Raw genomic sequence first — 115,343 nt, forward strand, 5'->3', positions numbered from 1 at the left:
GAATATCGATTAAGTAGTTCAACAGCATTCCACAGCTTTTCTTTATCATCCGCTATTGACTTTGAAAAAATTTCTTTTATACGAATATCATCAGGAGCAAGATAGGCCATTATTTCAAAAATGTTTAATGCTTCAAAGCCATATTCCTTGCATATATATGTCATCGTGACATTCCAAGTTGTCAAAACTGTTTTAGTATAACGATCTTCATTTTCATAAATTCCTTTCTTAAGCAATTCTCCTGCATTTTGTTGATACTCTTTTAAGTAATCACTTATTTTAAACCTCTTATCACCTCTTAATCTCGATTCCTCATTTCGATCTTGGATATATACAACTGCTTGTCCTAAAGCTAATGGAAAATATTGTAATTCTCTTGTTAGCTCTTCTATTTCCCTATCCTGTAAATTATTCTCTATGTTCAAAGCTTTTCTAACAAATTCTAAAGCTTCTACTTCACCAAACTTATCTAATTGTATTACTTTTATATCACTTTCTCCTCTCACATTCCACTTACAGTCACGAGAAGTAATTAAAATGTAAGGTTTTTTATGTCTAGGGTGTAAAGATGAAGGTAAAAATCTTTTAATGTTTTCATATCCCTCAGCATTATCAAAAATGAATAGGCTTTTTCCTTTCCTTCTTGCAAAGAAAGCATATATTTCTCTAACAATATTTTCTATCGTCTTGTCCCTTTCGTACCTATCTTTGGTAGAAATGCCTAATCTATCATCCTTAACTAACCCCAAGAAAGAATTTTTCATAGTTTCAACGCTTTCAGCATTTATCCAGATAACGTTAGCATAATAATCCTTTCCATATGTGTAAGCATATTGCCTAGCGAATTCACTCTTACCTATCCCCCCAAGACCACTAATAGTAGCAACCTGAGATATAATTGCTGGCCTGACCGTACTCCTTTGTAGTGCATCATGTAAGGCTTTTAATTCACTATTTCTTCCAGTAAAAAATGCAACTGGCTCTATTATTTTAAACCAAATAGGCTCCTCTATCTGCTTGTTATTTTGTGCTGTTACAGCTACATGTATTTCATGCAGTTTTTTACTATCCTTACGCTGTTGTTCTACTATTTCATCTATTCCTTTATTCCCTTCTTTTACTTCTCTCTCTATTTCACTTAAAGTCTTAGGAAATTGCTCAATTTCTCGAAAAAGTTCTTCTCCTTCTTTGTACGAAAGAGGACGCGCTTTTATATCTTTTACCCAGTCTGATATTTTTTTTAGAAGATTATTACAAAAGATTTGATTTTCACCAATATAGCCAAACTTTTTGTTCAACCTACTACTCAACTTACCTAGCAATAATTCTCTTAGCTGAGCTTCATGGGGTAAGTTAACGACGAACACCAGTTCATTTAAAAAGTCCTCTATCTCTTTATTGCTGACTTCCTTACCTATCTCACGCTTTATAAAATCCATATTTTGCTTCAAGTATTGAGCAATACTACCATCTGAATCACTAATTCTATATTTTGCACTATCACCTATATCCAGAAACTCATCTTTTGTGTCTATTCTTACAAATGAAAGTTCTTTTCCTTTATTTTCTCCACTTAACATTGCTCTTAGATTTCTTACTTCGTGTTGTATTGAATATGGTGAATCAAGATCCATATTCGTAGCAAAAAGAAAATGCTTTGTTCCACCACTAAACTTTGCATTATTTTTGATTTTTAGATAGGCAAGAAAAAGTTTTAAAATACTAAACTTACCACTTTTTGTTAACAAGCTACTTACACTGATTTTTTTAGTTCCATCTTGGTTGTGCTTAGCTTGTATAAACTTATGTACTATATCTTTATTTTGCTCATTCTGGACAAAAATGTCATCAAAACCTTGAGCTGACTCTAACTCTGTGTCTATGGAGAAAGAATATTCTTTACCCATCTTAGACATGAGAGATGTTATATCCATCTCATGCATTAGAGATATTACGATCAATAACTCTTGAAAGGGAATACCATGGTAAGTGCGTTTTAACCCCCAATTAGAATCATCTTCTAGATACATTACCCCTGTTTTTGTCCTAATCTTTCACTCAAAACCAAGTTCACAACATCGGGGCTGGCTTTTCCTTTGGTGAGTTTCATGACTTCACCAACAAAGAAACCATACAATCTTGTTTTACCGCTTTTGTATTCTTGAACTTTATCTTGATTGCTATTGATGGTTTTGTCGATAATTTCTGATATTTGACCTCTATCGGTTATTTGCTTGAGGTCCTGTTCTTCTATAATAAGGGATGCAGGCTTTCCAGTTTCAAACATAATATCAAAAACTTGTTTACCAAGTTTGGCAGAGATCGTTCCATCGACGATAAAGTCGAGGAGCTCGGATAAAGCATCTGCTTTAATTGGAGAGCTAACAATATCAATATTTGTTTTATTTAAACGACCGAAAAGCTCGACGGTTAACCAGGTAACTGCAATCTTTGAATCATGCTTTTTTGCTAATTTTTCAAAATAATCGGCAATTTCTTTATCAGAAGTGATAACGTCTGCATCATATTCATTGATACCTAATTCCGCTATGTATCGAAGTTTTTTTTGATCTGGCAACTCGGGTAAAGATGATTTAATAGAATCAATTTTGTCTTGGCTTATTTCAACAGGTAGCAAATCAGGTTCAGGGAAATATCTATAGTCACTTGAATCTTCTTTGCTTCTCATCACTTTTGTTTTTCCTAAAGTGACATCAAACAATAAGGTATCTTGACTTATTTCTCCTCCGCTTTCCAAAATTTTGATCTGCCTTTGTGCTTCATAATCTATAGCTTGTACAATATAACGTATTGAATTTAAGTTTTTTATTTCACAACGAGTGCCAAATGTGCTACTGCCCTTTGGGCGAACAGAAACATTTGCATCACAGCGAAGTGACCCCTTTTCCATATCACCATCACATGAACCGATGTAACGCAAAATCTGCCTCAATTTTTTCATGAATTCTGCAGCTTCTGCAGATGAACGAAGATCTGGCTCTGAAACAATTTCCATTAAAGCAACACCTGCACGATTTAAATCTATGTAAGTTTTGCTTTCTTCATGAATACTCTTTCCTGCATCTTGCTCTAAGTGAATTCTTGCGATTCTTATTTCTTTTTCATTATTATTGATAAAAACTTTGCCATTTTTAACTATTGGCTCAAAGAACTGGGTTATTTGATAACCTTGTGGTAAATCGGGATAAAAATAATTTTTCCGGTCAAAGTAAGAGCATTTATTAATTTCTGCAGAAATTGCAAGTCCGGTGCATATTGCTTGCTCTATGCAGCTATAATTTAATACTGGTAGTGTACCTGGCATTGCTGCATCAACTAGAGAAACTTGAGTATTGTGCTCAGTGCCAAATTCCGTTAGTGAACTAGAAAATAGCTTTGTCTTAGAAGAAACCTGAGCGTGTACCTCAAGTCCAATTACTGTCTCCCAGTTTTCTTTTGTCATGTATTTTATTCAATTAATAACTTTATATTCTGCAAACTAGCACAAAAAGTCAAATAAAACTCATTTAACCTATGATCCAAGAGCGGTGTATATCAATAATATAAGAGTTACTACAGTTTCTATTGACTAGGCTGTTATATAATAAAGTTAAGTGCTGCCAAAAAATATCTATAGTAGGCCAAAACATAATTTTGATGGCAACTGATTAGCTAACAAATTTATAAACATCAGTATATAGTTCATCAATGCCTGGCTCTTTACTATTTTTAGCAAAATCTTCTGACTTTTTTACTAAATCTCGTATTTCCTTATCAATAGCTTTGCATTCTTCATCAGAAGCGATTTTATTGTCTGTTATATACTGCTTTAGGGTGCTTATAGGATCATGATTTTGCTTCATATCTTCAACTTCTTCTTTTGAGCGATAAGTAGCAGGATCTGACATTGAATGTCCACGATATCGATATGTCTTCATTTCAAGCAAGATAGGTCCTTTTCCCCCACGTACGTGCTCAGCTATTTCACTTGTTAACTCATAGACAGAGAAAAAATCCATTCCATCAACTTGTTTTCCAGGAATACCAAAACTCTCTCCTCTTTTATATAGTTCAGTTACTAAAGTTGATCTTTGTACAGAAGTTCCCATTGCGTATTCGTTATTTTCTATGATATAAACCACAGGTAACTTCCACAAAGATGCCATATTAAATGATTCATATACTTGTCCTTGATTTGCAGCACCGTCACCAAAATATGTGAATACAACGTTATCTTTTTTCTTGTATTTATTAGCAAATGCTATTCCTGTGCCAATTGGGACTTGTGCACCTACTATTCCATGTCCACCAAAGAAATTTTTTTCAACATCAAATATGTGCATGGAGCCACCTTTGCCTTTTGAACACCCTGTTTCTTTGCCGGTTAGTTCTGCCATCACAACATTCGGATCAGAATTACATGCAAGCATTAAGCCATGGTCTCTATAGCTTGTGATAAAAGCATCACCAGATTTTGATGCAGCTTGAGTCCCAACTGCAACTGCTTCTTGCCCTATTGATAAGTGACAGAATCCGCCTATTAATCCCATTCCGTATAATTGTCCTGCTTTTTCCTCAAATCTGCGTATGAGAAGCATTTTTCTGTAGAATCCAATCACCTGTTCTTTAGTGAAATTTTCTGCTTTCATATTGACTTTCTTTTATTAAATTGAGATCATACCAGAAATTTTTAACATTTTATAATACTATCTATATGGACTACTATCACTGGCTTGAAGCTTTTCACGTTATCTCTGTAATTATGTGGGTGGCAGGTATGCTCTATTTGCCAAGGCTTTATGTTTACCATGCATCTGTAAAACCAGGGTCAGAAAATGACAGCTTACTTCAAATAATGGAGAAGAGACTCCTTAGATATATCATAAACCCTGCAATGCTTTTCTCCCTTAGTTTTGGAATTATGCTAATGATTATTAGGGAACCATATCACGAAGGGTGGTTTCATGTAAAAGCGCTAGCATTATTCTTAATGTTTGCTATTCATGTCCTACTTGCAAAGCATAGGAAAAATTTTGTAGTGGGCTTGAATAAGAAAACTCACGTTTATTTTCGTGTTTTAAACGAAGCAGTAACAGTGTTAATAATAATTATAGTTATTATGGTTATTGTAAAACCTTTTTGATTTTCTAGCCTAATGCTGAACCATTCAATAGAGTATAAGAATTGTTACTAAATAGTTTATTCTGATGTTCCATAGTCTAAGTAGAGTACTTAAGATATAGATTCTTTGTTTTTGTGTGTTATCCTGATTAACAAGAATTCGCAGTAGTATTATAATGAGTAAGTTAAAAAAGCTTAGTGCTGGACTTTCTTTGACAGGCCTGATTGGTAGTGATGATATAGATATGCAAAGGGCAGGAAATAGAAAGAAGAAATATCAATTTTTGGATAAGACGTTCGCATGGATTGATGCGATGATAAATTTTATTTTTAAACGTGAGAGTAATAACGCAAATGAAGTCCTAAAAGTCACATGGGGACCACTATTTTTTGGTTTAGTGGTGATATTCATCTTTTTTGGAATAGGTGGTATTTGGTCGGCTATAGCTCCAATTGACGGAGCAGTGCATGCAAGTGGAGAAGTTATTGTCTCTTCAAATAGAAAAATAGTGCAACACTTGGGTGGGGGAATAATAAGCAAAATTTTAGTAAAAGAAGGTCAAACAGTTAAAAAAGATGAGCCTTTAGTTTTATTAAGTGATGTTAACGAAAAGGCAAATTTGAGTATAATTAAAGAAAAACTCTTATCACTTTTGGCAACTGAAGCAAGACTTATTGCAATTAGGGGAGACTTAGATACGCTAGAATTTTCTGATGAGGTTAAAAGATTATCTAACGATGAACTTGTAAATAAAGCGATAAAGAATCAGGTAAAGTTGTTCAACTCTCAGAGAAAGAGTATATTAGGAAAAACTGACATACTGCAACAACGTATAAAGCAGTTAAATGATGAATTAGCAGGGCTAAATTTTCAACTAAATGCAGCCCATAAGCAATATGACTTGATAACTGAGGAGTTAGAAACAAAAAGACAATTACTTGATAGTGGCCATATAAGCAAACCACACATTTTAGCTTTAGAAAAACAGTTTGCTGAAATTGAGGGTAGAGTTGGACATTACCGTTCTGCAATATCTCAAGTACAGCAAAAGATTGGAGAAAATGAGTTAGAGATTATAAATGTGAAGAATGATGCTCAAGAAAGAGCAAATGCTGAGCTTAAGGAAGTCAATACATCTATTGCAGACTTAAAAGAGAGGCTGATGGTTGCTGAAGATTCGTTAGCACGTACAATAATTAAATCACCTCAAGATGGTATAGTTACAGATATAAGATACCACACTGAAGGTGGTGTTATACAATCTGGAGTTCCAATCATGAGTATAGTACCATCAGATGATGATCTAATAATAGATGCTAAAGTTCTAACCAGAAACATAGAAGAGATACTGTCAGCAAAAAAGAAAGATAGCAATATAGTCTCTATCGACGGACTAGAAGGGCTAAAAGTTAAAGTAAGGCTGAGCGCTTATAGTGCACGTCGCTTAAGTTTAATTAACGGTATAGTAAACCATATTTCCCCTGATGCTCTTGATGATCCAAGGATGGGGCGTTATTATTCAGTGCGAGTGGTGATACCAAAATCAGAACTTGCTCAATTTAAAAACGTATACCTATATCCTGGTATGCCAGCAGAAGTATATATAGTTACTCAATCCCGCACTCTTTTATCGTTCTTGTTTACACCTATAATTGCAACATTCGATAGATCTTTCATAGAGAGATAATTTATTTTGCTTTTCTAAAAAATTTGTTTACAGAGTTTGATATGCAAAAAAATTTACACACAAGTAGTGTATTATTTTATAATTATTTTCTATAATATGTAAATCTTTGATTTAAGATGCAAATGCTAACGTAAACATTAAAGGTTAATTAGTAAACTCAGCTGTATAATAGAATTAAAGGAATTAGTAAGATTTTTACCTTAATGAATTATAAATAGGCAAACTTACCTAAAGTTTAATAGTGTCTGTTACTGCTTTTAGGTGTGAGGCTAGAGGGTTATTAGCAATAACAGACACTATTAAACTTATTATAGAACTTCCTTAAAGTAAATACTTAACTTAAAATATTATAATATTTTAACTTAAAATAGATTCATGTAAATGCTTTTTCCTCAAGTTAGTATCGTATTAGTATATTTATTAAATGCTAAAAAAACATTAATCATCATTTACTTTTGATTCAATATTTAGCAAAACACTTTTGTACATTCTATAATCTCTGTTTGCATAGTAAGTGTATATATATTATTATACAGTTAGTTTTACAGCAAAAAATATGGTGAAGTTATTTGCATTATTGATAATGTTTTACTCAAACATATCAATTGCTTCTGCTCCTACTTCTTGGCAATTTGGATTTCCTGCGCCTGCAACTGAGATAATGGAGGCTGTAGTTAAGTCACATTCGTTTGTGATGAGTGTAATGATTGCAATTATGCTTTTTGTATGGGCCCTGCTTGCTTATGTAGTATTTCGCTTTCGTAAGGGCAAAGTGAAAAATGTCAGTAAAATAACTCATAATATCTTTGTAGAAATTATCTGGTTTGTTATACCAACGATTATTGTTGGGGTATTGGCTTTTAAAAATGCTGAATTAATTAAACTACAGGAGAAAGTGCCAAAAGCTGACATAACACTAAAAGTTATTGGTCATCAATGGTATTGGAGTTACCAGTACCCAGAATATCAAGGTATTTCATTTGACAGCTATATAAAAGGAAAAGAAGACTTTACCGAAAGAGATTTAAAACTATTCTCTGTTGATAATAACGTTATTTTACCTATCAATACTAATATTCGTTTACAAGTGACAGCAGGAGATGTAATACATAGCTGGGGAATACCGGCTTTTGGTATAAAAATTGATGCAATACCAGGTAGGCTGAATGAAGCATGGTTTAACGTTACAAAGCCCGGTATTTATTATGGGCAATGTTATGAACTATGTGGTCAAGGTCATGGATTTATGCCAATTGTTGTTGAAGCAGTGAGTAAAGAAGATTTTAATAAGTGGATTGAAGATAAAAAATTAGTAAGTTAAGTTTGGAGTATAGATATGAGTGATGTACCAAAAGGTATAAGACGTTGGCTGTTTTCTACTAATCACAAAGATATAGGGACACTATACATTATTTTTTCCATATTAGCTGGAATTATTGGTGGATTATTATCGGTAATTATTCGTACTCAGCTAATGCACATTAATATACTTAACAATAATTACCAGCTATATAACGTAATGATTACAGGGCATGCGGTAATAATGGTGTTTTTTATGATAATGCCAGCCTTAATGGGAGGATTTGGTAATTGGTTCGTACCTCTCATGATTGGTGCACCAGATATGGCATTTCCTCGTATGAATAATTTAAGTTTTTGGTTGTTAGTTTCATCTTTTATTTTGCTTATCCTCTCGGTATTTGCTGGCGAAGGTCCTGGAACAGGATGGACTTTATACCCACCTTTGTCGCAAATTATGTCCCACCCAAGTGCAGGAGTTGATCTTGCTATACTTGCACTTCATATTGCTGGTATGTCATCAATTGTTGGGGCGATCAACTTTATAGTTACCATATTCAATATGCGTGCAAAAGGTATGTCACTAACTAAGATACCACTATTTGTTTGGTCTATTTTACTCACGTCATTTATGTTAATTGTTGCCTTACCGGTACTTGCTGGTGCTATAACTATGCTGCTCACTGATCGTAATATAGGTACCTCCTTTTTTGATCCTGCTGGTGGTGGTGATCCTGTGTTATTTCAACATCTGTTTTGGTTTTTTGGTCATCCAGAAGTTTACATAATTATTTTTCCTGCATTTGGTATCATCAGTCAGATTGTGTCAACTTTTTCTCATAGACCAGTATTTGGTTATATGGGAATGGTTTATGCCATGATAGGAATAGCAACGTTTGGCTTCATGGTTTGGGCTCACCATATGTTTACTGTTGGGCTTAGCGAGGATGCTGCTATATTTTTTAGCACTAGCACAATTTTCATTGGTGTTATAACTGGTGTAAAAGTCTTTAGTTGGATTGCAACTATGTGGGGTGGAGCGATTGAATTGAAGACACCAATGCTGTTTGCATTAGGTTTTATTTTCATGTTTGTTGGAGGTGGTATAACCGGAATAATTCTTTCTCACGGTGGAATAGATAAGCTTTTGCACGATACCTATTATGTCGTTGCTCACTTTCACTATGTCATGTCGCTTGCTGCATTATTTGGAGCTTTCGCCGGTTTTTATTATTGGATAGGCAAAATGTCAGGTAAGCAATATAACGAGTGTTTAGGAAAGATACACTTTTGGCTCACTTTTATTAGCACCAATGTCACTTTCTTACCCCAGCATTTCCTGGGATTAGCAGGTATGCCAAGGCGTATACCTGATTATCCCGACGCGTTTATCCCTTGGAATTATATATCCTCAATTGGCTCATATATGTCCTTTCTTTCAGTTATGTTTTTTGTATTTATAGTTATACATCTCTTTAAGTGGGGCAAAAAAACTGGAGATAATCCTTGGGAAGGTGACACTTTAGAATGGACGGTATCTTCACCACCGCCTTTTCATACTTTTGAAAAACCACCAGTGATAAAATAGAATGTACACAAGTGTTTTGCTAAATGTTGAATCAACAATACTGGATTTTTGGCATTTGCTGAAGCCAAGGATAATGTACCTTGTAGTGTTTACTGCAATTGCTGGAATGGTTGCTGCACCAGGTAGCATTCATCCTTTCCTTGCACTAATATCTCTTATGTGCATTGCTCTTGGTTCAGGATCTGCAGGTGCAATAAATATGTGGTATGACAGAGATATAGACTTGCTTATGGAGAGAACAAAAAACCGCCCTATACCTTCAGGTAGAGTTTCTGCAGAAAGCGCGCTTGAATTTGGCATAACTCTTGGAATATTGTCAGTATTTATCATGGCAATAGCAGTGAACTATGTTTCTGCTGCTTTGCTTGCAATTAGCATATTATTTTATGTTTTTGTGTATACAATTTGGCTCAAAAGGCGTACTCCGCAGAATATTGTTATTGGTGGTGCAGCAGGTGCTTTTCCTCCAATGATTGGCTGGGCGGTTGTAACTGACTCTGTAAGCTGGGAAAGTTGTATTCTATTTTTAATAATTTTTATGTGGACTCCACCACATTTTTGGGCTCTATCCTTAAATAGATCTGAAGATTATACAAAAGCATCGATTCCAATGTTCAATATCGTTTATGGTCCAGAAAAAACGAGGAAATATATATTAATCTATAGCGTGTTACTCGTATTAACTAGCTTACTTCCAGCACTATTTTTGAAAAAGGCTCTATTTTACCTCAGTATGGCAATTATTGAAGGGTGTGTTTTTATTTGGTTTGCTGCATCCGTTATAAGGCTTAAGAGTCATAGCTCGCAGAAAAAAATGTTTTCTTATTCGATTTCTTATCTATTTTCTCTGTTTGCCAGCGTTATTTACTGCTCTATTGATTTGTTTTAACCATGAAAGAACATAAAAACTATCTTTTACTTTCTCTTCTAATAATGCTCGTTGTAGCACTTTTTTTTATTTCCATAATAAAATTTAAAGGTGCGGCTTAAATTGCCTCTATATCTATAAAAATTGTGATTTTATAGAAGCAACGATATACTTTATTAATTCACTACAGTTAAAGATGAAGAAAAAGGAAGTGACAATATACACAGATGGAGCATGCTCTGGTAACCCAGGGACAGGAGGGTGGGCAGCAATCATATTATTTCAAAATCATAGAAAGAACATCTGTGGTAGAGAAGAAAATACTACAAATAATAAAATGGAGTTAACAGCAGTGATCAATGGACTGAAGGTATTAAAATTTCCTTGTAATATCAGTTTGTATACGGATAGCCTCTATATTAAATACGGTATAACAGAATGGATAAATAAGTGGAAAATGAACGGCTGGAAGACAAGTAATAAGAAGTCAGTAAAAAATATAGAATTATGGAAAGAATTAGACGATGTTGCTTTGCAACATGAGATTAACTGGAAGTGGGTGAAAGCGCATAATGGTGATAAATACAATGAAGAAGCCGACAGCTTAGCAAGAAAAGCAATAATCGATGCTTAAAAAAATAGCTCTATCATTTTCTATAATTTTATTATTTATATTCTGCTTCTTTATCCCTTTTAAAGGGGAAGGTCCTTTAGAAATCAATATTAGTTATATTAATTTTTATATAAAGAAAAAAATATTAAAGATATTTACCAATTCGGATGTCAGCATGGAGAGTACCTCGGTTATTTGGCAGAAAGATGGCAAGCTAGTCATTACAGATTTAAAAATAACAAATCCTGACTTTACCATAGAAGTTCCTGAGCTTTTCGTACACTTTAAGTTAAGTTCCAAAAAGTTCTCTCAGGTTTTAGCTGGTAATGTACACATATATATCAAGAAGGAAGAGACCAGAGGAATAACAACATCTGTAATGACAGATAAGATGAGTAGTACAAAAAATCTGCTGAAGACAATAAGAAAAATTTTTTTCTACTTAAATGCAGACTCAAGGATTGAAATTACTAACATTGCTGTCAATAAAAGCACGGAAGGTGAATTCTTCATTGATAAAGTATATGTAGGAAAGGAGGAAAATTTTAATGTTTTGGATATTCGTGTTCATACAAAAGATAAAAAGGGGATTCTAGATGATTTATCTATTATGATAAAAAATCGCAATAATTTGTTAAATTTGTATGGAACATTTTATAACCTAAAGTTGGGGCTATTTAACGAGTTTTCCACACTAGTTAAAAGTTACAATTTGGACAAAGAAATAGGGTTCAAAGGGAACTTCTCAATGAGAATTAATGGAAAGGATGAAGTTATGGATGGAAACATATACGTGTTAAATACAGAGAGTCACTCAGGTAAAAACTTAGCCTTGACTAATGTAAATGTAAATTTGACATATAGTGATGAAATCATTAGCGTAAAAAACTTTCATTTTAAGTTAAATGATACTTACCTTTCTTTGATTGGCAAAATGAACTTTGGCACAAATCATGCTTTGCTTAGAGTTAATATTAGTAAACTTGTTGCAAAAGATTTATGTACTTATGTACCAGATGGTCTAGTGAACAATGAATTTAGAAAGTGGTATTGTAATAATATTGATGGGAATATTATAAATACAATTATAAGTTTTAACGGTAAAATCGATAGTTTAATAAATGATGATCTGTCAGGTATTGTAATTGTTGCTGATATAGAAAATGGCAGCGTTCAATTTGATGAGGATTTTGAACGAGTGGAGAAGTTGAACGGTGAGTTAACTCTCAAGGATAACAATCTCAAAATTATTGTAAATAGAGCTAAGTTTCAGAATTTTACTATCAATAGTGGTCATATTGAAATGAACTCTCTCAATAAAGAAGATTCTGTTCTTACCATTAATGGTCAGGCTGTAAGTGATGCTTATGGGTTATATGAGCCTATAAGATTTAAGCTGGATGATGTGGTAAAACTTGAAAGAGATAAAGTAGGTGGAATAGCAAAGTCTGTATTCAATTTTCGCATTTTTAATCTAAACTCTAGTGATAAAAAAGTAGATTTTTCGGCCAAATTTCATTCTGAAATTGATAATTTGGTGGTGTATAATGGAAGTTTTGGTAAGTATGATATTAAGCTCGATTTTGGGAGTGACTTTATAGATTTAAATGGCAGTGGTATGGTAAATAATACACAGCTTCTATTTGACCTCAAAAGTAGCAATAAAAATGAAAATTTTGCCTGGAGTTTGACTGGAGATTTACCTGCTCAAATACTTAATTTCGGTGATGGTTATATCAATGCAAATATAGAGTCAGTAATGTATCAAGACAAAACAGGGTACGTTAATGGTAATATAGATTTATCAGAGCTCGAGTTGCGTTCAAGCTACTTAGGGTGGAAAAACCATTTTGAAGATCACAATGAAGTTTTATTTTCTACAAGGCTAAAAGGAGTAGGTGAGTTGCTAATAGACAAACTAGACGTTGTAGGAAATGATCTAGACATAAAATTTAGCGGAAGAGTAGAAAATGGAAATCTATATTTAAATTCTAGCAACTTTAAATTACCTGATAATAATTTTAGTATAGAAATTGAATCAGGTAAGGAGAAAAATGCCATAACTATTCACGGTGAGAAAATCAACTTAAGTGATGTGTTAGGTTTACTTGGCAAAGATAGTAATCGATTAAATAACAAAATAGAAGTTACTATGAATGTTGATAATATAATTATGAAAGAAGGAATTATCATAAAAGATGCTAAGCTAAATGTAACTTGTGCTAAAGGTGATTGTAGTGGAAGTCAATTCACAGGACAGTTTTTAGAAGATAACAGTAATATACTAGTAGAACATAGTGAAATAGGGCTTGAAATATATTCGGATAATTCAGGTATGCTTTTGCGTTCTTTAGGTATTGGTAAATCAGTTAAAAATGGCAAATTATCTCTTTATCTATCTTCTAAGAGAGAAAATGGAGAACATTATGGTATGTTATCTATCAGCAATTTCTATATCAAAGATGCTCCACTGCTTACCACTTTATTATCAATGTCTTCACTGCCTGGTATTGTAAATGCTATAAAGAACGAAGGTGTACATTTTTATAAGTGTAATGCACCTTTTTCATATAAAGATGGCACTGTTGAAATTGAAGAATCTTGGCTTGAAGGAGCGGAACTAGGCATTAGCACTAGTGGTACGCTCGATATTAAGGGTTATAAATTCCAGGTTGAAGGACAAGTAATACCGGCATACTCAATTAACAAATCTTTGTTGAAAATCCCTATAATCGGAAAACTTCTGACTGGTGGGAAGAGTAGGGGGATTATTTCAATAGACTACAAAGCAAATGGTGATGATAAAAACAACAACGTATCTGTTAATCCTATCTCTTCGCTAACCCCAAGCTTACTTAAGAGGTTATTAGGAGTATTTGATCGTATTATGACAAAAACTAATAAAAGCATTTTAAAAGGTAGTTTGAAGAAGAAATTTAGCTCAATATGACCAGAAGAAAAGTTGTTTATTGATGTTTAGTTAGATGGTAAACGTTAGATACAACAAACAGAGGAAGTTAGATAAAATAATTAAGGGAACAAGAATATAAAGGTTTAACTTGAAGTAACCGGATAAAATCTGAGTCACACTTCCAAGTGCTGGTACCCACGAAAGCAATGCAACTGCACAAATCAGTAGGTGCCTTACAATTTTTGGTGTTTTGTCTTCATTCTCTAATTTGTGATGTGATCTTCTGATAAAAATTGTTATTCTACCTAAATACCAGTTAGCTATTCCACCAAGACTGGATCCTAATACTCCAAAAAGTAATATAAGTAGTTGATCGTAGTTTGACCTAAAGCATAACATAGTGTAAAGTACAAAACCTTGATGTATGGGTAAGATAAGCGATGATACTAGGCTATCTATAAACAATAGGAGATAATTTTCCATACCAAGTTGTTGTACCATCTTCGTTGTCAGAAATTGTAACCCCCATTTGTTTCAATTGCTCTCTTATTTTGTCTGCAGTATCATAATCTTTATTTTGTTTTGCTACTTTTCTTAAGTCTATCAACCTTTCTATTTCTTGATGACTCACACCACTTGCAAACCACTCTTGATAACTTGACTCAAGAATACCAATGAACCTTGCGCTTTTAACAAACTTCTTAGTTAATTTGAGCCTCTCACATTCATTACTTGTCTTATTGATTTCTGTAGCCATTTCATGCAATATGGCTACAGCTTCAGGAATGTTTAAATCGTTTTTCAAAGCCTCTATAAAATCTTTAGAGACTTCTGCATCACTTTCCTCAATACATGTACTACGTAATAACCGATAAAACTTGTTTAAAGTTTCTTGCGACTCAGAGATAACATTTTCTGTCCAATCAAGTGGTTTTCTGTAGTGAGTTTTAAGCAGCGCATAACGTATTACTTCACCCTTTATTCCACTATCTAACAAATCCCTTACTTTGACTATATTAAATAAGGATTTGCTCATTTTCTCTTCATTTACCGTAAGAAACCCGTTGTGTACCCAATATTTTGCAAACGTTGACTCAGCAAATGCAGATTTACTCTGTGCAATTTCATTCTCATGATGAGGAAATTGCAAGTCTATACCCCCACCGTGAATGTCAAAATCTTTGCCAAGGTAAGCATATGACATTGCTGAACATTCTATATGCCACCCTGGTCTTCCCTCTCCCCATGGACTATTCCAGTGACTTGAAAGTTTATAGTCAGTTTCGTTTGCAGGTTTCCAAAGTACGAAGTCTCCTGGGTGTTTTTTATTTTCACCAACTTCAACTCTACTACCGTAGTTTAATTCATCAATTTTTTTTCCTGATAAAACGCCGTATTCAGGGTAAGATTCTACACTAAAATATACATGTTTATTGGATTCATAAGCATGACCAGCTTGCAGCAAAGACTCAATTAACTTGATAATGTTATCTATGTTTTCCGTTGCTTTTGGTTCATATGTTGGTTCTGCACAATTTATGCTTTCCATGTCTTCATGAAAAGTTTTAGTGTAATATTTGCTAATGCTTTCTATATTACTATTTTTCTCATTTGCTGCATTGATTATCTTGTCATCGATGTCGGTTATATTACGCACATAAGTAACTTTTCCATAACAAAATTTAAGCAGTCGAAATAATACATCGTAAACAACAATAGAACGTGCATTACCTATATGTGCTGTATCATATACTGTTGGCCCACAAACGTACATTTTTATATGATCTTTATCGATCGGTGTAAAGGGCTCTTTTTTTTTTGTTAAAGTGTTGTAAAGCTTAACCATATACAAAGCTTTTTAGAAAAGAAAATGCTCCAAATATAAGCTGTGGTCCTTTAACTATTACGACAAGAGTAAGTAATAACCCACACAATGATACTAATACTCCCATTATAGAGAGAAATCCATCTTTGCTCATGATACCCAGTGAAATGAGAGTTGTACCAATTGCAGGAATGAAGTTAGTTAAAGGAAGTGGGATTGCTATCGATAATGCACAAAGCAGCATTATAAATGCTAAAATATTTTCACCAGGACCACGAAAAATGAAAGACATTCTTGGTTTCATGAACTTTTCTATTTTTTTTAATGTAGGTGAAGTTTTCTCTACCACGAGAGCTAGTGTTGAACGTTGAAAAGATTTCCTTTCTAGCCAATTAGGCATCCAAGGAGAATCAAACCCAAATAGAAGCTGCAGTGAAAATAAGATTAAAGGTATAGAAAGAATGGTTGTATAGCCAGGTGGAACAGGTATAGGTACTGATAGCGGTAAAGAGAAGATGATTATTAAAATACCAAAACCACGCTCATGTAAAGCTGTTTTAATATCAAATAATGTTACTTTATCATTATCGTTATTATTAGTATCTGCAACCTCTTTTAGAATATCAGAGGCCAATTTTTTATCTTCAGTCAATTTCACACTTTTTTCCACAGTTACCCTTTAATAACAATATAACTTCTAACTAACATAGTTATTGCTATATTTCAATATCGATTATTCATTTCATGCTGTACTTCATTCTTTTATTAAAGTGTTGTAAAGCTTTTAAGTTATAAGGCTTTTAAGAAGAGAAAGTGTTCCGGCTATAAGTTTTGGTCCTTTAACTATTACAATAAGGGTAACCAATAACGCACAGAATGAAACTAACACTCCTAACGTAGATAAAAATCCATCTTTACCCATAATGCCGAGTGAAATAAGAGTTATACCAATTGCAGGAAGGAAGTGAGTAAAAGGTAATGGAAGAGCTATTATTATTGCACAAAGCAACATCATAAAAGCTAGAATCTTTTCACCTGGACCAAGAAAAATAAAAGACATTCTTGGTTTCATGAACTTTTCTATTTTTTTTAATATAGGTGAAGTTTTCTCTACCACGAGAGCTAGTGTTGAACGTTGAAAAGATTTCCTTTCTAGCCAATTAGGCATCCAAGGAGAATCAAACCCAAATAGAAGCTGCAGTGAAAATAAGATTAAAGGTATAGAAAGAATGGTTGTATAGCCAGGTGGAACAGGTATAGGTACTGATAGCGGTAAAGAGAAGATGATTATTAAAATACCAAAACCGCGCTCATGTAAAGCTGTTTTGATGTCGAACAATGTTACTTTATCACTATCGTTGTTATTGGTATCTGCAACCTCTTTTAGAATATCAGAGGCCAATTTTTTATCTTCAGTCAATTTCTCACTTTCTTCCACGATTAACCTTTAATAACATTCTAACTAACATAATTATTACTGTACTTCAATCATACCTCTTCAATTCTTTAGCCTTGTTTAAACAAATGACACGCACTTTAGTGCGTGTCACGAAACATAAGGAAGCTAACGATCTGGTTCATTAGATGATAGTTTCTCTGAATCCTTAAGTTCTTGTTTAAGGTTTTTAATGCCTTTGCCTAAATCACCCATAACTTGTGGTAACCTACCTGCACCAAACAGAACTAAGATTATTATTAAGACTAGAAACAGCTGCCATGGACCTAAACTCATTTGTACCTCCGTTGAAAATATTAACTTTTAGGTATTAAAACTTGACTGAAGCCAAGTGATACATAAATTATATCACTTTTATTGAATTATAAATCAAGAGTTTTTAATTATCTTATAATAGTTTTAGCCTAACATTAAGTTTAGTTTAGCTGTAGAGTAAAAGGAAGCTCACTAAAAAATTTTGCTAACGTATCATCTTTAGGTCTGTGGTATATGTAGCTAGGAACTCCTGATTGAATAATTTTACCATTTTTCATCACGTAAATAAAATCTGCAACTTTCAACGCTTCTTGCGGATCATGAGTTACCATGAGTACAGGAATATTTTTGCTTCTAAAAAGTGACAATATATGGTGCCTTATTCGATATTTGAGCAGTATATCTAAATTAGAAAATGGTTCATCGAGCAAAACAACATCAGGATTTTGCGCCATTACTCTTGCTATTGCAACTAATTGTTGCTGTCCTCCTGATAAAGCATGAGGGTACATGTTTTCATATTTTTCTATATTAAATAGCTTTAAGATTTCCAATGCAGTAAGGTATTTTTCTTTCTTAGAAGTACTGCAAATAGCAAAAGTTATATTTTCTATTACTGTTTTATGAGGAAATAATGCAGAATGCTGAAAAATCAATCCGATATTTCTACGCTCTATAGCAATTGACACTTTGTTACTTGCAACTAATTTATCATTTATAACAATGGTTCCAGATTTTGGATTTTCTATTCCTGCGATTAATTTTAGAATTGTTGACTTGCCACAGCCAGAATGACCTAGTAAACAGGCAACACTTCCTTTCTTCACTTGAATGTTGATGTTGCTTAAAGCAAAGCCATCTTGATTACTATAAAAGTAACTAATATTGTTAACTAGCATTAATCTTTCAATTGGAATCGTATTATTAAATATAACAGTATTACATTCAAGAAATACAGAAATATTTTTTATTATTGTGAATTAATTGTACAGGGTGCCTAGAAAAATGCGAGACTTTTTGCTATAATTTTGCATAAATAGCAGAAGACATGGGACTATAGCTCAGTAGGATAGAGCGTTGGATTCCTAATCCGAAGGCCGTGCGTTCGAATCGCACTAGTCCCACTTAATTTTGATAAAGTGGTTTAACAATCAAGAAATTATAATTGGTTTGAAAAGTGATTCTAGGAGCTAGATTGCATGGTTTCTCAAACTTGAATTTACAGGTTCAACCTTATTTTCTCTCATTTCGCTGTAACTTGGAAGTGTAAAATTTTTTACATGTAATCCAGTTACCATTACAACTAAAATAGCTAGGACACTGCAAACTAATGCACCAGCTAAAGATGGAACCGTCACAGCAGCAGCAACAAACAATCCTGCAATAACAACTCCAACAACATCACTCCTTAATGAGGCGTAAAAACTCTCCTTACTTTTTTTGTATTTAGTTTCTTTTTCATGTGGTGGAGAAAATTGAGCCTCTACAAAGCCGTTAGCTTTCTTATCATTATTTGGTGTGACAGTTGGGCCAGTCCTTGTTGATACAGGTGCTTCATTTTTGTTATTATTACCATTAGTACTAACTGGAGGCGCTGTTGCCGTAGGTTTATTACTAATATTTTTGTTAGGTTCTGTTCTATTTTCTTCTACGCTTGGCGTAGTAACAACCTGGTCAGTCCCTGTTACTACAGGTGTTTCATCCTTGTTTACTGCTGATGCGCGTGTTTCTTGATCGTTCTGTATTAGCACTGTCGCTGCTACAGAATTATTTTCTGCAATAGCAGTGCAGAATGCATCATCCTTTAACTGTTGATATAATCTGTACAATTCACTTTCAGGATCTAGTTTTGATTGCTCTGCATTAACACTTTGCAGTAACGTGCTCAGAATCTCAGCATTGTCATCATCAGTGTAAGAGACAACAAAGCATAATATAGATTTTTCTCCTTCAATTTTGCTAACGTAATACCTTCCTTCTTGACCGATTGCATTGATGATGGTCATTCCATTTTGTAAGAGAAATTTTATAACGTTCAAATTTTGATCTTTAATTGCATATTCTAGTACAGCATTTTTTTCACATTTGCTCTGAAGATTAATTCCCTTCCTTTTTAACCTTTTTTGCAAATCTTCAAAACTAGTAACTGTGCTATCCTGTTTTGTAACCCTATCTATATCAAGACACAGATTCCTAATGTCATCATTATTTAGCGTGAGACCAGTGCTTGTATTACTGACATTGGACTCCGCTCCATCAGGTGTGTTTTGCTTCTTGTTTATTGCTGATCTAAGCAGTGCAATTATTACACAGCTTGAGAGATATTTATTGTGATCAGAATTGCTGAAATCGACTTTAAATTCAGAATCTATTTTAAGTTCTTTTCTAAGTGATAATTTTTTCTCTTCAATTATTCCTAAAAGATTTCTTATGCCATCTTCTGGTACGCCTTTCATATACTTTAAAAGTAACCTAACTTTTGTTAGTTCACCACCTATAGAGGCATGACTCAGAGCCTGAACTTTTTCTTCTCCAGTAAATCTTTTGTTATCCAAGAGTACCTTCATAATGTCAGTGTCCTCATTGCAAGTAGCTGTGTTAAGAACCTCTAGTATTTTCGTATGATCTATGTAATCTAAAAATATCTCAAACTCTTGAACTTTACCTTCATTAACGGCGGTCAACAAAGCATTCGATTTTCTTTCTTGATCAAATTTATCGCTATCCAAAAATATCTTTATAACGTTAGGTTTTTCACCTGACACAGCGTAATCTAATACAGTTTTAGAAGTAGTATCTCCAATATCAATTTTAATATTTGACTTTGCGAGCAATTCAACAATTTTTAGAAATGTATCATAATCATTTAAAATACTGCTTGTCCCTGAGCGGAGAATATCCATAAACAAATCACAAATCTTTGCATCTGTTGGCCCACTTTGTTTTAGCTTCTCACCAAATTTCTGAGCAGCTATATTAGGATTATCAGTTACAAATTTCTTTACATCTTCATAAGTTAAATTACCGATCATATTCAAATCTTACTATTATTGCTATACGCTTATTATATCAACTTTTTCATTATTCCGTCAAGTAATCTTGCAGTATCAAATGGCATGATATATATTGATTTATGATTCTCGAGCAAATGATAGAAGATTTAGCCTATAAGTTAGTGAAAGTAACCGAAGCTGCAGCACTTGCTGCATATAAATTGGCAGGCCTTGGTAATGAAAAAAAGGCCGATCAGGTTGCAGTTGATGCAATGCGTACGGTGCTAAACTCAATGGAAATAAATGGTACAATTGTGATTGGGGAAGGGGAGAGGGACGAAGCACCGATGCTATATATCGGAGAAAAAGTTGGCACAGGAAGTGGCCCTGAGATTGACATTGCTGTTGATCCACTTGAAGGCACTACGATTTGCGCTCATTATAAACAAGGGGCAATGTCTGTTCTTGCTGCAACAAAAAAAGGTAATTTTTTACATGCACCTGATGTTTATATGGAAAAGATAGCAGTGGGAAAAAATCTCCCAGAGGGTGTAGTCTCACTAAAAAATAGGATTGAGAAGAATCTGGACAATTTAGCCAAGGCAAAAGGATGTAAAGCAAGTGATCTTATAGTAACTGTACTTAAACGTGAAAGACATGATGAATTAATAGCAAAAATTAGGAAGCTAGGAGCAAAAGTGAAATTAATAGATGATGGTGATGTTGCAGCCATAGTTTCGCTAATAAATGGCAATCACGATATGTATATCGGCACAGGAGGAGCTCCAGAAGGAGTGCTTGCAGCAGCAGCGCTAAGCTCAATCGGTGGGCAGATAGAAGGAAGATTAATATTTGACACGGATCAATTAAAAGAAAGAGCAAAAAATTTGAATATCACTGACCCAGAAAAAATCTACACCGTGAAAGACATGGCAAGAAGTGAATCAGTGTTCATTGCAACTGGAGTAACAAATGGAGAGTTTGTGGATGGAGTAAAGTTTGGCCAAGATATTTGTCTGACTAATTCATTAATAATATTGCCTGGTAAAGTAATAAAAATACAAACAAAATCAATATCTTAAACATTTGTTATATGCTGATTATAAAATTTTTATAGAAGGAAGATACTTATAATTGTCTTAAAAAAATGAATTTACATATTAATTTTAGCTTTACAACATTTGGCATTAAGTTATAGTTAAATAGTAATACTAAGAGGTGCTTAATGTTTAGTTCACTAACTAATTTTTTTACTAATACGTCTAAAAAGAAAAGTTCTCAATCTGAAGAAAATAATCATTCTTTCTCTAACAGCACAGAAAGTTTATTAGTCCAATCTACTAAAAAAAATCCTCAACTTGATGATCAAAGTAGAACTGACGTGTCTCCTCAAACAAATCTTCAATTTAGTGAGGATGATGTAAAAAACGTGCTCCAAGACTTCGAAAAATTGGATTTTAAGAACAGTAATGAGTGTTTTAACGAAATAGCAGAAGATTATGAAAGGAGGAAAAAAAGTGACCTTTTTAACTACGTAATATTGAATAAGCGAAAATACATAACAGATATATTAGATCAGAGGCTTGCCCACAAAGATCAAGAAAATTTTAGGAAGAAATTTAGTGAATATCTTCTTAAAATAAATGAGAAAATGAATTATGGGAAAGAATTTCAAAATAAACTTCAATTTTTTGAAGATAGGGTAGAAGAAGTATTATCAGATTTTAGAAAATTGAATTTTGGCCTTAAGGATAATTTGTGTAAAGATGATAAGGATAACGTAAATTATAATAAAGGCTGGCCTGCAGATCCATTTGACAAAATAGCGAATTATTATCGATGGAATAAGAACATTTTCCTTTTTAATTATGTAGTATTAAGTAAGCAAAAAGAAATAATAAGTATATTGAATGAAAAGTCTATTCCTGAAGACAAGCGAAAGAATTTTAAAAAGAGGTTGGGTAGATATCTTCTTCGAGTCGAAGAAGGGATGAGTAACGGACAGGAATTTCTCAAAACTGATAGTGCAGTTGCCTTTTTTGATGGATGTTATGTGCCATGCGCATATGCAAAACGTTCTCTTAATCATTATGATCATCTTAGTATTAATATTTCTAAGCCTGGGTGTAGCTTAGAAATCAGCCGTCTTTTCACTGACAAAATTGAAGGGATGGAAAGAAATAAAAATGAGGTAAAGATAGTAGAAATATACAGTAACGATAAAAGAATAGCAACGGTTGAGAAGAATGATAATGGAAAAAGAAATTTGTAAGTTAAAAACGTGATATAAAAGAGATAAGAGAGAAAGATAACCCTGCTCACTAGGAATAGGGCTATCACGGGCATGTGCAACCGAGAAGAAATTGGTATTACAACCGTCGGTATCAAGGTACACTAGCCCTATCTCTCGATACGTTTGAATAGTTGTTTGGGACATATATATGCACCCGCTTACAATCTTAAATTCACTAAAACTATCGAGGTTTATTATGGTTACATCTTATCAAAATTTTATTGGCATTGATATCGGAAAATTTAAAAATGTCGTCGCAATTCACAAACAGAAGAATGCTGTCGAATTTGATAATAATGCTTCTGGTTGGCAACAATTGTTTCAAGAGTTTTCAGATATTCTACCTAATTCTTTAGTGACTTTAGAAAATACAGGGAAATATGAACTTGGCTTATCACATTTTCTTACCGACAAAAATATTGCTGTGCATCGAGCTAATACTCGTAAAGTAAAAAGCTTTATTTTATCTCACGGAACTTTAGCAAAGTCTGATAGATCAGATGCAAGAGCTCTTGCTCAATATGGATTTGAACGCCATAGAACTCTCTCTTTATTTGTACCTACCTCTACAGAACAATCAACCTTGACTGCACTTTGTCAACGTCGTGATGACATTACGCAAATGAGAGCTCAAGAAAAATGCAGACTAGAGGCACCGGAAAATGATCATATAAAAGAAAGCTGTCAAAAGACCATTGAGTTTTTCAATAGTCAAATAAACGAACTCAATAATACCATACAAAAGATTATTGATGAAAGCTGCGAATTACAACAACGCCAAAAAATCCTTAAAACAGTTCCTGGAATAGGTAAAAAGTTATCACAAGATTTTTTGTGTTTAATGCCAGAGCTTGGTTACTTAAACAGAAAAGAAGTAGCAAGTCTTGCCGGAGTTGCACCGCATCCAAAAGAAAGTGGTAAAGCTGTTGGTTACCGAAGGATTACAGGTGGTAGAAGTAACGTTCGTTCAAAGCTCTTTACAGCTGCTATGGCTGCCGCAAAGTCCAAATCTGTACTTGGTGCATTTTATTCTAAGCTTGTTGAAAGTGGTAAGAAGAAGATGGTGGCTATAACAGCACTAATGCGCAAAATTATAGTAATTGCTAATACAAGACTTAAAGAAGAATTTAATTTGCATATTTAAAAATTTACACAGCAGTAACTGAAATGAATATTGTGAATAAGTACGTTCACACAGACTTAAAGTACTTATTCACATATTCATTGGCTTAAGTAAAAATTGCTGTGGTAGCTGTTTGATATAGGATCCTATTTCTATGACAAGCGGGTTTTTATTACCCATATAATTTGCAAAATTACACAAATAAAAAAATTTTTAAAAAACATAGTTGATTGTAGGGGTATTGCCTGCTGAGTCAACAATAGGAGTAGTAGGAGTAGCAGGACCTTCATCAGAAGCAATAGGAGGTGATTATGTAGATGAATACATTAGTGAGCTTGAATACGAATCAGATTCCGATGATAACAAAATAATAGAAGGAGCAGCTCTTTTTGTTAAGACTTTTATTACAAGATTCGAGAAAGAATTATCTCAATATTCTAAAGAGGCAGAACCAGATTCAAATATACGGAAAGGAGGCAAAACTTCAGCCACCATCAATTCTATTGTGAATTATACTATTCCACCAACTCCACTTAAATTAGGTTTGATTAAAATTAATGAGTTTTTGGCTCGTTGTACTACAGAAAGACAGCATAAGGCAACATCAAAAAAGATTTCTGCAATAATTGAGCCTCACTGCAAAAGTGAAACAAGAAAAATTTTAGTAGATGCTGGCTTGGAAATTTTCCAAAGTTTTGAGGAACAATTGACTAAGGTTATGTTTGATAATCAACGTCTTTGTAGTAGGGAAGTTAAGAAATTAGCAATAGATGCTGTATATAGAATAATAAATTACTTTTCAGTTGTTAAGAAGAAAGAAGAACTTTCCGTTGCTTATATAACTGAAGGTGTTGCTTTAGGTAAATCAAAAAAGGTATATACAGTACTAGATAAGGAAAGAAATGTAGCTTTAATAACTTCACAACTATATGAGAATGTAGGAATAAGGAAAGAAGAGGATCAAACTGTTAACTATTATCAATATAATTCAGAGGAATATAGCTGTGTTGAAATGTATGGTTATCGGCTTCCCTTTGCATGGGAATTAGAAAGGTGGGAGGAGGTAGAACAAAAATATGTACTCAGTGAACCACCTAAAAAAGAATATGTATATCTTTTTGATAAGGAAAAGAAGGAAAAATTAGCCATTGATATACTAAAAGAGATTAATGAAGAAGATTATGTGCAAAGGAAAGACATAGAAAATGTAAAAGAACATCTTAGAAGACAAGATGAAAATACCTGTCAATTTTCCTTTAATTTTGACAAGATACCAAAAGTCTTCATAAAAAGAAAAGAGGTGTTGGAAGAACTAACCACAAGGTTACACAGTAAAAGTCAAGAAGTAGAAATGTCACGAATGGTCTTAATTAGTGGCAAGTCTGGAGTGGGGAAAAGCGAACTTGCTAGAGGTTATGGGTTTAGTGAAAGGCGTAAGGGTACTTGGGCAAAGATTATGTGGATGGATGCTTCATCACATAGCAAGCTTTCAAGTTCATTTTGTGATTTAGCTAAAGAGTTAAAAATTTCTATAAAAGGTGGAAAAAAGAGAAGAATTGAATCTATTGTCGAGGATACATATAAGTATCTTCAAGATACAAAAAGTTTTTTTGTTTTTGATAACTCCAATCATTATAAAGAGATTGAAAAATTTTTACCATCCAGTTTCCCTTTTCCTACTAACAAAGAAAAGCCTTTCATTTTAATTACTTCTCGTAACACGGGTTGGAAAGAAGAGATAGGAGAAATAAAGTTGAGTGGTTTTACTTTAGGACAAGGTGAAGAATTTGTTCGAAGATACTTAAATAAAGATGGAAAAGATGACCCAGAGAATGGCTCTATAGTAAAGTTAGTAGAAGAATTGGATTGTTTTCCATTGGGTTTGACAGAAGCAACAACATATATCAAACAAAAAGGGCTTAGTATTAGCAAATATCTAGAACAATGTAAAGTAACACAACAATCAAAGCCTGATCTTTTGGAGGTACAAGGTATAAATAAAAAATTATTCAAAGTTTTAAAGATCAACATTGATGAAATAAAAAAAGAGGAAAATATTGGGTGGCAAGCATATACTATTTTAACATCCATGGCTTATCTAGACCCTAATCAAGTTGATACAAAAGAAATTTTTTTCCAGGGGAAATCAACAGAAGATCAGCTAAAGATTTCAAATGCACTTAATCTACTTAATAAGTTCTCAGTGATTGAATTAAAAGAAGGGATTGCAAAAATTCATGAAGAAAAACAAAGAATGATAAGATCAGAGCAAAAGAAAGAGGAAAAAGAAGAAGAAACTTTAAGAAAAATTATGGTATCGCTGGTGGATAATGGCATTACAAACGTAAGCCACATTGTATCTGTTTGGAATTATGCAAGTAAATATAGCAGTTTAGTTAATAAATTTATTGAATCTGATTATGATGGGAGTAATATCTTACATTTGCTAGCCGAGGATGGTAATGAAGAAGTTATTAGAGATATATTAAATAGTATAGATTCAAAGAAATTAAGTGAAATTGTTAACATTGCTGATAAACGGAAAGATACCCCTTTAGACCTTGCTATCATGTATGGTCACTTAGAGATAGTTAAATATCTTATAAAAAAGGGGGCCAAATTGAGGACAAATGATAATTCTACCCCTTTACATATAGCTGCTTTATATGGTCAAGTAGAAATATTTAAGTATTTTACTGATAACGAATATTTCAAGCTTAATTGGATATATGATAATAATACTACTATTTTATACAATGCCATTGAAGCTAATAAGTTAAGTATCATTGAATACCTTGTAGAGAAAGGGGTTAATGTGAATCTAAAGGACAAAGATTATGTGAGTCCTTTGCACTTTGCTGTTGAAAATGGTCACTTAGATATTGTTGACTACTTTGTAGGAAAAGGGGCTGATGTGAATTCACAAGACGAAGATGGTATGAGTCCTTTACACTATGCTGTTGACAGTGATCACTCAAATATCGTTGAATACCTTGCAGAAAAAAGGGCTAAGATAAATCTACAAAATAGAAGTGGCATGGGTCCTTTGCACTTTGCTGCTAAAGATGGTAGGTTAAACATTGTTGAATGCCTTATAAGGAAAGGGGCTGATGTTAATCTAAAAGATGAAAATGACATGAGTCCTTTGCACTTTGCTACTGTGTATGGTTACTTAGATGTTGTTGAATATCTCATAATACAAGGGGCTATAATAGAGCCAAGGAACAAAGATGGCATGAGTCCTTTACACTCTGCTGCATTATATGGTGACTCAGGTATTGTTAAATGCCTTGTAGAGAAAGGGGCTGATGTGAATCTACAAGATAAAAATGGCATAAGTCCTTTGCACTTTGCTGCTAAAGATGGTAGGTTAAACATTGTTGAATGCCTTGTAGGGAAAGGGGCTGATGTGAATCTACAGGACAAAAATTATATGAGTCCTTTGCACTTTGCTGTCATATATGGTCACTTAGATATTGTTCAATATCTCATAATACAAGGGGTTATAATAGAGCCAAGGAACAAAGATGGCATGAGTCCTTTACACTCTGCTGCATTATATGGTGACTCAGGTATTGTTAAATGCCTTGTAGAGAAAGGGGCTGATGTGAATCTACAAGATAAAAATGGCATAAGTCCTTTGCACTTTGCCGTCATATATAGTCACTTAGATATTATTGACTACTTTGTAGGGAAAGGGGCTAAGGTAAATCTACAAGATAAAAATGGCATAAGTCCTTTGCACTTTGCTGCTAAAAATGGTAGGTTAAACATTGTTGACTACCTTGTAGAGAAAGGGGCTGATGTTAATCTACAAGATAAAAATGGCATAAGTCCTTTGCACTTTGCTGTCATACATGGTCACTTAGATAGTGTTGAATATCTCATAACACAACGGGCTATAATAGAGCTAAGGAACAAAGATGGCATAAGTCCTTTACACTTTGCTGCATTATATGGTTACTCAGGTATTGTTAAATATCTTGTAGAGAAAGGGGCTGATGTGAATCTACAAGATAAAAATGGCATGAATTCTTTGCACTTTGCTGTCATACATGGTCACTTAGATAGTGTTGAATATCTCATAACACAACGGGCTATAATAGAGCTAAGGAACAAAGATGGCATAAGTCCTTTACACTTTGCTGCATTATATGGTTACTCAGGTATTGTTAAATATCTTGTAGAGAAAGGGGCTGATGTTAATCTACAGGACAAAAATTATATGAGTTCTTTGCACTTTGCTGTCATATATGGTCACTTAGGGATCGTTAAATATCTTGTAGAAAAAGGAGCCGGTGTGGATCTACAAGATAAAAATGGCATAAGTCCTTTGCACTTTGCTATCACACATGGTCACTTAGAGATCGTTAAATATCTTGTAGAGAAAGGGGCTGATGTTAATCTACAGGACAAAAATTATATGAGTCCTTTGCACTTTGCTATCACACATGGTCAATCAAGTATCGTTAATTACCTTACATGGAAAGGGGCTGTTATGAATCCACGAGATAATAATATTTCTTTAGGCTATGCTGATGAGTTTGGTTACTATAACATCGATGAGCACCTTCTTTCTTTAAAACAAGGAGCTAATGTGAATCCAAAATACAAGGATCTTTTGTGCCATTATGCTATTGGTTATCCAAGTGTTATTAGCCACTTTGAAGTACCAGCGTATTCAGCTTCACACTCAGAAGTACAATCACATAAAAGAAGCCAAAAGGAATCTATGTACTTAAGCGAATGTAAAAAAAGAAAATTAGAAGATACAAGTGTAACATCTATACAGTTGCCTCAAGATACTGTAGATCATCTACTACCATTTGACTCGAAAGAATCACTAATTGAGCTGAAGAATAAACTGGAACATTATGTTCTTAAGTGCAGTAGTAATCATAGGATGCCTATATCTCCGCTTAACACCATTGCTGTAGAACCTGCAAACAATAAGAGCCTGAGAGAAGTTACTTCCACTGATCAAGTGCTTATTATTGACAATAAATATTGGAAGGTTGATAAGTTAAGTGGAGAGGGTGGTACTCCTTTACACTATGCTGTTATCAGTGGTAATATAGATCTTGTTAAATATCTTGTAGAAAAAGGGGCTGATGTAAATCTACAGGATGAAACTGCAGGGCCCTTGCATTTTGCTGCTCAAGAGGGTCGTTTAGACATTGTTCAATATTTTATCGAAAAAGGAGCTAGTGTAAATCTGCATGATAGAAATGGTATGTGCCCTTTGCACTATGCTATTAAAAATGGTTTTTTAGATATTGCTAAATGTCTTATTACACGCGGGGCTGATATAAATCTAAAGGACGAAAATGATATGAGCCCTTTGTGCTATGGTACTGAAAGTGATAAATTAGATATTGTTCAATATATAGTGGAACAGTCTACTGGAAATCTATGTAAGAAAAATGTTATGAGTTTTTTGTACTATGGTACTGAAGATGATAGATTAGATATTGCTGAATATCTTATAGAGAAAGAGATTAGCATAATTTTAAATAAATCTGATAAAGTTAGTATGGATTTTTTCCGCTTTGATGGCTTTTATGATCGCTTAAATAATATTAAGTCCCTTATAATGCGAAGCACTATGGTGGATCCACTGAACAAAGAAGGTATGAGTGCTTTGTACCTTGCTACCATATATGGTCGCTTAGATCTTATTGAACAACTTGTAAGAGGGGGGGCTGATGTAAATGAACAGGGTAGAGAAGGTATGTGTCCTTTGCACATTGCTACCGCATGTAATCACTTAAATATTATTGACTATCTTATTACAAAAGGGGCTGATATAAATAAGAAGAATAGAGAAGGCTTAATTCCTTTACATATTGCTGTTATTCATGGTCATTTAGGTAGTGTTAAGTACCTTGTAGAGAAAGGGGCTGATATACATCTAGAGGATAAATGTGATGTAAGCCCTTTACTTTATGCTCTTTCTATTACAATTGGCTGCCCAAATATTAGTTTCCGCCTTATTAATCATTGTTCTTCTTTAGCGCAAGGAATTGATGTGAACTCCTTACACAATACTCTTTTGAACAATCATGCCCTAGTCATTTGTTACCCTAGAGCACAATCCTTAGCTTTAGACTTAAGATTACAATCACATAAAGGACACCAGAAAAGATCTACATATTTCAGCGAGTCTAAAAAAAGAAAATTAGAAAATATTAGTATAACATTTAGTATAACATTTGAAGAAAATGCATTAAATACACAATTGCTTCAAGGTAGTCAGAATCTACCATTGAACATATCAATGCAATTTAAGGATCTTGCTGATAGAACGAAGAGCATGATTAATATAAATAGTGAGATGCCCGCGTATTCATTTGATAGCGTTGCTTTAGAACCTGTGAATAACAAAAACTTAAGAAGATAATTTTACAGTAAGCTATCTCATTTTATGAGAGGAATATTCACAAAATTTGAGAAATAAGATGATAAATTGATATAAAGAAAAGTTCCAACAGATCTAGTGGTAGACTAACCCATTCCAAGAAAAACACTTCTCACGCTTGCTGGTTTTAGTTGCTGGAAATGACTATATTATTTAAATTTTTAATGACATATGAGATTAAGTGAGTGTTAATTTATTTAGAAATACAAAGAGTACATTGCAGTAAAAAAACAGAAGTGTTTCTGCAAGCACTGGCTTTAGTTTTAAAAACACAAACTATAATAAAATGCTAAAACATGCAAAAAACTCTTGCCTTGTTAGATCTTTATTATTCATAATAAAGTTACATTTTACGTAATAAATATGTGGGAGTATTGTGTTAAAGACATTGCGTTCTGTAAATTATTTTAAACAAGCAGTTAATCGATCTGAGTTAAATAAGAGAGCAAAAAAAAGATACACTACCATCTAGTAATCAACAAATACCGATTGATTTAGATTTGCCAGAAGGTTTTACAATAGGGGAAGCTATTGTTGAAGGAGATTGTTTCTTTCACGCAGTTGCACAGGTACTTAAACATCTTAAACCTGATATGAACTTTACTGTAAAGTCTTTAAGAAATGTTTGTAAGGTATTTGCACAGAGTCAACTTGATCTTGATTCGTCATGGCTTACAAAAGCGTTAAAAAATGACGGTAGAAGCATTTCTTATAATATTATTTACAGTTTCAATATCATTACTAAAAGAGCGGTATGCATTTTGTACTGAAGATACATCACCAGTAGTATCTAAGTAGTTATAAGGATTTACCTGATGTGAGTAAATGTCAAAGAAAACACACTTGTCATCAATCATACCTCTGTATATATATGTATCATAAGCAATACCTGCTGCACCTTCACTTGCATGAAGATATATAAAGTGATATCCATTTATCAATATTTTATCTGGTAACACTTTTCCTGTACTGTTAACATGACGTTCGTAATTCATACATGTTGGGTAACTACTATAACATGTTTCTTCTGAAACATCACCCTTGCTAATTAGCACATCTCCTCTTATGTAATAGTGGTAGATATCAGACTTATCAATTTCGAATGAGACAACTTTTCTTGAGTCTTTTATGAGAGAATCACTTTTGTAATGAGTTATCAGGGCACTATTATTATCACCTATAATCATATTATTAGGTAGTGGTAGCTGCAAACCACTGTTTTGATCGTAAAACATATCTGGTTTTTCCTTTGCAAGAAGTGGCAAATGAAAAAAAAGAGTGAAGGTTAAAATTTTACATGAAAAATCAATATACACCTTTAACATTAGCTAGAATGAAACAAGAAAAGTTTTTTTCTCATCATATAGGTTACTTTAATTATTGTCTATTCTATTTACTGATATACGTTGGACTTATAGTTTGAAAAAAATTTAAACCAAAAATTTTGTAGTGTGTTTTGAAACTGAAACTTACGCAAAAAAAATTCTAGCATCACTAGGCTCTGTGGACAAAAAATAAGAGAGAAAAGAAAAAAAAGAGGTAGTTTAATCTAATGAGCATAAGAATGGAAAAACTACGAATGGAATATTATATAAAAGAAAGAAATTGGAAACAAATTTTAGAGTTCATAAAAAGCGTGAAAGGAATACATAGCAAAGACGAAAAACGTTTAAATAGAAGCAGTGTGGCATATGGCACAAACAGTGGAGGCTTTTGCCAAAAATCTATGGCAATTACATAAGTATACACAAACGATTTAAGAGGTGGTGCGAAAGGGATATTTGGAAAAATTTATTGGAGTACGCAAAACGAGGGTCAGATTTAGAAACTGTTATAATTGATCCACCAATGTTCAGCTGGCTATACAAAACCATACGCGTCAAGTTAAGGAAAAGTGACATAATGAGGGAAGAAAATGGCAAAAAACTATTTTATATATTAAGTAGTTAAGTTAATAATTTACATTATTTTAGGCAAGAATTTCCTAAAAAATAAATGTAACAAATAAAATACCCTCTTTAAATGTTGCTATATTTGACAGTATTTCCTTAACTTGACGCGTATGGCTATACAAAACACTCCCAGGAGAAAGAAGCTTTAGGGCGAAACAAAGGTGGTTTCATAACTAAGATACATGCACTTATTGATGCACTTGGAAATCCTCTTATAAGTTTGCTCTAACTGTTGATCAAAGGAATGAGATTACACACAGCAGCAACATTAACTGAAAACGTCTATAATACTACTTTAGTTGCTGATAAAGGCTGCGATAGCAATGTTTTTGTTGCAAGTCTCGAAAGCAAGGGATGTACAGCCCCCAAAACGAAATCGAAAAGTGCAAAGTATAATGCACCCATTTGTCTAGACCATTTTTTTCAAAGTGATCCGATTTTTAAAATGAATATGTTGATAAATACGTCGACACACATTTAAAGTATTTATCAATATATTCATTTACTGTTTATGATAATAAAGATCAGCAGGAACTTTATAATGTAGAGTCTGATGTCGCCTTCTATAGTTATACCAAGCAACAAAATCGTTTATTATAAGATTCAAATCTCTGATACTATTTGGTCTATAATAATATATAGCTTCTTGCTTTAAAGTTCTCCATAAGCGCTCAACAAATATATTGTCGAAGCAACGTCCTTTATGGTCCATACTGATTTTAATATTAGCACGCTCTAATTCCATAATAAAGTTGTAGCTAGTAAACTGCACCCCTTGATCACTATTAAAAATCTCAGGTTTACCTTGTTTTAGAGCTTCTTTGAGAGTATAAAGGCAAAATCCAGCATCGAGATATGGTGATAATGAATGAGCAATAATATAGCGACTATACAAGTCCATTATTGCCACAAAATAGACAAACTTACCTTCTACCATAATATATGTTATATCAGTAGCCCATACCTGATTAACTCTACAAATAATCAAATCTTTGAGTAAATAAGGATATATTTTATGCTTTTTTTCTTTAATACTTGTATTACATCTTTTTCTACAATACAGCCCACTAATCTTCATTTTTTTCATAATTCTTAAGATTTTTTTGTGATTGACTACTACTCCACTCGCTATGATTTCAGCAGTAATTTTACGATATCCATAACGGCAATCAGAAGCCAAATATACTTCTTGAATCAAATTTGCTACTTCACTTTCGTTATTAATTATATGCCTATAATATAGGCTAGATCTGCAAATCCCCAGTAAATCAGCCTGTTTCCTAATTGATAGATCAGAATCTTTTTCTATAAACCTTACTCTATCTTTTTTGCTTATTTCAGTAATTTTTTTTTCAAATAACTATTTTCCACTGTCAATTCTCCTATTACTTTATGTAAACTTTCTATTTCTTGCGCTAAGATTCTTTGTTTTCTCGCACTTTCACTTTCTTCAACAAATAGGTCTTTTAACCTTGCCAATACTCTATCACGCCAATCATATAGATTTGTTGATGGTATTTTATATTCACTACATATCTCAGATGTGCTTTTTTGATTTTTTATTGCTTCCAAAGCTATCTTTGCTTTTAACTCTGGTTCATATTTTTTTGTTGCTATACTTTTACCCCTTTACCTTCCTACTCGGATCAACCATTTTTTTTTGGTCTAGTTTATGGGGTGCATTATAGTCTGTAGAAGTACATAGTGGTGTATGCCTGACAATGGTTTATTTGGAAACAGTAGATGATGCTGGAATCTGGAATTTGCGATAAATTGTATGATTCCATAGAGATTGTTTCAATTGCAAGACAGGCTAAAATACATGTATGAACAAATTAGAAAAAATTCATTTAGGTTGATATCAGAAAGTAAGGAATGCAGGGCTGTAGATGTGTTATTTCTCGCCCTACACTTCGTAAGTGGTTAAAGCGTTATTATGAGGGTGAGATTTTTAATTTTTGTTGATTTTTTAATGGACAGACTTAGAACCTGTCTTGAAAGGAGTTAATTGGCTAATTTAGTAAGCATAGAAGTAATCATATTAAATAAGATATTGTTTTTTGAAGTAAGAGGAGAATGTTCGTAATCCTTGCTCATGCGTCTAAAATTGGAAAGCCAGGCAAAGGTTCGTTCTACAATCCAACGTTTAGGAATAACTTGAAATCCTGTATCAACCAATTTCTTGGTAATCGTTAGCAAACATCCAGTTTCCAACAAACATCGATTTTGTAATTTACCTTTATACCCTTGATCAGCAAAAAACCTACGTAATGTTGGAGCTTTGCATTTAGCTTGAACAAAAAGATTGGTAGCACCATCACGGTCCTGAATGCTTGCGCTGTGTACTTCTGCAGTAATTACAAGACCTAGTGTATCTACAATAATATGACGTTTTCTACCCTTTATTTTTTTACCGGCATCATATCCTCTTGATCCCCTTTTTGAGTCGTTTTCACTGATTGACTGTCAATTATACCTACTGAAGGTGTTTCATTTTTGCCAACCATTTTTCTTACCTCTTTTACTAGCATGTCATGTATTTTTTTCAATTTTCCATTATTACGCCACCTGAGAAAATAGTCATACACCGTTTTCCATGGAGGAAAATCTTTTGGTAGCATTCTCCACTGGCAACCACCCCTCATTATGTACCTTATTGCATTAATAATTGTTCTTATGTTATGTTTTCTTGGTCGTCCTATCGCTCCTTGTGCAACATAGGGCTCTAAAATTTCCCATTCCTTGTCACTTATATCACTTGGATACAACTTACCCTCCTATTTTTTGCTTACCTCATCATACTCTTTTCTTCATTACCTTTCAAGACAGGTTCTTAGTATGATAAAGAGAATAAAAGTAGGGAGAATTTATCATGAAAATATTTGTCATATATGTTGGAGGTAAAACTGAAACCTCTTTAATCGAGCTACATGATATATTTTTTGTAGTAGCAGAAAAGATCGAAGATACTTATGAAGAAGTAAAAGCAAAATGGTGGGGTGTAAGAAAAGGTTTCCATATTGATGCTTGGGGTATATTAGAAAGTGCTGAAGATTATAATATTACCTTAACGAGACAACCTACCCACATTGAAGAAAAGCTTTATTTTGTCAACCTCGGTGGTTACGATAGTAAAAAATTTACGGAGTTGCATAAAAATGTATTTGTTATTGCAAAGAATGAATCGAAAGCTAAAGTGAAAGCACTACGCCAAATACTTAATTGGGAATCACATCATAAGGATTACCTGTATGAAGTTGAAAATTGTTGCTGTGTGAATAACGTTACAGAGAATAAAGAACTTTATATTCACTTAGAAAAGACAGATAAACCTAAAGAATTTGAATTTACCTGTAAATATACACCATTATTCGATTAGTACTACTATAATAACGTAAAGAATTCTGTCCATAAAAAATCTATTTCAATTGTTTTTCAGCTTGATTGATTTTGAAAATATTCACTTATCTATCTTTACTACATTCTACTATACAAGCAATATTTTTTGAAAGAACATTTTTAGGTAAAATATTGCAATAACTAGTAGCAAGAACAATTCAATTGTTTACTTTTTCCAAAACACGAAAATATTACTTATATTTATGAGAGCTTTTTACGTAAAAGGGGTGTTTCACAAAAATAAAAACGCAAAATTATTGCAACAAAGTTAGGCAAACCAGTTCGTACGTAGATTTAGCAAAAGTGAGCTAATGTAGATGATTTTAGCGTATAATAAAATTATTATAAAGAAAAGTTCGTATGGTACACATGGTAGTCCAACTGATTCCAAGAAAAATTGTTCTCACCGTCCCTGGTTTTGAGCACTGAAAATGGCTATATTATTTAAGCTATTAGTAAAATACGTTGTTAGATTAATACTAATTTTCTTAAGGAGGAATTTAAGGCAAACTCATAATGAAAACAGAATTTGAAGGTAAAGAAAAATCCCGTACCGACCTTCTTAAGAGACTTTTGCCTAAAACTACTTTGGGTTAGAAAATTTTCTACAATAATGATTGACAAGTTTTAAAGATAGAATACTATACTTAAAATGTAATTGATAATCTAATTAATTAAGGTAGTGGCTATGTTGCGTTCAGATATTCCAAAAGTTTTGTTTTCGTCTATTAAAGAGGATGATCCCCATAGAGCATCTAAGCTTTTTCAAATTGAACGCTGGTGCTATGCAAATTGGCGTCTGCACCAAAAAAGTGGCAAAAAAGGACGTAATTTTCTTGCACAGGTATTGTCTAGTGAGGATTGTTGGAAAAAAGTAGACAATTTACATGGAGTTAAGCTTGATAGGCAAGTCGTAGGCAAAAAGTTAATTGCGCCAGATTCAGGTAATCTCTTTGATAAGTATGCCATTGCCTGTAGTTGCTGTCTAGAAGAAGATATTATTGCTTTGTTTGAGGAAAGAAAAGAGGAATTATCAGCTCAAGGTAAGAGTAGTCTATTGGAGTATGAGCACTTAGTTAGGTGTTGCGGGTCGGGTCTTTTAGCGCAGTTTTGGTCACATTTTATTAGCGGTTATATCTCTAAATTAAATTTAGATGGCTGTCATCCATATGAATATGGACTTAAGTGTGCTGTGAGCCTTAAGCAGGAGCAGGCAGTGGAATTCTTTTGGAATAAAATAAAATCATTACCTGAAAGTGAGATGAGTGAACAGAAAAAGGATGAAATCTTGATGAAGACAGCAGTATATGTAGCAGGGAACCGTTGTAATAGTTATCCTGAAATATTCGAGTTTTGTTTTAGTCAAATAAGTCCTGATAAATATCCAGAACTTCTAAAAAGAGACTTAGCTGAAAATGGTTATTATGGTAGTTTGAATACACTACAGGGTGCACTTCGCTTTGATAAATTTCAGGAATTATTTGATTGTTTAAAGCCAAATGATGTTCCAGAAGATGATTATAATATCTGGTTAGACATGGAAATCAAAAAACATTCAGAGCCTTATGTAAGTGAAAGTGTAAAGCTTTTTATGCATATGTGGATGAAGGAAGGATTTGATAGCCATCGTGCTTTAGTGATAAGAGAGGAACTAGAGGATAAATCACCTCTTTTCTGTACAGTTTTATTAACACCTTTAGTAGAAAAGGGCTGTATGGAACCAGTATGGGCGTTATTAAATAAAGCTAATTCTGATCAGGTTAAAGAGTTTATGTGTTCTAAACAGGCAGGCTACATACGATCTATATTGGAAAAAAGAGATGCTGATTCATTGAATAAGTTTCTAGCATATAGAAAGTCTACAGATGAAGAGTTCACTAGCTTAACTGAAGTTGAATTAAGCAAAGCATGTGAGCAATTAGGGTTAGGCAATTAAGGTATTATAAGGCAATTCTATAAAGTAGGTGGTGGTTTCTTGTTACTACTTTAGCTTCTGTCAAAAAGATGTTGCATTGTAATACAAATGTTATATACACAAGTCAGCATGTAGGCAAAAATAGCTTTTATTATTGATATCTCTGATGGTTATACAATAAGCTTGGTATAGTGGGTTTAGTATAATATAATGAAGGGGGTTTGTGTTCAAGATACAATATCCAACAGATCATCTAAAAAAAGAAGATGTTAATTCAAAGATTACTGAATTATCGGATGAAGTGCAATATATAGAGCAAGCTAGAGAATTTTCTCAACTTAAGCGTTATCGGAGATCTGATGTTGATTCCGAAAGTGGAAGTCAGATTAAGAGAATCGATGTTCCAGGAGACGGTAGTTGCTTGTTTTGGTCTGTTACTATGGCTTACTTAATACCCGTCAGAAACGACGATGCTTTATTTCGACAAAGGTATGAAGTACTATTTGGAAATGATGGAACTGTAACCCAAAATTTAGATCATATTAGAGGTTTGGTTCGGAATTTAGGTGCTGCGAATTATGATGATACATTTGCAAATTTAGTAAGAAACTTATTTCGTAATCGAGTAGTTGATCACATAAGTTCTTATAGAAATGAGTTCAGAGATTTTGTTGAAGGTGATTTTGAGCGTTACTTGGAAAACATGAGGAACCCTGATACTTGGGGAGGTGAACCTGAAATAAGAGCAATGAGTGGAATGCTTAGCGCAACGATTAGTGTTTCTGGTGAAGTTGAGACTCAATATGGTAATGGGGATATTCAAATACAATTATTTCATGTTGGTGCACCAGGTAAACGAAACCATTATAATTTTGGTCTTGAAAGGAATATTATTGATAATGATAAAGAGCTTGCAAAAGGCTTAAAAAGAGTCATGGGTAAAGTAAGACCACAAGACTTTGAGTTAATACAGTTATTGATAGAGGAAGCAGATAAAGAAGTTGGTATAAGCCGGCAAGATGAGGATTTTAAATCTTTTGAACCGAGATTTCAGTCATTTGTGGATCAGATTCCATCTTATTTACACTCTGTAGAAAAAGCAGGGTTTTTTACACACTTCTTCCTAGGTAGTTTTTCTACTTTGTTGGATACAGAGATGGCAAAAAAGCTAGACATCAAGGAGATTTATTTTAGCTTTGACGGTGCAAAGACTTTGAAGGTAGCTATTATAAAAAATGGTGAAATGAAGAGTCAAAAAGATGTGATCGATAAAGTAAAATTATTTGTTATATCAGAAAGTGGTTCTCATTCTTACACTCAAGAGTTTGATCAAGGTGAATTGAAGGAGGTATTAGGCAAGCTTTACTCTCTTATCGAAAATAACCTAGATAAAATTAAAGTTAAATCAATAAAAATCATTAAAGATGCCGGTCATCAGGGAGAAATAGTTGTTGATGTGAAAGATAAAGGAGTAGACATAGAACATAATTCTGAAGTTCAATTTAAAAAAGTGAGAAAAGGGTTATGGAGGGATCCCGAAGTCGATATAGCGAAGCTAGCTATTTCCAATCAGCGAACAGTTAAAGCATCTTTAAGGAGAATTCTTGATAAGATTTACACAATTCACTCCGAATATGCAGACTCACTAATCTATGCTAGCAGAGCACGTGAAGCAGCACATCATGGGTTTGCGGTAGGCGTTTTCATGAATTTCCACTACAGGTATAATTTTAGAGTCTACCCAGAGCAATTTGCAGGAAGGGGTTATGCAGATATTATCCTGCTAGCTCGTGGTCCTGATCGTGCATTGGATTCTATTCCCATTATTATTGAATTAAAAGCGGGAGCAGGTTCTAATGCTACTCCAGATAAGGCTTTGCAGCAAGCAGAAAAGTATGCACAAGGCTTTCAACCAAATATTCAGCGAGTTCTAACCACTGCAGATGACATTTTATGTGTTGGTGTCAATCTTGATAATCCATCTCCTATCTCTGATATTAAAGTATCAAATCGTGGGGAAGAAATAATTCCTCTTTTTCAAGATATGCTAAAATCTGCTGATGACTGGGATACGCAAAGGATTGGAACAATAGAATTAAAGGGACAGGTGAAAGATAATCTAGAACGTATTTATCATACGTTTCCTGGTACACCTGAGAAGGGAGATAAACATTATTTTAGTAGATTTTTACTAGGGCAATCACTATTGCTAAATAGAGTTGAAGATTTAAAAACTGGTTTTAAAAAATACATTTTTATCTATGGAGACAATATACCTACCGAGGTACGTCCTAATCTTCGTGGGTCTGGACGTTTAGCAGCTGAAAGAGCCAGGGAGAGATTGTCAGCTAATCTTGATGCGAGTCATGCAGTTGTGACAATGGTGCTCATTCCAGAAAATACAGAGAAGTTGGTTTATGTAATAAATATTGTTGAAGCTAACAGAAAGGATGTTCTGAACGGGCTGGATGAAGTGCTCCCTCTTGATAGATTAAATAGAGAAATAGGGAATAGGGAAATAATCGAATTAAATCTTAATTTTGATACTAGGTACAAGTCAGATTTTAAAAGATATCTTACTATTTGGACTGAAAAATACAATTCTTTACAAGAGTACAACAACGGAGATAATAGATTTCAAGGTACTTTTAAAGAAGTTACTTATCCTAATGAGTTAAAAGAAACATTTGATAAAGCACTAGATATCCAATCCTTATCAATAAGAGGATATAGTAGATTATTAGAAAAAATTGGAGAAGGAATCTTTCCTTTTAAGAGTCTCGTTAATAAAGAAGCTCATTTCCAGGGAATATTGAATGGAGTGTTTAGTTATTATAGTGACTTAAAATTACAGGAATCACCAGAAACTAGAGCATTAGTTTTAACTGAGTTTCAAACTGGTAGAGGGGAACGTATTGACATGCTAGTTCATGGTATTAAGTTTGTGGCTCAAGGTGGAAATGCTGAGGAGTACACTCCAATAGGGTTAGAACTTAAGGCATCAAGGCAGGGTAAAGGGGCTCAAGCTTTATTGAGGGAAGCAAATGATCAAATAAATGAAGAGTACAAAGAAGGTGTTACCTATAAAACACTTACAGATGGTGATGAGGTAAAATTTATCGGTGTTGTTTTCGATAAAGGATCTAATAATCCGAATAAACTTATTTTAACAAGTAGGACAACCAAGGAAGGATTTATTCCTGTTGGAGTAGTTCATAGTTCACATCATATGTTGCCTACTGTAGGGCAGTGTTCTAAAAGAAAATCTTCATCGCCGGAGTATCCACCAAGTAAAAAGCCAAGAAGAGAAAGAAGTGTAAGTATGGCCTGCATAGATTCGTTTGATGAAGAAAAGATTACAAAGGAAGAAAAAAAGCAACGTGTTAAAGAGCTATTTGATATTGATAATGCTAAGGATTTAACTAATGAAATTGTAGATATAGGTCGTGAGCAAGTGTTTGATATGATAGGCAATGCTGATAGGACTGATGTAAAAGTAAAAGATAACAATGGTAATGATAAAAAATTGATAATAGGTGATATTATAGAAATGAAGAATGCAGAAAGATATTTTGTAGATGATTATAGTGATGGTATTGAGATCTTAGTAAAAGTAGGCAGAGATAAGGATCGCGTTATAAAAGAAAAAATAAAAGGACAAAATATTGAGTATTATTTAAGCATCGATGGCTATGAAGTAAAATTCGATGATATAATTAAAAATTTTACTACAGATGCAGAAAGAGAGAAAATTCATAATAAATTACATCAACTATCAAATGATAAGCAGTTGTTAGAGAATAAAAAATACATTGAAGATATAGGTGATGTTCAAACTAATCAAGATTACTCTAATATTGTAGAGGAAATTAAACAGAACTTGCTAGCAAAAGGTGTTAGGGAAGATACTTTTGATACGTTTAAAAATCATTTTGATGATCTTGGTGAAAAAGTTTTTGCAGATTATATTAGTAATGTAGAAAGCAGCCTTCAAGAAAAAGGAATTGCATTTGATCGTGATAAATTTGATTCAGCGAAAATAAAAGGAGCAAAAGGTGGAAAGTTTTTTTCCATGATGGCTATATATGACTTGCTTGATAGTATAGGTGATACAGCAACACTTGGACGACATGATAATAATGCTTTAAAGCAAGTATTTGGTATCAATGGTATACTAGATGCTATGGATGATGTTAGGACGAGTGTAAGTATTTCTTCTAATAGTAAAGTAGGAAAATTGATTAGTAAAGTACCACAACCTGTACGTCAAACGTTTGTTAAGATTATCAGTAACCCCATAGTTCAAAGTATTACATTTGCAACTATTGCTTATCAATTTGGGTATAGTATAAATGAAATAGCTCAAGGTAATCATCATCCATTAAATTATTATTGGACAGCTAGTAGTGGTGTAAAACTAGCAAGTATGAGCATAAGGCCTATAAGTGCAAGTGTTAGCTTTACAGTAAAAAGTGTAAGTGCTACTACTAAGATTTTAAGAGGGTTATCTGCTGCAGGTAAAGTTTTAGGTAGGGTAGCAGTAGTTACTATGGTTGCTGATGTATTAATAACAATTGGTGTAGAAGTTCATGAGAGAATAGAGTATACAAAAGCAATAGCAGAACAAGTACCTCTATTACCTGGTGGTGAACAAGCGGAAGTATTTTTTGCAGGGGTAATCAAGTTTTTTACAGGAAGAGATGTAGAAAAAGAATATGAAGACACAATTAGAATAAAAGGTTATTTAACTTACGTAAAAGAAGCAGCTATTAAACTGTTAAATGACAATTATGACATAGATGCGGTTGTACAATACGTAATCTCCATTGAAGAGAAATATAGTGAGGTGATTAAAAATATGGGTGCACAGGCTATATGTATTATGCCATCACCGTATGGTCCTGAGTGTGCGACGCAGATGAAGTGGACATGTGATTTAGAAAAAAAATATAAAGATATCTCTTTTGACAAGATCAATATAGCCTCTAGTGTAAAAAGAGATTTGTCTTCTATTGATATCTCTAAGATATTGACTATGACACCTTATACTTTGGTTATGAGTGAAGGTTGGGAAAGGTTTATCTGTGGTATAAAGAATAGTCCTCAATGCTATCAAGAGATTGAAGAAAAGAAAGTTTATGTTGTTAATACGGATGCAAAACATATCCCTCATCTAACAAAATACGAGTATGAAAATCTTGGCTTAAGAATTGTAGATGCACCATTAACAAATCCGATACAAAAATCTCAATGCAGCAAAACAATCAATACAAAGCACACAGGTGACGATGCGTTCGCTCCATGTAACAGTGGCAAAATTTATAGAAATTGTCAAGAGAGCTTTACTCTCTCAGGCGGACCTTTTATCTTTACTAATCCAACAAGAAAAGAGCATAGTAATACAAAAAAGCAAACATTTCCTAGAGGATCAGTATTATATATTTCAGGACCTAAAACATTAACAGCAGCAGCAAATTATCCAGCAGTAATGCATATTCCAGAGGGTAGTAATATACGTTATGTTGGCTCAAAAAATAATGAAACTATTTTTATTATTAATGACTATACGTCTGGTACTCTTGAAGGTGGACCAGGAAAAGAAAATACTCTAGTAATGAATGTTAAGGCTAATAATGTCGTTGCAAATTTGCATGGTAGAACTATACGTTATGGTAATAGTAATAACATAAGATTGGTTAACACATATAACTATGTGTCTAATTCTGACAGCAAGCAAAATATTACTACTCACTGTAAAACAAGATTGATTAATGTAAAAAATGCAGAAGTCTGGCAGAATTCATTTAACTGCACAGACAAAGATTATGAAGTTAGAGTAGTTAACAAAGAAAATGTGCATAACAGGGGATTAAAACAAACAATATTTGTTGTTAATGAAGATAGTGATAATGCTAAGATAGTAAGTGATTTGGGCAGTACAGGAAAAATAAAAGGAAATATTGACATAATAAAGGTTCAAGTTGCTAATATCACACAGTGGGGAATAAGTGAAGATATAGAAAAGGTCGGCTATAGCTTAGATGTTTTAGCTAATAATACACAAAGTATTGTTTCAAGTACTAAAATCAATGATTTTAAAAATCTAGTAATTCAAGTAAATAGCAATGGAATAACAGAGTCTGTTGCAATACAGGATAAGTCTTTGTCTGATACAATAGAAGATATTAGATATCAAGAGCTGAAAAGTTCAGGAAGTGATATTAGTAGAGAGGTAATACAAAATAGTGCAAAAAAGTTAAAAGCATTTATACAAGCAAGTATTCTAGACCAACAATTACTTGATACTTACCAAATTGCAAAAGATATTGTCAATAACAATAATTTTGACATACCAGTATCTCAAGTAGAAGTTATTAAAAACCATATGGGAGTACCTAGTGAAAAAGTGATAATTGCTGGCATGTACTCAGGTCAAGTCATTGTTGATTTTAGCTATAGTAGCTCTGACGTTACAAGTAGTTATCAGAAATACCTTAATGGTGGACGGAACTATGGTTATGATGACTATCTGATGCTGTGTAATTACTATCAGGACATTACAATAGAAGGAGAGAAAGGGCAACACCAGTATATTATCAAACTACCAGATACATTAAATAGCAAAACTTCATTGTCGCCAATAAGGCTCAATTTAAAAATAAAAAACAAAGTGGTGTCTTATCAAAACATACCTTATAGTATCATTGATTTTGCTGAGTTAAGTGTAACAGATGTTGATGGTATAAGCATAGAAGAAGGTAAAAGGGATTATATAAATGAATGTTATGGCAAATCAATCTCTGACCTTACAGAGGATAGTTTAAAGATACAAGATATTACAATATTTGATAGTGTAGGTACTAAATGGTCTTTATCCATTGGTTTAGTTGATTATTTTCAAAATCCAGAGAATCAACAAATTGTATTACGAATAAACAATGAGCTTTATAAAATTGATAGTACAAACTTAAGGCTTGAGCATCTAGAGATCAATCCTAGCTCTTTCAGATACTATCAACCAGAGGAACAAGGATTACAAATTTATCATAATCAACCTACTAATAAGAATGATGTTGGTTTAGTTGACTTTAGAGATAAGTCTATATTGGATTTTGATACAGAGATTGCTGATGATAGTTTAGTGTTATCACATAAGAATAATACCTTAGCAAAAGTAGAAAATTGGAATACCTATCAACCAGCAAGGGAAATGATGTTTGCTTTTAATGATACGATGGTTTCTAATTTGAAATGCATAGTCTCTACTTGTAATTCAGAAGATATTATAGAGGATTTTTATAAGGAAACAGTAGATTTATTAAAAGAGCAGGTATTTAATGCAACATTGCAAAGAAATAATAGTAAAGCTGAGGATTTGATAAAAAAGATTAAAAGTATAGATATTGGAAATGAGCATGAATTAACACCTTTAAATATGGCTATTCAAGGAGGTAGGTTGGATGTAGTAAAAGTTCTTTTTGATAGAAAGGATTTTAGTGTTGAAAATAAGGACGCCCTTCCTCTGCACTTAGCTGCTCAGGAGGGTAAATTAAATATAGCTGAGTTCCTTATCGATAAAGGTTATGATATTAAAGATAAAGCTGAAGATAAAGATAGTAGAACACCTCTTCGTATAGCTGGTTGCAATGGTAATTTAGATGTGGTCAAATTCTTCCTTAGTAAGGATGCAACAAGTATTGAGGATAGAAACAACGATCCATATAAGATGATGGAAACGGTTAAGGTTTTAAAGAAGGAGATTATTAATCAAGCAGAAACCGTGCCTAACGTAAAAAGATGGGCAGAGTTTTTTGTAGAAAAGTTAAAATATTCAATAAAAAATGTAGTAAAAGAGAAGCTAAAGGATGGTATGTTACATGATCGTTATGGTTCGGTTAATACACTTGCTAATGACATTTATAATTTCGATCAAAGGTTGTTTAATAATACAATTAAGGGAGTTATAAATGACGTATATAGGAAAGTAGATACGAAAAAAATATTAAGTTGTGTAGAAAGCCATAATGATGTTAGTCAGCGTATATTGGGTTATGTGGCTGTATTTAACGCAATGCAAAGAAATAATGATTTAAATAATAGTGCAGTATTTAAGTTAGCTTACTATGTTAAAGAAGCAATCGAGATGAAGAACTATCCTGATGTTCATCAAGAAGAAAGATCTAACCTTGAGAAACTAAAAAGCAGATTGCCAGAATCAGTAAGGAATGCAGTATTTTCATCGAAAGTATGTATTAAGAATATTTATCAAGGTGAATATTTATATGCTGCTAACAAATGTTTCAATTATGATACCGACAGACGAATGGCATTTACTTGGACTCCAAAGAATGAAAAAAATGATAAGTTTAGGTGGAATATTAAACCTGATGGTGACAACTTTTATATAGTGAATGTTGCATTTAATGAAACTTTGTATGCTGCTAGTAACTATTTTAATTATGATAATGATAGACGAATGGCATTTACTTGGATTCCAGGTGAACAGGTTACACAAGGTGTGTGGAAGATTGAGCCTAACGGTGATAAATGTAATATAAGGAATGTTAAGCATAATGAGTATTTGTATGCTGCTGATTATGCTAAATATGACAAAGATAGGAGAAGAGTATTTACTTGGATTCCAGGGGGCAAGGTTATGCAAGGTGTATGGAAGATAGAAGATTGTGGGTCTAATGTAAGAAAAGTTAGAGATATTGTTAGTAATGCTAAGGGAGAATTAGATCAAGAATTGCTAGATGCTGTAAAAGTTGGAGATATGAGCAAAGTAAGAGATTCTGTCAATCGAGGAGCTAATGTTAATACTGAAGACAGAGATGGTAATACCCCTGCACGCAATGCTGTATTAAAAGGTCACTTTGGTATATTTAAATACCTTGTTGAAAATGGCGTTAGTTTAGAGGGTAAAGATCATCGTTGTCGCCCCTCTATATGTGATGCTTCTTATAGTGGTAATTTGGATATACTAAAGTACCTTATTGGGAAAGGCGTTGATATTAATGAGTCTGATAATAATGGTTGGACACCGCTACATTTTGCTGCATGGAGAGGCTACTTAGAAGTCGCTAACTTTTTAATAGAAAAGGGTGCTAATATTAACGTTGAGAACATTTTTGGCAGGAAACCTATACATGTTGCTGCTGAAAATAATAATACAAACATTATAGAATTTTTTCTCAGCAAGGGAATGAGCATCGATGATGTTGATAGATATGGTCGAACACCACTATACTGTGCTTCTTGGAATGGTCACTTGGGTGTAGTAAAGTACCTTGTAGAAAAGGGAGCTGACGTTTATACTCAAGACAAAGGTGGTAAAACATTACTAGATATTGCTACTCATCAAGAGCGCAGCGATGTTGTAGACTATTTAAAACAAGTGCAGCTAAATCAAGAATTACTTATTGCAGCACAATATGGTAATTTTGATGAAGTTAGAGATCTTGTAAGTCAAGGGGCTAGCTTGAATGCTAAGTATAGTAATGGGATGACTGTTATGCATTCTGCTGCTTATGGTGGTAATCTGGATATAGTAAAATATTTTGTAGCAGATGCAAAAAATAGCTTAGAAATTAAAGATAATGGCGGTAGAGTTCCCCTGCACTATGCTGCTTACAATGGTAAGCTAGATGTGGTAAAGTATTTTGTAGATGAAGGGGAAGTTGATGTTAATCTAAAAGATAGTGATGGGCAGACAGCATTGCACATGGCTTCTGGTGGCGGCCATCTGGATGTAGTGGGGTATCTTGCAAGTAAGGGAGCAGATATCAAAGCTAAAGATAAGGATGGTAAGACACCGCTAGATATCGCCATCGACCGAAAGAATGATAGCATCGTAAAATACTTAAAACAAGCTCAATTAAATGAGCAATTACTGGCTGCAGTAAAAGATAGTGATTTTAATGAAGTTCAAGGCCTTGTAAATCGAGGTGCTAACGTTAATGCTAAAGATAAAGATGGTAAAACCCCTCTACATTATGCTTCATGTTCTGTTCATCATTTAGGTATGGTGAAGTATCTTATAAGTAAAGGTGCTGATATTGATGTTAAAGATAACAGTGGTAGAACTCCTGAAGATGAGGAACGTTATACTAATTCTGATACAATGAGGCAAGTTTTTATGCAAGCACACTTAGATAAAGAATTGTTACTTACTGTAAAAAATGAAAAAGATCTAAAGACAATTAGTGATCTTATTGCGAAAGATATTGACGACAGAACGCATGGTGGGTTTTATTATACTTGGAGTGGTAATTTAGGTACAGTAGAGTTTCTTGTTAGTAAAGATGTGAGTGTTAATGCGACTGATAAATATGGCTGCACATTACTACACTGGGCTGCATTGAAAGGTCATTCAGATATTGCTAAGTTTTTAGTTGATAAGGAAGCTAATGTGAATGCTAAGGATATACTTGGCAGGACTCCTATTCACTTTGCTGTTATGAATAATCACAAGGATATTCAAGATGTATATGGTAGAGGTTCTACATACACTACTGCTGAGAGCAGTGATGAAGAGGTTATACAACTTTTTCTCATGAGAGGAGCAAGTATTAATGAGGCTGATAAAAATGGTGAGACGCCACTACACTTGGCTTCTTGGGGTGGTCATTTAGATACATTGCAGCATCTTATAAATAATGGAGCTAATATTAGTACTAAAGATAGTAGTGGCAACACACCACTAGATATTGCTAGAGATAAGGGACATAATAATCTTGTACAGTACTTACAACAAACACAATTAATCCTAGATAAACAGTTATTAAGCGCAATAGGAAATAGTGATTTTAATAAAGTTAGAGGTCTTATTGCTCAAGGTGCTAATATTGATACCAAAGACAAAGATGGCAGTACACTACTGTATTCAGCTGCTGAAATCGGTGATTTAGATAGAATAAAATTCCTTCTTGATAATGGTGCTAATATTGAAACTAAAAATGGGGAATATCAAGCAACTCCTTTGCATGGAGCTGTGTTAAATGAAAGACTAAATGTGGTCAAATTGCTTCTTAATCGTGGTGCAAACGTTAACGCTGAAGACAAAGACAATTGGACACCTTTACATTATGCTGCTGATACCAACAGTCTTGATATAGTAAAAGTTCTTGTCGATGCTCATGCTAATCTTGATGCTAGAGGTGATTACGGCAAGGCACCGCTAGATATTGCTAGAGATAGTAGTATTGCAGAATATTTAGAGAAAAAACTCAATGAAAAAGGAGAAAAACCTGTGCAACGCAGACGCCGTCATCACCACGGGGATCACAATCGCAATCATAATCACTCATCACATAAATTCCTTTCTGTAGATTCAAGTAATCAACCTGGAATAGCAGCAAGTAGTAGCACAAGACCATCTTCATGGATAAATGATTTATTTGGTTGGGTAAAAAGCTCTGTGAGTGGGTTATTAGCTTCTGAGTTGCCTGAAGTAGTATCAGGTACTAAAAGTCCAATCTCACAAATTGATGCAAAGATGGATGTAAATGGTGCAATAATGTTACTTGATGTGCTGGTTAGAAACGTCACGGGTCAAAAGTATATTTCTACAGCAGATCAGTCTATATCTCAACTAGAAGCACAGGGCTATGCACTCAATATTACAGAGGTATTTAAGAAAGTAATAGAGCAAGCTGGATTAAAAAGTGGTGTATCAATGCATCGATTAAATATTGATTTTGTGGAAATACAGAAAGAAGTTACAGGAAAAATCATGAGTGGTAAATTTGATGAGATCTCAGGAGTTTTAAGTTCGTATTTAGAGAAAGCATGTCCTAGTAGAGAAGCAGGATGTCCTGGTAAGTTAAGTTCGAAGAAGTTTGACAAGTTTATGGTAGAGTTTAATAGCAGGCTAAATGTTGTACTAAATCGATCAATACAACGGATATTACACAACAGAGATGGTAGATTAGAAGTTGATGGTGCAAAGCAAATGAATTTAGAGCCTCAAAGTTATTTAAGTAATGCTTCCGTTCAAGGCCATTCAAAGGACAAAGTATCAACTTGTCTTTCTGAGATAGGAGTAACCAAGCTTGTAGGTAATCTCAATAGGTAGGTTATAATATAAGAGTTAATATGCCAAGTAGTGGGAAATTTAAAGTGAAGGTAGCCAAAATAATTAGGGAAACAACCAGTAGCAAGTTTGATAGTCTTAATGCTAAAATGGATGAAGTAGACATTAAATGCTAAGTGATTAATGTATTTTCCATATTGAACTTACAGCACGTAGTTTTGATATAGAAGTTTGGGTAACGTTATGATAGTAATTTATATAATTCTTTGTGCAATCTTCATAGCTGTTTTAGATAGTTCACCAGATTCTTAATTAGGTGATATGTCGAACTTAGAGAAGGTTTTCATAAATGTTGAAGTGAATAATTATGTTTTTTCCTTGAGTTGTAAAATTTCAGAATGAGAGAGACCGGTAATTTGAGCGATAACATCTATAGAGACACCGGCCTTGAGTGAGTTTTTGGCCACAGCTATTTTAGTCTGTTGTTCACCCTCTGCTATACCCTCTTCCTTACCTTCAGCTCTACCTTTTTCATGGCCGATTTGGATGCCTTCTTTCTTGCCCTTCTCTTCTCCAATTTGGATGCCTTCATGTTTAGCATCATCGAGCTTTTGAGCAAGGACAGCCTGTTCATCACGAATACGTTTGATCTCTTGTTCGTAGGCTATAAATTTTTTTCTGACCAGTTGAACCTATTTAGTTCTTCATATGCTCTTTCAATTATTAGATCACTTCCTATTATTCTCTCTAGCTCTTCTTCACTAGTTTCATCTGCATATCTAAAGAAGTAGACCCATTTTTCAACTATACTTGAAAGCTGATCTTCTTTGGTTTTTGGAAATTTAGGTAACTCAATAAATATAAAGTAAAAATCTTTTAGATCATGCTCATTAGTATCTTCATCGCGAATAGTATGCTTTGATTTGTACTCAGACTTATCAGGAAATAAAATACAGTCTGCTATAGCAATAAAGATAATTTCCTTAAGGTCATGATATTGATCGCCTTTATCAGCCTGTCTTGAATAGGCTTTAGCAGCATAGTATTGAGCACGTTTTTCAAAGCCCTTAGTTTTAGCGACCTGGTCAGGTAAGGAAGCAGTATTACTACTACCCCCTCCCTTAGAAACGCAGCATGCAGGTTTCCCCACACTACGCTTGAGCCCCTTATCTAAGTTCTTCTTTTCTAGAACCGGCTTGTCCTTCATGATTCCTCAGGAAACATCATTCTTAATGGTGACACCAACAGTAGAGAACCTTCTCTTGAGAAAGAGCTTGCTAACATTCTTGTTCGTTTCACTCTCTCATCAAAATACTTTTTCCATTTTAAGTCAAGGGGATTTGCATCCGCTCTGATTTTAACATGTCGTCTGATAGGTATATCAATCAGCTTAAGCAGTCTTAAATACCGTATCTCTTTTGGTTTGTTCTTGCATATGGGTGCAGCAAAAACCCATTGGCGTTGACCCATTACTTTGAAGTAACGATTCTTTATCCAACGTAATCCTTTACGAGGATGTCTTTTCTTTGCCCATTTCCATAAACTATGCCAAATTTCATTGTCGATCTTTCTAAACGCTTTTTTAGCACACACATGGTGATAGTAATTTCCCCATCCTCTCAGTAGAGAGTTGAGTGACTTAATTACTATAGCCTGAGTGTTCGCTATATTTGCTTTTATCAATGTACGTGCTTTATTAAGAAGTCTTTTAATACTTTCTTTCGAAGGTTTAATAATTAACTTCTTATTATATCTACGTACATTACAACCAAGAAAGTCAAACCCTGTTGTGATAGATGTAATCTTTGTCTTCTCTTCTGACAGAATTAAACCTCGCTCATGAAGAAAAGATGATACTAAAGGCTTAACTTCCTTTTCCAGTACTTCATGTGTGAAACCTGAAATAATAAAGTCGTCTGCGTATCTGATTACATTCACTCCACTTCTGATTTTGTTTCTTTTTCTACTGCCGAGTTTACCAAATCGACTTTCCAATAACTTTTCAAGTCCGTTTAAGGCTAAATTGGCTAGTATTGGAGAAATTATACCACCTTGCGGGGTACCTGCAGTTGTGGGATACAGAGTTTTTGATTCTAGGAAGCCAGCTTTTAACCAACTATGCAGAATTTTTTTCTCCATAGGAATATGCTTCATAAGCCATTCATGATTAATGTTGTCAAAGCATCCTTTGATATCACCTTCAAGTATCCATTGTAGTTGATTACGACTTGCCAGTAACAAATGACAAGCTACTGTAGCATCTGCACAGGATCTTTTAGGTCTAAAGCCATAGGAGTGACGATCACTGATCGTTTCAGCTATCGGTTCCAGAGCAAACAGATATAATGCTTGCATGGCTCTATCTTTTATCGTGGGTATTCCAAGAGGTCTTCTTTTGCCATTAGATTTACTGATATAAATCCGTTTTAGCGGAGAAGGTTTATATCCTCTTTGCTTTAACTGCTTTATTCCTTGAAATTTAGCATTGCAAGTTGACCATAGTTGACGATCTACACCTGCTGTGGTTTTTCCTTGGTTTTCAGTTACTCTCTTAACAGCCAAAGCTTTTCCGCTAAAAGAGCGTGTGAGAAGATGTTGTAAAGCTTTTACCTTACCCCATCTTCCTTCTTGGACAGCCTTAACAATACGTCTTTGTAGCCTCACAATAACTTTCTGGCATTTCTTCCATGGCAATTGCTTCCATGCTTCAAAGCTTTCGGTAGATGCACTTACGGGTTTACTTGTAATCATCTGCTTTCCTACCTTAAGTGGTTAACAAAGTTTCTTGTCACGAGGGACCAAATGGAAGTCTGCTCGTTTTCACGCGAATTAATGTTACAAATTCTATCCATTTCGTTACAAAATGGCATTCGCTTTCTCCATTCTCCTTTACCTGCACTTCCATCAGCATTCCTTGCGGTTTGCTTGCCATGTAGGCGAAAATACAGGCTTACCCTGTTTCTCCAGTCATACAACAGTGGGTTAGGTGGCTTCTCTATACCGGTGGAGTTATTATTTGCGTACATCTAGAAATGAAAAATGTAACTTATCCACATTACCTTTTGGTCAGAGCTTATCAGCATCTTTAGCTCTTTCATCGTATCGGTACTTATAAAGCTTCACTTACGTTCACCATACCACTAGCCTAGCCCTCCAACCACATGATGCTTGCAGTTTATGCCCCTCTCACGATTGAGCATCTTCTTTTTCAAGAGGAGGTTCATTGTCCGCATCGCTTGGCACCAACCGGTTGCCCGATTCGCACTGATGCGTAGACTCAGACGGCAAAACATCTGGTTTAATAAGTTTTAGAATCCTTTCAGTTTCTTTCTGAATGAATTCCTCTCCTTTTAAACAATATGACCGAAGACTTTCAGGTCGCACCATCTCTATGATGTATCTGGAACCTTGAGAGTCCTTACAAAGAACATCAACAATACTCTGCTTTTTAGCGGCAACTTCAGGGTCTAAAATGGTAGCTAAGAATTCAACATCGTGAATAGCCGCTAAGCCAGTAAAGCCTAAAATATCGTTCAAGAAATGAATGAGGATATCTTTATTCTTCTCGGTGCCAAATATTCTTTTCAATGTATAATCGTTGCGTGCGTCAAGAAACTTCGAAAGAGCCATGAGAAAGTAAGTTAAAAAGCATTAATAATTATACACAATTCTGAAGAAATATTCAACTAAAATGCAAACATTTTGTATATCTTTATTTGGTAGTATTAACCTGTATAATATTTATGACAAATACCTCGATAAGGTACCAGATAGCACAAAAAGTAAGGAGCTGGAGGTTAAAACAAAAATATACCCTGAAAAACTTAGCAGACAAGGCAGGCATAAACTATCATACACTGCTAAGATATGAGCAAGGAGCATGTGGCATTCCAATTGGAAGGCTAAAAATCCTAGCAGAGTCGTTATCAATCCCTATTAGAAATCTCTTTCCAAGACAAAAAGTACTAAAAGAAAACAGTTGTTTTGATAAAGCTAAGACCCAGGAAATGTATAATTTCATAGAAAAAACAGGAGGACGCAAAGCAATTTATATGTTAACCAAATCTGTCCGAGCTGAAGAAGAAAGTAATGTAAAAGCAGCAAGAATAAGAATTGCAAGGAATCTAGTTAAGGCAGGCTGAGGTTATCTATCGAGCAACGGGCTTATCAACTGAGGAATATGCTGATAAAGAGAGATACGAGCCAAACGGAGGACAAGAGATCAAGAAGTGGAGAATAATAAGAGGATATACACAAGAAGAATTAGCAAAAAAGCTTAATGTAGGGCCCTCACAGATACATCACTATGAACAAGGTAACGTTACTCTTTTAAGTGAAAGGTTGTGGGAGATAGCAAGAGAATTGTCAGTAGATGCTGAAGATCTAATAAAGGAGTACAAAGAAAGTGATTGCGAAGGAGAAAGTGAATTATTAAGTTTGGCAAGAGAATATAGAAAAATTGACAATCAGGAATCACGAGATGAGCTAAATATATGGGTAGAATTTTTCTTGCAAAGAAAGCAAATTTACAAAGAGAAGATTGATAAAGTAGAGGAAATGAAAGTTACAAATAATTTACTTCAGTTAGGTTTTTCTACTGATGTTATTTCTAGAATAATTGATTAACAACAACCTTTTTACATAACTTGAAAACAAATATATATTAATATCTTTACTTATTCATGAAAAAATAAGTAAAAAAGATTGAAAAATTGATTTGACTTCACTCGAAAGCTATGGCTCTACGCCAATGCTGATAAAAAACAGCAGTAAATAATTAAAAACAATTTGTTATTAACGAGGAGTATATTTTATGAATAATGGTAAAAAACTTACAGAAGAAATAGAGAAAGTATTACAAAGTGGAGGAGGAAGTGCTCTATTTGATCGCGAAATAGTGGCAGTACTTCTAGGAGCAGTTCACGACAGAAAGCAAGCACAAGATGTTACTAAAACTATAATGGATAATTGCCCAGGAATAGGAGAAATTTTAGGGCGAGAAATCGATGATCTGAAAATGATAGAAGGAAGATGTGAAACTAGAAAAAGGAGTTTTAAAAAGGAATGACCGAACATGCAGCCGCAGCAATTGAATGTGTTAAAGAAGCTTATAAAAGAGCACTAAGAGAAGGATTAAAGAGAGGACCTGTAATGGATAGCCAAGAAAAGCTGATAGAGTATGTAAGGGTAAATATAGGCTTTTCAGCAAAAGAAGCTGTTCAGATAATATACTTGGATAAACAGCACCGTCTGATAAGAGATGAAGTGTATTTTGGTACAATAGATGAAGTACACTTATCTGAAAGGAAAGTGGTAAAAAAGGCATTATCAATTATTCAAATCTTTTCGTCATGCTGTCGATTCTTCTTTCTTATGACCTTTTTGGACTATTATGGGAAGGGCTATAGTACTCCCAACCAGAACTTCACTTTCAGCCAAATAAAAACCCAAAACTTCTTTTCTGCCATTTTGCTAATATGTTATACATACATTTGCTTACACAATCTCCTTGACCTTAAAAAACCATGAACACTATTGGATATACAGATTGCAGCGGACGACTGCGCCATTCGTTGATTACCGGTAACAATTTGTCAGTAATACTTGATATCTCTGCTGCAGATATTTTATATTTCTTCTACATGCGATGCTATATCCCATGCCACTGGCATATGTACTTAAAACCTTTGCTTCAAGTTCGGTTGTTTGCCTTTTTCTGACTACTTGTGGCTCGAAACTTCCTTCTCTATCTCTTGGTGTCAATAGTTCAAATACTTGTCCGTAAAGTCTTTGAATTTCTTCGGTTGTTTTCTTCGCTTTCAGCCGACAAATGGTTTTCTATCTCGCCTTCCCTCTAGCAGTTTTTTTATAAATGGTGTTAATGCTCCATCTCTTCCTGTCAATGGTCTTCCTTCTCGTATAGATGATAAGATATTTGTTTCTAATTCTTTATAGTCTACCAAACCGGTAGTTGTGTTTGCTTGACTCATTGTCAAACCTCCATTTTTTTATCAATTTATTACTTTACTTCTCGGTTTGACACAGTTTATTTAACCATACGCGTCAAGTTAAGGAAATATCGTGAAATATAGCAACATTTGAGATGGGCATTTTATTTGTTACATTTATTTTTTTAGGGAGTTCTTATCTAGAAGAAGATGATTTTTTCAGAAGAATCTATAAATTAATAACTTTATTACTTAATATATAAAATAGTTTTTTTTCGTTTCCTTTCTTCCTTATACCACTTTTCCTTAACTTGACGCGTATGGTTTATTTAACCATACGCGTCAAGTTAAGAGATTGTGAGCAAATTTAGAGAAGTTAAGGTGGATACTCTAGTTTTTCTGTACTTGTCTTTTAATGAAAACTGCGACCAAGTTATGGTAAGCTTTTTGAGAAAAATATTTAAGCCTTTAATTTTATTATTTAGTGCTAAAAATAACTCTCTAACCCGTCTTTTTAGCTCAATAAATGCCTTTGTTAAGCTAAGCTCCGTATTTTTTTTCAGTTCTGTGCAACCCACTATTCCATGAAATATAAGAATTGCACACAATTTGGCATATAGCTCACATAATACTCTGTATGGCTTTCCTCTCAGCTTATCAAGCCTTATATTACTCTTATATAATTTGAACAATAATTCAATTTGCCATCTTATTCGGTAAACTACTAGTATTTGCTCAGCATTAATCTTACTTTTTGGAACATTAGTTATAAATATCGACCAATTTAGTAACTTTTGGTTCCTTTGAGAAGATGTGTATCCATGTGATCTTGCTAACCTATTAGCCTTTCTTCTTCTAGCCATAGCTTGTTCTTCAGTTAGTTTTTTAAATATAATTCTTACTTTAACCCTTGTCTCTTTTCCTAACAATACCTCCTGTTCTAGAAAAGATCGATCTCCCAAATGTTCTAGTAAATCTATTTTTTGACCTGTCTCTATATCATATATGTTAGTATCGGATTTATAACGACTTATGAAATAAGCTCCTATTTCATTGATTTGTTTAAAAGAACTTGGCACAAAATAACCCAAATCAGATATTAGTAAATCGTTGTTCGATATATTGCTTAAATGGCTTCTATAACCCTGATCTGACCTTATTCCCTCAGTTATATTAAGCTGGTCTAATGTCTGGTTTAGGTAGTCAAAAACTAATTGTAACTTTATTCCAGACTTAGTATTGCTTTCATAACCACTGTAGCTGGTACCATAACCTTTATACATTTCTTCCATACTGTTAGGTAAGCTAATGTAGCTGCTGTCTAATAATTTAACACCTCCAAAGTGCTTCAAGATTCTGCAATCAACTTGTAAGGTATTTTTAAGTAACGTTAAAGATTCATTATACATTCTTTTCATAAATTCCACTGCTTCCTTGGTAAATCTAAAGTCCAGACCTTGTTTTGTTATATTTATCGAGTCTTCATTCAATAATTGACACACTGTCTCTATACTACAATTATCAACCCCTATATTACCCAAAACGATGGCTTTTATGAACGACGAGCCTTTTAGCTTCCTCTTTCTTTTTATGAACCCTGTTGTAGCTGAGATTTTATCTGCTTTTTCATTAAAAAATTCTTTGAGCTTTTTTGAGATGCAAACTATTCTTTTCATTGTATAAGTTCTCCGTTTTCTTTGTTAGATTTAAGAGAACTTATATCTTTTTTTTCTCTTCCTTACACTAAGTTTATTACCACAGTTCCTTAACTTGACGCGTATGGTTTATTTAACACTCCCAAGCTTAATAGACAAATGGTAGGCAAAAAGCTTGTTACACCACCTCCAACGTTTCCATTACCCTTTTCCTTAAGTCATAACTATATGCTACTGGCATCCTTACCTTCACTACTATAAATCCATATCTTACTCTTTTTGGACTATTATGAGAAGGGCTATAGTTCCTTCTTTCTTTATCATTTATTTTGATAGTTCCAATCCTATGTTTATCACTATAACCAACACTGCCTGGCTCTAAATTAAAAAGCATCTTCGCTCCTCTTGTTTTTACATTTTAGTATAATGCAGATAATTTGTATTATCATAATCCTGGACCATATCCCCTTGCATTTACTTTGAGTAGTTGATTTTTATTAACCCCCTCTAGAAAGCTAGATGGATTTTCTATTGTATAATCTGACTGTTTAATAGCCTTATCTAACTCTTCAAATACGCTGCTATTTCTTTTAAAATACCCATATTCTATAGCTGTTAAAACACTTTTCCCCCCTAATAGACAATTTAGCCCTAAACTTGATTTATTCTCTAATTTGTTAAATCTTACTTCATCGACAAGCCTCACCTCTATTTTATTACTATCTTTCTCATTAGGACATAGATGAATACTGATCTCTCCTACTTCAGTGGTAAAAGACATTTCAATGATATCTCCTGAGATGTCTGTATAATTTCTCCTTCCTTCTATGTTTTCAACTCTAATTATACTTTTTCCAACTTGAACTATACCAATATTTAGATTTAAATCTTTAGCTTTTTGATTATTGAATATCTTTGCAACTTCAATAGTACTATTTTGTGGGTAATCTATACAAAAATATCCATTATCTATTTCTAGTTCAAAGTCATGTTTATCAATTTGCTCACTTTTACTTATAATACTTTCAAGTGCTAACTCCTTCAGCTTTGAAAGGTTTGCTTTTCGCTGACCTAAGGTATCTTTATCTGAACAAATTACGTTTACTACATCTCCATGCTCTTCATCGCTAAATCTGTTTAAAGATGCACCTTCTGATATTATCTGAAATATTTTTTTCTTGTGTAAAAACTCATAAATTCGAGTAGTGTCAGCAGATAAATATAGCTTTGGGAATGTGTCAGCTATACGATCTATCAAGGACATATCAGATTTATATGGAAAAGTGAACATTATTCCTTGTTTCAGTGCTTCGTTTATAACTTTATCAAGTTCTTTTTCGCACTCCTCATAATCTTCTTCGCTACCAGAGTAACCTAAAATGTCCAGATAATCATGGATCTTATTTATTTTTTGCCAAATACTTTCATACTTTTCTTCTTCTCTTGTATTCGGTTTTACTTTCGCTAAAGAAAAAGAATCTTTTTGACGAATTAAAACAAAAGTATCTTTTTCTTTATGAATTATGGCTTCATCATAGAATAGTTGACTGTAACGCCTACCAAAACTTTCATCATAATCAGGGCAAGGGCTAACATTGTTGTCATCGTCACTTTCACTATCCGTTTCGTTCCATACTTCAATTGGGAAATCATTATTTTCAAGGTTTTCATCTTCACTTGTTCGGCAATTTTCTGTTTTTCCATATAGCCAGGTTGATTTCTGGTCATCGCTACTTTCATCGTCAGCTTCATTCCATACTCCAATCTCGAAATCAGTATTTTCAAGGTTTTTATCTTCACTTGTTCGATAATTTTCTGCTTCTCTATCTGGTAAGGTTGATTCTTGGTCATTATTATCAATAATATGTTTAATTTTCACTTCAGGTACAAACTGAAGCTTTGCTATTTCTTCTCTTACGTTTTCTTTGTTTATTTCATCTGCAAGAGACACTTCATTACTAATATAGAAATTTTTCTGTTTTAAACTTTCGTTTTCCTTCTGCAGTCTATTGAATTCTGCAAATAGTTCTTTATACTCTGATAAATAAATACAAAATTGATCTCTTACATCATTAAGCTCCTTCTCTTTTTCTAATATCTGATTTTCATAATCACCTTTCAAATCCTCTATACTGTTTATCAGCACTGTACTTTCTTTTCTTACTCTATTTAACTCATCTTCAGTCAAAACCAGTTTTTGCTGTAATTCTTCATTTATTTTGTCTGTTAACTGAATTTCATTCTTTGCCTCTTTTAATTGATTATTTAAGTTCTTAATTATATCACTTTTGTTCTGAGTTTCTAATAATAATATTTCTACTTTCTGTTTTAGCTGTTCGATGTCTTGATCATTTTCAGTTAAATTTCTCGTCCTTCTTTGTAATTCAACTTCAAGCCTTTTAATTTTCCCTTCTAGGGTTTGCATTTCTCTGGTAAGTTCACTTACTTCTTCGTAATACTCTTCTACTCTTTTCTTATAGTGTTTTTGTAACTCTACATTTTTTTTAAGATCAAAATTTTCTTGTTGTAGATTTTCTATTTTACTTTTCAAACTATCTATTGCTTGATTTTCTTCATTGCTAATCTCAAATACCTCTTCAGGAAAATCTTCAAATTCACAAGATGAATTGCCTTCAAGGTCGTTACTACCAAATAAATTATATTGTACTACCTGCTTTAAACTAAACATACCTATACCCCCTACTAAAATAAACAAGTAATATATTGTATGCGCTATATATCATAAATACAATCAATTTGAATATAATCTATTTACTAATTCGTATTGTGAATTTTTATAGAGTAGGTTTAGGTGTAAAATATTATAATACCATTAAAGCAGGTGAATAAAGCACAGTCTTTTTGAGAGGATAAATTTAATGAAAAGACCATACTAATTAGTGTTATAAGGAATTGAATTATTGACTTTCCATAAGATGGTACAAGCCTCCACCTTCTAGGTGGAGAAACTTTAGTTTGTCAATGTCATAACTGTACTTTATAAAGTATAGTTATGACGGAATATGACAAAGGAAAACACACTGTATTTTATCATAGGTACCATATAGTCTGGATTACAAAATATCGGTACAGAGTATTAACTAAGGCTATGAAGGAGAGAATACGAACAATCATAGCAGAAGTATCTGAAGAAATGGGGATTAAGATAGAAAACGGAGTAATATCATCAGATCATTTACATTTATTCGTAGTAATACCTCCTCATATAGCTGTGAGTGATTTTGTTCAAAGAGCCAAAGGCAGGTCTTCACGCAAAGTTCAACAAGAATTTCCAGAGCTAAATAAAATGTACTGGGGAAAGCGTTTTTGGGGAAGAGGATACTTTAGTGCTACCAGCGGACATATCACAGATGAAGTCATTAATGAGTACATCAATAAACATACAGATGCACATCAGCCTCATTCTATATCTAGTATAAGATTGGAGTAGCTTTAGCTTCTCACCGCGCTTCCAGCGCTATATCCAACCTTTCGGCTCTCAGCCGATAGTGGTTGAGTCTTCTGAAATTGCAAAAAAGGTCATATATTTGTGAGAACACGTTGCGTAAAAATAAGGTTATAAAAATAGAAGATTTAAATTATTTCCATAAGCTTGAGCAAATTAGTTCGTATATAAATTTGGTGAAAGTAGGCTAAAATAGCTAGTTTCGTGTTGTATTAAAATTACTATAAAGGAAAGTTCGCATAGGTTGCGTGGTAAACCAACTCATCCCAAAACAAACAGTTATCACGCTTGCTGATTTTAGTTATCGGAAATGGCTGTATTGTTTCAGTTTTGAGTAATATGTAAAGTTGAATTAGTACTTAAAAATAGAAAGAGTACATTGCAGTAAAAAAACAGAAGTGTTTTTGCAAGTACTGGCTTTAGTTTTAAAAATACAAACTAAAATAAAATGCTAAAAAGTTCTTGCTCTGCTAGATCTTTTTAGCTATAATGTAATTCAATGTAAAGAGTACATGGGGTGTTAGATGAATTGTATTATGTACATCATTCAGAAAGCAATCCTGGCTTTTTTAAGAATATATCTAGTTTAGTAAGAAATCAAAAGAAAGGCGCACTGTAATCAAAGTTACTTAGGATTACCGTAAAGTTTCTACAGCAAATTGGTTTGGTACAGCTGCATAAGAATCAAATGAATTAGATGTCAAAACCAATCTTCAGAAAAGAGGTTTACGACCAAACAATTCAAATATGAATATTAAAATATAGGGGGCTTTATGTTAGGTAAAGAAAATACAAAGGAACAAGTAACAGATAATCAATCTAGGTTAATAAGAACGCAGAAAGAAGACACATTGTCATCTAGTAGTCAGCAAATATTACAGCTGCCAGAAGGTTTTACAATAGGGAAAGCAGTTGGAGGAGGGGATGGTTTCTTTCACGCGGTTGTACAAGGACTTAAGCAATTAAAACCTGAAATGAACTTTACTGTGAAATCTTTGAGAGAAATTTGTAGGAAGCAAGCTTTAATTAGTCAAGAAATGAAAGAAAAGATTATAGCCGATGCTAGAAACCGTGAAGATTCTACAGTAATACCTCCAGGGCCTGGTATTGATGATGATGAATTATGGAAGACTTATTTGGTTGGTATAGAATACAGTAATGAAGATATAGAAAGAATGCAGAAGGACAATAAAGAAGTGGCTTCATCATTAACTGATTTAAAGTATGGAAATACGTTGCAGGTTCCTATATGTGGCAGACCTAAAATTGAGGGAAGCATGATTTGTAATGAATATAATGTTAAGCTGCATGTTATTGAATATCTTCCCATATATGAATGCCCAGGGTCTCTTATTGATGGATTAGGATCCAAATTTGTAAGTACAGATTATAATGAAAAAGATACTATACATATAATAAATAAAGGAGATTTTCATTTTGAGCCAATCTTGAGCGAGACACTATTAATAAGTGAAATACAGAAAGAATTTACTAGTATTCTAGAGGGTTCTAATCTTATAGAAGATAGAAAGCTTGAAAAGCTAAAAAGTTTTTTTGAAGCATATCCGAGTCTAAACGTTAATTTTCAGGTGAATCAATATAATGATACACCGATACATATTGCTGTTCGTGTGGGAGAATTAAAAATTGTTAGGTTTTTGCTAAAGATAGGAGCACAAGTTGATGTTGTAAATGGAGAGGGAAAGACTCCTATAGATATTGCTAAAGATAATAACAGAAAAGATATCGCTAAGATACTGCAACCGCTTATTTCATATGAAGAAGTTGATATACCAGGAGATGGCAGTTGCTTATTTTGGTCCGTTGCTTTAGCTTACTTAACTCCCGTAAAATTTGATGATTATGCCTTTCATGAAAGGTTTAAAGAATTATTTGCGAGCGACCATGATGTACATTCAATTCAAAGGCTAATGCAAAGTAATGCAAATATTTATGAAGATAGTGTAATGAAGCAATTAGTAACGAAGACATTTCGTTGTGAGGTTGCTGATGAAGTATGTTTCAGCCAAAGAAGATTTGAAAATAAGGTTGAAATTATGGATCTTTTTGAGAGTCACAGTGGAAGTTATTTTACAGGAGGTACCTTTAAAAAAGAGTTTGAACATGAATTCGGTGCTGAAAAAATTGAGCAGTATAATATTGACACTAGTAAACTCCAACCCAATTTTTTTGATGAAAGTGCAATAAAGGAAATTTGTACTGAACTTAATAAGATAAAAAAACGTGATCAAGTTCAGGAATTTATATTTGATACATACTTGAAATGGTGCGACCTGAAAGTCTTCGGTCATATTGTTTAAAAGGAGAGGAATTCATTCAGAAAGAAACTGAAAGGATTCTAAAACTTATTAAACCAGATGTTTTGCCGTCTGAGTCTACGCATCAGTGCGAATCGGGCAACCGGTTGGTGCCAAGCGATGCGGACAATGAACCTCCTCTTGAAAAAGAAGATGCTCAATCGTGAGAGGGGCATAAACTGCAAGCATCATGTGGTTGGAGGGCTAGGCTAGTGGTATGGTGAACGTAAGTGAAGCTTTATAAGTACCGATACGATGAAAGAGCTAAAGATGCTGATAAGCTCTGACCAAAAGGTAATGTGGATAAGTTACATTTTTCATTTCTAGATGTACGCAAATAATAACTCCACCGGTATAGAGAAGCCACCTAACCCACTGTTGTATGACTGGAGAAACAGGGTAAGCCTGTATTTTCGCCTACATGGCAAGCAAACCGCAAGGAATGCTGATGGAAGTGCAGGTAAAGGAGAATGGAGAAAGCGAATGCCATTTTGTAACGAAATGGATAGAATTTGTAACATTAATTCGCGTGAAAACGAGCAGACTTCCATTTGGTCCCTCGTGACAAGAAACTTTGTTAACCACTTAAGGTAGGAAAGCAGATGATTACAAGTAAACCCGTAAGTGCATCTACCGAAAGCTTTGAAGCATGGAAGCAATTGCCATGGAAGAAATGCCAGAAAGTTATTGTGAGGCTACAAAGACGTATTGTTAAGGCTGTCCAAGAAGGAAGATGGGGTAAGGTAAAAGCTTTACAACATCTTCTCACACGCTCTTTTAGCGGAAAAGCTTTGGCTGTTAAGAGAGTAACTGAAAACCAAGGAAAAACCACAGCAGGTGTAGATCGTCAACTATGGTCAACTTGCAATGCTAAATTTCAAGGAATAAAGCAGTTAAAGCAAAGAGGATATAAACCTTCTCCGCTAAAACGGATTTATATCAGTAAATCTAATGGCAAAAGAAGACCTCTTGGAATACCCACGATAAAAGATAGAGCCATGCAAGCATTATATCTGTTTGCTCTGGAACCGATAGCTGAAACGATCAGTGATCGTCACTCCTATGGCTTTAGACCTAAAAGATCCTGTGCAGATGCTACAGTAGCTTGTCATTTGTTACTGGCAAGTCGTAATCAACTACAATGGATACTTGAAGGTGATATCAAAGGATGCTTTGACAACATTAATCATGAATGGCTTATGAAGCATATTCCTATGGAGAAAAAAATTCTGCATAGTTGGTTGTAACAAAATACGCTTGTCTTATAAAGAAAATAATCATTATCAATTTTATCAAGTAGAGTATTCAAATTTGATGAAGTTTGTTCTGAGTTTCATTCAATCATTTGAAACGAGGCTTATTATATATGATATACTTGCAAGTACACTGAGAGAGGGGAACAGAATATTTTCGGATGGGGTGAGCATTAACAGGTTTGTGCAAAGTATTTTTGGATGTTCAACACATGATGATTGGGAGATGTTTGGTATGAAAGCATCTTTGAGAGAAGGTAATGTAACAAAAGCGACAAAAAGTTTTATTAATCTATCAGACTTAATAGGAACGTTTAATGAATATAAACTGGGCTTTAGAAAAATATTAATGGATGCTGGATGCAATATTTTTCAAAGTTTTGAAATGCAGTTTGAGAAAATAGGTTTTGATCATGTTTCAAAAATAGCAGATGACATTGTAGATAAGATAATTGAATGTTACATTCAGAAAGAACATAAGAGAGATTTGAGAAATATAGGGATAACTGAAACCCTTGTTCTAAATACATACTTTCAAGGTATGTCTGCGCAGTATGGAGAAATAAGTTATAATCTTAGAGACCTATATGAAAATATCGGAATTGCAGAAGGCAGTGAAGGCTCTTTCGTCTATTATAGAAAGAAAAGTGAGGATAAATCTAGTCAGTATGGTTATCGCCGTTCCTTTATGGGTGAAAAGTCGAAAAGAACATATGATACAAGATATATTAGAGTAGAAGCTACAAACGTAGAACTTGAAAACTATGTGTATACTTTAGATACCTTAAATATACAAGAATTTAAGGCTAAAGTGGAGAAGGTATTTTATATTGTCAATAAAGAAATCCAAATGCCAAGCAAAAAGATAATTGAGGATCTTATAGTAAAAATTAAATCCCATATTGAACAAGAGGTAAGCTTTTTAAACGAGCATATCTTATTTTGTTGTCAAGAGCGCAAACAAAATTTAGATATGAATTTGAAATACTTAGTTAAAGAAGAAGGAAAAAAAGAACAACATATAATAGGAGGCAAAGAGTTAATAGGAAGAACTGAAAAAAATAGTGATGTTGTATCTTTGATGGAAAAAAATTTAAAAACAATTCCAAATTCGTTTTATTATCTAAAAGTAAAAGAAGCATTTGTAAATCATGCTGAAACAGTCTCTCAAAACTATAGCAACCTACTTGAATCAGAGCATGGTAATACAGCAAGATCTAGGAGTTTTTGGCCTAGTATAAAAGTATCAGATATAAAAAGATTATCATCTCTACTTGGGAAAATGAATTTTAAGGATGTATGTGCTCCAGTAGAAGAATTCACTGGAAGAAAGAAACAAATAGAGGAGATATATACAAAATTACATGGGGGAGAAGTAATAATAGTAGGTCCATCTGGAATTGGCAAAACTCAACTAGCTAGAAAATTTGTCGAAGAAAACAAAGGAGTTTATCTTAATGTCTATGAGGTAAATACTCAAGATATATTGTCCATAGAAAGTTCTTTTGATTCCCTTGTCCGAGATAGGCTAAGCATGTGTATGGAAAGAGAAAGAAATAAAGTAGAGGAAAAATGCCTATTCCTTTTTCAGGGAGTTAAAAAAGAAGATCTAGAGAGAATTTTAAAGATCAGAGGTAAAAGAGGTGGTTTTGACTGCTTATTTACTTCTTCTGATCAAGGTTATCAAGATATAGCAGAAGTGTCTTTAGATAGTCTTGGAGAAAAAGAAGCTATACAACTTGTAAAAAGAATTTTAGAGATAGCAGATAAGTCGCAAGATGAAAAAATAAAAGCACTAATAAGAAAACTCGAAGGTTTTCCATTAGCTATAAATCTAGCAGTAGCGTGTATTAAAAACAAAGGATCAAGCCCTTTGAGAGAAGCATTTGGAATTTTTGAATATTTAATACAATACGAAAGGTTTAATCAGAAATTTCCACGAAACACTAGACAAAATAAATACGATAGAATACTGCAAATAACATTACTAATCTCGATGGAAACAATAGAAAAGATGAGTTCTGGAGAGAAAGTTCTAAAAATTTTAAATGCTATGGCTTATTTTGGTCATAGTACAATTGATCCCAGTTTATTTCTTGCCTGGATTAGATATGAGGATAGGCTATACTCCATTTTTAAATTGCTAGAACAATATTCGATAATTTATGCAAAAAAGGAAGGTAAATACAAGGTCTATACTATGCATGAATTAATAAAAAAAGTAATACGTTCACAGTTTATCATAGATGAGGAAAAACACATATTAAGTTGTGTCATAGAACTGGTATCTGAAGCTGAAGGAGGATTTTTAGATGTAGTTCATCTCTTATCTTTGTTTGATCATGGTCAAAAATATGACTATCTAATAGAAGAAAATAAGAATTTTCCTTGTTTAATTTTGAGTGGCTTAAATGAGTTACATGAGTATAAAAAAGTTATCAATCTCACGTCACAATTATCTCAATTACTTGCTGTAGATGATGGATATTCAAGATTAATTAAATATGAGTTTGCCTGCGCGCAAGCTGGTTTGGGACTATATGATAGAGCGTTAAAAATCTTTCTAGATTTAAAAAAACTCGAGAAGGTAAAAGATGCATTTCCTTCTCTTACTTTGGATAAAAAAATACTTTCTATTTATCTCAAACAAAAAAATTCTAAAGAAGCATTGTCATACGTTAAACACAATAACTTTATAGTCAATAGTTCACATAGCGAAGACATCATGGAACTTATAGAAGAATATCTAGATATATCAGTTATTATAGCTGAAGCATTTGTGATGAAAAAAAGATATACTGATGCATTTACAACTTTGCACTATGTAAGACGACTGAGAGATGAAATTTTCCTTAAAATAAGTGATTTTAATTCTGATAATGATCCTTATCTTGATCCTTCCGAGGTGTATGAATTTTATAATTTAGATACAAAATATATCTATGCCTTAGCATATTTCTTTATGAGTCAAGAAAGAAAAAAAGTAACTATAAATGAAGAAGCGTTACCACATAAAGAAGATTTACCTCGTGAATTGAGTATACAAGCTTTATTTAGGCAGCTACAAGATATTCTGATAAATCAAGAGAGTAGTCAGTACTTACAACCGGCTCCTTATTTTGTTGAAATAGAGGTAGGAAAAGTAATTAAAAGAGAATTAAGAGAGAAAGCATTGCAATATTTTGAGAAAGTGCTGAAGCTACAAAAAAATTATGGATTTTTAGATAATCATCCTAACGTACTATCTGTGAAGTTTTATATAGCTGTTTTACATAGTTGCTTAGAGGATAAAGAAAAAGCATTACAAGAACTTCAACGATTGCAAGAATTACAAGAGAAGGTTATAGGGATAAATCATCTTGATACTTTAGATACTGTATATGCTATACAAAAGTTGTTTACTAGAGATGAAGATAAATCAACATATTTAAAAAATGAGGTAGAAAAAAGAGAATCGCTCTTACAATTTGAAAAATCTGATTTGAATGCTAAGGGTGTCTCAATCTTAAAAGAGCTTTATGTAGAAAAAAATAGCGAAAGTTCTTCTTCAGTATCAAGTGAAGAGTTACTGCTAGAAAACAAAAGGTTTCTAGACACAGAGAGTACAAAAACTAAAAGGAGAAAAATAGATAACCAGCCAGCCATTAAGAGTTATCTTAACGATGTCAACGTAAATCTTAGCCGTCAGCAAGATGCTATAGTCAATTTATAATATTGACTGGCAAAACATTATCTTCTTACAACAGATGGGTCTAGATGCTTAAATTTTTGATATTATTTAATGATAATCTAAGGACAATTACAGTAAGGTTTCAGCAGAAGTTTAGATACATGGTTCCAGAGTGTGATGGTAGTGTAAATAAATGAGGAGCACTGTAAACATATAAATTCGAAAGGTGTAAGACCATTAAGAGTTTTAATTCTTCTAGCATAATTGTAAGCCATCATAAAATTGTAAAGATGCTTTTTGAGCTGCTGATGTGAGCGGTGGTAATATTTTTTAACTGTAGCATTTTTAAAAGTTTTATTCATACGTTCAACTTGCCCATTTGTCCAAGACTTTTGTCAAATGGTGTTCAGTGTCATTTTCTTCACAAACTCTATTAAATATGTGTTGAAAAGCGTATTTATGGTGCTTCTGAGAGGCTTTGTTGAATGGCAAGGAATGAGGAGGAGTAATGAAAGGAATTTACGAGGCAAATTTGAAAATAGGCATACCTATATCAGTAAAGTTATTAATCAAATAGCATTTTAAAAGCACCTCTTTGAGAGGGAGTGTTAAATAAACCATACGCGTCAAGTTAAGGAAAAGTGGTATAAGGAAGAAAGAAAACGAAAAAAAACTATTTTATATATTAAGTAATAAAGTTATTAATTTATAGATTCTTCTGAAAAAATCATCTTCTTCTAGATAAGAACTCCCTAAAAAAATAAATGTAACAAATAAAATGCCCATCTCAAATGTTGCTATATTTCACGATATTTTTAACTTGACGCGTATGGTTTATTTAACCATACGCGTCAAGTTAAGGAAAAGTGGTATAAGGAAGAAAGGAAACGAAAAAAAACTATTTTATATATTAAGTAATAAAGTTATTAATTTATAGATTCTTCTGAAAAAATCATCTTCTTCTAGATAAGAACTCCCTAAAAAAATAAATGTAACAAATAAAATGCCCATCTCAAATGTTGCTATATTTCACGATATTTCCTTAACTTGACGCGTATGGTTTATTTAACACTCCCATTTATCTTATTTTTTATTGGCAGACAGCTTGCTTAAACCCATAAAATCTCTTCATCTGCTCACTCCACAGCATCGGTATTTCTCTCAAGTCAACCAACTTCAAATCTCTTGGCTGCCTTCCATTTACTATATCTTCTTTAATTTTTGGTGCTAAATAATTTAATCTTAAAATTTGGTGTATACGTCTTGTACCTATATTAATTTTGGCACTCAGCTCTTTCACACTTCTGTATTTTCCTTCTTCTAGTTGCCGTTTCCACAGATGGGCTCTTACCACTGCTTTGAGTAACGCATTATTTATTTTTCCTTCTGGCTCGATTACTGTGCATTTGTTTCCTTTCTTCTTCATTGGTATAAATTTTTCCTCTGATTCAGAACTCACCTCTATTCCATCCTCTCTCACCAATACTGTTCTTATTAACTTTTTCACTACTTCTTTCTGTTTTCCAAAACTTAAATTTTTCCACTCTTCTGCTTTTTCTCTCCATTTTTCATATAGCTGCTCCGCTTTCTTCATTATTTCTTTTTCCACTTCTCCTGCTACTATTGTTCGGTTTATTGATTCACAATTCTTTCCCCTTAAGTGATTGTTGCATACGTAATATCGGTACCTTTTATTCTCTTTTTTTGAGTACTACAAAGGGTTCTGTCGCATTTGTAGGGAAGTAGAAAGAAGAATGATATAATTGTCTAAAAAAAAAGCAAAGATGTTTCGTATCAATCAAAAATTGTTGCCATATTTCAAAGGATTTAGCTTTTCAGCGGATGTTATCTGTATACATGAAATGTCGATTCTCTTTGAGCTATCGAGATTTGGAAGAAATGATGAGTATAAGGGGAGCAAAATGCTACGTTACAAAGGTGGGTTATCACCACTGATAGATGAGGCAGTAAGGAAAAGAAAGAAGCAGGTTGGTAGTAGTTGGAGAGACTTACATTAAATTAAACGGTAAATGGGTTTATTTATATACTGTAGACTTGTGTGTTAGTAGAGACAAGTCTGCAGCACTTGCATTCTTTCGTAAAGCCTTCAGGAGTAACTATCTTCCTGAGAAAATTGTAATTGATAAAAGCGGCAGTAATACTGCTGCTCTTGATGATTTGAATGCAGAAATTTCTGAAGATTACAGTTCTTCAAATAAAATATCTAAATAATATTGTTGATAGATTTATCAAAAAACTAATAAAGCCAATGCTTGGGTTTAAAAGCTTCCATTCCGCAAAGATTACCATCACAGGCATAGAAAATATTCGTATGATTAAAAAAAAGACAAATTATTAAAATAATGTTTCTACTTTTGAGAATTTTGCTATGTTAATAACTCCTATAATCCCACCTTTAATGATCTTCTTTCCTATGGTTTATAGATTCGACAGAACCTTTTTTAGTGCTGTGCATATTTGGCAGTAGACGTTTACTTATTACTAAATTTATTATAGTATAATTTAAAATCCTCATGGTATCGAACCATTTCACTAAGTACAATGATAAAAAAACTAGCCTTTCTATGTCTAATATTCGTTTTGATGAGTAGTTGTAGTTTTAGCAATAGGTGTAATCACACTGCAGGTCATTATAAAATTGGCAATAGCTATACAATAAATGGTATCACCTACCACCCAAAATACTGTAGCTGTTACGAAGAAGTAGGAATAGCATCGTGGTATGGAATAGAAGATCATGGCACAATTACAGCCAACGGTGAAGTGTTTAATCGTCACTTGATTTCTGCAGCACATAAGACCTTGCCCCTACCCTGCTTTGTTCGTGTTACTAATTTAGAAAATGGAAGAAAGCTTGTTATAAGAGTTAATGATAGAGGGCCATTTGTTGAAGGTAGAATAATAGACTTGTCAGAAAAAGCAGCACAAGTTTTAGGACTTCATAAGTCTGGGCTTGCGAAGGTAAAAGTCGAGTACTTAAGAAAGAGGTCAGAACAATTGATACAAAATACTCCTCATTACAAAAGGCAATATGAAAAAGAAATGCAGAAACGTCACCCAAAACAAAACAATGCAGAAAGTAAGGGATATGTAGCATTTTTTGTAAACGCTCAAGTAGCTAAATCAGCTGCATCAAAGCTTCGTAATCAAGGAATAGAAAATGTTAGATTGCTTTTCAAGAATGATCAATATTGCGTAAAAGTAAGTTAAAACCTGCATTACAGATTGTGTAGCATGCCAGAAACTATTTGACAAATGAGAATGTTCCAAAAGCATGTGCGTCAAGTTGAGAAACTATCGTGAAATATAGCAATATTTAAGATTGGTATTTTATTTGTTACATTTCAGGTAGTGACAGCTACCTCAGCTAGAGCTGTAAAAAATAATCTACCACTCAAGAAATTTCATTAAAAAAATAGCATAATCTTATTTCTCGGGAGTGTTAAATAAACCATACGCGTCAAGTTAAGGAACTGTGGTAATAAACTTAGTGTAAGGAAGAGAAAAAAAAGATATAAGTTCTCTTAAATCTAACAAAGAAAACGGAGAACTTATACAATGAAAAGAATAGTTTGCATCTCAAAAAAGCTCAAAGAATTTTTTAATGAAAAAGCAGATAAAATCTCAGCTACAACAGGGTTCATAAAAAGAAAGAGGAAGCTAAAAGGCTCGTCGTTCATAAAAGCCATCGTTTTGGGTAATATAGGGGTTGATAATTGTAGTATAGAGACAGTGTGTCAATTATTGAATGAAGACTCGATAAATATAACAAAACAAGGTCTGGACTTTAGATTTACCAAGGAAGCAGTGGAATTTATGAAAAGAATGTATAATGAATCTTTAACGTTACTTAAAAATACCTTACAAGTTGATTGCAGAATCTTGAAGCACTTTGGAGGTGTTAAATTATTAGACAGCAGCTACATTAGCTTACCTAACAGTATGGAAGAAATGTATAAAGGTTATGGTACCAGCTACAGTGGTTATGAAAGCAATACTAAGTCTGGAATAAAGTTACAATTAGTTTTTGACTACCTAAACCAGACATTAGACCAGCTTAATATAACTGAGGGAATAAGGTCAGATCAGGGTTATAGAAGCCATTTAAGCAATATATCGAACAACGATTTACTAATATCTGATTTGGGTTATTTTGTGCCAAGTTCTTTTAAACAAATCAATGAAATAGGAGCTTATTTCATAAGTCGTTATAAATCCGATACTAACATATATGATATAGAGACAGGTCAAAAAATAGATTTACTAGAACATTTGGGAGATCGATCTTTTCTAGAACAGGAGGTATTGTTAGGAAAAGAGACAAGGGTTAAAGTAAGAATTATATTTAAAAAACTAACTGAAGAACAAGCTATGGCTAGAAGAAGAAAGGCTAATAGGTTAGCAAGATCACATGGATACACATCTTCTCAAAGGAACCAAAAGTTACTAAATTGGTCGATATTTATAACTAATGTTCCAAAAAGTAAGATTAATGCTGAGCAAATACTAGTAGTTTACCGAATAAGATGGCAAATTGAATTATTGTTCAAATTATATAAGAGTAATATAAGGCTTGATAAGCTGAGAGGAAAGCCATACAGAGTATTATGTGAGCTATATGCCAAATTGTGTGCAATTCTTATATTTCATGGAATAGTGGGTTGCACAGAACTGAAAAAAAATACGGAGCTTAGAACCTGTCTTGAAAGGACTTAATTAACAAGCATAGTCATATTAAATATTTCTTGAAGTAAGGAGAGCACGCTCATACGTCACGCAAACAACGTTTGGGAATAATCTAAGGTTCTGTGATATCAGCAGCTTTCTTGCCCCGTTTTCAGTAAACAGTGATTTTTCTATATATTAGAAAAATTTTTATTTTAATTAGCGTTAAACAATAGGCGCCTATTGGTTTTTAGCTAAAATAAAGGTCAAGTATCTGGAATTCTGAACATAAAATCCCCCTGTGTAAAAAAGATTAGAAAAAAGTGCAGCGCACATACGACAGAGATTAAGTATACGTGTATACACTGAAGAAGATAGACTACATTTTTTAATTAATTTGATTGTTTAGTAGAAAAAGTCTGCAGACAAAGATAAGTTTTTGAGCTCTCAAAATATCTCTAACTGTAATTATAATCAGATTTAAAATATATGGAAGCAATTTTTTACATTCCCTTATCATTTGTTACTTTTCTATTTCTTGCTTTATTCTTTTCTTTTTTCCCTTTCAAGACAGGTTCTTAGCTTAACAAAGGCATTTATTGAGCTAAAAAGACGGGTTAGAGAGTTATTTTTAGCACTAAATAATAAAATTAAAGGCTTAAATATTTTTCTCAAAAAGCTTACCATAACTTGGTCGCAGTTTTCATTAAAAGACAAGTACAGAAAAACTAGAGTATCCACCTTAACTTCTCTAAATTTGCTCACAATCTCTTAACTTGACGCGTATGGTTTATTTAACACTCCCTGCTATTGTGTTTATCCCTACTTGCAACTCAAAAAAATGTTTACCAGGTGGTTCTTCGATAATTGTAATATCTTCTATATTTGCCCATTTTAGTGCTATTTTAAGTGATGCAGGCGTTCCACGTAGTCTTTGAAACTTTACTCCTTCTACTATCGCTCTTCTTTTATCTTTTACCCAGCGTAGTATCTCCCCCAATTCATATTCCTCAATCAACCATGGCAATGTTTCTTCTTTAAGACTAAACTTAAACCCTCTGATGCAACTTGGATCAACTTTATAATCCGTTGCATCTACTAGCACTTTTTCCTGTTTTGTTGCATTTGGTGGCAATAACATTAATTCAACTCAATCTCTAAGTTTCTTAAAGCAGCACACTCATTACCTAGCACCACAACATCTTCTTTTGGCTCGATTAATTCCACATTTTCTACACCATCTACAAATAAATTCGCTATTATCCATGATCTTGTCACACTCCACCCCAATCTCTTTGCTAACTCAAATTTTTCGATAAATTGTTTCTTTGCTATTTCAATAATTTCTGGTAGTACCTGTGAATTAACACTGATCCTGCTGTGAATATCTATTTCCGTAATATTGCAACCTATCACTGTTACTGTATCGGTTAAAACCCTTATATCATCTCTAGTAACCTGCTTTTTTACAATTTCAAGTAGGTCTTCTAATGCTATGCCAGTTGTGGATAATTGTGTTGATAAAATCGAGATCTGTACTTTCCCTGGTATAGGTGATTCTACTAATGCATCTTTTACTCTACTATCTGCTGACAGTGCATGATATCTATAATATTCCTTACTTCCTCCTGTTGACCAACCTGCTATTTTTGCTTTTATTCTTTTTCTAAAATGTTCATCATCTTCTTCATTTTGCCTCTCTACTCCATAAAATTCAGCTAAAGAGTCAAGATCTTCTCCTGTTGCAAATTTAAGTAAATTACCCTTTACAGCTTCGTTTATCCTTTGTCTGAGTAAAAGTTCTCGCCATGCTGCTACCTCCAGAATCTTTATTGCTGGATCGGATTCTACTAACGCTGAAAAGGTTTCATCTCTACACACTAACTCCTCCTTCATTCTGGAAAAAATTTCCTCATAGCTTAGTTTTTCAATAATATTAGATGTCTGCATTTCTAAACAACTACTCCACTAATACCTATGAATTTGCCTTCTGAAAGATACATACCTTCAAGTACAAGAGTCATTTTTCCTTCTTTAGCTTCAGCAATCTTTACTTTTTCTAACTTAAATCTCTTCTCAAATTTCCCCAGTGCTTCTGCAGTTGCTGCATAGATTTCCAAAGTTAAATCTCTATTTATTGGCTTATCCACCAATTCAAATAATCTTGAGCCATAATCTCTCCTCATTATTCTACTGTTAATAGGAGTGGTTAATATATCAATTATTGATTGTTTCAGATGTTCTATTCCCTCTAATTCTTTCCCTGTTTTAGCATCCATACCCTTCATTTCTATTTTGCAAAAACGCTTTCACTGCCTTTTATTACTTTAAAACCACATGAAACTATATCTCCTACTCTTCCTACACTAAGACCATTTGCAAACACTGTTTTTGATCCTTGAATCATTACTTTTCCTTCACTAAAACTTTCTCCTTGTCTACATATTGACTTACCGTTTACAAAAACATTATTACTTCCGCTAATGCAGAAATGTGGTATAGCTTCTCCACAGTAGTCTCCTAACCTCACTATTCCTTTGTTCAATTTAAGTCGATCCTTTCTGCTTTCAGTTTTATTCCACTTTTTGTCATTTCTATACTTGATCCCCCAGCTTTCAGTGTTATTTTGTCTACTACTTCAATCTCTAAATGATGTTTTCCCTTATCATATAACAATCTTGTTCCATCTTGAAACTTCATACTATTTATTTCTTTTTTATTCTCTGGTGCAGGGTATTTTTTCTGATATATTCCTCCTAATACCACTCCTAATGATAGTTCACCAAAAGGAGAAAATACCACAACTTGTTCATCGATACCTGGTGAAGACCAATTTCTATCTTTTCCTGCTTTGCTCGTTATCCATGGTAAATAATCTGTTAAAAATTCTCCTATTTTCACTCTTACTTTTGCTTTTTCATAATCTACTTCTTTTACAACTCCTATACGAATGATATTCGCTACTTTTCTCTGTAACTCTGCAATGGCAAAATTATTTTCCAACATGCATTTCTCCTACTGCTATTTTATGTGGCTTAATTTTCCCCTCTTCCCATACTGATTTACCTAAATGAAGCTGATGACTCCAATCAACCATCCACACCAAATATGCATCTAATTCGGGTCTAAATCCATCAATTTCTGCAGAGATAAATTCAGCAGGAGAAATATTCTTTACGTTCCAAGTATTTTTATTTACTACTCTTGCTACTTCTGCTGCTAATGACCTTACAACTACCGAGGAATCCTCGACTGTTCCATCAACTACAATTCGTGCTTCAAATTTTGCTCTCAACGCTAATTCTTCTGTTCCTGGATCATGTCCTTTTTCAAAGCCACTAAGTTCCACAAATACTGCCGGTGCTATCAATTCTTTCCTTATTGTTGGATAAATTTCGCACGTCTGTATTGCTGGTATTTCTCTCTTCAGCGTGGTACAAATTTTATCATGTAAATCTTTCAAATTCATCCTTTATAGCTCAATTGACGTTCAAAAAACTTTGTAAAGACTTCTTCAACTTCATAATTAACAAGATTACCTATTATCCTTGAAGCCTCTGGTTTCAGTGACAATTTAACTTCCTTTATTGGTAATGCTGTTCTTCCTTCACGCTTAAAAATACCGCTATTTCCTTTTGGCATAACTGCTGCAAATCCTCCTATAAACTCATGCTTTCCTACTTTCGATCCTCTTCTTGTTTTTTGTATTTTACCAATTGTCGATGCTCTAATGTCATAGAGATTTGCTCTAATTAACACTTCTAATCTGCTAGTTTTCGCCTTAAAAATTCTTAATCTCTTTCTTATCAAACTTTTCTTTTCCTCACTGATTTCCTTAGCTGCTTGCGCTTTTAACCATAGTGCTGTTCTATTTAGTGCTTTTATAGCTGCCAGTTTTACTTTCTGCTCTTTTCTGTCAATATTGGAGATTATTTCATTAATATTGTTACTAACTTTAATATTAAACACTTTCTATTGCCTCAATTTTCCATACTTCACCCGAAGAATCTTTTAACGGTGGTTCAAAAATCTTATAGAATCTTTTTTCAATCTTGATATAATCACCTATGCTAAAGGAAGTAACGTCCTTACTGCGTATCTCTATTGAGGCAATTTGCTGAGTTAATGCTCCATCTGCACCTAGAGAGTACGTAGTCTCAGGACGTTTTATTAGCACTTTTATTTTACGAATACTCTCCTTATTTTTATTACAATATATGGCTTCCACTCCTAAATGCTCAAAACAATCTTCCAATAATTTTCCTATATTCATCAACTAGAACTAATTTTTACCAAAACTGCCGGACGATGGCACATTGGCAGAGGGTTTGACTGCGTATGCAAATCAGTCCCTCTATCAAATCTTCTTGGCTCTTGTTTTGCATATAGTTGCTGTCCAAGAGTATTTACTGTTTCATTAAAATCTGCTGGTGCAAAATATGTTGTAAATGTGCTTGCTGTTCCTAGTGGAAAACAGTGTCCTGTATCTCTTTCTATAAACCTTCTTACGGTTCCTTCAGGATCAGTTGCTTGCCCTCTATATTCCTCAAACGTGATTCCACAAAACGTAAATCCTGATCTCATATCATTCCTTAGCGCTGCTCCTTCTTGCCATCTCTCGTATGCTTCTTTCACTTTACTATGCGAAGTTAGTGCATCAAAAAACTCAGGGCTTACCAAGGCATGAATTCCGGTCATATATTCACCACTTAGATTATCTTCTATATGCCGGAGTACTTCCAGACACTTACGCTTTACATCAGTTGTTGCAGTTCCTAGTGCAAAATTTACTACTTTTGGTGTGATTTCAAATTCGTTGTACAGATTTAATAATTCTGACCCATCAGCATCTAAAATTATTCCCTTCAGCGCTCCCATTCGCAAATGCTCTAATGTTATTGCGTGCTTGTTTCTCATTAGCTGTAAATGGTCAGTTATTACGTCTGCCAGCGCTTTAAGTTCACTCTCTGATCCAAATGCCCTTATTCCTTGTACTTCCTCTGGCAGCACTACATCATCATGCGGAATGTGCGGAATCGTAAATGTTCTTACCTTTCTTTTTCCTCTTTTTCCTACTGTTGCTGGTGCTCCTGGTATTTGTGTTGGTAATAAACTTAATACTCCGTTGTGTTCTTCTATGGTAATATGTCTAAATCTTACTGATCTACTTGGAAACAAATTTAAATTTTCAACACGTCCATAATTTACCGGCAATATATTCATCGCATTTGTTAGTGCCGTCATGCTAAATGCTGTATTTGTAAATGGATTTTGCATTCTTTTTCTCCTTATTAATTTTAGTTAAACTCCCTTGCGGATAATGATCCCTCGTCCTTCAAGTTGCTTTATTGCTTCAGCTTTCTGTTCTTCAGTGATATTTGCTGGCCACACAACTGCATGATCTGCTAGTATTGCACCACGAGTAATAATTACTGCTTTGGCATTTTCTGTCGCATTTACATCACTTACTATTGCACCTATTGCTGTTTGTGTGCCGTCTGTTCCAGTGGGATTAAGGACTCTAATAAAACCATCTTCCGTCTTTTTGGCAACTACTGCACCAAGCTTAAGATTTTGACCTTTAGCTACTGTTATTTGGTCTCTTGAATATAGGTTGGACACTTCATATTTCAGAAGATCGCCAAGGTTATTTTGCTCTATTATATTACTCATTTTACTTTTCCCCTTTATTTTTTACTTTTGTTATACTACGAATATTCTAAATGCCAGATTGTGCACGACTTCTTGCTACCTGCATCATTAAATCTTCTGACGAATTCTGTGGTAATGTGCTTAAAATTTCAGTCTTCATTGTTCGTTCTGCAAGTATCGACATTAATATTTCTTGTGCTTGTTTGCTGCTAACATTCTGCTCTATAAATTCTCCTATTTTCTCTGGCATTCGTGATAAGTTACATAAACGTATTAATTCAAGAACTTCATTACGATACTTAGTTAAATTATCAGTTTCTAGGTCAGTTGTAGTTCGTTCATTCATAGTAATACTCCTGTTTTTATTAATAGATGAAAGAATTGTCATTCCGTCTGCAAGGCCTATTTCTACTGCTTTCTCGCCAAAATATAGACCTGCTTCTGTTGATCGAATCTTTTCAATTGAAAGACCTCTGTTCCTTGCTATTAGCTGCAAAAACATTTCATATAGTCGGTCTACTTCTTTTTGTAAGCTTTCCAGACTTTCAGACGTCATTGGCTCATGCGGATTTAAATCATTCTTTCGACTGCCAGCAAAGATTGTGGTGTATTTTATTCCCTGTTTTTCATCAAACCCACTTTGATCTATATGACTTGCTATTACTCCAATACTGCCAACACCAGAAGTTCTGCTCACAAATACCTTCTCAGCGCTTGAAGCTATAGCATATGCAGCAGAGTATGCATCATCATTTGCTATCGCTATTATCCTCTTTTTTGCTCTTGATTCATAAATAAAGTCAGCTAGGTCAAATATACCGTTTACCTCTCCTCCGGGGCTGTCTATTTCCAGTATAATTGTCTCTATGCTACTATCTGCTAATGCTTGTTTAATTTGTTCTTCTATTTGCTCATATGATGTCATCCCGAGCATTTCATCAAACGCACCTGGTTTTTTAGTCAAGATTCCATGTATTGCTATAATTGCAGTTCTTTCTACGTTACTTTTGATGGAGTGCTTTATGTTTTTAAACGTGGGATGTTTTTGATTGTTTAATGACAATAGCTCAAAACTCCTTGGTTCAAGCATTAATGGTTTTCCTAAGAGCATCATAATCCTTTACAATCAGAGTCAAACATTAAGTTGAGACTATTTGCACGTTTTTGATCTTCTGCTATTTCTTGATCTATTTCTTCAACATCGTAACCCATTTCTGATACTACTTCCGATCGACTCTTAAATCCGTTCCTTACTGCCATTTGCTGCGATTGCTGGTCTTTCAGTGGATCCACCCAATCAAATCCCTGTGGTATCCATTTTACTTCTTCTTTCGCTGCTTTTACTACTTTTTCATCTATACTCAGTTCTCCACAAAGCACTGCTAATTCTAGCCATCTATTCCAAATAGGTCTACAAAACTGGAACACTATCACGTTATGCTGTAACATTGCGCACCTTCTGCGAAACTCTATCAACCCTGCCCGAATGGATGAATAATTAACGCTTGTTAAATCTCCTGTTAGCTGCTCATATGTTATTCCTGTACCTATTGCTATTGCCCTCAGTTGCTGTCTCATAAACGCTTCATAACTTCCTCCAACATCTGATGGCTCTGAAAATTTTATGTCCTCTCCTGGGTCTAAAAGCTGCATTGTTCCAGGTTCCAGGCCAGATAGTGCTACTCCTTGCTCACTTGCTTCACCTTCTCCCATGATATTTGCTTCTGGATCAAGTCTCGTAATAAATCCCGCAAACATTGCTGCAGTCTTTTTTCGTACTAATTCTGCATCATCATATTGATCAAGTTCATAGAGCTTTAGCAGTATACTCGAAAGCCATGGCTCTCCTCTAATTTGCCCAGGTCTTAGTGGTCTATAAATATGTAAAACATCATTTGCTGGTACTCTTACTGATTCTCCAAATGAGCCTTCGCCTGGATGTTCTCTAAATAAGTAATATGCTTCTCTTTGCCCAAGTCTATTGAACTCAATCCCGTTTCTTATTACATTACCATTTCCTAAAGTTTGATTTGTTTTATTATCTAAATGTTCAGACTCAAGTACTTGCAGTTGTAATGGCACAGAAAATCTATCTTCCAGCTTTCTCGTTCTTAAACGTACAAAACATTCTCCTCCCTCTATCATACTTCTGCATACCAGAGCTTGTAATCCATAAAAATCACTTACTCCGCTACTGTCTGCTTCATCTGTCCATTTTAGCCACAATTCTTGCACCTTCTTTCGAAATTCTCCATCTCTTGCTTTTGATTGCGGCTTTATTCCTGTTCCAATAGAATTACTCACTATCGTATCAATTATATTTGCTGCATATGGATTTTTTCTCACCATATCACGTGATCTACTACGTAAAGTTTCAAGGCTTTGAGACAGCAAATTGTTTATACTTCCTAACTCTGGTTGAAAGTGAAAAAATCTTCTTCCTGAACCTGCTGCATCCCACGCTGAGCTTTTGATTTTTGGCTTGCTAAATAGTTGTTTGAAATTTTTCAGCATCATACTAACCAAAATTCTCTTAATTCTTTTAATGTGCCGTTAAATTTATTTCTGTCACATTTTCCGATTCCACTTACTTCATGTGGCTCTGGACCATTTTTACCTTCGGTGTATTGCCATAAAATCCACTTATTCCAGCCTTGCGGTAAAACAGGTTGATCTCCATATCTTGCTATCCATAATGGACATTTCGTCAAAATTGGTGTGGCAAAATCTTTCAAAAAATTAGCACTTCCATACACTAAAGGTAAACGACCCGTTTCTTCTTGAACTTTTTTAACAAAATCTTCTGCTTGTCTTGGTTCTATATTTTTTCCACTTTCGTTCTCTTCAATATCAAGCACAACAATTGTATTTTTAGTTTCACCCACTGTATTCAAAAAGTGATTTGCCTGATCTCTTCCATCTTCTCCTACACCAAAATGATATGAACCCCATAAAAGTCCTTCCTCTTCAGCGGCTTTCCTTCTTTCTGTATAAGTTGGATCTATGTATTTTAGCCCCTGGGTTGCTTTATGAATAACTCCCAATATTCCATCTTCTCTTGCTAATTTAAAATTTATGTTTTCATTCCAGTGCGATAAATCTATTACTGCATTTATAATCATATCTGAGCTCACTTTAATCCTCTTGCTTTCTACCATCTCATATCACTCCTTTATTTGTTGCAAAAATAATCTTTCGTTTAGGCTTCATTCCAGCAATCTTTAGTTCACCTTTGATGCGTTGTCTGAGGCTGAGCAAATCATTTATCTGAACTTCAGCATATCTCACAACATGGTCACCATATGCAATTGATACTACTCTTTCGCCACTCTGAAGCTTTTGAATTGCCTGTTCAACCTGAAACAAATACTCTTCGTTATACATTTTCCAACCACTTACTCTGTCTCACTTTTTTGGGCTTTTTGCTTTCCATTTTTCCACTTAAACTATTCCATTTACTCTCTGGCCATCTGTCTATTCCAAGTGCAATAGATGCAGCTCTTGCATAAATTCGGCAATCTAGTACTTCATTTCTTTCTCTTACTTTTTGCCACTCTTGTTTGGTGTATCCTTTTACTACCTTGCTGACTAATTGCTCTGCCGTTAGCTGCTTAAAATATTCAGGTGCATATTCGGGAAAATGACAATATCCTGCTGGCACTTTCTCTTCTTCTTTTAAAATATTAAGTAATTGAAAAAGTTCTGACTTTAATATCGATACTCCTACTGGCCAGAGCTTTATTCCTCTCTTTAGCTTTTGACCACCAACTGTTATATCTACTCTACTTGGGCTGCTAAGTGGTACTAGTGCTTTATTTACACCTTTCACTGCCATTACTCTTCCAGAGCCTTGATGACCTCTTACCCAGTTGTATACTTCCTGTGTTGCATATCCTGCATCAACTGCCATCATGCTTATCATGTACTCAAGCCCATTTTCACCGATAAAATGATGATTTAAGAGCTCCGAAAGTTTTCCCCATACTTCTCCTCCTCCAGTATCACCTTCAAATACTCGGTAGTCTATTGACCAACTTTCACGACTTTTTCCCCATGCTACAACTTCCACCTCTAGACGATCTTTTTGGACATCTACTCCTGCAGTAAGTACCACTTCTCTCCTTGGCACTGTGCCAATCTGAAAAAATTCTCTCCTGTTAAATAATTGCTTCCAATCAGGTACTTCTCCTTTATCTACCCAAGTTTCTCCAAGCGTAGTATTTATCCAAACTTTCAGTAATTGTTCACTTTCTTTTGCATGGAGAAAATCTTCTACTGCTTGTTGCCAACTATACCAGCCAACTGGACTATAAAGACTTGAAAGATGAAATCCTTTTTTCTCATCTTTTACTCTATTAGTAGGCCTCCATTCTCCACGCTCAAGCATCTCTGTCTTTTGATGATTTTCTATCTTTTCACCACATTCTATACATATATAGTGTGCTGTATTTGGATTTTTATCTTCCCATTTTATTTGTGACCATTTTAATATTTGGTAATAATTACAATGTGGACATGGTACAAAAAAGTATCTCTTATCTGTTGCTTCAAATTCTTTCTCAATTCTGCTTATTCCATGAATCGTTGGCGTTGACACTAAAAAAATCTTTCGCCGTGCAAATGTATTAGTTCGAGCAATACTAAGCAGTACTGGATCTCCTTCTCCTCCTGAATCTCCTGGATACGCATCTATTTCATCAAGAAAGAGATATTTTACTGGCATAGACCTCAGTCCTACACTGCTGTTTGCTCCAGTAATCACAACTATTCCACCTGGAAATTCCTTACTTTGCACAGTATTGCCCGAATCTCTTGACCTTGGGTCTTTTACTTTACTTTTTAAGCATGGTGTACTCTCTATTAACGGCGCAAACCTTCCTTTTGACCAACGCTTTCCCATTTCAACTGTTGGCTGTACTACTAGCATTGGACCTGGTGTTTGATCGATAATATAGCCTATCCAATTGTTACCAGCTTCTGTTCCCCCAATCTGCGCTCCTTTCATGAATACTACTTTTTCTGCAGGTGAAGATGGTGATAGTGAATCCATTATTTCTTTTAAATAAGGAGTTCTTTCTGTTCTCCATTTACCTGGCTCTGATGCTGCAGTTGATGCTAGAACTCGATACTCATTCGCCCACTCTGATACTTTAAGCTCTGGATCTGGTTTTAAACCTTCAGAAAAAGATGTAGCATATATCATATCGCTAGCTCTTCACCATCATTAGATGATACCTCAACATCACTTAAAATAGAACTGCACTCACTTGTTTTCTCACTTTCAAGTTCAATAAACATTTTCTTTTCAAGTGCTTCTTCTATGTACTTCTGAGTTAAATTACTCATTGTTATTGCAGCTATGAACGCAACTATTCCCACCATTACCGCAGCTATAATGTTAGGGTAAATTCCCACTATCGCTATTGCACATACTGTTATAGAAACACAGACGATATTGATATATTTCTTTATTTTTTTGTCTGCTATTTTCCTTTCTTCAAAATATTTATTGCTCAATAAATGAAATGTTGGAAAGTTCTTCTGTCTTCCAAATAGCACTATTTCCTTCTCTTTGCTCAGTAATTTTATTAATTTTGCGTTGTTCGTTATTATTGCATACTGAAAAACATCCGTGGCATCTGCTCCTCTCTTTAGCAACAACTTTACTACGTTAAAGTGACCATGCTTTGCAGCAACATAAATTCCCGTTTTTCCACTCTCATCTACAGCATCTATTTCAACTCCTTCACCAAGAATACCGTCTATTAGGTCTTCATATCCTTTTCTGGCAGCTAAATGAAGCAAACTGTTTTTATCAGCTCCGTATCTATTACTTGCTAAAATCTTTACTATATCTAATCTATTTGCTTCTTTTGCATAACAAAATGGTGTCTTGCTATTATCATCCTTAATTAAAGGGTCTATATCTTCTCGCGTTAGTAAAACTTCTATTGTTTTCAGCCTTTCAGCATAATGTAGTGGCGTTTTATTTTCATAATCTTGTAAGTTAACCCCAGCATTAGGAACATTTATTAAGCATCTTACAATATCTAAACATAAGTCCCTTTCGTCGTAATTACTACTACTTATAGCTACGTGCAAAGAAGATAATTTCATTGCATTTCTGCCGCTACCAGCTATATTGACATTCGCACCAAGATTTGAAAGTAATTTTACTACTTCTAGCTTCTTGTTGTTTACTGCATAATGAATTGCTGCATGATTTCTCACGTCAAGAACATCCTTATCCGCGTTTCCTTCTCTAATTAAAATTTCTACTATTTCTTCATGTCCAGCTCCTGCCGCTAAGTGTAATGGTGTATGTAGTAAAGCATTCTGCTCATTAACATTAACTCCTTTGTTAAGTAAAAATCTTACAGCATTTGCTTCATTCAACATCGCAGCTAAGTGAAGCAAGCTATCTCCCTCTGATCCATATTTATGATTGATTAGTGCTTGTAATATTTCTTCTCTTGCACAAGAAAGCGCACTTTTACCATCATCATCAGCGATCAGTGGATTAATATTTTTCCTGTTCAGTAAGAGTGCAACCATACTAAGCTCGTTAATTTCTACTGCATAATGCAGTGGTGTCTTTCCGTTTGATCCTCTGACATTAACATCTAATCCAGGTTGATTAATGAGGCACTTTATTAATTCTAAACTTAACTTAGCAGACATTATTCAAATTTAGCGTTAGATAATTCTTCAAGTGAGTTTGTAATCTCTTCAGTTAGCGTCTCGTGAATTTTTTCAGTGTCACTCAGTGATGCAAGCAGTGCTGAAACTCTATTTGGAATATTAAGCAAATTATTACGGACAACTCTTGCTACATTAAATGCATCGCGCTTTACTTCCTCTACTGCTACAAGTTCACCAATCTCAGCCTTAGCTTTCGCCTCAAGAAGTTTACCTCGTTCCATTTCATTTTTTATTCGCGTTTTTAGCAACATCGTGGAAAGGTTACTTGTATTTTCGTTTTCTGGATTTTTCCTCCTCAGTGGCTGACTTGGATCTCTTATTGCCGCTACTGCTTCATTTGCTTGCTCTCTATTGATCAAACCATCCTCCAACTTAACTATTCCTTTTTTTACTAAATAACAGACATATTGCTTTGATACTCCTATCTCTCTTGCCCATTCTGTTTGCGTGATTTTCACTTTTTTTTTCCTATTTTTTACGAGGTTTCTTCTTGAGTCTCTGAAAAGGTTTTGCCAGTATCAGCAATTCCCTACCTGTTTATACTTGCCAATATTTCAGAGATATTTTACTAACACAAAGCGAAGTACTCCGGTGCTTTCTTTTTACATAGTGAAATTTGGCCATTTTCAACTAATACTATAAATTGCATCTTTGTAGTTATGAGATTCAACCACTACTTGCTCTAGCGTTAAACTGCTGCATTTGGCATCTTTACTATGGTTTTCTTCAAGCACTTTTGTCCTTGCTTCCTTTATTTCCTCAATGAACTTTTCATTAACTTTTTCTGGTTCAATTCTTTCCTCACAATATACAAGATTTGTGCAATTTGTTTTTCTGTAGTAATGTACTCCAAGGCATATCATTGATAGTGCAAGTATACTCGAGCCTACAAGTACTGATAGTCCTACGTTACTAATCAAAGCGTTCTGGTAAAACTTCTGTACACTACTAATACCACCTTCCACATACAGTAATAAAGGCCATACTATATTTGCAGCAACCAAACTGCTTAATAATGCTGTAAATAATGGCCTATCTTTGATTACTGATTCTACTTTATTCCTTCTACTAATGACTTTGTTGTCAATATTAATGAAGTTGTCCTTACCCTTCCAAGCGTTAAGTGTAAAATGTGAATGAGTACCATTGCTGTATTCAAGTTTGAATGATTTTATTACTTTATCTTTTGGTTGATACTTTAGCACCTGATTCAAAGTTTCATTCGCATTCTTTCCTCCTATTTGACACTCTTCAGTATCTCTAAATTGCTTTATTCCACAAAATATCGGACTAATTGCAACCAATAATGCAACAGCTAGAATTGGTATAGTTACATAGATGACACTGTTTGCAAAAAATGCAATAAATTGTGCTTTATCCTGTAAATATACCAAAGCTGCAGAAACGCTAAGTGCAACAGCAGCTATACCGAAAATTATAAATTCCTTCTGCTGCACTGCATATTTTACTCTTGGCAAAATTCTATTTGTTTTCTTTTCTTTTTTAATTAACGGGGTTTCTTCATTATTACTTTTTTCTGATGAGCTAGTTGAAAGTGTAACTGGACTATCATGATTTAATGACATATTCTCCCATCCTTGATTGCCACAAGACTCACTCATTTCTGTTACTTGAGAATTTGATCTTGTCATCTCTGCACTTCTATTGTCTATTCCACTATCACTTCCTTCCAAACTCTTTTTTAAAAATTTTGTATTCAGATCTACAGGTTCATCAATTGATCCTTTCTTAATTGATGTTTCTTCAGAATTTGACTTTTCCATCTCCGGACTTTGATCGTTTATTTCACCATCTAACCCTCTTTTCGAGAATTTTTTATTTTTGTCTATAGTTGCATACATAGGTTCTCCTATAGCTTCTTGCTCATCACATTTTTCTCCATTTAATTGGAAAGAAGAATGTGGTAGCTTTGGTGGTGCAATATCCTGAATAATACTCAACCGATGATTTTCTGCTGTTCTAGGTGAAGGTGGAGCTACATTTCTAATATTGTCCTTCTCCAACATTCCATTCCTAGGTAACGGCTTTGGTTTATCTCCTAATTCTTTATCCTCTTCCTCTTTTTGCATTTCTTTTGTATTGTCTATTTTGGGGTTGGAAGATGTGTTGGATGCTGCCTCAAACTGATCAAGAGAATACGGACGGTTATATTCTATTCCATTTGCCTCACAAACTGCATTAAATTCGTCCTCTATGTCTTTACCATCATCAAATACTAAAGAAGAACAACTCACTGAAAAATCAGCACCTGCTTCGTCTATTTTTGCTGTAATACTGCTATCGCTACTATTGCTAATCACATTTAAAGAAGCTAGTTTGCATTCAGTGTTCAGGTCAGGTTCTTGCTTCGTACCTTTTTCAAACAATTCAATTCTCTCCTTAACAGATAGTGTAGAATTTGAAACATTATTTTCTACTTCTTCAGAAAACGATGCTTCATTATTTGTTTGCGACGTTACTACTCCAGCTAACGTCTTTTCTTGATTCATTGAGTACACCACATTTAATCCAAAGTTATTTGTTACGCTAAACTCATTAAAATACGGTATATACCAGTAAATTAATATTACAACTACCAAGGCTTACTAAATTTCTGTTTGCGTTATCTTTTCCACTTTTTTCTTACTGTTTTTCTTCTTGAATCTCTGAAAAAGTTTTACCAGCACCAGAAAGAATTGCTTCCCTACCTGTGTACACTTGCCAACGTTTTATGGTTACATCTACAAATTTTGAATCTAGCTCTATTGTTCTGCAAATTCTTCCTGTTCTCTCACATGCAATCAGCGTACTTCCAGAGCCACTAAATGGATCAAGTACAGTATCCCCAGGTCTGCTGCTATTAACTATTGCTTTTTCCATTAGCTCTACTGGCTTCATCGTTGGATGTAGTGTATTGTGCGTTGGCTTATCATAAAACCACAGATCACTTTGATTTCTACCTCCATGCCACTCACGTTTATTACCGCTTTTCCATCCATAGAGCATTGCTTCATATTGTCTCTGATAATCAGATCTGCTTAGTGTAAAATGATTCTTTGCCCAAATGATAAATGTTGACCATTTTCCTCCCGCTTCCTCAAATGCTTTTTGCAACGTTGAAAACTCTGATGATGATGCACAGATGTAAATTGCACCTTTAGTATATGCTAAAATATGAGTACAAATATCATAGAGAAAAAGCTCATACTTTTCACCTTGATTATCGTTTAGTATCTTTTTATCCTCTCTTTCTTGACTGCTACCATAATCAACGTTATATGGAGGATCACAAACAGTAATGTCTGCCATTTTATCATCTAACAGCGCTTTATATGATTCAACTACAGAGCTATCACCACAATAGATTCGATGATCACCTAAAATCCATAGATCACCTGGTTTTGTTATTTCTACCTTTTTGTCATCAACAACTAAGTCAGAAAGGTCTTCTTTTTCACCATCAAAATCATCGAGAAACCGTTGAACTTTTTCCAATTCAAATCCTGTCATTTTAAGGTCAAATTGCAAATCTTCTAGCTCTTGAATTTCTACCTTTAAAAGATCATCATCCCACTTTGCCCAATTAGCTGATTGATTGGCAAGTAACCGAAAAGCTTTAGTTTGTGGTTCATTTAAATTATCACTTAAAACCACAGGAATACTTTCTATACCAAGTTTTCTTGCTGCTTTAAGTCTTAAATGACCATCAACCACAGTACCATCGCTTTTTGCAACTATTGGTATACGAAAGCCGAATTCCCTGATTGAAGCACACATTCTATTTACTACGTCATCATTTTTACGAGGATTACGCTCATATTCAACTAGGTTTCGAATAGGATAGTAGTGGATTGCTAAATTCATATCTTAATAATTAAAAAGTTAATATTCGAAATATCTCTGACGCTAAAGAAGGCCTGAGGTCAGCACCACCAAACCCGCCATTATGGCCGAAAGGACCCACTTTTTATGGGTTTTTTGTCTTATTAATATCTTTACTAATATAGAACATTAATGCCAAAGCATCGGCCTCATTATCATCTCTAGGTGAAAAACTTTTTTCACGTATCGCTTCAATAACTTCACTCTTACTTGCATTGCCTTTGCCTGTTATAAAGCGTTTTATAGTTTTAACATTAACACCTTGGTAGGGAATATTGTTCTCTTCACACCAAGCAGACAGAACTGCGAGAAAACCGCCATAGCAATGCGCTGCATCAGTTCCTAGATGTCTTCTTACTTCCTCAAAATACACTGCAGTGAACTCATGTTTCAAAGAATTAAGCCAATTGTGAAAACTTAAAAAACACATTCCACCTCCACTGAAACGGCTACCATGAAAGCTTTTGCTTCCACTTTCAATTACTCCATCTGTTAGAATTGCCCAGCCGGTTTGCTTGCCGAGATCTAGCGTTAAGATTGACGTACAAAAACTCCTTTGTGTAATTAAAGTTCAATGCCCTGTATAATATATATGTACGATGACTCGCAAATTCGTCCGCAATTTTGAAAAAAAATTAAAAAAAATTTCATATCCTGCCATTTGAGTTTTTTTCATCTTTACTTATCTTAATAACTATTTTACATAACTTATATTACGCCAATATTTATATTATTATATTATCATATATTATATTTTACCTGTATTTAAATATATATATAATATATATAAGACTTCAGTAATCCGTAAATCCTCTTCACTGGCCGATTTTAGCCACTTAACTTTAGAAACGGCTTTTAGGAATAGAACATAAAAAAGACAATATTATCAATAACTTAACGATCACTGCTTTCTGAAATACTAATTAGTAACTCAGAAATTAGGTACGAAATTGGTAGTTTTTTACCTATGAAAAAGTAGCTTCAGTAGTGTATCAAAACGTTTAAATCTTATTTTAATTTTTAAAGATTTTATTCTTTTAGATAAAAAAATTATTACTACTTTTTTATAATAAATTAGTCATACAAAGTCTTGGTAAAAATCTCTATTCATGAAACTTTTGGAGTTTTTATGAAGAATTCTTATCAAGGAATCGATTCTACAATTGTTAAACATGTGAGATTTCAAGCTTCGCGCCTTAAATCCAAAAGCTGTTTTATTAACGAAAGTCTCGAAGATATAGAACAAGAGCTTTTTTGTCAGGTTTGGCAATATCTGAACCAGCACGATGAGAAAAGAAGTAGTTTTAGTACTTTCGTTGCTAGATTAGCTAATTATTGTGCTCGCAATATGTTACGCAATCAGTTGTGTCTAAAACGTAATATAACTTTTGATGATATAAACGACGATATTCCAGATCATAGGAACTCGGAAATCGAAGCGATAATTCGCACTGATATAAATAATATAATTTCAACTTTGTCTGAAAAAGATAGTAATTTATGTCAATTACTTAAGGTATTTACTATTACTGAAGTTTCTGTAATAACCAAAATACCAAAGACAACTATCTATCGCACACTAGAACGAATACGCGATAAATTCTCAGTTTTAGAGAAGTTATAAGCTCTCGATTATATTTGCTCAAAATTTTTTTTTGCAAATTGCGGACGAATTGCCTAGGTCATCGTACATATATATTTAGGTACTGGGAGAAAAATGAAAATAATGAACAGCAATGAACGGCTAAAAGTTCAAACAGGTATAAAAATGGTCATCTTTGGTCCTTATGGTATAGGTAAAACTAGTCTCTTAAAGACCATAAATGAACCAACACTTTGTCTTGATTTTGAGGCAGGTTTACTTGCTGTTCAAGATTGGCAAGGGGATTCTGTAAGTATTCGTACTTGGAATGAGGCAAGAGATATTGCATGTCTCATAGGTGGTCCTAATCCTGCGTTAAAATCTGACTCAGCATATAGCCAAAGACACTATGAGCATGTATCCAGTAAATACAAAGAGCTTGCTTCGGAGTTTCTCAAGTATCGATGTGTTTTTATCGATAGTATTACAGTAGCCTCGCGTTTATGTCTTTTATGGGCAAAAATGCAACCTGAAGCTTTTTCTGAAAGATCAGGAAAACAAGATATGAGAGCTGCTTACGGGTTACTTGCTCAAGAAATGATGGCTTGGCTCAATCAGTTTCAACATATTCCAAATAAAGACATCATTACAGTTGGAACTCTTGGACAATACCTCGATGATTTCAATCGCTCAACTTGGCTACCTCAATGTGAAGGAGCTAAAACTGCAAGTGAAATTCCAGGTATTGTTGATGAGGTAATCAGTATGGTTGGAATCAAGAAAGATGATGGTACAGAGGTTCGTTCATTTGTCTGTCAGACGATTAATTCTTGGGGATATCCTGCTAAAGATCGAAGTGGTTGCCTTAATATGGTTGAAGAACCGCATCTAGGAAAACTTCTTACAAAAATTAAAACTAAAGCTTTTGCAATTCAACCTGTCACGCCCAACATATAGGAGGTTATTATATGCTACAAAACTTTTTAACTATTGGTCAAAAAATTCCTTTTTTCAGTGTGAAAGAATACTTGGACGATCGATCGCCAATACCAGAGGATATAATCTCACCAAGAATTCTAACTAAAAGAGGTTTGTTAGTATTTGGTGGCCCTCCTAAGATTGGCAAAAGCGACTTTTTGATCTCTTGGCTTGTTTACATGGCTGCTGGTAGATCATTTCTCGGTATGACACCAAATAGACCTTTGAAAATCTTCTACATGCAAACTGAAATTGAATATGAATATATGAAAGAACGTTTGCAACAACTTGATAATGAACTTTTGAATGTAGCTGCTAACAACTTAATCATTACGCCAAAAGTGCACTTATCATTTAATCATGATGAAATAAGTGAAATTAAGGAGATTGTAAATGAACGATTTAAACCTGATGTTTTGGCCATAGATCCATTACGTAACATCTTTAGCAGTGAATATGGGAATGAAAATGATAATAGTGCTATGCTGTTCTTTCTGCAAAAGACTCTTGAGAAGCTACGCAGTGCTGTCAATCCAGATGCTTGTATTGTACTCACTCATCATACAAAAAAATTATCAAAAAAGATGCTCGAAGAAGATCCATTCCAAGGCCTAAGTGGTGCTGGATCTTTACGTGGATTTTACAGTACTGGTATGGTGATGTTTGCTCATGATGAAGAAAGTAGTGTACGCCAGATAGTATTTGAGCTTCGTAATGGTGAACGCGTGCAAAATAAACTTGTCGATAAGATAAATGGTCATTGGCAGCTAATGGAATAGCTAATTTTCACTTTAAAGTCAACTTATAGGAGAGCGTATGCTACAAGATTTTTTAACTGATTTTAATAACGCGAAACTGCAAAGCAGTTTAATACCAAAAGGTACAATAGTCAAGGTAAAAATGGCAATAAAGCCTGGAGGTTATGAAAATTGGTTCACTAAAAACTACACTACTGGCAGTATCTATTTAAATGTAGAATTTACTGTCACTGAAGGCCCATATGCAAAACGCAAGATTTTTCAGATTATAGGTATCAAAAATGGCAAAGCAGAAGGTGAAGAAGACATCTGGGGAGAATCTGGACGTTCTATGCTGCGTAGTATTTTGGAATCATCCAGAAATATTCATGCAAATGACACTTCAGAGAAAGCAGTTACTGCTAGAAAAATCAACTCTATAGCTGATTTCAACGATTTAGAGTTTACAGTAAAAGTAGGCGTTGAAACTAATAATACATACGGAGATAGAAATAGGATTACTACAGTTATTACTCCAGAATTACAAAAAAGTTTTCAAGATGATTGGTTGCCATTTTGAAGTATGACGAAGGAAAGTTGTGGGCTGCTGTTATTACTAGAGCTATTCAGGATGCAGCAGGAAAAAACCCTAAACTTAAAAAAGAGGCTTGTCAATGGATTCGCTCACGATCTTTTGAAACTGTTTGTGAGCTGGCTAATCTTGACTTTAAACGTCTAAAAAATATGTTGAACAAATTTGGAATAAACAAGGAGAATTTTATGGATTTTTCATCTAAAAATGCTTTGAAAATAAAATCATTATTAATTAATAACATCAAAGATTGTTTATCTTATTTGTTACCTGAAGGCAAATCTTACCAAGATAAATTCTATATTGGCAGTAGAAATGGAAATAAGATAATAGTTGAAATGGAAGGAGAAAATGCAGGAAATTGGTACAACCTGATCGAAGAAAAGAAAGGAAATATAATAGACCTTTGGACTTTAGTTAAAGGTAATATAGATTCTGCTGAAACATGGTTGAACGGTAAAGATGAAAGAAGTTCCATATTACAAGAAAAACAAAACGAAGAAAAAGCATTTTCTGTAAACCATTACTTAAACGATAAATCACCAATGCCAAAAGATATAATAGGCCCAAGAATTTTGACACCAGGTGGTCTTTTGGTCATAGGTGGTACTCCAAAGATTGGCAAAAGTCATTTTCTTCTTTCTCTATTAGTACATCTGGCAGCAGGAAGATCATTTCTTGGCATGAAGCCTACAAGACCACTAAAAATATTCTATCTACAAAACGAAATGGAATATGACTACATTAGAGAACGTATACAACAACTCAACAAACTTCCTCATTTAGCAACAGAAAACTTAGTTGTGACGAACAAGATGAATTTGACCTTAAATGAAGAAGGTATAGAAAAAATAAAAAATATGGTAGAGGAAAAGTTTGATTTAGTTGTGATTGATTCTCCTTATAATTCCGTTAACTATGGTCTGCAGCATGCAATAGAAAAACTACGTTCCAAGATTAATCCTATGGCTGGAATAATCATCACAAATCACACCAAAAAAGTATCTACCTCTACATTGGAAAAGAATCCATTTCAAGCTCTCGTTGGTGCTAACGCTTTAAGAAGTTTTTATACATCTGGAATAGTAATATTTCAACCCAATAAACGTACAAATATCTTACAAGTAGTATATGAACTTAGAAACGGTAGATCTATACCAACAAAATTCATCAATAAGATTAATGGATGTTGGAAATCTGCTAACGTTATAGCTAGAACATAAAAATTCTTCAGGTAGGTATGGATATTTATTGTTCACAAAGAAATGGACATTATAAATTATTAGGGAAGAAAGAACAGTTAAGAACTCAACTCCTATCAAATATAAGGTCATGTCTTTCTTATTTACTGCCAAGAGGAACTTTTCGTGGTGATAAGTTCTATGTAGGTGATCTAAAAGGCAATCAAGGAAAAAGTATGATAGTGGAGTTAACTGGCAGTAAAGCCGGATTATGGCATGATTTTTCTACCGGAGAAGGAGGAGATATTTTTGATCTTTGGGCTGCTGTTACTGGAAAAAATCAATTTACTGATACGATAGAAGATATTGCTAAGTGGATTGGTTATTCGGAAAAAAATAACACTCTGGGGCAACCAACGGCATCATGGAACTATTACGATGAAAGTGATCAAGTGATTGCTACAGTTTATCGTTATAACACTGATTCAGGAAAAAGATATCTTCCTTTTGATGTAAAAAGGTCTAGTTTTACTCCACCACAGATCAGGCCTTTATATAATATTTCAGGTATTATGAAATCTGATAAGGTGATTTTAGTTGAAGGTGAAAAGTGTGCAGATGCTCTGATAGAGCAAGGTATAACTGCTACAACTGCAATGTTAGGAGCAAATGCACAAATAGAAAAAACAGACTGGTCACCACTTAAGGGTAAGCATGTTATTATTTGGCCAGACAATGATGAACCAGGTAAACAATATGCTGAGAAAGTTGTGAAAAAGCTTACTTTTCTTGGTGTTTTATCACTTACTCTTCTTGAAATACCTGACAATAAACCAAAAGGATGGGATTCAGCTGATGGTATAGAAGAAAAGATGAATATTCCTGAATTCATTGAAAATAACTCGAAAAAAATCATCGTTAAGCAATTGCTTAATATTCAAGAATGGAGCGTAGAACGTTTTATAGGTCCAGTACCGGAGCAAAAGTTTCTTGTTGAAGGGTTATTTCCTTTAGGAGTGACATCTATTCTAGCTGCAATGGGAGATACTGGCAAAGGTATGCTTCTGCTTGATTTAGCACTGAAAGTTGCGAGTAGAAAAGATCAGCCATGTGGTTTTGGTCCTTTAGTTACTGAACATGGATCTGTGGTAATTTTCTCAGCAGAAGATGATATGAGTGAAATACATCGTCGTTTAGAGCGTCTTGATTCGCAATGCGAAAGATTAAAATATAAAGATAGGCTCTTTATTGTACCATTACCAAATGTTAGTGGATCACTTACAATCATAAAGAGTGTTTCAGGTAAAGTTATAGAGACTTCTCCTGAATTTGAATCGATAACAAAACAACTTAATAAAATAAAAGACTTAAAATTAATCGTATTTGATCCACTTGCATCATTCGTGCATGCTGATTTAAATACTGACCCAGCCGTAGGCGATTATTTGATGTCTTTATTATCTGATTTAGCAGGTAGCACTGGAGCATCAATAATTACTGCCCATCATATGAGAAAGCCAAAAAGTGAAAAACCTATATCGACTGTTGAGCAAGCACGTGATGCCATTAGAGGTACATCTGCTCTTGTTAATGGTGTTAGGTGTTCATACGCTTTTTGGTCTGTGGAAGATACAGCTAAACTGACAATTTTTAAATCAATAGGAGAATCTGTAAGACAGAACGCATTATTTTATGGAGCAATTGTTAAAGCAAACGGTTTGGCTGATCGCACTTTACGCACTTATTTAAGAAATGAAGAAACAGGATTGTTAGAGGACATAACTGAAAGATTAAGAATAAAAAATATGAACGAAAAAGATTCAAAGCAGCATCTTATAACTGCAATTACACGAGCAGCAATTTCTGGACATCCATTTACCCATACAGGAAGTACAGGAGTGTATAAACAGCGGCATAGACTACCTGAGGAGTTTCACAGTATAGGAAGAGATAGAATGGAGCGTATAGTTCAAGAGCTGTTACAAGCACGGAAGTTGGTTAAAGGAATGGCTACACACTCAAAAGAAGATAAATGGCTTGACATTCCTAGCGGACCATTTGCTCGCGGTGTTGGAAAGTTTAGCTGTGGAGCTGAGCTATTCTCCTAAAAAATTTTCCTGATATAAAAAAATATTTTGATTTTTGCGGACGAATTTTGAACTCACCGTACATATATAATATAGGGGGCTTAATTAAAAATGTCAATACTCACACAGTCAGGAAGAGCAGCAATAGCAGCCAGCATAAAAGAGCAATCTATCCATCTTGCTTGGGGAACAGGTGATTCAAGTTGGGAAAGTAGCCACAAAGTAGAAAAAACTTTCGTTAAGGGTGAAATAAAATTTGATCATCAACCTATTAAAGATGTGAAGCTTTTTACAGGGCAAACAACTTATCAGCCAAGTATTGACTATACAGTTAATGGCAGTACTGGTGTAATAAAACTTACGGAAAATAGCTCTATTCCAGTAAGTGATAAAGTTACTGTAGAGTATAGTGAAAGCACACCACCAGAGCTGATAACTTCTGAAAAGCTGCTCAATGAACTTGGCAGACGTACTGCAGACGAAGTGCTATTCTGCACAGGTGATGAAAACGGTGAACTTATAACTCCATCTGGAAGGTTTAGGCCCTCAAATGTACCAACTAATAATCTCTATCTCAAATTTACTTTCGATTTCACAAACGCAGCAAATCAAGTTATACGGGAATTAGGGGTTATGGTTGGTACTAAAGTAAAAGAAGAATTACCTATAGGACAGAGGTATTTTGAACCACAAGATATAGAAGACCCAGGGATCTTATTAGTTTTAGAACATACTGTACCACTTATCAGAACATCTGCAACTCGGGAAACTTTTTCATTTGTTGTAACTTTTTGAATTTTTCTAGCATAAAATGACTTTAAACGCCTATTATAACCGCTTTAATCCTGACAAAGAGTACGAAAAAAGTTTGTTCCTTGCAGGAAGAGGTCTACAGTCTGCAGAATTAAATGAGACTCAGGAGTATGCTCTTTCTAAGCTTAAAGGCATAGGTGATGCAATATTTCGTGATGGTGATGTTATAACGGGAAGCAATTGTATTATAGATAGAGAAACTGGTAAAGTTACACTTGAGTCAGGAAAAATCTATCTGCGCGGTGCAGTTAGAAAAGTTGAAAAAGAAGAATTTGTTATTCCACTGAGTACCACAGTTCGCATAGGTGTTTATTATGTAGAATCTACGATTACAGAACTTGAGGATGAAAACCTTCGTGATCCTGCTATTGGTACAAGAAACTATCAGGAAGTAGGAGCTGCAAGGCTTAGAACCTGTCTTGAAAGGGAAAAAAGAAAAGAATAAAGCAAGAAATAGAAAAGTAACAAATGATAAGGGAATGTAAAAAATTGCTTCCATATATTTTAAATCTGATTATAATTACAGTTAGAGATATTTTGAGAGCTCAAAAACTTATCTTTGTCTGCAGACTTTTTCTACTAAACAATCAAATTAATTAAAAAATGTAGTCTATCTTCTTCAGTGTATACACGTATACTTAATCTCTGTCGTATGTGCGCTGCACTTTTTTCTAATCTTTTTTACACAGGGGGATTTTATGTTCAGAATTCCAGATACTTGACCTTTATTTTAGCTAAAAACCAATAGGCGCCTATTGTTTAACGCTAATTAAAATAAAAATTTTTCTAATATATAGAAAAATCACTGTTTACTGAAAACGGGGCAAGAAAGCTGCTGATATCACAGAACCTTAGATTATTCCCAAACGTTGTTTGCGTGACGTATGAGCGTGCTCTCCTTACTTCAAGAAATATTTAATATGACTATGCTTGTTAATTAAGTCCTTTCAAGACAGGTTCTTAGAGCTACTATCACTTGGGGTTATCAAGCAGAAGGTCTTTCTCCACGTTTTTCTGAAGGAGAGTTTTATCCAATCTATAACATTGAAAATGGAGTATTAATGGAACATTCACCACCTCCACAAGCAAAAATAGTAACTACTGCTCTTGCTCGTTATGACAAAGAAGCAAATGGTTCCTACGTCGTAAATGGCCTTGAAGTAATGTTCCTGCAAAAGGAAGAGGGAGAAGGAGGAAAAAAAATATTTGTGATTAATGAGGGCAAAGCTCATGTTGATGGCTATGAGATTGAACTTCCTCACAGTATTCGTGTTTCTTTTGATGAAGATCCGGATATAAAATCAGTTGAATCAGAACCACATACTTTTCAGCCAAATAGCCAAAGAGTAATGGAACTGAAAGTTAATGATTTTCCAATAAGTGAAATTAAAAAAGTAGATATATAGCTCTTCTCATAATAATCCAAACAAGTTAAGATATGGATTTATGGTAGTGGGGTTTGTATGCCAGCAGCGTATAGTTACGACTTAAGGAAAAAAGCAATGGAAGCATTGGATGAAGGAGAAAGTAGAGCAAATGTTGCCGAGAGATTTAAAATTGGAAAAACAACTCTATATGAGTGGCAGAAAAGACGTAAGGAAACGGGAGATTTTCAGTCAAAAAAGCCTGGAAGCGTAGGATATAACCATAAAATTACTGACTGGAATGTTTTTACCAAATTTGCAAAAAACCATGGTGGCAAAACTCAGTCAGAGATGGCTAAACTCTGGGGCAATATCAGTAGACAAACGATTCACCGTGCACTTAAAAATATTGGATTTACAAGAAAAAAAGACCTACGGATATAAAGAAAGAAATGAAGAGAAGCGAGCTCACTTTTCAAAGGTTATAGCAACAAAACGTCATGAAAATCTTGTATATATTGACGAATCTGGAATAGATAATACAGAAGACTACCCATACGGATACTGCAGAAAAGGAGAGAGGTTTCATTCACTAAAATCAGGTAAAAAAGCTCAGCGGGTCAGTATGATTGCAGCTCTAAATAAAGAGAAAATCATTGCTCCATTGACCTTTGAAGGATATTGCAATAAGGATGTTTTCGAGGCTTGGTTTGAGCAGTTTTTAACTCCAATTTTAAGGTCTGGCCAAACTGTAATTCTTGATAACGCTACTTTTCATAAATCTAAAAAAATAGATAATCTTGCTAAAGGAGTTGGTGCTGAAATTCTTTATCTTCCTCCATATTCTCCAGACTTTAACAAAATTGAGCATCAGTGGTTTGCTATAAAGAACAGAGCTAGAAAAAATATCCCTATTTTTAAGTCTTTCCGTCAAGCTGTTGATTCTGCTTTTTTATTCTGACTATTATGAGAAGAGCTATAACTGTTCAGAAAACCATTACTGTTACTCATGGTTCATACTCTGGAGCTATTGATCCGATACCTGACTCTGCAGTACTTGAGATTATTCAAGTTAAACAAGGCAATGTTATTTATGAAAACAGTATAGATTACAAACTAAACGCAGGAAACGTTGATTGGTCATTACCAGGTAAAGAACCAGCTCCTGGAAGTAGTTATCAAATAACTTACCGCTGTCGTACTCATGTAAGTCCTGAAGATATAAATGACGAGGGGTGTAAAGTAAAAGGAGCAGTTGATAACAGCTTGGTTCTGATTGATTACACCTGGAAAATGCCCCGCTATGATTTAATTACTATCGATAGCAAAGGAGCAGTAAGGAGAATAAAAGGTATAGCTCACCCTTGGCGACCATCAATGCCTAAAGCACCTAGCGGACAACTTTTGCTCTGCTACATTCATCAGACATGGAAAAACGGAGAAAAAGAAGGGGTAAAAATAGTGAATAATGCTATTCATGCTGTACCGATGAATGAGCTTGAAGCAATGAAAAAAGGAATAAATGATCTTTATGCACTTGTTGCACAGGAGCGTTTACGCAATGATGCAAATTCAAGAGAACCTACCACCAAAAAAGGAGTATTTGTTGATTCGTTCTTTGATGATGATATGCGTGATCAAGGAATTTCGCAGTCTGCAGCAATAGTAAACAAGGAATTAATTTTACCAATAGATGTAACGATTGCTGATATTGATGAAGGAGAAAAAACTTATTTATTGCCGTATGAACTTGAACCGGTACTGGAGCAGCTTTTACAGACTAAAAGTGAAAAAATTAATCCATATCAAGCTTTTCCGGCACAAATTACTCTAAATAAAAATATCGATCACTGGACGGAGGTTACCACGAATTGGAAAAGTCCAGTAACTAGAGTGTTTAATACTAGAGAAACAACAGAGCTATTGTCAAGTAATTCTTATGAAACTGAATTTATGCGAGAAGCAGTACAGAATTTTGAGATCGAAGGTTTTGAGCCAAATGAAAAGCTCAAGGAGGTGAAGTTCGATGGTATCTTCATTCAGCCTACTGCGTAAGAGGTAAAAATATGCTCACAGCTAACAACCAGGGAAAATTAAAGGGAAAGGTGAAAGTGCCAGCAAACATTCCAGCAGGTACTAAATTAGTACAGTTTTACGGGGATAAAGGAAGCTATGGAGAGGCAACTTATACTGGTAAAAAAACAATTACCATAGAAGAAAGAAGAAGAGTTATCGCAGCAAGAAGAGTTGATCCTTTAGCGCAAACATTTACTTTAAATGAGAGCAGACACATAGGAGGTCTAGAGTTATGGTTTATAAATAAAGGCAAAAAACGTGTTGTTGTGCAGATTAGAGAAACAGCAGTGGGAATGCCCTCGCAGACTGTCATTGCTGAAAGTTATATTGAGCCAAAAGATATAAAGATAGATGGCACAGCAACACGTATAGAATGGTCACCAATGTTTTGCCATGCAGGAGAGGAGTATGCGATAGTACTACTTACTGATGATGCAGATACTGCAGTAAAAATAGCAGAGCTTGGCAAGTATGATGCAGTAAATAGCCGTTGGGTAACAACTCAACCACTATCGGCTGAGAGCCGAAAGGTTGGATATAGCGCTGGAAGCGCGGTGAGAAGCTAAAGCTACTCCAATCTTATACTAGATATAGAATGAGGCTGATGTGCATCTGTATGTTTATTGATGTACTCATTAATGACTTCATCTGTGATATGTCCGCTGGTAGCACTAAAGTATCCTCTTCCCCAAAAACGCTTTCCCCAGTACATTTTATTTAGCTCTGGAAATTCTTGTTGAACTTTGCGTGAAGACCTGCCTTTGGCTCTTTGAACAAAATCACTCACAGCTATATGAGGAGGTATTACTACGAATAAATGTAAATGATCTGATGATATTACTCCGTTTTCTATCTTAATCCCCATTTCTTCAGATACTTCTGCTATGATTGTTCGTATTCTCTCCTTCATAGCCTTAGTTAATACTCTGTACCGATATTTTGTAATCCAGACTATATGGTACCTATGATAAAATACAGTGTGTTTTCCTTTGTCATATTCCGTCATAACTATACTTTATAAAGTACAGTTATGACATTGACAAACTAAAGTTTCTCCACCTAGAAGGTGGAGGCTTGTACCATCTTATGGAAAGTCAACCATATCAAGTAGGAGTATTACTGTCATCTAGCAATGCAAGCACCTGGACTCCACATCAAAATTTAGATTTAACGTTTCGACTACTAGCTGCAAAATTTAGTGAAGTTTCTTATGTTGTTGACCTGGGCAAAGTTACTGTAAATAATGTATCAGATTTAATTGTTTTGACGAACGTCGAAAAAGTAGCATTTGATACCAATGTAGAATTTATTCTGACAGATGAAGAGGGAAGAGAAAACTTTTTGTCTGATAATTTGCCGCTCGCGCTGCGTGAAAGAATAAATGGGGAATTAACGGTAAAAGCAAGCCTAAAAGGAGGGCGAGAAAAAAGTCCAGTTCTCTATCCTGGGTTACAGCTAGTTCTGGGTAATCTTTCAGAGTTCGGAGATTATGTTACAAGAAGCATTACAGCAGGAGCTAACACTAAGATTACCATAACATATGATGCGCTGATACCTGGCACTGCAGATGTTAAAGCATATGTACAAAAAAACGTGGATTGGCAATTAGTAAATTTAACATCAGGAAAACCAATTGGAGAAAATTTGGTAGAGAGAACTCATGTGCTATCAAATTTTAATGGTAATGATACAAGGATAAAATTGGTTTTAAGTGGAACGGTTGTCTATCGTCCAAAAGTCAAAAATCTACGAATCATTATCACTTAGCAGAATGTCAGATGATAAAACAAGTAGAGGATACTCTTTGCCTCATCCAGAAAACATTGCTGTGCAAGATGTTGTTCGTATCCGTACCACAATTAAGAAAATAGATGAAGATATTACCGAAAGAGAAGATGAGCATAATCAACTTAAGAGTAATTTTGAGCGGTTTAATTTTGAGACTTTTTTAAATTTTTGGAAATGAAAGAAGCAATATACCAAAGGATAAAGGATTTAGCAGCAAACAGTACACCAGATCAACTGGCATATCTTGCAAAATCGCTGGAATTGATAGCAGATAAAAAAGCTATTGCTGACATTGTGCAGATGACTGAGGTAAAAGAGATAATTGATTCACTACAAAAGAGGCTTAAGGATTTAGCAGCAAACAGTACACCAGATCAATTAGCATATCTTGCTAAAGCATTGGAATCAATAGTCGACAAAAGTGCAATTTCTGAAATTGTACAGATGACTGATGGTAAGCTAAAAGAACTTCTTGATAGTGCAAAAAAACACTTAACTGATCTGGATAATAAAAAAGCTAGTTCTTTAGCAGTGATCTCTGAATCAGAGAAGCAGTTATTAAAGAGAATTGATGAAAAAGGAACAACAAATTTATCGCTACTTGATACGAGAAAGAATGCCAATATTGCAGCAATAAATAGCATTAGTAATAGTCATAAAGATGGTCTTAAAGGTTTAGTAGAAGATTTTCGTGCTGTTAATAATGTACCATCTGGCTCATCAATTATTAGGGAAATAGAAACTCGTGATAACCAATTAAAAACATCCCTGATAAATGAGGTAAAAACTCGGGATGAACAGTTAAAAGTGTCTCTTATAAATGAAATAAGAAAGCGCAACATGGTTGAACCAGGGTCATTACCTTTCTTATTTGGTGTACTTGGCAGAAAAAATAATTATTTTGGCCACGGAACTTTTACGACAGAGCTTGGAAAGTGGAGTAGTGATATAACAAAAACTGACTATATGTTACAACTACTAGCAGGTAGCCATACGTACAATACAGATTACGTTAGTTTTTATCGGCCAAGACAACTAAGTTTTATAGAGGGAAGTAAAGGAACATTTATTTACGGAGAGTTATGCACAAAAAGTTTTTCGGGTAGTTATGATGAGATATACTATTACCCGTATGCTGCACTTGGAGTAGTATTTGTAAAAAATACAACCAATGTGAACATAAATAAGACAATGGAATTTGTTGGATCATCGTATTCGAGTACGGAGTATGGGGGAGCAGGATTATTTGTGGGAACTCCTGATAACACTAATTCTAATAAATCAAGTATTTCAAAAATAGTATGGAAAAATGTTTACCAATACATGAGTTCTGATAGCAAGTTAGCCGGATCTGGTAATGTGGAGATTCCAGCAGGAAAAACAGTTGCAATATTACTTTACACATCATCTTATCTGTATTCCAGAACACAAGTTAGTCAAGGTATGCTTGCATCAAATTATGTACACAACTATGGTCAATTTATTCAGTGGGGGATTTATAACATACGTAGCAATTTTCTCACCACAGGGCTTGAGGTAGATGTGGAAAGGACGCTCAGGGCTTGGCAATGTCCAGGGTTAGAACGAACTGATCAAATATGGCAATGAGGAGGAATTTGTGACTATTTATATACGTTTTGAAAACCACAAGCAGATTGAAACAACAACACTTGAAAACAAGCCAACTGGAAATGATTGGTATGAAGCACCAAAGAATTTTGACTGGCAAAAAAGTTATTGTTTAACAGAAGGAGAGAAAATTGTTGAAAGGAATAAGGAAGATATTGAGCTGGAGTTATTGGAAAATGCGAAACTTTCTGCACTTCGTTTTTATTTTAATAACTATACTAACGAATACGCTGGAAATTCTCACCAAAAAGCTAAATCGTATCAAATACAAGAAAAAGCCGCAAAAAGCATTCTAGCAGCACCAGAGTCTATAAGTAAAAAGGATACAGAAATTATAGAACCATTAGCAAAAGTCCGTGGTATTACAGTTATTGAAATGGCAAGAATAATTGAAGAAAAAGCAAAAAAAGCAGTAAAAGAAATAATTAAATGTGAAGAGTTGGAAGACATTACCAAGAAGAAAATTGCAGAAGCCAAAAGTAAAAATGAGCTACAGACTTTGCTAGATGATTTCAGGAAAAAAATACAAAGAAATGGCTGAAGAATTTTTACATGGCGTAAATGTTATTGAGGTAACCTCAGGAGCAAAGACAGTACGTACAGCTAAATCATCAGTGATAGGTGTAATTGGTACTGCACCTGAAGCAGATGAGCAAAAATTTCCGCTAAATAAACCAGTGTTAGTTGCAGGAAGCTTAAAGGAAGCAGCAAAGCTCGGAAAGAGTGGCAGTTTACCTTCTGCAATAAATGGAATATTTTCCCAGATTGGTGCAACAGTAGTAGTTATTCGAGTTAAAGAAAGTGAAAACAGCGATCCAAAGCTCAAAGAAAGTGAAACTATTCAAAGTATAATCGGTGGAGTTGATAAAGAGACTGGAGAATATCAAGGGATAGAGGCATTTCTCAGCAGTGAAAGTATAGTTCATGTTGCTCCAAGAATATTAATTGCACCTCAATTTACTCATCAATTACCAGAAGATGGCAAAAATCCAGTGGTTGCAGCATTAATTTCTATAGCAGAAAAATTAAGAGCTATAATAGTAGCAGATGGACCAAATACTAATGATGAAGAAGCAATTAAATGGAGAAAAAGTGTAGGCAGCTCAAGAGTTTACGTAGTTGATCCTTGGGTTAAGGTATTTATTGAAGGAAAAGAAGAAATCTTGCCATCGAGTCCATTTGTAGCTGGGTTAATAGCTAAGATAGACAGCGAGCAAGGATTTTGGCATTCGCCTTCAAATAAAGAGATAAATAGTATTGTTGGAACAAGCAGGCCTATTGATTTTACGCTCGGTAATACAAATTGTAGAGCAAACCATTTAAATGAAAATGAAGTAACAACGATAATTCATCAAAATAGCTATAGGCTTTGGGGAAATAGAACATGTTCAAACGATTCGAAATGGGCTTTTCTATCAGTAAGGCGCACTGCAGATTTAATTAACGATAGTTTACTTCGAGCTCATCTCTGGGCAGTTGATCGCAATATCACAAAAACTTATATAGATGATGTGATTGAGGGGGTGAATTCTTACCTTGCAAGTTTAAAAGCGCAAGGAGCAATTATCAGTGGAAAATGTTATGCAACTCCCGAACTCAATACACCGGCAAATATTGCAAGCGGAAAAGTGTCTTTTGATTTTGAGTTTACACCGCCATATCCAGCTGAGCAAATAATATTCAGATCCCATCTTGTAAATAATAGTGTAATAAGTTAGGAGAAAGCGAAGTGTTACCCAAAATACTGAGAAATTTTAACGTATTTGTAGATGGTCGTGGTTATGCAGGAAAAATTGATGAAATAACGCTACCAAAGCTTACCATAAAAACAGAGGAGTACCGTGCTGGTGGTATGGATATTCCAATAAATATTGACATCTTACTATTACCCACAAATATAAATGGACATAAAAATAAAGTATTACAACATTAAAGTTTGCAAACATTGAGGGTAAAAAATGGCAAACAGGAATAATGAATGGGCTGAAAATGAATTTGGAGATGCTGTACTTGGAGATAAAAGGTTAACTGACCGATTAGTAAATATTGCTGATAGTTTTACAAGTTTACCTGAAAGCTCAATCAATCAGGCGTGTGGAAGTTGGTCAGAAGCAAAAGCAGCATATCGTTTTTTTCAAAATGAGAACGTGAAAGAAGGCGATATTCTAGCTTCACACGTTGCTAAAACAGTTGAAAGAACAAAAGCCCATAAAAAAATTTTTGTGATCCAAGATACAAGTTATATTTCATACACAGACCATGAAAAAACAAGTGGATTGGGAGTTATTACAAGAAAACATAGTCAAGGTATTATAATGCATACAGCTCTAGCTGTTAGTATAGAAGGTTTGGTACTAGGGATACTAGATCAAAAAATTTATTCAAGACCTGAAGAATCTGAAAACATAAAAAAAAAGAACAATGACAGTATCCGCATTGAAGATAAAGAGAGTATAAAATGGTTAGAAACTTTAAGCAACACAAACAACATTATTGATTCAACTCAAACTGAGACTATAACTATATGCGATAGAGAAGCAGATATATATGAGTTTTTTGAGCTTGCACATAATCTTAATTCGGCAGTGTTAGTTAGAGCTTCCAAAGATAGGGCAGTAAATAGAAAATCTCGATATCCTGAAAAAGGTGAGCAGAAGTTATGGGAATTTATTAAATCCTCTCATTGTGCAGGTACGGTAAAAGTTGAAGTTCCTGCAAAAGATAATAAGCCAAAAAGAACAGCACATTTGGAAGTTAGATTCGGAAAGTTTATTATGCATCCATCTAAGAATAGTATTAGGCATAAGAAAGAAGAATTACTTAAATTACCACACTATGCAGTTTACGTTGTTGAAAAAGACTTTCCTTCTGAAACAAGTCCGCTAGAGTGGATGCTTTTAACAAATCTTCCAGTCAATACCTTTGATGAAGCTGTTGAAAAAGTTAGGTGGTATTGTCTTAGATGGAAAATAGAAATATTACATAAAATTTTAAAATCTGGTCTCAAAGTTGAAGAATGTAGGCTTGGAACAGCAGAAAGGTTGATGCGATATTTAACAGTAATGAGTATTATTGCTTGGAGAATTTTCTTTATTACAACAATTGCAAGAACTGATCCAACATTACCGTGTACTACCTTATTAGCCGAAGAAGAATGGAAAGTTCTATATGTAAAAATACATAGAAAACCATGTTCAAATGCAACTCCTACTATAAAAGAAGCTGTTTCATGGGTTGCTCAACTTGGAGGACATTTGGCTAGAAAAAATGATCTAGAACCAGGACCCATTACTATTTGGAAAGGATGGAGACGTCTCTTTGATCTAGCAGAAGGATGGCGACTTGCTCACGAACTTTATATTTGTGGGTAATAGTAAGTATTGACATGGGCATGGAAAAGCTTGAAGCAGATTTCACTTTTGCTGAATACGATACAGAGCTCTTTCGGCTATTTGGGTTGATAAATGGAAATTCGGTATCTTTGACGCTCAGAGGTGGAATGCAAGGTAGTGGAAGTAATGATATTGGAGCAGTAATAATCAATTTAAGAGGCATTTTTAAAGAATTTGATTTTGGTAACTGGAAACCTGCTGAGAAAGCAACGCTGAAATGTACTGTAGCTGCCCATTACTATAAACTTACTATAGGCGGTAATGAGCTGATAGAAATCGATGCTGAAAATATGATAAGAAAGATAAATGGTGTTGATCAAATGGCCTTGCTACAAACGATTCTAGGGATCTAATATGGTTGACAAAATTACATAAAAATGTTAAAATATAAGAAGTTGTAGGTATATAGTTAATATGGATTCTAAAGCTCATACAAATTCCATAGAGCAGCTAACTGGTTTACTTGTTAGTGTAGCACAATCTCAAGACAAGTCCGTTTTAAAGTTATTAACTGAATTAATGGAAGAAGAAATTGAAGATATGGAATTATCTAAGATTGCTGACGAACGCTATAAAGAAAAGAGGGTTAAACATCAAGATGCCTTCTGGGATTAAGCCTTACAATATAGACTATTCAGAATCTGTTATAAAGAAAGACATTCCGGCTCTTCCAGCAAAAGTAAAGTTAATGATTAAGAAGGCAATAATGGAGCGTCTAACAGCTGATCCAATTGGACTTGGAAAGCCATTAAAGCACAACTTAAGCGGGCAACGTAGTCTACGTGTAAGTACCTACCGTATACTTTATTACATAGATGCGCCAGAGCATACAGTAGTTATTACTTCAATTGAACATAGGAAAGATTCTTATCAAAGCTAATCCTATTTATAGCACCATAGTTATAACAAAGAAATTAGTTATGTAAAAGCCGATATAGATTTTTATTTAATTAGCTTTTTAAGGAGGAACATGCAAGCTATAACACTTAATAACCCAATAACAGTTGATGGAATTTCTGTCTCAGAACTTACTGTTAGACGTCCAAAAGTTAGAGACTATCTTGCAATTGAACGCTTAAATGGTAGTGACCTTAGTAAAGAAGTAACTTTGACTGCCAATTTGACATCAGTTGCAAAAGAAGCAATTGAAGAGTTAGATATTGCTGATTATGTGAAAATTCAAGAGGTATTAAAGGATTTTTTTTCACCGATTATCCAAAAAACTTGAGATTAGAAGTATTAATGTTCAGCTCTATTGTAGGAGGCGGGGTTGAACAAATACTTGATATGGAGATTAATGAATTTATCTTATGGCATAAAGCAGCGAGGAAGGTACAATGTCAACGTTATCTATAAAAATTGGAGCAGTCCTAGATGGCAGTTTCAGTACTGTAATAAAAGGAAGTAGCAGTCAACTTACTCATCTTGGTGAGAATATAAGAAAGCTTGACTCATCTTTAAAATCAGTATCAAAGTTTAAGCAGTTAGGTCATGATGTTTTGACTAGCAAGAGGTCATGGAAAGGCTTTGAAGATCAAGTAAAATCTTTAGCTAAACAAATGAAGGCAATAGAGAAACCGAGCAAAACTTTAAAAGCAGAATTTGACAAGGCCAAAACCTCCGCAATAAAAGCAAAAGAAGCATATTTGAAAAAGAGAGATGCTTTGCATTCATTTAATGAAGAAGTAAGAAAAAGTGGAAGAAATATTAAGTACTTAGTAAGTGACCAACATAAACTTGGCTCTTCTATTGAAGTATTAAAAGGTAAGTATGGTAAGCTTGGATCTGCAATACGTAGTCACCAAAGTTTTTTAGCAAGCAAAGCACATTTTAAGTCACAAATTATAGAGACTATTGGGCTAGGGCTAACGCTTGCAGCTCCAGTTAAAGTTGCAATTGACTTTGAAAGTGCTATGGCTGATGTTACAAAAGTGGTAGATTTTAAAAAAGGAACGGATGAAGCAACTAAATTTGCAAAGAAGTTAAAAGAGATGTCACGTACTATACCATTATCAGCCGCAGAACTGGCACAAATAGCTGCAAGTGGTGGTCAACTTGGTATCAAGAAAGAAGATCTTTTTATGTTTACAGAAACAGTGGCAAAAATGTCTACAGCATTTGATATGTCTGCAGAGCAAGCAGGTGATTCTATAGCTAAACTCTCTAACGTTTATGGAATTGATGTTAGTAAAATGGAATACGTTGGTAATGTAATCAATCACTTATCAGATAACACTGCTGCCAAAGCAAAAGATATGGTTGAAGCTCTAGCAATAGTTGGTGGTACTGCAAAACAATTTGGTCTTGACATCAAGGAAACAAGTAGTTTAGTAAATGCCTTCGTTAGTTTAGGTAAACAACCAGCAAAAGCTGCAACTGCTATAAATGCTCTACTTAGTAAACTTCAGACTGCTGAAGAACAAGGAGGGGATTTTAAAGCAGCATTAGAGCAAATGGGAATAACTGCAGAAGAAATAGTACAAAGAATAAGCGAAAACGGCGAAGAAGCATTACTCTATTTTTTTCAAACTCTAAAGAAAATGGATAACCAGGAACGTTCTACAATCCTTATGAAACTTTTCGGTCAGGAATATCAAGATGATATTGCATTATTAGCTGGAAGTTTTAATAAGTATGAGGATGCAATAAAGTTATTGGCTAATACAGAAAAGTACAAGAGCTCTCTACAAGAAGAATTCAAAAATCGTGCAGACACTACAGCTAATAAATTACGACTTCTTCGAAATGCAATAGCTGAAGTTGGTATGAACCTGGGCTCAGTGATGTTGCCTACTTTAAAATCTATAGCTGAATTTTTACAAGAAAAAACTAGATATATAGCAGAGTTTGCAGAAAAATATCCAACTTTAACCACGGCAATCATGGGTACTGTAGCATCCTTGATAAGTTTAAAAATTGTAGCAGTAGGACTAGGATACGGATTTACATTGCTAGGAAGTACGATTTTTAGTCTGAAAGCAAACCTACTTGGAGTATTTTCATTTTTATCAGCTATAGTTTTTCCTGCAGTAGTAACAGGACTAAGAGCAATAACACTCGCTAACCCTATAGGACTTTTAGTTGCTGGACTTGTTACTGGTGCAGCTCTTGTTATAGCTAACTGGCAAAAGGTGAAAGACTTTTTCTCTAGCTTGTGGAAATCACTCATTGAACCTATAGGAAAAGCTTTTTCATGGATAGGGGAAAGTGTATTTGGAAAAGTATTGGAAAATAGCCCACTGAAAGAATTTGAAAAAAGAAAAACTGAAATAAAAGCAGTCCATACTCCCATAAAGAGTAATATTCTCAACAGTGGAAATCCTGTGCTAGGTAACAGTATAATTAAAGAATTTTCAAAGAGAAATAAAAATAGCTTCAGAGTCAAAAGCCTTATTGAGGAGACAGAGAGCGATAAGATATTTGCAGATTTTGCAAGGAGTAAGTTTGAAAATAAAGAACAAAATAAAACTCAGAACATCACTAATAATTACACTATCAGCATTAAAGCAGAACCTAACCAAGATGTTCGTAGTCTTGCAGATGAAGTAATAAAAAGGATAAGAGAAAAGTCACGTGATGTTTTATTTGATACGGTAGAGACATTTTATTGATGCTATCTCTTGGTCCATATAAGTTTGCTCCCACAAGTTTAAAGTATAGCAGAGAAAATCGTTGGAGCACGATTGAGTGTATTGAAAATATGCCACTATTACAAAATATCGGTCAAGGTGTAGAAAATATAGATTTAGAAGGAATGATTTATCTGCATAATCTCAACGTGCTAAATCAATTAAAGAGTGTGAAAGAAACTGAAAAACCACATATTTTAGTAGATAGTTTAGGTAATATTTTAGGACAATTCGTAATTACTAGGTTAGAAGAAAAGCAGATGTATTTTTTACCTAATGGACTACCGAGAAAAATTGAATTTAGTTTGAGTTTAAAAAGCTATAGATGACTATATACTATGTGAGTAAAGAAAATGAGATGTTAGATCTGATTTGCTGGAAACATTACGGATTTACTGATGGAGTAGTGGAATTAGTACTAGCAGAGAACTTGGGTTTGGCAGAATACGGAAGCTTTTTGCCCGCAGAATTAAAGATAAAGCTTCCTACTATTAAGAAAATAGTACAAAAGTCAAAATTAAAGGTCTGGGAATAAATGCAGCCAGATTTTATAATAGATAAATGTGAATCAATTAAAGATAGAGTTATATCATTGCACCTTACAGATGAATCAGGAATAATAGATGATGTAGTTAAAGTGTGTGTTGATTACAGGGATGAAGACATAGATATTCCGAATGAATTGAACATAGCACTAGGTTATAAGGAATTTGGAATCTTTCCAATGGGTATATATACAGTCAACGAAGTGACTATACAGGGTCCACCTAAGACTCTACTAATCAAAGCTCATGCAACAAATTTAAGAATATCTTTGAAGGCAAAAGTATCAAAAGAATGGCGCCAAATTACCATAGAAAACTTAGTAAAAGAAATAGCCCAAAAACATGGATATGGATACAAAGTCGCTAAGGAATTTAAGAATGTATTGATACCCCACATTAATCAGGCAGATGAAAGTGATATAAGTCTGTTAACAAAGATCGCAACAGAGCGTGAAGCAATGGCAAAATTAGCTGGTGGGTATATATTGTTTATTTCAAAGAATATGGCAAAATCAGCCACAGGAAAAGCTTTAGGAACAACGACTATTAGACCTCAAGATACAATTAACTGGAAAGTACATTTTACCGTACGTGATAAGTATAATTCAGTAGTGGCAAAGTGGCATAGCTATGAAAAGGGCGAAACTATTAAAGAAACAGTTGGTAGTAGCGAGCCAAGTTATATTATGCTGGAACTTTACTCTAATGCAGAGTCAGCGCTGAGTGCAGCAAATGCCAAGTTGAAACAATTGAAGCGTAACAATGAAGCTTTAGATATAACTATGCCTGGTAATCCTCAAATTTTTGCAGAAGCTAAACTTAATCTTATAGACTTTAACCAAGCGGTAGATGGTGAATGGATAGTTAATAGAGCGGAGCATACTTTAAATAGCTCAGGTTACCTTACTATGTTGTCAGCATCTTTGAGTAAGTAATGTTAATAAAAAATGAGTAAATGATCTATTTAATATTAAAAAGATGTTGAATATGGATAAATTGGGTCAAGATACAAAAAACAAGCTGCATTTTTGGTGGCTTATAACAGTAATAGTATGTATTATTGCTACCTATTCCTACATGAAGGCAAAGGCTGCAGATAATTATAAAACGATATTACGCATTGCTTCTCAAAATTGTAACTTAGAGACTGTAAAATTCTTAGTAGAAAATCTATTAGATATTAATGTGCAGATCCCTAAATTAACAGCACTACATTATGCTGCAGAAGAGGGATGTGCAGAGGTTGTAAAATTCCTAGTAGAAAAAGGAGTTGATATAAATGCTACGAAATATGAAAGATGGACACCTTTACATGCAGCTACATATGAAGGCAAATTGGAGATAATTAGATTTTTATTAGACAAAGGTTCAGATCCTACCATTAGAGATACAGATGGAAAAACACCAAGGAAAATTGCTGTATTAAGATCACGGCATAATAAGGACAAACCTTATGATGAAATCATAAAGCTACTTGCTAAAGCAGAGGATCAATACGAATCAACAAAAAGTAATCACTAAAGCTGTAAGTTTTCTATAATCTGCATATAAATTTCCAAAACTATCCATAACAAGTTAATATTTTCACATGAAAAAGCAAAAAATCCCAATAGCGGTAATAATAACAATAGTTCTACAGACTGTAGGATTCATATGGTGGTTGGCAAAACTTGACTTACGTGTACACATCCATGATAAATTTATAGAAAAAAACCAAGAACTAATCGAAATAGTCTATCGACTTGAAGAGAGAGTGAAAAACCTCACTGAAGAAGTCAACGAACTTGAAGCTATTCACAAACACAAATAAATTTTACAGTGACAAAGTACATTTTATCTGTAGATGGAGGTGGCATTAGAGGGATAATACCTGCCATTATTCTAGCAGAAATTGAATCTAGGACAAAAAAGCCAATTTCCCAGATTTTTGATTTAATGGCAGGAACCTCAACCGGTGGGATTATTGTTGCTGGACTTTGTAAAAGCAATAAACTTCAATACTCTGCCAATGATTTGGTTGAACTTTACCAAGAGTATGGAGCATATATCTTTCAATCATCATTTTGGAGAAAATCAATTGCTTCTTGGCTGAGTGGTTCTCAGTACTCATATAGAAATATGGAATTTATTCTCAACAAATACTTTGGTGAAAGTACTATGGCCGATGTTGCGAGTAATCTACTACTCACCAGTTATGACATTCAGAATAGTTGTGAATTTTTCTTCAAAAGTTGGAAAGAAAAAAACATTAAGTTGAAAGATGCACTCAGAGCTACAACAGCTGCTCCAACGTACTTCACACCAAAACGTCTGAAAATTAGCCAAACAGAGAGAGTATTGATAGATGGTGGAGTGTTTGCCAATAATCCAGCGGCTTGTGCATATGCAAGTGGTAAGAGGTTATTTCCAAATGATGAGATTATACTGCTATCAATAGGCACTGGTGGAACAGATAGAAGTATAAAGTATGCTAACTCAAGGAAATTTGGCAAAATAGGGTGGATCAAGCCACTACTGAATGTGATGTTTGCCTCTGGATTGCGTTGATTATCAACTAGAACAAGTAATAGACGATAAATATATAAGAATACAATCGCAATTGAAAGTAGCATCGACTGAGATGGACAATATTACACTCAAAAATATCAAATCTCTTCAGCAAGAGATACCGTCTTTATTGTCAACAAAAAAATTACCCAAGCTGCATCATAAAATCAAAAAATACTTCCAATCCACATACTGTGTGGCAGTATACAGACTATAGTTAGTGGATATGTTGATAAGTAAATTAGTTCTATGTAGACAAGACAGCAGAAATTTACTTATCAACATATCCACTAACCAACAACATTCCATAAATTTGTGTAAGATACTATTTCACATAATTGGAGCATTTTTTGCTTTTAAAGCACTAAGCCTTCAGCCAACCTCCTAGCTCTATAGTTCTTAATATGATCTGGATCAAAGGCCTTTCTTGAACTTAAAATACCAAAAACAATGTGGAGTAACTTACGCATTGAAGCCCCCACAACGGCCATATTATGCTTACCTTTCTCTTTTAATCTTTCACAAAAAGTCATAATGATAGGGTTGTGATTCTTAGCTACTATAGCAGGAAAATACATCGCCTTACGTAATGTTCGTGAACCTGATTTACTCAATCTAGGCTTGGCACGTACAGATGAACCTGATGTTATATTTTGTGGTATAGTCCCAGCATACGCTGCCAATTGCCTGGCATTTATAAAAACTTTTATGTCAGGAATTTCAGCTAAAATAGCTATTGCTGATTCCTCTCCTACTCCTGGAATAGTTAATAGGAGTTGAAAATCTTCTAGCAACTCTTTGTGTTGTTTTAATAGTTCACGTGTGGAATTTTTTATTGTTTCTATTGATTGTTCTATGGTCATTGCTAAACTCTCCCAAACATTTACAACTTCTTCAGGCAGTCTCTCTTTTTTTTTCTAAATGATTGTTTACTAATGTTAACTCATCTTTCAATGCATCTGAGCAACGATAAAGATGTTTTAATTTTTTCTTTTCGAGAGAAGGTGGTGTCCAACGAGTTGGTTCTTGTTTTTGACAATAATCTGCAATAATCTCTGCATCAGTCTGGTCATTCTTTTGCCGTGCAAGCTTACTTTTTGCGTAAAACCTTATGCAAGCTGGGTTTATAACACTAACGAAATGTCCAGCGTTATGAAGAAATTCAGCCAAAGCTTCACTATAACAACCTGTAGATTCCATGCAGGCTTTTACTTCTTCTACGTTATGTTTTTGCAAGAAATCCAGTAGACTTCGAAATCCTGTATCATCATTTTTAAATTTCCTTTTCCTAGTTTCACGCTTTCCTTTTTTACTTATGAATGAGAGAGAAACATCAAAGCGTTCTTTTGAAACATCTATACCTAAAAAGTTGTTGATCATGTATAACTCCATATACTACTATTAAAAATGAAAAGTAAGG

At 34.1% G+C, this 115,343-nt stretch carries 82 protein-coding genes, 1 tRNA gene and 20 pseudogenes (1 of these 103 running past the window's edge); 59 read left to right on the forward strand and 44 right to left on the reverse strand.

All coding sequences use genetic code 11. The features are described 5' to 3' along the window. From ABWU56_RS02360 to pdhA, 3 genes are all read right to left on the reverse strand, one after another. Positions 1–2,030 carry the 5' portion of an ankyrin repeat domain-containing protein gene (locus tag ABWU56_RS02360; protein WP_353281759.1) on the reverse strand. Its footprint begins 931 nt before the window's first position, so the window shows 2,030 of its 2,961 coding nt (coding positions 1–2,030); its start codon is at positions 2,028–2,030; the stop codon falls past the left edge of the window. After that, positions 2,030–3,463, reverse strand: a complete 1,434-nt coding sequence (gene gatB / locus ABWU56_RS02365; RefSeq protein WP_353281760.1) for an Asp-tRNA(Asn)/Glu-tRNA(Gln) amidotransferase subunit GatB — start codon at positions 3,461–3,463, stop codon at positions 2,030–2,032. Before gatB ends, ABWU56_RS02360 begins: the two co-directional genes overlap by 1 nt. Before the next feature lie 205 nt (positions 3,464–3,668). Further along, positions 3,669–4,649: a pyruvate dehydrogenase (acetyl-transferring) E1 component subunit alpha gene (gene pdhA / locus ABWU56_RS02370; RefSeq protein WP_108784629.1), complete on the reverse strand. Its 981-nt coding sequence runs from the start codon at positions 4,647–4,649 to the stop codon at positions 3,669–3,671. Positions 4,650–4,714: 65 nt separating this feature from the next. Here pdhA and hemJ point away from each other — a divergent pair, with 65 nt between their 5' ends. From hemJ to ABWU56_RS02405, 7 genes are all read left to right on the forward strand, one after another. Next, a complete protein-coding gene (gene hemJ / locus ABWU56_RS02375; RefSeq protein ID WP_006013861.1) occupies positions 4,715–5,143 on the forward strand; it encodes a protoporphyrinogen oxidase HemJ in 429 nt (142 codons plus the stop codon). Between the two features lie 154 nt (positions 5,144–5,297). Beyond that, positions 5,298–6,809 carry an HlyD family type I secretion periplasmic adaptor subunit gene (locus ABWU56_RS02380; protein WP_264730728.1) on the forward strand — a complete coding sequence of 504 codons (1,512 nt, stop codon included), beginning with the start codon at positions 5,298–5,300 and terminating at the stop codon, positions 6,807–6,809. A 556-nt stretch (positions 6,810–7,365) separates the two neighbouring features. Next, positions 7,366–8,130: a cytochrome c oxidase subunit II gene (gene coxB / locus ABWU56_RS02385; protein ID WP_264375831.1), complete on the forward strand. Its 765-nt coding sequence runs from the start codon at positions 7,366–7,368 to the stop codon at positions 8,128–8,130. A 15-nt stretch (positions 8,131–8,145) separates the two neighbouring features. Next, entirely contained in the window at positions 8,146–9,696 is a 1,551-nt protein-coding gene (ctaD, locus tag ABWU56_RS02390; RefSeq protein WP_139686463.1) for a cytochrome c oxidase subunit I, read from the forward strand. A 1-nt stretch (position 9,697) separates the two neighbouring features. Beyond that, positions 9,698–10,585 carry a heme o synthase gene (locus ABWU56_RS02395; RefSeq protein WP_010401351.1) on the forward strand — a complete coding sequence of 296 codons (888 nt, stop codon included), beginning with the start codon at positions 9,698–9,700 and terminating at the stop codon, positions 10,583–10,585. Positions 10,586–10,760: 175 nt separating this feature from the next. After that, entirely contained in the window at positions 10,761–11,198 is a 438-nt protein-coding gene (gene rnhA, locus ABWU56_RS02400) for a ribonuclease HI (RefSeq protein WP_010401349.1), read from the forward strand. Continuing rightward, the gene (locus ABWU56_RS02405) at positions 11,191–14,127 is read left to right on the forward strand and encodes an AsmA-like C-terminal domain-containing protein (RefSeq protein WP_353281763.1); all 2,937 of its coding nucleotides are present in this window, start codon (positions 11,191–11,193) and stop codon (positions 14,125–14,127) included. Before rnhA ends, ABWU56_RS02405 begins: the two co-directional genes overlap by 8 nt. A gap of 30 nt (positions 14,128–14,157) precedes the next feature. On the opposite strand, the gene ABWU56_RS07475 is transcribed toward ABWU56_RS02405, so the two are convergent. The 6 genes from ABWU56_RS07475 to ABWU56_RS02430 all read right to left on the reverse strand — a co-directional run bounded on the left by ABWU56_RS07475 (position 14,158) and on the right by ABWU56_RS02430 (position 18,523). Continuing rightward, the gene (locus tag ABWU56_RS07475) at positions 14,158–14,571 is read right to left on the reverse strand and encodes a YqaA family protein (RefSeq protein ID WP_012481730.1); all 414 of its coding nucleotides are present in this window, start codon (positions 14,569–14,571) and stop codon (positions 14,158–14,160) included. Beyond that, positions 14,540–15,934, reverse strand: a complete 1,395-nt coding sequence (gene cysS / locus ABWU56_RS02410; RefSeq protein ID WP_064085935.1) for a cysteine--tRNA ligase — start codon at positions 15,932–15,934, stop codon at positions 14,540–14,542. The genes ABWU56_RS07475 and cysS overlap by 32 nt, the downstream gene beginning before the upstream one ends. Next, on the reverse strand, positions 15,927–16,583 hold the full coding sequence (locus ABWU56_RS02415) for an exopolysaccharide biosynthesis protein (protein WP_007302767.1): 657 nt from the start codon (positions 16,581–16,583) through the stop codon (positions 15,927–15,929). The genes cysS and ABWU56_RS02415 overlap by 8 nt, the downstream gene beginning before the upstream one ends. Positions 16,584–16,697: 114 nt before the next feature. Then, positions 16,698–17,351, reverse strand: coding sequence for an exopolysaccharide biosynthesis protein (locus ABWU56_RS02420; RefSeq protein WP_007302768.1), 654 nt, complete (start codon positions 17,349–17,351; stop codon positions 16,698–16,700). Between the two features lie 126 nt (positions 17,352–17,477). Next, positions 17,478–17,645, reverse strand: a complete 168-nt coding sequence (locus tag ABWU56_RS02425) for a twin-arginine translocase TatA/TatE family subunit (RefSeq protein WP_006013840.1) — start codon at positions 17,643–17,645, stop codon at positions 17,478–17,480. Between the two features lie 140 nt (positions 17,646–17,785). Continuing rightward, entirely contained in the window at positions 17,786–18,523 is a 738-nt protein-coding gene (locus tag ABWU56_RS02430; protein WP_007302769.1) for an ABC transporter ATP-binding protein, read from the reverse strand. Between the two features lie 151 nt (positions 18,524–18,674). Between ABWU56_RS02430 and ABWU56_RS02435 the strand changes: the two genes are divergently transcribed. Further along, positions 18,675–18,748: transfer RNA gene (locus ABWU56_RS02435), tRNA-Arg, on the forward strand. Between the two features lie 66 nt (positions 18,749–18,814). Here ABWU56_RS02435 and ABWU56_RS02440 read toward each other — a convergent pair. Then, a complete protein-coding gene (locus tag ABWU56_RS02440) occupies positions 18,815–20,656 on the reverse strand; it encodes an ankyrin repeat domain-containing protein (protein ID WP_353281765.1) in 1,842 nt (613 codons plus the stop codon). 119 nt (positions 20,657–20,775) lie between these two features. Between ABWU56_RS02440 and glpX the strand changes: the two genes are divergently transcribed. The 4 genes from glpX (at position 20,776) to ABWU56_RS02460 (ending at position 30,433) form a co-directional block, all read left to right on the forward strand. Continuing rightward, on the forward strand, positions 20,776–21,699 hold the full coding sequence (gene glpX, locus ABWU56_RS02445; RefSeq protein WP_007302771.1) for a class II fructose-bisphosphatase: 924 nt from the start codon (positions 20,776–20,778) through the stop codon (positions 21,697–21,699). 143 nt (positions 21,700–21,842) lie between these two features. Beyond that, positions 21,843–22,889 (forward strand): hypothetical protein, encoded by a 1,047-nt coding sequence (locus ABWU56_RS02450; RefSeq protein WP_353281767.1) that lies wholly within the window; start codon positions 21,843–21,845, stop codon positions 22,887–22,889. Between the two features lie 217 nt (positions 22,890–23,106). After that, the gene (locus tag ABWU56_RS02455) at positions 23,107–24,054 is read left to right on the forward strand and encodes an IS110 family transposase (protein WP_253307293.1); all 948 of its coding nucleotides are present in this window, start codon (positions 23,107–23,109) and stop codon (positions 24,052–24,054) included. A gap of 205 nt (positions 24,055–24,259) precedes the next feature. Next, positions 24,260–30,433: an ankyrin repeat domain-containing protein gene (locus tag ABWU56_RS02460; RefSeq protein WP_353281769.1), complete on the forward strand. Its 6,174-nt coding sequence runs from the start codon at positions 24,260–24,262 to the stop codon at positions 30,431–30,433. 701 nt (positions 30,434–31,134) lie between these two features. On the opposite strand, the gene ABWU56_RS02465 is transcribed toward ABWU56_RS02460, so the two are convergent. Further along, positions 31,135–31,686, reverse strand: coding sequence for a hypothetical protein (locus ABWU56_RS02465; protein WP_264730465.1), 552 nt, complete (start codon positions 31,684–31,686; stop codon positions 31,135–31,137). Between the two features lie 329 nt (positions 31,687–32,015). Here ABWU56_RS02465 and ABWU56_RS02470 point away from each other — a divergent pair, with 329 nt between their 5' ends. Beyond that, on the forward strand, positions 32,016–32,192 hold the full coding sequence (locus ABWU56_RS02470) for a hypothetical protein (protein ID WP_264730467.1): 177 nt from the start codon (positions 32,016–32,018) through the stop codon (positions 32,190–32,192). Positions 32,193–32,905: 713 nt separating this feature from the next. Here ABWU56_RS02470 and ABWU56_RS02475 read toward each other — a convergent pair. Together ABWU56_RS02475 and ABWU56_RS02480 are read right to left on the reverse strand one after the other, a co-directional pair. Next, a protein-coding gene (locus ABWU56_RS02475) for an IS3-like element ISWpi17 family transposase (RefSeq protein ID WP_353281952.1) occupies positions 32,906–34,020 on the reverse strand; the annotation gives its coding sequence in 2 pieces (ribosomal slippage) (positions 32,906–33,747 and positions 33,747–34,020; 1,116 coding nt in all). A 387-nt stretch (positions 34,021–34,407) separates the two neighbouring features. Further along, a protein-coding gene (locus tag ABWU56_RS02480; protein ID WP_353281091.1) for an IS5 family transposase occupies positions 34,408–35,171 on the reverse strand; the annotation gives its coding sequence in 2 pieces (ribosomal slippage) (positions 34,408–34,817 and positions 34,817–35,171; 765 coding nt in all). 104 nt (positions 35,172–35,275) lie between these two features. On the opposite strand from ABWU56_RS02480, the gene ABWU56_RS02485 reads away from it, so the two are divergent. The 3 genes from ABWU56_RS02485 (at position 35,276) to ABWU56_RS02495 (ending at position 49,793) form a co-directional block, all read left to right on the forward strand. Further along, positions 35,276–35,782, forward strand: a complete 507-nt coding sequence (locus ABWU56_RS02485) for a DUF1543 domain-containing protein (RefSeq protein WP_353281772.1) — start codon at positions 35,276–35,278, stop codon at positions 35,780–35,782. A 708-nt stretch (positions 35,783–36,490) separates the two neighbouring features. Then, positions 36,491–37,738: a hypothetical protein gene (locus tag ABWU56_RS02490; protein ID WP_264686030.1), complete on the forward strand. Its 1,248-nt coding sequence runs from the start codon at positions 36,491–36,493 to the stop codon at positions 37,736–37,738. Between the two features lie 202 nt (positions 37,739–37,940). Further along, a complete protein-coding gene (locus ABWU56_RS02495; protein ID WP_353281774.1) occupies positions 37,941–49,793 on the forward strand; it encodes an ankyrin repeat domain-containing protein in 11,853 nt (3,950 codons plus the stop codon). A 323-nt stretch (positions 49,794–50,116) separates the two neighbouring features. Here the strand turns inward: ABWU56_RS02495 and ABWU56_RS02500 are convergent. The 3 genes and pseudogenes from ABWU56_RS02500 to ABWU56_RS02510 form a co-directional block, all read right to left on the reverse strand. Next, positions 50,117–50,958, reverse strand: a pseudogene (locus ABWU56_RS02500) (Rpn family recombination-promoting nuclease/putative transposase). Then, positions 50,955–52,502 carry a group II intron reverse transcriptase/maturase gene (ltrA, locus tag ABWU56_RS02505; protein ID WP_149168704.1) on the reverse strand — a complete coding sequence of 516 codons (1,548 nt, stop codon included), beginning with the start codon at positions 52,500–52,502 and terminating at the stop codon, positions 50,955–50,957. The pseudogene ABWU56_RS02500 and the gene ltrA overlap by 4 nt, the downstream one beginning before the upstream one ends. Before the next feature lie 633 nt (positions 52,503–53,135). Further along, a pseudogene (locus tag ABWU56_RS02510) lies at positions 53,136–53,381 on the reverse strand (PD-(D/E)XK nuclease family transposase); the annotation flags it as partial. Positions 53,382–53,494: 113 nt separating this feature from the next. On the opposite strand from ABWU56_RS02510, the gene ABWU56_RS02515 reads away from it, so the two are divergent. From ABWU56_RS02515 to ABWU56_RS02530, 4 genes and pseudogenes are all read left to right on the forward strand, one after another. After that, positions 53,495–53,893: a helix-turn-helix domain-containing protein gene (locus ABWU56_RS02515; RefSeq protein ID WP_353281775.1), complete on the forward strand. Its 399-nt coding sequence runs from the start codon at positions 53,495–53,497 to the stop codon at positions 53,891–53,893. A gap of 97 nt (positions 53,894–53,990) precedes the next feature. Then, positions 53,991–54,377 (forward strand): helix-turn-helix domain-containing protein, encoded by a 387-nt coding sequence (locus ABWU56_RS02520; protein ID WP_353281954.1) that lies wholly within the window; start codon positions 53,991–53,993, stop codon positions 54,375–54,377. A gap of 187 nt (positions 54,378–54,564) precedes the next feature. Further along, positions 54,565–54,819 (forward strand): hypothetical protein, encoded by a 255-nt coding sequence (locus ABWU56_RS02525; protein WP_353281777.1) that lies wholly within the window; start codon positions 54,565–54,567, stop codon positions 54,817–54,819. Between the two features lie 83 nt (positions 54,820–54,902). After that, a pseudogene (locus ABWU56_RS02530) lies at positions 54,903–55,022 on the forward strand (DNA repair protein RadC); the annotation flags it as partial. A gap of 153 nt (positions 55,023–55,175) precedes the next feature. Here ABWU56_RS02530 and ABWU56_RS02535 read toward each other — a convergent pair. The 4 genes and pseudogenes from ABWU56_RS02535 to ABWU56_RS02550 form a co-directional block, all read right to left on the reverse strand. Beyond that, positions 55,176–55,741: pseudogene (locus ABWU56_RS02535) on the reverse strand (transposase); the annotation flags it as partial. A gap of 305 nt (positions 55,742–56,046) precedes the next feature. After that, entirely contained in the window at positions 56,047–57,375 is a 1,329-nt protein-coding gene (locus ABWU56_RS02540; protein WP_353281094.1) for an IS4-like element ISWosp7 family transposase, read from the reverse strand. Positions 57,376–57,532: 157 nt separating this feature from the next. Continuing rightward, the gene (locus ABWU56_RS02545; RefSeq protein WP_265015153.1) at positions 57,533–57,748 is read right to left on the reverse strand and encodes a hypothetical protein; all 216 of its coding nucleotides are present in this window, start codon (positions 57,746–57,748) and stop codon (positions 57,533–57,535) included. 51 nt (positions 57,749–57,799) lie between these two features. Further along, positions 57,800–60,043, reverse strand: coding sequence for a hypothetical protein (locus ABWU56_RS02550; protein WP_064085298.1), 2,244 nt, complete (start codon positions 60,041–60,043; stop codon positions 57,800–57,802). Between the two features lie 324 nt (positions 60,044–60,367). Here ABWU56_RS02550 and tnpA (ABWU56_RS02555) point away from each other — a divergent pair, with 324 nt between their 5' ends. From tnpA (ABWU56_RS02555) to ABWU56_RS02575, 5 genes and pseudogenes are all read left to right on the forward strand, one after another. Then, entirely contained in the window at positions 60,368–60,805 is a 438-nt protein-coding gene (gene tnpA, locus ABWU56_RS02555) for an IS200/IS605 family transposase (protein WP_006279552.1), read from the forward strand. A gap of 788 nt (positions 60,806–61,593) precedes the next feature. Next, complete coding sequence (locus tag ABWU56_RS02560) at positions 61,594–63,141, forward strand: ankyrin repeat domain-containing protein (protein ID WP_353281778.1); 1,548 nt, start codon at positions 61,594–61,596, stop codon at positions 63,139–63,141. Beyond that, positions 63,108–63,305 carry a hypothetical protein gene (locus ABWU56_RS02565; protein WP_230609272.1) on the forward strand — a complete coding sequence of 66 codons (198 nt, stop codon included), beginning with the start codon at positions 63,108–63,110 and terminating at the stop codon, positions 63,303–63,305. Before ABWU56_RS02560 ends, ABWU56_RS02565 begins: the two co-directional genes overlap by 34 nt. Before the next feature lie 435 nt (positions 63,306–63,740). Beyond that, a pseudogene (locus tag ABWU56_RS02570) lies at positions 63,741–64,382 on the forward strand (reverse transcriptase N-terminal domain-containing protein); the annotation flags it as partial. Between the two features lie 13 nt (positions 64,383–64,395). Beyond that, on the forward strand, positions 64,396–68,103 hold the full coding sequence (locus ABWU56_RS02575; RefSeq protein WP_353281780.1) for a tetratricopeptide repeat protein: 3,708 nt from the start codon (positions 64,396–64,398) through the stop codon (positions 68,101–68,103). 77 nt (positions 68,104–68,180) lie between these two features. On the opposite strand, the pseudogene ABWU56_RS02580 reads toward ABWU56_RS02575, so the two are convergent. After that, positions 68,181–68,517: pseudogene (locus ABWU56_RS02580) on the reverse strand (integrase core domain-containing protein); the annotation flags it as partial. Positions 68,518–69,151: 634 nt separating this feature from the next. Then, a pseudogene (locus ABWU56_RS02585) lies at positions 69,152–69,772 on the reverse strand (zinc ribbon domain-containing protein); the annotation flags it as partial. Between the two features lie 73 nt (positions 69,773–69,845). On the opposite strand from ABWU56_RS02585, the pseudogene ABWU56_RS02590 reads away from it, so the two are divergent. From ABWU56_RS02590 to ABWU56_RS02605, 4 genes and pseudogenes are all read left to right on the forward strand, one after another. Continuing rightward, positions 69,846–70,420, forward strand: a pseudogene (locus tag ABWU56_RS02590) (IS6 family transposase). Between the two features lie 203 nt (positions 70,421–70,623). Next, the gene (locus ABWU56_RS02595) at positions 70,624–71,292 is read left to right on the forward strand and encodes a septal ring lytic transglycosylase RlpA family protein (RefSeq protein WP_012481726.1); all 669 of its coding nucleotides are present in this window, start codon (positions 70,624–70,626) and stop codon (positions 71,290–71,292) included. A gap of 348 nt (positions 71,293–71,640) precedes the next feature. Continuing rightward, positions 71,641–72,774: pseudogene (locus tag ABWU56_RS02600) on the forward strand (IS4-like element ISWosp7 family transposase); the annotation flags it as partial. 550 nt (positions 72,775–73,324) lie between these two features. After that, positions 73,325–73,522: pseudogene (locus ABWU56_RS02605) on the forward strand (IS4 family transposase); the annotation flags it as partial. A 33-nt stretch (positions 73,523–73,555) separates the two neighbouring features. Here ABWU56_RS02605 and ABWU56_RS02610 read toward each other — a convergent pair. From ABWU56_RS02610 to ABWU56_RS02705, 20 genes and pseudogenes are all read right to left on the reverse strand, one after another. Beyond that, positions 73,556–73,888: pseudogene (locus tag ABWU56_RS02610) on the reverse strand (phage tail protein); the annotation flags it as partial. Continuing rightward, entirely contained in the window at positions 73,888–74,697 is an 810-nt protein-coding gene (locus ABWU56_RS02615) for a baseplate J/gp47 family protein (RefSeq protein ID WP_353281782.1), read from the reverse strand. The gene ABWU56_RS02615 and the pseudogene ABWU56_RS02610, both read right to left, overlap by 1 nt. A 2-nt stretch (positions 74,698–74,699) precedes the next feature. Next, positions 74,700–75,035, reverse strand: coding sequence for a GPW/gp25 family protein (locus ABWU56_RS02620; RefSeq protein ID WP_353281784.1), 336 nt, complete (start codon positions 75,033–75,035; stop codon positions 74,700–74,702). A gap of 2 nt (positions 75,036–75,037) precedes the next feature. After that, complete coding sequence (locus ABWU56_RS02625; RefSeq protein WP_012481797.1) at positions 75,038–75,292, reverse strand: PAAR domain-containing protein; 255 nt, start codon at positions 75,290–75,292, stop codon at positions 75,038–75,040. Then, the gene (locus tag ABWU56_RS02630; RefSeq protein WP_341810860.1) at positions 75,289–75,753 is read right to left on the reverse strand and encodes a phage baseplate assembly protein V; all 465 of its coding nucleotides are present in this window, start codon (positions 75,751–75,753) and stop codon (positions 75,289–75,291) included. The genes ABWU56_RS02625 and ABWU56_RS02630 overlap by 4 nt, the downstream gene beginning before the upstream one ends. Next, the gene (locus ABWU56_RS02635; protein ID WP_353281785.1) at positions 75,740–76,216 is read right to left on the reverse strand and encodes a hypothetical protein; all 477 of its coding nucleotides are present in this window, start codon (positions 76,214–76,216) and stop codon (positions 75,740–75,742) included. Before ABWU56_RS02635 ends, ABWU56_RS02630 begins: the two co-directional genes overlap by 14 nt. Further along, a complete protein-coding gene (locus tag ABWU56_RS02640) occupies positions 76,213–76,689 on the reverse strand; it encodes a phage tail protein (protein WP_410542170.1) in 477 nt (158 codons plus the stop codon). The genes ABWU56_RS02635 and ABWU56_RS02640 overlap by 4 nt, the downstream gene beginning before the upstream one ends. Positions 76,690–76,708: 19 nt before the next feature. Continuing rightward, entirely contained in the window at positions 76,709–77,020 is a 312-nt protein-coding gene (locus ABWU56_RS02645) for a hypothetical protein (protein WP_264377060.1), read from the reverse strand. Next, positions 77,020–78,024, reverse strand: a complete 1,005-nt coding sequence (locus tag ABWU56_RS02650) for a major capsid protein (protein WP_353281789.1) — start codon at positions 78,022–78,024, stop codon at positions 77,020–77,022. Before ABWU56_RS02650 ends, ABWU56_RS02645 begins: the two co-directional genes overlap by 1 nt. Positions 78,025–78,048: 24 nt before the next feature. Next, the gene (locus ABWU56_RS02655) at positions 78,049–78,420 is read right to left on the reverse strand and encodes a head decoration protein (RefSeq protein ID WP_353281791.1); all 372 of its coding nucleotides are present in this window, start codon (positions 78,418–78,420) and stop codon (positions 78,049–78,051) included. 46 nt (positions 78,421–78,466) lie between these two features. Continuing rightward, positions 78,467–79,510, reverse strand: a complete 1,044-nt coding sequence (locus ABWU56_RS02660; RefSeq protein WP_353281956.1) for a S49 family peptidase — start codon at positions 79,508–79,510, stop codon at positions 78,467–78,469. Then, the gene (locus ABWU56_RS02665) at positions 79,510–80,916 is read right to left on the reverse strand and encodes a phage portal protein (protein WP_353281792.1); all 1,407 of its coding nucleotides are present in this window, start codon (positions 80,914–80,916) and stop codon (positions 79,510–79,512) included. Before ABWU56_RS02665 ends, ABWU56_RS02660 begins: the two co-directional genes overlap by 1 nt. Beyond that, positions 80,913–81,557 (reverse strand): glycoside hydrolase family 25 protein, encoded by a 645-nt coding sequence (locus tag ABWU56_RS02670; RefSeq protein ID WP_108784312.1) that lies wholly within the window; start codon positions 81,555–81,557, stop codon positions 80,913–80,915. Before ABWU56_RS02670 ends, ABWU56_RS02665 begins: the two co-directional genes overlap by 4 nt. Before the next feature lies 1 nt (position 81,558). Beyond that, positions 81,559–81,783, reverse strand: a complete 225-nt coding sequence (locus ABWU56_RS02675) for a gpW family head-tail joining protein (RefSeq protein ID WP_108784313.1) — start codon at positions 81,781–81,783, stop codon at positions 81,559–81,561. Further along, positions 81,776–83,602: a phage terminase large subunit family protein gene (locus ABWU56_RS02680; RefSeq protein WP_353281795.1), complete on the reverse strand. Its 1,827-nt coding sequence runs from the start codon at positions 83,600–83,602 to the stop codon at positions 81,776–81,778. The genes ABWU56_RS02675 and ABWU56_RS02680 overlap by 8 nt, the downstream gene beginning before the upstream one ends. Next, complete coding sequence (locus ABWU56_RS02685; protein WP_353281797.1) at positions 83,599–85,080, reverse strand: ankyrin repeat domain-containing protein; 1,482 nt, start codon at positions 85,078–85,080, stop codon at positions 83,599–83,601. The genes ABWU56_RS02680 and ABWU56_RS02685 overlap by 4 nt, the downstream gene beginning before the upstream one ends. Further along, the gene (locus ABWU56_RS02690) at positions 85,080–85,559 is read right to left on the reverse strand and encodes a hypothetical protein (RefSeq protein WP_353281799.1); all 480 of its coding nucleotides are present in this window, start codon (positions 85,557–85,559) and stop codon (positions 85,080–85,082) included. Before ABWU56_RS02690 ends, ABWU56_RS02685 begins: the two co-directional genes overlap by 1 nt. Positions 85,560–85,727: 168 nt before the next feature. Next, the gene (locus tag ABWU56_RS02695; protein ID WP_353281800.1) at positions 85,728–87,611 is read right to left on the reverse strand and encodes a hypothetical protein; all 1,884 of its coding nucleotides are present in this window, start codon (positions 87,609–87,611) and stop codon (positions 85,728–85,730) included. Positions 87,612–87,744: 133 nt separating this feature from the next. After that, complete coding sequence (locus ABWU56_RS02700; protein ID WP_353281802.1) at positions 87,745–88,965, reverse strand: DNA modification methylase; 1,221 nt, start codon at positions 88,963–88,965, stop codon at positions 87,745–87,747. A gap of 103 nt (positions 88,966–89,068) precedes the next feature. After that, the gene (locus ABWU56_RS02705) at positions 89,069–89,521 is read right to left on the reverse strand and encodes a crossover junction endodeoxyribonuclease RuvC (protein ID WP_226079873.1); all 453 of its coding nucleotides are present in this window, start codon (positions 89,519–89,521) and stop codon (positions 89,069–89,071) included. 591 nt (positions 89,522–90,112) lie between these two features. Between ABWU56_RS02705 and ABWU56_RS02710 the strand changes: the two genes are divergently transcribed. The 12 genes and pseudogenes from ABWU56_RS02710 to ABWU56_RS02765 form a co-directional block, all read left to right on the forward strand. Continuing rightward, entirely contained in the window at positions 90,113–90,607 is a 495-nt protein-coding gene (locus ABWU56_RS02710; protein WP_019236463.1) for a sigma-70 family RNA polymerase sigma factor, read from the forward strand. A 93-nt stretch (positions 90,608–90,700) separates the two neighbouring features. Next, on the forward strand, positions 90,701–91,522 hold the full coding sequence (locus ABWU56_RS02715) for an ATP-binding protein (protein WP_226079815.1): 822 nt from the start codon (positions 90,701–90,703) through the stop codon (positions 91,520–91,522). Between the two features lie 11 nt (positions 91,523–91,533). Continuing rightward, entirely contained in the window at positions 91,534–92,322 is a 789-nt protein-coding gene (locus ABWU56_RS02720; RefSeq protein ID WP_226079816.1) for an AAA family ATPase, read from the forward strand. 37 nt (positions 92,323–92,359) lie between these two features. After that, positions 92,360–92,860, forward strand: a complete 501-nt coding sequence (locus tag ABWU56_RS02725) for a hypothetical protein (RefSeq protein WP_353281804.1) — start codon at positions 92,360–92,362, stop codon at positions 92,858–92,860. Next, positions 92,857–94,095, forward strand: a complete 1,239-nt coding sequence (locus ABWU56_RS02730; protein WP_353281806.1) for an AAA family ATPase — start codon at positions 92,857–92,859, stop codon at positions 94,093–94,095. The genes ABWU56_RS02725 and ABWU56_RS02730 overlap by 4 nt, the downstream gene beginning before the upstream one ends. Before the next feature lie 17 nt (positions 94,096–94,112). Then, entirely contained in the window at positions 94,113–96,161 is a 2,049-nt protein-coding gene (locus ABWU56_RS02735) for an AAA family ATPase (protein WP_353281808.1), read from the forward strand. 90 nt (positions 96,162–96,251) lie between these two features. After that, the gene (locus ABWU56_RS02740; RefSeq protein WP_353281810.1) at positions 96,252–96,935 is read left to right on the forward strand and encodes a hypothetical protein; all 684 of its coding nucleotides are present in this window, start codon (positions 96,252–96,254) and stop codon (positions 96,933–96,935) included. A 16-nt stretch (positions 96,936–96,951) separates the two neighbouring features. Beyond that, a pseudogene (locus ABWU56_RS02745) lies at positions 96,952–97,365 on the forward strand (DUF4815 domain-containing protein); the annotation flags it as partial. 562 nt (positions 97,366–97,927) lie between these two features. Beyond that, a pseudogene (locus tag ABWU56_RS02750) lies at positions 97,928–98,356 on the forward strand (DUF4815 domain-containing protein); the annotation flags it as partial. 60 nt (positions 98,357–98,416) lie between these two features. Beyond that, positions 98,417–99,278 (forward strand): IS630 family transposase gene (locus tag ABWU56_RS02755; RefSeq protein ID WP_265028085.1). Its coding sequence is split into 2 segments (ribosomal slippage): positions 98,417–98,742 and positions 98,741–99,278, totalling 864 coding nucleotides; the frame shifts between segments, so codons are not numbered across the junction. 11 nt (positions 99,279–99,289) lie between these two features. Further along, positions 99,290–100,372, forward strand: a pseudogene (locus ABWU56_RS02760) (DUF4815 domain-containing protein); the annotation flags it as partial. Positions 100,373–100,383: 11 nt separating this feature from the next. After that, positions 100,384–100,902: pseudogene (locus ABWU56_RS02765) on the forward strand (hypothetical protein); the annotation flags it as partial. A gap of 59 nt (positions 100,903–100,961) precedes the next feature. Here the strand turns inward: ABWU56_RS02765 and tnpA (ABWU56_RS02770) are convergent. Continuing rightward, the gene (gene tnpA, locus ABWU56_RS02770) at positions 100,962–101,399 is read right to left on the reverse strand and encodes an IS200/IS605 family transposase (protein WP_006279552.1); all 438 of its coding nucleotides are present in this window, start codon (positions 101,397–101,399) and stop codon (positions 100,962–100,964) included. Between the two features lie 86 nt (positions 101,400–101,485). Between tnpA (ABWU56_RS02770) and ABWU56_RS02775 the strand changes: the two are divergent. The 18 genes and pseudogenes from ABWU56_RS02775 to ABWU56_RS02860 all read left to right on the forward strand — a co-directional run. Continuing rightward, positions 101,486–102,160: pseudogene (locus ABWU56_RS02775) on the forward strand (hypothetical protein); the annotation flags it as partial. Positions 102,161–102,164: 4 nt separating this feature from the next. Further along, positions 102,165–102,359, forward strand: coding sequence for a hypothetical protein (locus ABWU56_RS02780; protein WP_015589010.1), 195 nt, complete (start codon positions 102,165–102,167; stop codon positions 102,357–102,359). Further along, positions 102,356–103,789: a hypothetical protein gene (locus tag ABWU56_RS02785; RefSeq protein ID WP_353281812.1), complete on the forward strand. Its 1,434-nt coding sequence runs from the start codon at positions 102,356–102,358 to the stop codon at positions 103,787–103,789. The genes ABWU56_RS02780 and ABWU56_RS02785 overlap by 4 nt, the downstream gene beginning before the upstream one ends. Positions 103,790–103,799: 10 nt before the next feature. Further along, positions 103,800–104,351, forward strand: a complete 552-nt coding sequence (locus tag ABWU56_RS02790) for a hypothetical protein (protein WP_264707917.1) — start codon at positions 103,800–103,802, stop codon at positions 104,349–104,351. Further along, positions 104,344–105,528, forward strand: coding sequence for a phage tail sheath subtilisin-like domain-containing protein (locus tag ABWU56_RS02795; RefSeq protein WP_353280948.1), 1,185 nt, complete (start codon positions 104,344–104,346; stop codon positions 105,526–105,528). Before ABWU56_RS02790 ends, ABWU56_RS02795 begins: the two co-directional genes overlap by 8 nt. A gap of 11 nt (positions 105,529–105,539) precedes the next feature. Continuing rightward, positions 105,540–105,689: pseudogene (locus ABWU56_RS02800) on the forward strand (phage major tail tube protein); the annotation flags it as partial. A gap of 79 nt (positions 105,690–105,768) precedes the next feature. Then, complete coding sequence (locus ABWU56_RS02805) at positions 105,769–107,181, forward strand: IS4-like element ISWosp2 family transposase (protein ID WP_264686125.1); 1,413 nt, start codon at positions 105,769–105,771, stop codon at positions 107,179–107,181. A 2-nt stretch (positions 107,182–107,183) separates the two neighbouring features. Further along, positions 107,184–107,555: pseudogene (locus ABWU56_RS02810) on the forward strand (phage major tail tube protein); the annotation flags it as partial. Between the two features lie 61 nt (positions 107,556–107,616). Further along, positions 107,617–107,817, forward strand: a complete 201-nt coding sequence (locus ABWU56_RS02815) for a hypothetical protein (RefSeq protein ID WP_007303020.1) — start codon at positions 107,617–107,619, stop codon at positions 107,815–107,817. Further along, entirely contained in the window at positions 107,801–108,082 is a 282-nt protein-coding gene (locus ABWU56_RS02820; protein ID WP_143688798.1) for a type II toxin-antitoxin system RelE family toxin, read from the forward strand. The genes ABWU56_RS02815 and ABWU56_RS02820 overlap by 17 nt, the downstream gene beginning before the upstream one ends. A gap of 90 nt (positions 108,083–108,172) precedes the next feature. Further along, positions 108,173–108,430 carry a phage tail assembly protein gene (locus ABWU56_RS02825; RefSeq protein WP_010405430.1) on the forward strand — a complete coding sequence of 86 codons (258 nt, stop codon included), beginning with the start codon at positions 108,173–108,175 and terminating at the stop codon, positions 108,428–108,430. 109 nt (positions 108,431–108,539) lie between these two features. After that, positions 108,540–110,813: a phage tail tape measure protein gene (locus ABWU56_RS02830; RefSeq protein WP_353280946.1), complete on the forward strand. Its 2,274-nt coding sequence runs from the start codon at positions 108,540–108,542 to the stop codon at positions 110,811–110,813. Further along, entirely contained in the window at positions 110,813–111,160 is a 348-nt protein-coding gene (locus tag ABWU56_RS02835) for a phage tail protein (RefSeq protein WP_022626303.1), read from the forward strand. The genes ABWU56_RS02830 and ABWU56_RS02835 overlap by 1 nt, the downstream gene beginning before the upstream one ends. Further along, positions 111,157–111,366: a tail protein X gene (locus tag ABWU56_RS02840; protein WP_353280945.1), complete on the forward strand. Its 210-nt coding sequence runs from the start codon at positions 111,157–111,159 to the stop codon at positions 111,364–111,366. Before ABWU56_RS02835 ends, ABWU56_RS02840 begins: the two co-directional genes overlap by 4 nt. Beyond that, positions 111,367–112,311 carry a phage tail protein gene (locus tag ABWU56_RS02845; protein WP_353280943.1) on the forward strand — a complete coding sequence of 315 codons (945 nt, stop codon included), beginning with the start codon at positions 111,367–111,369 and terminating at the stop codon, positions 112,309–112,311. It abuts the gene before it with no gap. 52 nt (positions 112,312–112,363) lie between these two features. Further along, positions 112,364–112,897 carry an ankyrin repeat domain-containing protein gene (locus ABWU56_RS02850; protein ID WP_353280942.1) on the forward strand — a complete coding sequence of 178 codons (534 nt, stop codon included), beginning with the start codon at positions 112,364–112,366 and terminating at the stop codon, positions 112,895–112,897. Positions 112,898–112,964: 67 nt separating this feature from the next. Continuing rightward, positions 112,965–113,186 carry a hypothetical protein gene (locus ABWU56_RS02855; protein ID WP_019236453.1) on the forward strand — a complete coding sequence of 74 codons (222 nt, stop codon included), beginning with the start codon at positions 112,965–112,967 and terminating at the stop codon, positions 113,184–113,186. An 8-nt stretch (positions 113,187–113,194) separates the two neighbouring features. Further along, positions 113,195–114,140, forward strand: a pseudogene (locus ABWU56_RS02860) (patatin-like phospholipase family protein). A gap of 139 nt (positions 114,141–114,279) precedes the next feature. On the opposite strand, the pseudogene ABWU56_RS02865 reads toward ABWU56_RS02860, so the two are convergent. Continuing rightward, positions 114,280–115,303, reverse strand: a pseudogene (locus tag ABWU56_RS02865) (IS110 family transposase). Positions 115,304–115,343 lie beyond the last annotated feature (40 nt).

The sequence above is a fragment of the Wolbachia endosymbiont (group B) of Horisme vitalbata genome (genome assembly GCF_964028625.1).
In the GTDB taxonomy this organism is placed as follows: domain Bacteria; phylum Pseudomonadota; class Alphaproteobacteria; order Rickettsiales; family Anaplasmataceae; genus Wolbachia.

Coding starts and splice junctions, on each gene's coding strand:
- gatB (WP_353281760.1), bottom strand. CDS start 3,463: ATGACAAAAGAAAACTGGGAGACAGTAATTGGACTTGAGGTACACGCT.
- pdhA (WP_108784629.1), bottom strand. CDS start 4,649: ATGAAAGCAGAAAATTTCACTAAAGAACAGGTGATTGGATTCTACAGA.
- hemJ (WP_006013861.1), top strand. CDS start 4,715: ATGGACTACTATCACTGGCTTGAAGCTTTTCACGTTATCTCTGTAATT.
- ABWU56_RS02380 (WP_264730728.1), top strand. CDS start 5,298: ATGAGTAAGTTAAAAAAGCTTAGTGCTGGACTTTCTTTGACAGGCCTG.
- coxB (WP_264375831.1), top strand. CDS start 7,366: ATGGTGAAGTTATTTGCATTATTGATAATGTTTTACTCAAACATATCA.
- ctaD (WP_139686463.1), top strand. CDS start 8,146: ATGAGTGATGTACCAAAAGGTATAAGACGTTGGCTGTTTTCTACTAAT.
- ABWU56_RS02395 (WP_010401351.1), top strand. CDS start 9,698: ATGTACACAAGTGTTTTGCTAAATGTTGAATCAACAATACTGGATTTT.
- rnhA (WP_010401349.1), top strand. CDS start 10,761: ATGAAGAAAAAGGAAGTGACAATATACACAGATGGAGCATGCTCTGGT.
- ABWU56_RS02405 (WP_353281763.1), top strand. CDS start 11,191: ATGCTTAAAAAAATAGCTCTATCATTTTCTATAATTTTATTATTTATA.
- ABWU56_RS07475 (WP_012481730.1), bottom strand. CDS start 14,571: ATGGAAAATTATCTCCTATTGTTTATAGATAGCCTAGTATCATCGCTT.
- cysS (WP_064085935.1), bottom strand. CDS start 15,934: ATGGTTAAGCTTTACAACACTTTAACAAAAAAAAAAGAGCCCTTTACA.
- ABWU56_RS02425 (WP_006013840.1), bottom strand. CDS start 17,645: ATGAGTTTAGGTCCATGGCAGCTGTTTCTAGTCTTAATAATAATCTTA.
- ABWU56_RS02430 (WP_007302769.1), bottom strand. CDS start 18,523: ATGCTAGTTAACAATATTAGTTACTTTTATAGTAATCAAGATGGCTTT.
- ABWU56_RS02440 (WP_353281765.1), bottom strand. CDS start 20,656: ATGATCGGTAATTTAACTTATGAAGATGTAAAGAAATTTGTAACTGAT.
- ABWU56_RS02450 (WP_353281767.1), top strand. CDS start 21,843: ATGTTTAGTTCACTAACTAATTTTTTTACTAATACGTCTAAAAAGAAA.
- ABWU56_RS02455 (WP_253307293.1), top strand. CDS start 23,107: ATGGTTACATCTTATCAAAATTTTATTGGCATTGATATCGGAAAATTT.
- ABWU56_RS02465 (WP_264730465.1), bottom strand. CDS start 31,686: ATGTTTTACGATCAAAACAGTGGTTTGCAGCTACCACTACCTAATAAT.
- ABWU56_RS02470 (WP_264730467.1), top strand. CDS start 32,016: ATGGAAAAACTACGAATGGAATATTATATAAAAGAAAGAAATTGGAAA.
- ABWU56_RS02485 (WP_353281772.1), top strand. CDS start 35,276: ATGAAAATATTTGTCATATATGTTGGAGGTAAAACTGAAACCTCTTTA.
- ABWU56_RS02490 (WP_264686030.1), top strand. CDS start 36,491: ATGTTGCGTTCAGATATTCCAAAAGTTTTGTTTTCGTCTATTAAAGAG.
- ltrA (WP_149168704.1), bottom strand. CDS start 52,502: ATGATTACAAGTAAACCCGTAAGTGCATCTACCGAAAGCTTTGAAGCA.
- ABWU56_RS02515 (WP_353281775.1), top strand. CDS start 53,495: ATGACAAATACCTCGATAAGGTACCAGATAGCACAAAAAGTAAGGAGC.
- ABWU56_RS02525 (WP_353281777.1), top strand. CDS start 54,565: ATGAATAATGGTAAAAAACTTACAGAAGAAATAGAGAAAGTATTACAA.
- ABWU56_RS02540 (WP_353281094.1), bottom strand. CDS start 57,375: ATGAAAAGAATAGTTTGCATCTCAAAAAAGCTCAAAGAATTTTTTAAT.
- ABWU56_RS02545 (WP_265015153.1), bottom strand. CDS start 57,748: ATGCTTTTTAATTTAGAGCCAGGCAGTGTTGGTTATAGTGATAAACAT.
- ABWU56_RS02550 (WP_064085298.1), bottom strand. CDS start 60,043: ATGTTTAGTTTAAAGCAGGTAGTACAATATAATTTATTTGGTAGTAAC.
- tnpA (WP_006279552.1), top strand. CDS start 60,368: ATGACGGAATATGACAAAGGAAAACACACTGTATTTTATCATAGGTAC.
- ABWU56_RS02560 (WP_353281778.1), top strand. CDS start 61,594: ATGTTAGGTAAAGAAAATACAAAGGAACAAGTAACAGATAATCAATCT.
- ABWU56_RS02595 (WP_012481726.1), top strand. CDS start 70,624: ATGATAAAAAAACTAGCCTTTCTATGTCTAATATTCGTTTTGATGAGT.
- ABWU56_RS02615 (WP_353281782.1), bottom strand. CDS start 74,697: ATGCAGACATCTAATATTATTGAAAAACTAAGCTATGAGGAAATTTTT.
- ABWU56_RS02620 (WP_353281784.1), bottom strand. CDS start 75,035: ATGAAGGGTATGGATGCTAAAACAGGGAAAGAATTAGAGGGAATAGAA.
- ABWU56_RS02630 (WP_341810860.1), bottom strand. CDS start 75,753: ATGTTGGAAAATAATTTTGCCATTGCAGAGTTACAGAGAAAAGTAGCG.
- ABWU56_RS02635 (WP_353281785.1), bottom strand. CDS start 76,216: ATGAATTTGAAAGATTTACATGATAAAATTTGTACCACGCTGAAGAGA.
- ABWU56_RS02645 (WP_264377060.1), bottom strand. CDS start 77,020: ATGAATATAGGAAAATTATTGGAAGATTGTTTTGAGCATTTAGGAGTG.
- ABWU56_RS02650 (WP_353281789.1), bottom strand. CDS start 78,024: ATGCAAAATCCATTTACAAATACAGCATTTAGCATGACGGCACTAACA.
- ABWU56_RS02655 (WP_353281791.1), bottom strand. CDS start 78,420: ATGAGTAATATAATAGAGCAAAATAACCTTGGCGATCTTCTGAAATAT.
- ABWU56_RS02660 (WP_353281956.1), bottom strand. CDS start 79,510: ATGCTCTTAGGAAAACCATTAATGCTTGAACCAAGGAGTTTTGAGCTA.
- ABWU56_RS02665 (WP_353281792.1), bottom strand. CDS start 80,916: ATGATGCTGAAAAATTTCAAACAACTATTTAGCAAGCCAAAAATCAAA.
- ABWU56_RS02670 (WP_108784312.1), bottom strand. CDS start 81,557: ATGGTAGAAAGCAAGAGGATTAAAGTGAGCTCAGATATGATTATAAAT.
- ABWU56_RS02675 (WP_108784313.1), bottom strand. CDS start 81,783: ATGTATAACGAAGAGTATTTGTTTCAGGTTGAACAGGCAATTCAAAAG.
- ABWU56_RS02680 (WP_353281795.1), bottom strand. CDS start 83,602: ATGATATATGCTACATCTTTTTCTGAAGGTTTAAAACCAGATCCAGAG.
- ABWU56_RS02685 (WP_353281797.1), bottom strand. CDS start 85,080: ATGTCTGCTAAGTTAAGTTTAGAATTAATAAAGTGCCTCATTAATCAA.
- ABWU56_RS02695 (WP_353281800.1), bottom strand. CDS start 87,611: ATGAATCAAGAAAAGACGTTAGCTGGAGTAGTAACGTCGCAAACAAAT.
- ABWU56_RS02700 (WP_353281802.1), bottom strand. CDS start 88,965: ATGAATTTAGCAATCCACTACTATCCTATTCGAAACCTAGTTGAATAT.
- ABWU56_RS02710 (WP_019236463.1), top strand. CDS start 90,113: ATGAAGAATTCTTATCAAGGAATCGATTCTACAATTGTTAAACATGTG.
- ABWU56_RS02715 (WP_226079815.1), top strand. CDS start 90,701: ATGAAAATAATGAACAGCAATGAACGGCTAAAAGTTCAAACAGGTATA.
- ABWU56_RS02720 (WP_226079816.1), top strand. CDS start 91,534: ATGCTACAAAACTTTTTAACTATTGGTCAAAAAATTCCTTTTTTCAGT.
- ABWU56_RS02725 (WP_353281804.1), top strand. CDS start 92,360: ATGCTACAAGATTTTTTAACTGATTTTAATAACGCGAAACTGCAAAGC.
- ABWU56_RS02735 (WP_353281808.1), top strand. CDS start 94,113: ATGGATATTTATTGTTCACAAAGAAATGGACATTATAAATTATTAGGG.
- ABWU56_RS02740 (WP_353281810.1), top strand. CDS start 96,252: ATGTCAATACTCACACAGTCAGGAAGAGCAGCAATAGCAGCCAGCATA.
- tnpA (WP_006279552.1), bottom strand. CDS start 101,399: ATGACGGAATATGACAAAGGAAAACACACTGTATTTTATCATAGGTAC.
- ABWU56_RS02780 (WP_015589010.1), top strand. CDS start 102,165: ATGTCAGATGATAAAACAAGTAGAGGATACTCTTTGCCTCATCCAGAA.
- ABWU56_RS02785 (WP_353281812.1), top strand. CDS start 102,356: ATGAAAGAAGCAATATACCAAAGGATAAAGGATTTAGCAGCAAACAGT.
- ABWU56_RS02795 (WP_353280948.1), top strand. CDS start 104,344: ATGGCTGAAGAATTTTTACATGGCGTAAATGTTATTGAGGTAACCTCA.
- ABWU56_RS02805 (WP_264686125.1), top strand. CDS start 105,769: ATGGCAAACAGGAATAATGAATGGGCTGAAAATGAATTTGGAGATGCT.
- ABWU56_RS02815 (WP_007303020.1), top strand. CDS start 107,617: ATGGATTCTAAAGCTCATACAAATTCCATAGAGCAGCTAACTGGTTTA.
- ABWU56_RS02820 (WP_143688798.1), top strand. CDS start 107,801: ATGCCTTCTGGGATTAAGCCTTACAATATAGACTATTCAGAATCTGTT.
- ABWU56_RS02825 (WP_010405430.1), top strand. CDS start 108,173: ATGCAAGCTATAACACTTAATAACCCAATAACAGTTGATGGAATTTCT.
- ABWU56_RS02830 (WP_353280946.1), top strand. CDS start 108,540: ATGTCAACGTTATCTATAAAAATTGGAGCAGTCCTAGATGGCAGTTTC.
- ABWU56_RS02835 (WP_022626303.1), top strand. CDS start 110,813: ATGCTATCTCTTGGTCCATATAAGTTTGCTCCCACAAGTTTAAAGTAT.
- ABWU56_RS02840 (WP_353280945.1), top strand. CDS start 111,157: ATGACTATATACTATGTGAGTAAAGAAAATGAGATGTTAGATCTGATT.
- ABWU56_RS02845 (WP_353280943.1), top strand. CDS start 111,367: ATGCAGCCAGATTTTATAATAGATAAATGTGAATCAATTAAAGATAGA.
- ABWU56_RS02850 (WP_353280942.1), top strand. CDS start 112,364: ATGGATAAATTGGGTCAAGATACAAAAAACAAGCTGCATTTTTGGTGG.
- ABWU56_RS02855 (WP_019236453.1), top strand. CDS start 112,965: ATGAAAAAGCAAAAAATCCCAATAGCGGTAATAATAACAATAGTTCTA.